Raw genomic sequence first — 115,343 nt, forward strand, 5'->3', positions numbered from 1 at the left:
ACGATCGCGTCCACCTGATCCGCATCGACGTCCGCGACCTCGAGGGCGCGGTCCAGCGCATCCGCCGTGCGGGCGAGATCGGCGCCGATCATCGACTCGAACTCATAGCGGGTCAGACGGACGCACGAGCGACGCTCATCGAACTCGAGCTCGATCGTGGTCTCCGGCCCGAAGGACAGCGCCTCTTTCGCCCGGGACGCCGCGTGCCGCGCCGCGGCCAGGGCCGCGGCGGGCGCGACCGCATCGGGTCCCGGAGGGGCGTCGGGCGCGGGCCGCCGCTCCGCCATCGTCAAGGCGTGCTGGAGAACCCGGTGGTCGAACGTCCGGCCGCCGACGTCGTCGAGCAGGACCGGCGCGGCGGTGAGACGGTAGTCGCCGTCGCCGTGCGCCCGCAGCACGGCACCGCAGAAGCCGCTTCCGCCGAAGTCGTACACCGCCACGGTGCCGCGGGCGGGCACGCCGCCCGCGGCGTACTGCTGTCGGGCGGCGGCGGCCGCCGCGGGCAGCAGCAGGACGCCCTCGACGCCCATCTCCTGAAGCCGGGTGCGCACGGTCTCGATGCGGTGTCCCCGCCACGAGCTCGGGTGCGCGACGGCGACCCGTGCGGGTGGTGCGCCCTGCGCGGCCGTGACCGTCGCCACGGCCCAGCCCATCAGCCGCGCATACAGTTCGTCGGCGTGCACCGCGAAGTCCCCGGCGATCAGCGGGGTGCTGTCGCCGACGTCCCGGACGAAGTCCTGCAGCAGCCGCTCGGGATGCTCCGCCCCGTGCTCCTCGGCCGCCTCGCCGAACAGCACGTCGCCCTCGTCGGTGACGTAGGCGGCGGCGGGGACGTCCGTGCGGTCCGCGCCCAACGGGAACGCGGTGACGACGACACCCTCTGCCGGCGATGGCGTGGCCACCGCCGCGATCAGGCGACTCGATCCGCCGTCGAGCCCCAGTGCGTAACCGTCCGTGAACATCTGTCAGATCCCCGAATGCCACTCCCCAGGTGGCCCACCGCTCCCCCGAACGGCTGATTGGCACTCACTATAGAACCTCGCCGCACCCGGGGAAAGGCCTCGCGGGAAACAGGGCGGATAGGGTTGTCCGGTGACCTCCCCCCGCAGCGCCCAGCCTGCCGGCGTCGCCTTCGCGATCGGCGCGTATCTGCTGTGGGGCGTGCTTCCGCTGTACTTCCTCCTGCTCGCGCCCACGGGTCCCTGGGAGCTGGTCGCGTGGCGGGTCGCGCTCTCCTTCGTGTTCTGTCTCATCCTGCTGGCGATCACCCGAGGCTGGAAGCCGCTGTGGGCGATCATCCGGCAGCCGAGGCTCCTCGCGCTCACGGCGCTCGCCGGCGTCCTGATCTACATCAACTGGCAGGTGTTCGTCCTCGCGACGCTGAACGGCGAGATCGTCGAGACGAGTCTCGGCTACTTCATCAACCCGATCGGCACCATGCTGCTCGGCGTCTTCGTGCTGAAGGAGAGGCTGCGCCGGCTGCAGTGGGTGGCCATCGGGATCGCGACCGTCGCCGTGCTCGTGATCGTCTTCGCGCACGGGACGTTCCCGTGGATCGCCCTGTCGCTCACCGCGTCCTTCGGGATCTACGGCCTCGTCAAGAAGAAGATCGGGCCGTCGGTCGACGCGCTCAGCGGCCTCACCCTCGAGTCGTTCTGGCTGCTGCCCGTCGCCGTCGTGCAGCTGATCGTGGTGGGGCTCACCACCGGGATCACGATGGGGCAGAACGGTGCCCTGCATGCGGGCCTGCTCGCGTTCGCCGGCATCGCGACCGCCGTGCCGCTGCTGCTCTTCGCCGCCGGGACGCGCCGCATCGGGCTGACCGTGATCGGCATGATCCAGTTCATCACCCCGATCATGCAGTTCCTCGTCGGCGTGCTCGTGATGCACGAGCCGATGCCGGTCGAGCGGTGGATCGGCTTCGCGATCGTGTGGGTGGCGATCGCGGTGTTCCTCGTCGATCTCGGCCTCTCCGCCCGCCGGCTGAGGTCCGGTCGGGTCGCGGCGGGCGAGCCGAATCCCGGCACCGACTCGATCCCCGTGCCCTGATCGCCGAGCGCGGCTCGGCCGGCGCCGTTCCTGGGAATACCGCCCCTCCCGCGGCGCTTAGAATCGATACACGCGCGCGAGAAAGAGGAGCCCCGCAACCCATGGAGCAGCACGACCCGTTCGGTTTTGTCGGATTGACCTACGATGACGTCCTGCTCCTTCCGGGGCACACCGACGTGATCCCGAGCGAGGCGGACACCTCGTCGCGCGTGACGCGCCGCATCTCCGTCGCCACGCCCCTGCTCTCCAGTGCGATGGACACGGTGACCGAGGCGCGGATGGCGATCGCCATGGCGCGCGAGGGCGGGCTGGGCATCCTGCATCGCAACCTGTCCATCGCCGACCAGGCCGCGCAGGTGGACCGCGTCAAGCGCAGCGAGTCGGGCATGATCACGGATCCGATCACGACGACCCCCGATGCGACGATCGCCGAGGTCGACGCGATGTGCGCCAAGTACCGCATCTCCGGGCTGCCCGTGGTCGACCCGGACGGGCGCCTGGTGGGCATCGTCACCAACCGCGACATGCGCTTCGTGTCCGGATCCGCCAAGCAGACCACGCTCGCGCGCGACGTGATGACGAGCGAGAACCTCGTCACCGCTCCGGTCGGCGTTCCCGCCGAGCAGGTCATCGCGCTCTTCGCCAAGCACCGTGTCGAGAAGCTCCCGCTCATCGACGAGGACGGCAAGCTCGCGGGCCTCATCACCATCAAGGACTTCGACAAGAGCGAGAAGTACCCTCTCGCCACCAAGGACGACCAGGGCCGGCTCCGCGTCGGCGCCGCGATCGGCTTCTTCGGCGACGCCTGGGAGCGCGCCGAGGCGCTGCGCGACAAGGGGGTCGACGTGCTCGTCGTCGACACCGCGAACGGCCAGTCGCAGGGCGTGATCGACCTCGTCAAGCGGCTCAAGGGGGATGCCTCGTTCGACCACATCGACATCATCGGCGGCAACGTCGCCACCCGCGAGGGGGCGCAGGCGCTCGTGGACGCGGGCGTCGACGCCGTCAAGGTCGGCGTGGGCCCGGGCTCGATCTGCACCACGCGCATCGTCGCCGGTGTCGGCGTGCCCCAGGTCACCGCGGTCTACGAGGCCTCGCTGGCCGCACGCCCGGCCGGCATCCCGGTCATCGCCGACGGCGGTCTGCAGTACTCCGGCGACATCGCGAAGGCGCTCGTCGCCGGCGCCGACGCCGTCATGCTCGGATCCCTGCTCGCGGGCACCGAGGAGTCCCCGGGCGAGATCGTCTTCCAGGGCGGCAAGCAGTTCAAGCTGTACCGCGGCATGGGTTCGCTCGGCGCGATGCAGACCCGCGGCAAGCAGACGTCCTACTCCAAGGACCGCTACTTCCAGGCCGACGTGCCCAGCGACGACAAGCTGATCCCCGAGGGCATCGAGGGACAGGTTCCGTATCGCGGCCCGCTCTCGGCCGTCGCCTACCAGCTCGTCGGCGGGCTGCGCCAGTCGATGTTCTACGTCGGCGCGCGCACCATCGAGGAGCTGAAGACCCGCGGCAGGTTCGTCCGCATCACCGCGGCCGGGCTCAAGGAGTCCCACCCGCACGACGTCCAGATCGTGGTCGAGGCCCCCAACTACAAGCGCTGAGCCGCCTCGAGCCCTCGCCGGGGGCGTTGAGCGCGCCCCTCCCCGGGATCGTTGAGCGAGCACCGGCGGCGCCGGCGCGAGACGAAACGCGGTGCCCTCGTGAGGGCACCGCGTTTCTTCGTTCCCGCCTCCGGGGCCGATGCGCGGCGCCTCGGCCTCAGGCCGCGACCGGCTCCGGAGCGGCGGAGGCCGTCTCGGCCACGGCGTCGTCCGCGCCGTGCGCGCCCCGGCCGGCCGGCAGCCACAGCGCGATCACGGTGGCGACCAGCAGCACTGCGGCCCCGGTGAACACGGCGGGCCGGGCGGCGTCGACGTAGTGATCGGGCAGCAGCTGACCGCCGGCCCCTACGAAGATCGCCGTCATCACCGCGGTGCCCAGCGCGACGCCGAGCTCGCGCACCGTGGAGTTCACGCCCGAGGCCTTGGCGTGGTCGACCAGACCCAGCGTGGCGAGCAGCGCCGTGGCGGACGGGGCGAAGACGAGGCCCATGCCGACGCCCGCGAGGATGAACGGCGCGACCAGGGCGGCGTATGCCACGTCCGCCGAGAGCAGCGCGGCGAGCCAGCCCAGCGCCACCCCCTGCAGCAGCAACCCGGACACGAGCAGGGCCCTGGTCCCGACGCGGGGCGCGATGATCCCGGCGATCGGGGCGACGACCATGGGTGCGAGCGTCCACGGCGTCGTCTGCACCGCGGCCTCGAGCGGCGTCGCCCCCTGCACGACCTGCAGGAACTGGATCAGGATGAACACGGATCCGAAGGTGCCGAAGCTGAAGGCGAAGCCGACGACATTGGTGAGGGAGAAGGACCGGTCGCGGAACAGGCGCAGCGGCACCAGGGGTGCGGGCGACCGCAGCTGCCAGACGATGAAGCCGATCACGAGTGCGGCGCCGAGGGCGAGCTCGGCGATCACGCCGATCGTGTCCCACCCGTCGTCGTTGCCGCGCACGATCGCGTGGACGAGGGCGAGCACGCCGCCCGCGGCGAGCACCGCGCCGGGCACGTCGATGCGCGCCCGGGCGCCGAAGTCGTTCTTCAGCACGAGCAGGGCGAGCGGGATGGCGATCACGGCCACCGGCACGTTGATCCAGAAGATCGCCTGCCAGTTCCAGCCCTCCATGATCGCGCCGCCGATGAGCGGGCCGACGGCGACGCCCAGGCCGGAGACTCCGCCCCAGATGCCGATGGCGAGCGCCCGGCGCGCTGCCGGCACGGCGCCGGTGAGCAGAGCCAGGGAGAGCGGCATGACCGCGGCGGCGCCGAGCCCCTGGACCGCGCGGGCGGCGATGAGCTGGCCGGGGTCTGTGCTGAGCGCCGCGAACAGCGATCCGGCGCCGAACAGCGCGATGCCGAGGGCGAACACCGTGCGGCGCCCGAATCGATCGCCGAGGGCGGAGGCCACGAGGATCGCGCCGGCGAACGCGAGCGTGTAGGCGTTCACGAACCACTGCAGCTGTTCGATGCTCGCGCCCATCTCGCGGTGCAGCACGGGCAGGGCGTTGGTCATCACGAGGTTGTCGAGGGTCGCCATGAACATCGGGAGGGAGGCGGCGGCGATCACGAGCGCCACGGGGCGGGATCGACGCGGCGCGACGGAGGAGCGCACGCGGCGGGCGGCGGCGAGCGGAGAGGACTCGGTCATGGAAGAACTCCAGTTGTAATTGGATGATTACCAGCGCTGGAGACAATGTAGTAATCAGATGATTACAAAGTCAAGTCATTCGCTGATAACCTTTCGACATGACTTCCGCAGCGACCTCCGCACCCGGCGCCACCGAGGATCCGGGTCGGCGCCTGTCCTCGGAGGAGCGGCGTGCGCAGATCATCCTCGCCGCCCTCACGGTCTTCGGATCCCGCGGGTACGAGGGCGCGACCACCGATCAGGTCGCCCGTGCCGCCGGGGTCAGCCAGCCGTACGTGGTGCGCCTGTTCGGCACGAAGGAGAACCTCTTCCTCGCCACCATCGAGTTCGCCCTCTCGCAGTCGCTCTCGGCGCTGCGCACGGCGCTCGCGGCCTCGGACGAGGGCGGCGAGAACCCGATGGGCAAGAGGGTCGGCGAGGCCTACGTCGATCTCATCGAGATCCCGGGCCTGCATCAGACGCTCGCGCACGCGTTCCTCCTCGGCGGGCATCCCGCGATCGGCCCGGCGGCGCGGCGCGCCTACCTGGCGATGTGGCGTTTCGTCCGCGACGAGATGGGGCTTCCCCCGGACTCCGCACGCGAGTTCGTCGCCCAGGGGATGCTCATCAGCACGATGATCGGCGTGCGGATCGTCGACGACTACGGATCCAACCCCGAGGTCGCCGAGCTCTTCCAGGCCTGCTTCCCGAACAAGCTGGGGCACGTGCTCGACGTCCTGCCGCGGGGTGAGCGCGGGCTGTAGCCCGCCACCGTCGGATCCTGGCGGGCGGGACGGATCCGGCTTGCGTCGCCCGGCCGTCCTGATAGCCTGGTCGGCTCGCCATCGCGCACCCGCGTGCGGGCGGAAGGACCACCACCGTGGGATACATCGACGTCACCGGCGTCTCGCTCACCCTGCCCGACGGCCGCCCTCTGCTGGACGAGGCCACGTTCCGCGTGGGCGCAGGATCCACGAGCGCCCTGATCGGGCCGAACGGCGCCGGCAAGTCCACGATCCTGAGGATCGTCCGAGGGGATCTCGCCCCGGAGGCCGGGGCCGTGGTCATCGACGGCTCCCTCGGGGTCATGGACCAGTTCGTCGGGCACGGCCGCGACGGGCAGACCGTGCACGACCTGCTCGTCTCCGTCGCGCCCGCGCGGATCAGGGCAGCGGCCGAGGCGCTGGAGACCGCGGAGAACGCGCTCATCGAGGACGACGTCGAGAGCACCCAGATGCGCTACGCGACCGCGCTCGCCGAGTACGCCGATGCCGGCGGGTACGAGCACGAGACGGTCTGGGACCATTGCACGGTCGCGGCGCTCGGCGTGCCGTTCGACCGCGCGCGGTTCCGCGACCTGGCCACCCTGTCCGGCGGGGAGCAGAAGCGGCTCGCGCTGGAGGCGCTGCTGCGCGGACCCGATGACGTGCTGCTGCTCGACGAGCCCGACAACTACCTCGACGTGCCGGGCAAGCGCTGGCTCGAAGAGCGGCTGCGCGAGTCGCCGAAGACCGTGCTGCTGGTCTCGCACGATCGCGAGCTGCTGGCCCGGGCCGCCGACCGCATCGTCACGCTCGAACCGGGCGGCGCCGGCGCGACCGCCTGGGTGCACGGCGGCGGCTTCTCGACCTATCACCAGGCGCGGCGGGATCGGATGGACCGGCTCGACGAGCTGCGCCGGCGCTGGGACGAGCAGCACGAGAAGCTGCGGATCCTCGTCGCCACCCTCAAGGTCAAGGCCGCGGCGAACGACGGCTTCGCGTCGCGCTATCAGGCCGCGCAGACGCGCCTGCGCAAGTTCGAGGAGGCTGGGCCGCCCGAGGAGCGCCCGCCCGCCCAGGAGTTCGACATGCGGCTTCGGGGAGCGCGCACCGGCAAGCGCGCCGTCGTGTGCACGGGGCTCGAGCTGACCGGCCTGATGCGGCCGTTCGACGCCGAGATCTGGTTCGGCGATCGCGTCGCCGTGCTGGGCTCGAACGGATCCGGGAAGTCGCACTTCCTGCGGCTGCTGGCGCGGGGCGGCAGCGACCCCGATCCGACGCTCGGTCATCTCACGAGCGCGGGCGAGCGGCTCGACGCGGTCGCGCACACGGGAACGGCGGTGCTCGGTGCGCGCGTCGTGCCGGGGCTGTTCGCGCAGACCCACGCGCATCCGGAGTTCGCCGGGCGCACGCTGCTGGAGGTCCTGCATCGCGGCGACGACCGCAGAGCCGGGATGCCCCGCGACGCCGCCAGCTCGGCGCTGGACCGCTACGGGCTCGTGCGCCAGGCGCAGCAGGAGTTCGGGCAGCTCTCCGGCGGGCAGCAGGCGCGTTTCCAGGTGCTGCTGCTCGAGCTGTCCGGGGCGACGCTGCTGCTGCTCGACGAGCCGACGGACAACCTCGACCTCGAATCGGCGGAGGCGCTGGAGGAGGCGATCGCCCGCTTCGAGGGCACCGTGGTGGCCGTGACGCACGACCGCTGGCTGGCCCGCTCCTTCGACCGCTTCCTCGTGTTCGGCGAGGACGGCGCCGTCTACGAGTCGGACGCCCCGGTGTGGGACGAGCGGCGGGTCGCCCGCGCCCGCTGAGCGCCGGCGTCGCGGGCTCGCGTCCGGACTCTGTGACGGATGCAGGACGTCGTGACGAATGCAGGACGGTTCCGCCGATCCGGTCCTGCATTCGTCGCTTGATCCTGCATCCGTCGCGCCGGGGCCGGGCCGGGGCCGCGGGCCCGTTGTCCGGGGGCAACCCCGGGTAGTCTGGGTTCGTGACCCAGGAGATCGAGCTCGGCCGAGGCAAGCGCGCGCGGCGCGCATACACGTTCGACGACATCGCGGTGGTGCCCTCGCGGCGCACCCGCAATCCGGAGGACGTCTCCACCGCGTGGACGATCGATGCGTTCCCGTTCGAGATCCCCGTGCTCGGCGCACCGATGGACTCCGTGATCAGCCCCCGCACCGCGATCATGCTGGGCCGCCTGGGCGGGCTGGGCGTGCTCGACCTCGAGGGCCTGTGGACCCGGTACGAGGATCCGGAGCCGCTGCTCGCCGAGATCGCGGGCCTCGATGAGGCGACCGCGACCTCCCGGATGCAGGAGCTGTACGCCGAGCCGATCAAGCCCGAGCTGATCAAGGCGCGCCTGGCCGAGATCCGCGAGGCCGGTGTCACCGTCGCCGGATCCCTCACGCCGCAGCGCACCCAGGAGCTCTACCAGACCGTGGTCGAGGCCGGTGTCGACCTCTTCGTCATCCGCGGCACGACGGTCTCCGCCGAGCACGTCTCGAGCGTCGCGGAGCCGCTGAACCTGAAGAAGTTCATCTACGACCTCGACGTGCCGGTGATCGTCGGCGGCGCCGCCACCTACACCGCCGCCCTGCACCTCATGCGCACGGGAGCGGCGGGCGTGCTCGTCGGCTTCGGCGGGGGAGCGGCCTCCACGACCCGCGCCACGCTGGGCATCCACGCCCCGATGGCGACCGCCGTCTCCGACGTCGCCGCAGCGCGCCGCGACTACCTCGACGAGTCGGGCGGCCGCTACGTGCACGTGATCGCCGACGGCGGCGTGGGCACCTCCGGCGACATCGTGAAGGCTCTCGCCATGGGCGCCGACGCCGTGATGCTGGGGGTCGCGCTCGCGCGCGCCACCGATGCGCCCGGTCAGGGCTTCCACTGGGGCCCCGAGGCGCACCACCCGAAGCTTCCGCGCGGGCGCCGCGTCGCGGTCGACGGCGTCGCGACCCTGGAGGAGATCCTGTACGGTCCGGCTCCCGTGGCCGACGGCACGGCGAACCTCATCGGAGCACTGCGCAAGTCGATGGCGACCACCGGGTACTCCGACCTCAAGGAGTTCCAGCGCGTCGAGGTCGTGCTCTCCCCGTACGAGTCCTGATCGCCCTCTGTCGTTGAACCTTCCCGTGTCCTCACCGCTTCCGGACGCCGCCGCATCGGCTCCCGAGTTCCCGCCGACCCTGCGCGAGGTGATGCTGCGCGGCCGATGGATCGGGATGCTGCTGCTGTGCCTGGTCGTCGCCGGCGTGTTCGCCTGGCTCGGCCAGTGGCAGCTCGGTCGCGCGATCGACACCAGCCCGCCGGCTCCGGGTGCGACCGAGAAGGTGCTGCCGATCGATCAGGTCGTCAAGCCGGGGGCCTATCTCGATGCGCCGCTCGTGGGCCAGCGCGCCGAGACCAGCGGATCCTGGGTCCCGGGCGACTTCTTGGTCGTCTCCTCGCGGTTCAACGACGGAGTCGAGGGGTACTGGGTCACGGGGCAGCTGCGCATCGCCGGCACCGCGAAGCCCACCTCGCTCGCCGTCGCGATCGGCTGGACCGCGGACGAGGAGAAGGCGAAGGCGGCCGCGCAGCGACTCGAGGAGACGGCGGACGGATCCGTGGTCACCGTGAGCGGACGGCTGATCTCGGATGAGGGGCCCGTCGCACCGCCCCAGGACCAGCCCACGCGCATGGACCGGATGTCGCCCGCGGCGCTGCTCGGGTTCTGGCACGACACCGCCGAGCTGAACGTCTACCGGCCGTTCCTGACCTCGACCGCGCCCCTGGGCGGCCTCGAGGCAATCTCCTCGCCGGCGCCGGAGGAGCACTCCTCGATCAACTGGCTGAACATCTTCTACGCCGTGGAATGGGCGATCTTCGCGGGCTTCGCCTTCTACCTCTGGTACCGCTTGGCGAAGGATGCCTGGGAGCGCGAGCTCGAGGAGTTCGAGGAGCACCGCACCGCCGCGTCCTGACCCCTCGCCGGCCGTGTCCCGACCTCTCGCTCGGCCGTGTCCCGACCTCTCGCTCGGAGATGTGCGCTTCGCTCGGAGGATCTGCCGGATCCGGTCCGAGGATCGCGTACATCTCCGAAAGAGGTGTTCGTGAACTCCGCGCTCGTACGAGCAAGGAGCGCGGTCATCGTGCGCCTTCGCGCGGACGCGGGTGAAGATCCGTTGTCCTGACAGTGAACTCCTTTCAGCGCGTCCTTATGGTCCTTGAAGCCCGCGCATAGCCTCGCCTAGGGTCGGGACGTATGCGCCGTCCCCCAGGCGGCGCCGTCGGCGGTCCCGCGAGGGAGCCGGCGTTCCACTTCCCGAGGAGACAGCACCGATGACGTCCGTCCCCACCGGCGAGAACCGCGCGGTTCCCGCCGTGAATCGCAGAAGGCGGGCGCGCCTGTGCGCGCTCGCCGTGACCACCGTCAGCGCCGTGGGCTTCGGCAGCCTCGTGGCGCTTCCGGCCTTCGCCAACACCTCCGGTACGGGGGTGGTGATCAACGAGGCGTACCTCTCCGGCGGCAGCGCGGGGGCGGCGTTCAAGAACAAGTTCGTCGAGCTCTACAACCCCACCGACGCGGCGATCCCGCTCGACGGCACCTCGGTGCAGTACCGCTCCGCGACCGGCACCACGAACTCCAGCGGCGTGGTCCCGCTCGTCGGATCCATCCCCGCCCACGGCTACTACCTGGTCCAGGGCGGCAGCAACGGCTCGAGCGGCGCGGACCTTCCCGCGCCCGATGCGACCGGCGGCCTGAACCCGAGCGGCACCACCGGCACGATCGCTCTCGTCAACAGTGCGTCCGCGGTGGCGCTGCCGACCGGATCCCTCGCCGGCAGCCCCGACGTGATCGACCTGCTCGGCTACGGCACGTCCAACACGTACGAGGGCGCCGTCGCCGGCGCCCCCACGGGCAACACCGACGTGCGGTCGCTGAACCGCGCCCAGGGCGCCGACACCGACGCGAACGCGGCCGACTTCTCGCTCTCGGCGACGATCACGCCGACGAACACCAAGAACAACGCGACGGACCCCGACCCCGAGCCGACGCCGACCCCCACTCCGACCGACACGTCCGCACCCGGCGCGAGCAAGACGATCGCCGAGGTGCAGGGCACGACCGACACCTCGCCCCTCGTCGACCAGACGGTCACCGTGCAGGGCGTCGTCACCGGCGACTACCGCGTCGGCGGCTACAAGGGCATCACGATCCAGACCCAGGGCACGGGCGGCGACACCAAGACCGCCGGCGCCTCGGACGGCATCTTCGTGTTCCTGAACGCGCTCACCCCCTCCGTGGCGCGCGGCGACCTCGTCTCCGTCACCGGCAAGGTGTCGGAGTACTTCGGACAGACGCAGATCACCCCGGCCGCGCTGGGCGACGTCTCGGTCGTGACGGCCGGCGTGGGCGTCCCGCAGCCGGTCGCGCTGCCCGACAGCGTGCGCGGCGGCGACCGCGAGGCGTACGAGAACATGCTCGTGGCACCGACCGGCACCTACAAGCTCGCCTCCAGCCACCAGCTCTACAACTACGGCGCGCTGTGGCTCAACGCGGGGGACAAGCTCAACGTCAAGGCGACCGAGCTCGCCCGTCCGGGCGCCGATGCCGACGCGATCACGGCCGCGAACCGCGCGAACCGGATCCTGCTCGACGACGGCTGGTCCTCGCAGATTGGCAAGGGCGGACACACCGGCGGCCAGCCGTACTTCACCAAGGACACGGTGGTCCGCAACGGCGACACCGTGAACTTCCCCGCCGAGGGCGAGATCCTGCAATACGGCTTCGACGACTGGCGGCTGCAGCCGGTGGTGCCGATCGACGGCACCTCCGCCGCGTCGCACAAGCCGACCTTCGGCAACGAGAACGCGCGCACGACGGCACCGCCGGCCGTGGGCGGCGACGTGAAGGTCGCGTCCTTCAACGTGTACAACTTCTTCACGACCCTCTCGAGCCAGGACGCGAACGCCCGCGGCGCCAAGACCGACGCGCAGTTCCAGATCCAGCGGTCCAAGATCGTCTCGGCGATCAACGGCCTGGGCGCCGACGTCGTCGGCCTCATGGAGGTCGAGAACGGCCCGAAGTTCGGGCTGGCGCTCGACGCCCCGCTGCAGAACCTCGTGCAGGGGCTGAACAATGCGGCCGGCGCCGAGGTGTGGGACTACGTCCGCACGCCCGCGGCGCTGAACGACACGTCGATCACCGACGTGATCACGACGGCGATCATCTACAAGAAGGCGTCCGTCACCCTGAAGGGCGACGCGTCGACCATCGTGGACGAGACGGTCTTCGGCAACGCCCGCGAGCCGATCGCGCAGACGTTCCAGACCAGCCAGGGCCGCGTGCTCTCGGTCATCACGACGCACCTGAAGTCGAAGTCTCCGCCGCAGAACGCCGGCCCCGAGCCCGCCGACGGGCAGGGCTTCTTCAACGCCGACCGTGTCGCCCAGGCCAAGGCCGAGCTCGCGTTCGCGCAGCAGGTGCAGAAGAGCTCCGGTAGCGACGACGTGTTCCTCGTCGGCGACTTCAACGCCTACGGCAAGGAGGACCCGATCGACGTGTTCTCCCAGGCCGGGTGGACCGACGTCGAGCCGACCTTCGCCACGGGGCAGTACACCTACTCCTTCGACGGTGAGCTCGGATCCCTCGACCACGTGATCGCGTCGCCGTCCGCGGCGAAGGCGATCACGGGCGCCGGCGTGTGGAACATCAACTCGCCGGAGTGGAGCGACCGCGGCTACGCGTTCGCGGCCACCGAGACGGGCACCCCGTACCGCTCCAGTGACCACGACCCGATCGTCGTGGGACTCAAGGGCGCGGCGGATCCGATCGACATCAACATCGCGACGATCAACGACTTCCACGGACGCATCGAGGCCGACAGTGCCGCCGCCGGCGCCGCGGTCGTGGCCGGTGCGGTCCAGGAGTTCCGGGCGCAGAACCCGAACACGATCTTCGCGGCCGCGGGCGACCTCATCGGCGCCTCCACGTTCACGTCCTTCATCCAGCAGGACAACCCGACGATCGACGCGCTGAACGCGGCCGGTCTCGATGTGAGCGCGGCGGGCAACCACGAGTTCGACCAGGGGTACGCCGATCTCCGCGACCGGGTCATCCCGCGTGCGGACTGGACCTACCTCAGCTCCAACGTGTTCCTCACCGCGGACGGCAAGCCGGCTCTCACCCCGTCGTGGGTGAAGGACGTGCAGGGCGTCAAGGTGGGCTTCATCGGCGCGGTGACCGAGGATCTGCCGACCCTCGTCTCGCCCGACGGCATGAAGGGCCTGGAGGTGCGCGACATCCCCACGTCGGTGAACAAGGTCGCCGCAGCGCTCAAGGACGGCGACCCGTCCAACGGCGAGGCCGACGTGATCATCCTGCTCGTGCACGAGGGCGCGACCACGACCGACGTGGCCAGCATCACCCCGGAGTCGCGCCTGGGCGAGATCGTCAACGGCGTCGACAAGAGCGTGAACGCGATCGTCTCCGCGCACACGCACCTCGCCTACAACCACGTGATCGACGGGCGTCCGGTGGTCTCCGCCGGGCAGTACGGCGAGAACATGGGCCTCATGGATCTGAAGGTCGACCCGACCACGAAGAAGCTGCTCTCGATCACCAACGAGATCAAGCCGCTCGCGAAGCAGATCACCGACCCGAAGGATCCGACCAAGAAGATCTGGGTGGGCAACTACCCGGCGGTCCCGGCGGTGCAGGCCATCGTGGACGCGGCGAAGAAGAAGGCGGATGAGCTGGGCGCGGTCAAGCTCGGCGACATCACGGCCGACTTCAACCGGGCGCGCCAGAGCGACGGCAAGACGGAGAACCGCGGTGGCGAGTCCACCCTGGGCAACTTCGTCGCCGACGTGCAGAAGTGGTCGACCGGCGCCGACTTCGCGGTGATGAACCCGGGCGGTCTGCGTGCCAACCTCACCTACGCGTCGAGCGGCGCGGCGGACGCGGACGGCAGCGTCAGCTACCGGGAGGCCGCGACGGTCCAGCCGTTCGCGAACACGCTGATGACGGTGAAGCTCACCGGCGCGCAGGTGAAGCAGGTGCTCGAGCAGCAGTGGCAGCCGGCGGGTTCGGCGCGTCCGTTCCTGAAGCTCGGCGTCTCCAAGGAGCTGACCTACACGTACGACCCGGCCGCTCCGGCGGGGTCGCACATCACGGGCATCCTGGTGAACGGCACGCCGATCGACCCGGCCGCGACCTACGCCGTGGGGGCGAACGCCTTCCTCGCAGCCGGCGGCGACGCGTTCACCGCGTTCCAGCAGGGCACCGACAAGAAGGACACCGGCAAGGTGGACCTGCAGTCGATGGTCGACTGGTTCGCGGCGAACAAGACGGCATCCCCCGACCTCGCTCAGCGCGCGGTCGGCGCGGTGCTCTCCGCTCCCGCCGACGCGGCCGGCTACAAGGCCGGGGAGAGCGTCACGCTGAACCTCAGCTCGCTCGCATTCAGCGCGGGCGAGAAGGCTCCGGGAGACGTCACGGTCTCGCTCGGCGGTACCGCGCTCGCCACGACGGCCGTGAACGCGGCGGTCACGGTCGACGCCTTCGACGAGGCGGGCACCGCGACGCTGACCTTCACGATCCCCGAGGGCGTGACCGGCGCGCAGGCGCTGCAGGTCGACGTCGCGGCCACCGGGACGTCGCTCCGGCTGCCGATCACGGTCGCGGGATCCGACACCGGATCCTTCAACGGCACGATCTCGGTCGGTGCAGCCAAGGTCCTCGCGGGGGAGAAGCTGACGCTGACCGGCACGGACTTCGAGCCGGGCGAGACGCTGACGCTGCAGCTGCGCGACCAGGGCAAGAAGGGCACGGTCATCGACCTCGGCACCGTCAGGGTCGGCGGCGACGGATCGTTCACCGCCGCACCGGTGGTGCCGCGCTCCGTGAAGGGCGGCGACTACCTCGTCGCCGCGACGCAGGCGGACGGGGACGAGGCGACCGCCGCCGTCACCGTGGTCCGCGGCAAGGGCCAGCTCAAGCTCGGCGCCTCCTCGGTCGCCGCGGGCGGCACGGTCACGATCTCCGGATCGGGTCTCGAGGAGAACGAGAAGGTGGCTCTCGAGCTGCACTCCACCCCGGTCTCGCTCGGCTCGGCGACGGCGGACGCGGACGGCGCCTTCACGGCCACCGTCACGATCCCCGCCGGCACCGCCGCAGGGCAGCACCACGTGGTGGCGATCCTGTCGGACGGCTCGCAGATCTCCGTGGAGATCACGGTCGTCGCGGCCGGATCCGGGGGAGGCCTCGCGCTGACCGGTGCGGACTCGGGCTCGTTCCTCCTCCTTGCCCTGGTGCTGCTGGCACTCGGGCTGGGGCTGGTCGTCGCCCGTCGTCGCCTGCGCGTGGAGTGATCCTCTCGCGCTGACCTGCGAAGGCCGTCGGATCTCCGGATCCGGCGGCCTTCGTCGTGCGGCGCCGCGTCCCCCTGGTCCGGGAATCGCGCACAGGTCCGGCGCTTAGACTGGAGGCATGCCCGAACCGAAAGCCGCGAGCTTCCCGGCCATCCGCGGGGCGCTGAAGTTCTACCAGATCGCTTCTGTGATCACCGGCGTCATGCTCCTGCTCCTGGTCACGGAGATGATCCTCAAGTACACCCCGATCCACCTCGAGCTCTTCGCGGGCGGATCCGGCGGCTTCCTCTGGTTCGCCCCGGTCGTCGAAGGCGTGCACGGCGGCCTCGAGTCCACCGGCAACGGCCTGAACCTCTCGATGGGGATCCTGGTCGCGCACGGCTGGTTCTACGTCGTGTACCTCTTCGCCTGCTTCCGCGTGTGGAGCCTGATGCGCTGGCCGTTCCTCCGCTTCATCATGCTCGCCCTCGGCGGCGTCGTGCCCTTCCTCTCCTTCATCATGGAGACCCGCGTCGCCCGCGAGGTGAAGGCGTATCTCGCCGCGCGGGAAGCCTCCTCCGACCAGAACTCCTCGACCACTCCCGCCACGGAAGGTGCCCGTTGACCGACAACACTCCCGACACCGAGCAGCGCCCCGCCCTCGTCGTCGACTTCGGTGCGCAGTACGCGCAGCTGATCGCCCGCCGCGTCCGCGAGGCCGGCGTCTACAGCGAGATCGTGCCGCACACCGCGACGGCCGCCGAGATCGCGGCGAAGAACCCGGTCGCGCTGATCCTGTCCGGCGGTCCGTCCTCGGTGTACGAAGAGGGCGCGCCGCAGCTGGATCCGGCGGTGTTCGACCTCGGCGTGCCGACGCTCGGCATCTGCTACGGCTTCCAGTACATGGCGCGCACCCTCGGCGGCGAGGTGGCCAACACCGGCCTGCGCGAGTACGGCGCGACCGACGCGATGATCCCGATCAACGACTCCACGCTGCTCGGCGGCCAGCCCGCGGAGCAGAACGTGTGGATGAGCCACGGCGACCAGGTCGCCCAGGCGCCCGACGGGTTCCAGGTGCTGGCCTCGACGCCGGCCACCCCCGTGGCCGCGTTCGCGGACGAGGAGCGCAAGCTCTACGGCGTGCAGTGGCACCCCGAGGTCAAGCACTCCGACCACGGCCAGGAGATCATCGAGAACTTCCTGCACAAGGGCGCGGGGCTCCCCGCCGACTGGAACAGCGACAACGTCATCGCCGAGCAGGTCGAGCGGATCCGCGCGCAGGTCGGCGACGCCCGCGTGATCTCCGCGATGTCCGGCGGCGTCGACTCCGCCGTGTCGACCGCGCTGGTGCACAAGGCCATCGGCGACCAGCTCACCGCGGTGTTCGTCGACCACGGTCTGCTGCGCAAGGGCGAGCGCGAGCAGGTCGAGCGCGACTACGTCGCCTCGACCGGCGTGCGCCTCATCACGGTCGACGCGGCCGACACGTTCCTCGGCCACCTGGCCGGCGTGACGGATCCCGAGACCAAGCGCAAGATCATCGGCCGCGAGTTCATCCGCACCTTCGAGCAGGTGCAGCGCGATCTCGTCGAGGAGGCGAAGGCCTCGGGCGAGAAGGTCCGGTTCCTCGTGCAGGGCACTCTGTACCCCGACGTCGTCGAGTCCGGCGGCGGCGCCGGCACCGCGAACATCAAGTCGCACCACAACGTCGGCGGTCTCCCCGACGACCTCGACTTCGACCTCATCGAGCCGCTGCGCACCCTCTTCAAGGACGAGGTGCGCGCGATCGGCCGTGAGCTCGGGATCCCCGAGGCCATCGTCGGCCGTCAGCCGTTCCCCGGCCCTGGCCTCGGCATCCGCATCATCGGCGAGGTCACCCGCGAGCGCCTCGACATCCTGCGCGAGGCCGATGCGATCGCCCGGGAGGAGCTCACGCTCGCCGGCCTCGACCAGACCATCTGGCAGTGCCCGGTCGTGCTGCTCGCCGATGTGCGGTCGGTGGGCGTGCAGGGCGACGGCCGCACCTACGGTCACCCGGTCGTGCTGCGCCCGGTGTCGTCCGAGGACGCGATGACCGCCGACTGGACCCGCCTGCCGTACGACGTGCTCGCGAAGATCTCGAACCGCATCACGAACGAGGTGCGCGACGTCAACCGCGTGGTCCTCGACGTGACGTCGAAGCCGCCGGCAACCATCGAGTGGGAGTGACGAAGGAGCTCCCACTCGACGAAAGGCGCCGGTGGCACTCGGCCGCGCCAGCGGTCGAGTGGGAGTGACGAAGGAGCTCCCGCTTCGCCGCTGATCCGTGAGACACCACTTTCCGCACGAGACACCACGCGTGTCGTGACGTCTCGTGCAGAAAGTGGTGTTTCGCTTTCTGCTGCGACCGAAGCTGTGCTCACCGGCCGGTGCGGGCAGGATGGAGTCATGGCGAACGGACGCACGAAGCTGTCGGTGATCGGAGCGGGCGGGGTCGGGGTGGCGGTCGCGTATGCGGCCCTCATCCGGGGGAGCGCCTCGGAGGTCGCGCTCTACGACGTCGCGACGGAGAAGGTCGACGCCGAGGTGCTCGACCTCGCACACGGCACGCAGTTCACGGCATCGTCGGTGAGCGGCGGATCCGATCTCTCCGTGGTCGACGGCAGTGACGTGATCGTCGTGACGGCCGGCGCGAAGCAGCAGCCGGGGCAGACCCGCATGGAGCTGGCCGGCACCAATGTGCGCATCCTGCAGGCCCTCATGCCCGCGCTCGTCGAGCGGGCCCCCGACGCGGTCTACATCATCGTCACGAACCCGGCCGATGTGATGACGGTCGTCGCGCAGCGGATCTCCGGGCTCCCGCCGCAGCGGGTGTTCGGATCCGGCACCGTGCTGGACACCTCGCGCCTGCGCTGGCGGATCGCCGAACGCGCGGGGGTGAGCACCGCCAGCGTGCACGCCGACATCGTGGGCGAGCATGGCGACACCCAGTTCCCGCTCTGGTCGAACGCGACGATCGGGCCCGTCCCGATCCTGGACTGGCCCTCGGACGACCCGTTCACCCCGGCGGAGCTCGACCGCATCGCGATCGAGGTGCGCGATGCGGCGTATGCCGTGATCCGGGGCAAGGGCGCCACGAACCTCGCGATCGGGGTGAGCGCGGCCCGCATCGCCGAGGCCGTGCTGAACGACGAGCACGCCGTGCTCCCCGTCGCGACCGTGCTGGACGACGTGCACGGCATCAGCGGGGTCGCGCTCTCGGTGCCGTCGGTGGTGAGCTCCGCCGGGGCCGAAGCGCTCGGCGAGACGCCGATGACCGCCGACGAGGAGGCGAGGCTCGCGGCGTCGGCGGCGGCGATCCGCGCGGCGCTCGACGAGCTCGGCTGACGTCGATCCGCGAGAAACCCTTTCTCGCATGAGACGCCCCGTGTGCCGTGATGTCCCATGCAGGATCCGGCCTCTCACGCGCCGGCCGCGCCGGCCCCTGGAACGGCTCAGCCCAGGTGCTTGAGGGCCTCGCGGCGGCTCAGCGGGGAGAGGCCGGGGTGCGCGTCGACGAAGGCCCGCACCCAGTCCGGATCCGCCCTGGCGTGGTCGCGCAGAGCCCAGCCGATCGCCTTGCGGATGAAGAACTCGCCGTCGCCGAGGTTCGCCTCGATCACGTCGGAGAGCAGGGCATGATCGACGCGGTCCTTGCGCTGCAGCTGGGCGATGATCGCCGCGCGGCGGATCCAGAAGTCCTCGTCGTCCGCCCACACGCGCAGCTCCACGGCCAGCTCGTCCGGGTGCGCGTCGAGCAGATCGGCGAGCCGGTGCGCGACTTCATCGACGTGGTCCCACCAGGCTCCGGTGCGGATCATCTCCTCGTGCACGTCGAGCAGGTCCAGCAGCCCGCGCAGGGGCCGCAGCGCCATCAGGGCCTGGGCGGCGTAGCGCTCCTCGCGGTACTCGGCCTCCCGCCACAGGTCGAGGGCCGCCTCCCGCAGCTCATCGACGTCGGCGACACCGCGCGCCGCCTGCGTGGCCAGCCGCCGCGTCTCCGGCACGCGCACTCCGAGGAACGGCATGGCCGACTTCATGTAGGCCTGCTGGCCCGGTGCGAGAGCGGGATCCGCGGCCGCACGCAGGTTCTCGCGGATCTCGGCGGCCAGGCGGGAGGAGGACGTCACATCCGGAGTCTAGAAAAACTTCGAAGGAATCTCGACGAGCTGTCGATCCCGCGTCTTCTCGTTCGACGTCTTGAGTGAGAGGGTCGAAGGACGACCCCCGATGAGGAGACAGACATCATGAAGTTCATGCTGATCATGCGCGCGGACGAGCAGGGCGTGCGGGCGTACGAGGACATGCCGTTCGAGCAGGTCATCGAGGCGATGGGCCGGTACAACGAGTCGATGATCAAGGCGGGCGTGCTGCTGGCCGGAGAGGGCCTCACCGACGCCGCGGAGGGTTTCGTCGTCGACTTCTCCGGCGAGGCGCCGCTGGTCACCGACGGCCCCTACGGCGAGACGAAGGAGCTGTTCAACGGCTTCTGGATCATCGAGACGTCCACGCGCGAGGAGGCGGCGGAGTGGGCCAAGCGTGCGCCGCTCGGACCGGGTGCGTTCCTCGAGGTGCGTCGCGTCACCGAGCTGGAGGACTTCCCGGCCGACAACGAGTGGATCCAGAAGGAGGCCGGCTGGCGCGAGGAGGCCGCCGCCCGCGCGGCCGAGTGACGGCGATGGCCGGATCCGATTCCGCGGCGACGGCGGGCGCTGAGACAGAGCGCGCCGTCGCCGCGGTGTGGCGCATCGAGTCGGCGCGGATCATCGCCACGCTGACGCGTTTCACCGGGGACTTCGGCCTCGCCGAGGACCTCGCGCAGGATGCCCTGCTGGAGGCCCTCGCGCAGTGGCCGCGCGACGGGGTGCCCGCGAACCCCGCCGCCTGGCTGACGGCCGTGGCCAAGCGCCGCGCCATCGACGGGTGGCGGCGCAGGGAGCGCTTTGACGATCGCCTCGCCGTGATCGCGCACGATCTCGAGCGGGAGCAGGACGCCGCCCTGGACGCCCCGCCCTGGGATCCCGACGCGATCGACGACGACGTGCTGCGACTGGTCTTCATCGCCTGCCACCCGGCGCTCTCGCGGGAGGCGCGCGTGGCCCTCACCCTGCGCGTCGTCGGAGGTCTGAGCACGGAGCAGATCGCGCGCGCGTTCCTGGTGCCCACCGCCACCGTGCAGCAGCGCATCGTGCGGGCGAAGAAGACGCTCTCGGTCGCCAGGGCTCCCTTCGAGGTGCCGGGGCGCGACGAGTTCCCTGCCCGGCTCGGAGCCGTGCTCGGCGTGCTCTACCTGGTCTTCAACGAGGCGCATGCGGCGACGGCGGGGGAGGACCTGCTCCGTCCGGATCTGGGACGCGAGGCGATCCGGCTCGCCCGGGTCCTGACCGCGCTGATGCCGGCCGAGCCGGACGTGCACGCGCTGCTCGCGCTCCTCGAGCTCACCGCCGCGCGCTTCCCGGCGCGCGTCGATGCGCACGGCGACCCGGTGCTGCTCGCCGACCAAGACCGCCGTCTGTGGGACCGCGGTCGCATCGCGCGCGGACGCGCCGCCCTGGCCCGGGCGGACGCCTTCGGCCGCGGGCGCGGGGCGTACGCCCTGCAGGCGGCGATCGCCGAATGCCATGCCGTCGCGCCATCGGTCGAGGAGACCGACTGGGAGCGCATCGTGCTGCTGTACGAGGCGCTCGGGCGTCTCGCGCCCTCGCCGGTCGTGGAGCTCAACCGCGCCGCAGCCGTCGCGATGGCGACGGGCCCGGCGTCGGCGCTGCGGATCGTCGACGGGCTCGTCGCGGGCGGGGCCCTGCGCGGCTACCACCTGCTGCCGGCGACGCGCGGCGAGCTGCTGCTGCGCCTCGGACGGGCGGAGGAGGCGCGCTCGGAGTTCGCGGTCGCCGCCGCGCTGGCCGGCAACGACCGGGAGCGTGCGCTGCTCGAGCAGAAGGCCCGCGGCTGACGGATCCAGCCCCGTTCTCGTCGGGACCGGGCTCCGGCCCCGACGAGAACGACGAAGGCCGCCCTCCGAGGAGAGCGGCCTTCGTGCGGATCAGAGCCGCGTCAATTGTTGCCGCGGGCGATCGCGATCATGCGCAGGATCTCGACGTAGAGCCAGACGACGGTGACCATGATGCCGAAGCCGCCGAGCCAGCCGTACTGACGCGGGGCGCCGTTGCGCACGCCCTGCTGGATCTGGTCGAAGTCCATGACCAGCGAGTACGCGGCGAGGAAGACGACGAGCACGCCGATGATCAGGCCGAGCGGGATGCCGGCGACCTTGGCGCTGTACAGGCCGAACATCTGGTTCGCCGGCAGCACGTGGAAGACCATCAGCACGACGTTGAGCAGCGAGAACAGCAGGTAGCCGAGCATCGCGATCATCACGATCTTGGTCATCTTCGCGGAGGCGCGGACCTTGCCGCTCGCGAACAGCGCGAGCGTGACGGCGACCACGGCCGCCGTGGCGAGGGTCGCCTGCAGCACGATGCCGGGCCAGAGCACCTCGAAGAACGCCGAGATGCCTCCGATGAAGAGGCCCTCGAACGCGGCGTACGCGAAGATCAGCGCCGGGCGCACCTTCTTGCGCGAGGTGAAGCTGACGACCATCGCGAGCACGAAGCCGCCGAGCGCGCCCACGGCCCACGGCCAGATCGCGACGGCGGTCGGCGTGCGCGGCACGGCCGCCCCGCCGAGGGTGAAGAACCAGCCGACCGCGGCGAAGACGAGCAGGATCCCGAACAGGCCCGCGGTCTTCCAGACCGTGTCCTCGACGGTCATCCGGTCGGTCTCGATGGCGCCGGCGGACGGCGCGGCATACATGCCCTCGAGGTTCGCGTTGACGGCGGCCTGCTGGGCCGCGGCGAGCTGCGTCGCGGGCGGCGGCGGCGCGTACTGGCCACCCGCCTGCGCGCCCCCGGGATAGGTCGCGACGGCGCGCGGATCCCGCTCCTTGAACGCCGGGTTGTTGAAGGCGAAGTTGCTCATGGTCGGCCTCACTCCTCAGAAGTGGTGGTCATCTTCCCTCTACAGTACCGGCGGAACCCGTGAGGAGCACTGCCGTACGCTGAGAGCGTGACCCGACGGATCCCGCCCGACGTCTCGCCGACGGATCCGTCCGTCCGTCCGCTCCTGATCGGCCACCGCGGTGCTCCCGGTCATCGGCCGGAGCACACCGCATCGTCCTACCGTCTCGCCTTCGCGATGGGGGCGGACGCCGTCGAACCCGACGTCGTCGCGACCGCCGACGGGGTACTGGTGATCCGTCACGAGAACGAGATCTCGGGCACCACCGACGTGGCCGACCATCCCGAGTTCGCGGATCGCCGCACGACGAAGCGCGTCGACGGGGAGCGTCTCACCGGGTGGTTCACCGAGGACTTCACCTGGGCCGAGCTCGCCACCCTGCGCTGTCGGGAGCGGATCCCCGCCCTGCGTCCCGGATCCGCGGAGTTCGACGGCACCGAGCCGATCCTGCGCCTGACCGACCTGCTGGCGCTCGTCGCCGAGGCCTCGGCCGAGCGCGGTCGCGAGCTCGGCATCGTGCTGGAGATCAAGCATGCGACCTTCTTCGCCCGGATCGGGCACGATCTCGCGGCACTGGTCGAGCGCGACCTGCGCGCGGCCGGATGGGCGTCGGGGGAGCACCCGCTCTGGATCGAGTCGTTCGAGCAGACCGTCCTGGCGGAGCTGCGCGGGCGCGGCGTCCGCGGGAGGTTCGTGTACCTGCTGGAGGCGACCGGTGCGCCGGCGGATCTCGTCGCGCGGGACGGCGCCGACGCGCAGACCTATGCGGAGGCGCTCGCCCCGGAGGGGCTCGACCGGCTGGCCGGCGAGGTCGACGGCATCAGCGTGGACAAGGCGATCCTGCTGCGCGACCACGGAGCGGACCTGGTCCGGGCGGCGCACGCACGCGGGCTGGACGTGTTCACCTGGACCTGTCGTCCGGAGAACGCGTTCCTCGACCGCCGCTTCCGCCGGGGAGCGCGCAAGGCCGCGTTCGGCGACTACCGGGCGGAGTGGGAGTCGATCGCGGCGACCGGCGTGGACGGGGTCTTCGTCGACCATCCGGACCTGGGCGCCGCGGTGCTCCGCTGACGCCCTCCGCGCCGGAGTCGATGTCCGCTGCTCGACCTAGACTGGGAAGGTCATGAGCGAAGCCCCCTCTCCCGTCATCCTCCCGCCCGGAACCGCCCCTCGAACGGGTGCGGGACCGTCCGCGGGGGCCCCCGCGGACGACCTGCTCGCGGGCCTCAACCCGCAGCAGCTCGACGCGGTCACCTACCGCGGGCAGGCCCTGCTCATCGTGGCGGGTGCGGGGTCGGGCAAGACGAGCGTGCTGACCCGGCGCATCGCGCTGCTGCTGCGTCAGCGGGAGGCCTGGCCGAGCCAGATCCTCGCGATCACCTTCACCAACAAGGCCGCGGGCGAGATGCGCGAGCGCGTCGCACAGCTCGTCGGAGACACGGCCCGCGGCATGTGGATCTCGACGTTCCACTCGGCCTGCGTGCGCATCCTGCGTCGCGAGGCCGAGCAGTTCGGGTTCACCAAGTCGTTCACGATCTACGACTCCGGCGACTCGCGCGCGCTCATCAAGAGGCTCGTCAAGGAGCACGAGGCCGACGCGTTCGGCTACACCCCGGCCGCGATGCAGTCGCGCATCTCGAAGCTCAAGAACGAGTTGCAGGATGCCGAGTCCTTCGCCCGGCAGGCGAACATGTCGGATCCGGCGGAGCGCGTGTTCGCGGAGGTGTTCGCCGACTACCAGCGGCAGCTGCAGAAGGCCAACGCCTTCGACTTCGACGACCTGATCGGGCAGACCGTCTACCTGTTCCGCGCGTTCCCGCAGGTGGCCGACGTCTACCGGCGCCGCTTCCGCCACATCCTCGTCGACGAGTACCAGGACACCAACGCCGCGCAGTACGCGCTCATCCACGAGCTCACCCGCCCGGTGCAGGGGAGCGCGCCCGAGCCGTATGCCTCGAACGGCATGATGATCTTCGAGCCGGATCCGCAGGAGGCCGCCGGCGCCGAACCGGGCGCCGCCCTCACCGTGGTCGGCGACTCCGACCAGTCCATCTACGCGTTCCGCGGCGCCGACATCCGCAACATCAGCGAGTTCGAGCGCGACTTCCCCGGGGCCAAGGTGGTGCTGCTCGAGCAGAACTACCGCTCGACGCAGAACATCCTCTCCGCCGCGAACGCCGTGATCAGCAACAACTTCGACCGCAAGGAGAAGAAGCTCTGGAGCGACAAGGGATCCGGTGACGCGATCGTCGGGTTCACCGGCTACTCGCAGCACGACGAGGCCCAGTTCGTCGCGGACGAGGTCGAGGCGCTGCGTCGGGCGGGCATGCCGTATGGGGAGATGGCGGTGTTCTACCGCACCAACTCGCAGTCGCGTGCACTCGAGGAGATCCTCATCCGCTCCGCCGTGCCCTACAAGATCATGGGCGGCACCAAGTTCTACGAGCGCGCCGAGATCAAGGACGCCCTCGCCTACCTCGTCGCGGTCGCGAACCCCGCCGACGAGATGGCGGTACGGCGGATCCTGAACAAGCCGCGCCGCGGGATCGGAGACGTGACGGAAACGTCGATCGCGCGATTCGCGGAGGAGCACGGGCTGAGCTTCCGCGATGCCCTCGCGCACCCGACCCAGCTCGGCGTCGGGCCGAAGATCCAGGGCGCGATCGCGCAGCTGGACGCCGTGCTGCGCGAGGCGACCGAGATCATGCTGCCGGCCAGCGGCGAGATCGCACCGCCCACCGCGGTCGCGGAGGGCCTCACGGTGCTGCTGCAGAAGAGCGGATACCTGGACGCGCTGCGCGCGAGCCGCGACCCGCAGGACGAGGCCCGTCTGGAGAACCTCGACGAGCTCATCGCGGTGACCCGCGACTTCGCCCGGAACAATCCCGAGGGCACGATCGCCGACTTCCTCACGGAGGTCGCGCTCGTCTCGGACGCCGACGACCTCGACGACGAGTCCGGGGTGGTCTCGCTCATGACGATGCACACGGCGAAGGGTCTCGAGTTCGACGCCGTGTTCGTGACGGGCGTCGAAGAGGATCTCATCCCGCACCGGATCTCGGCCAACGAGCCGGGCGGTCCGCAGGAGGAGCGGCGCCTCTTCTACGTCGGCATCACCCGCGCCCGCAAGCGCCTGCACCTGTCGCTGGCGATGACCCGCGCCCAGTTCGGGGAGGTGTCGGTCGCGATGCCGAGCCGGTTCCTGCAGGAGATCCCGGGCGACCTCATCGACTGGCGGCAGTCGCCTGGCGACGTGAACTCCCGCGGCGGCACGCAGTCCCGAGCGCTCAACGCCCGCCGTCCGGGCGGCTTCGGCGGTTCCGGCAGCGGCTCCGGCGACCGGTTCGCCGCGCGGGCGCTGCCGAAGCGCGAGGGCCTCACGCCCCTGTCCACGGCGATGGACAAGTTCCCGAACCGGGTGACGGCGAAGGTGCGCGACAACGGCGATCTCGAGCTGAACGCCGGCGACCGGATCCGCCACGACGACTTCGGTGAGGGGCGGGTCGAGGCGATCACGGGCGAGGGGGCCAAGCGGATCGCGCATGTGCGCTTCGATTCCGCAGGTCAGAAGAAGCTGCTCGTCAAGATCGCGCCGATCCAGAAGCTCTGACGCGAAGGGCGCGGTTAGGCTGGGACAATGGGTCTTTTCTCGCGCCGTAGCAAGCAGGACGATGCCGTCACGCCGGAGTCCGCTCCTGCCACCGCCGAGGAGGCCGCCGACGCCGACCGGGCATCGGTCTCCGTCGCCGAGGGCGGCGCCGGCGCGGCCGACGCCGATGTGCCGGTCGTGAACATCGCGGTGCAGGCCTTTCGCGGGCTGGGCTCGCCGTCCGGCCCCGTCGTCGACGCGCCGACCGAGGCGCCCGAGCCCGGTCATGACCTGATCGACCCCGTCGTGGACGAGGCGCCCGTGCCGCCTGCTCAGGCGCAGGCTCCTTCCGGGCGTCCGCCGCTCCCGCTGGCTCCGGCGGATCCGCCGGAGCCGACCGAGTCGATCCCCGGAATGCCCGACAACGTGCTGCTGCGCGAGGCGCTCGCCATGCTCGGCGACGACGCGAGCCAGGCGGAGCTGCTCGGCGTGCTCCGCCAGTCGCTGCAGGGCAACCTCTTCTTGCGCGTGAGCGGCGATGCCGGCGAGCAGATCAAGGAGGGCCGGCCGCTCGCCGTCGCCGTCGTCAACGACGGCGAGAACTCCTTCATGCTCGCTTTCAGCTCGGCCGCCGCCGTGCGCGACTCCGTGCAGCAGGGCGATGAGGACCCGTCGGAGACCTCTGCCGTGGTGCAGCCCGTTCAGGCCGTCTACCAGAACGTGATCGAGGGACCTTTCGCCGGGCTCATCATCGACAACGCCTCCGAGCCGCACCGTGTCGTGTTCCCGTCGGAGATCCTGCAGAAGGCGCTGGAGGAGGCGGATCCGACCTTCGCGGTCAAGGCCCTGCTCGCGGCGCCCCGTGCGGCGGACTCCGAGGCCCGTGTGGCCGAGGCGCTGACCACGGCCCGGCTCTGGGTGGCGGTCAGCGATGTCGACGGCGACGGCCAGTACGGCGTGGCGGAGGCGCACACGGCCGAAGGGGCACGCTACCTGCAGCTGTTCAGCCACCCGCTCGAGGTCATCGCGCTCGGCCGCGGCGACCAGCCCCTGCCCTTCACCGCCGAGCAGATCGGCGCCGTGCTCGTCCAGCAGCCCGAGATGAGCGGCGTGCTGGTCGACGCCGCGGGCCCCGCGATCGCGGTCGGGCGGGACGCCCTCGGTCCTGTGATCGCGCTTGCTCCCGCTGCGGAGGAATCGGCCGAGTAGGCCGCCGGCCCGGCCGGAGCCGGCCGAGGAGGCCGTCGGTCCGGCGCGGAATCGGCCCGGCGGAGCCCCGTCGAGTGGCTCTGGGAGGGCATCCTCAAGGGCACCCTCAAGGATCCGTGAAGCCAACCTCAAGAACATGTGAACGCTCTTGCATGCCAGTATTCCGAAATGAAGGATGAGGTCAACAACCCCGACCACGAGGACGATCATGACCAGCACAGCCCCTTCATCCATCCGCACACGTCGCAAGGTTCTCGCCGTCCTCGCCGGAGGCCTCGTCCTCGGCGTGGGCGCCGCGATCACCCTCGCGGCCTGGAACGACTCCGAGTTCGCGACCGGCACGTTCACCGCCGGCTCCTTCAACCTGCAGGGGTCCACGGACGGCACCACCTACGGCGAGCACACGACCGCTCCCGGCGCTCCGCTGACGTTCAGCGCCAACTTCGGCAACCTCACGCCCGGTGACAGCGTCTACGCGTCGTACTGGCTGCAGCTCGACAAGAACACGACCAGCCCGGCGACCGTCACGCCCGCGCTCGACGCCACGTCCGGCACGGGCAGCAACGCATCGGCCATCTCGTACAAGGTCTACACGGTGCCCAGCGCGACCGTGTGCGACGCGAACGTGGCCACGACCGGCACCCTGATCCTTTCCGGCGCGAACCTCAGCACCGCCACCGGTGCGACGAGCTTCTCGCTGGCCAAGGGCACCCCGCCGACCACCGCCGGCGCCGCGCAGAAGCTGTGCTTCGTCGCGACCGCCGGAACCCAGGCGGTCCTGCAGCAGGGGCAGAGCGGAACGGCCGTCTGGAAGTTCACCGCGACCTCGAACTGAGGACGTCATGATGCGAGCCCACCGGGGGAGGCGAGCAGCGCCGCGCGCCGAGGTGCGAAGGATCCGTCTGCTGCGGATCCGGGCGCTGCTCGTCGGCGGGCTCGTGCTCGGCACGGGAGCGACATCCACCCTGGCGAGCTGGAACGACGGCGAGTACGCCACCGGTTCGTTCACGGCCGCCCGATTCGGCATCGAGGGCAAGCTGCCCACCGAGACCGACTACGGCAAGCACACCGGTTCCAATGCGGCAGTGCTGGGGTTCACCCCCGCCGTGACCGGTCTGTATCCCGGGGTCACCGGGTATGCGGCGTTCTCCGTGCGGGCCACCAGCGGATCGATCGCCGGCTCGGTCCGGCTCACCGCCGGAACGCCGACCGGCACGCTCACCGAACTCCGCTACGGCGTGCGGACGGTGGGCAGCGCATCGGCGTGCAACGCCTCCGGCTACTCCGGCGGGACCTCCGTGATCCCGGACAACTCGACCTTGGACACGTCGGCCGCCGTCGCGCAGACGCTGGCCGCCGACCGCACCCCGGTGTACTACTGCTTCGCGATCTCGTTGCCCGTGGGGGCCTCGAACGGGATGCAGTCCCAGTCGAGGGCGCAGTCGTGGCAGTTCGTCGCGACCTCCGGCTGAGCCGGGCGCACGCGGCGGCGGCACCGAAGGATCCACGTGATCGCGATCCGCTCGCCGCGGACCACACAGAGAGAAGGACGGCATGACCGAGACGACGCAGCCCCTCACCCGCCGTGCCGCGCGCGAGAACGCGGCGGCAGACGGCACCCGCGGCGAGCACGCCGAGACTCCCCGCACGACAGCGGCGGAGTCCCGTGACGAGCGACCGGCCGCGGAGGGCGGACGGTCGCGCCGCACCTCTCTTCGAGGTGTGCTCGGCGAGGTCCTGCTCTGGGTCCTGGCCCTGGCGGGGCTCGTCTGCATCGTGCTGGTGGTCCTCGCGTTCACCGCGCACATCACGCTCATCATGTTCCGCACCGGCTCGATGGCCCCCACGATCCCCGCCGGATCCGTCGCTATCGTGCAGCAGATCCCCGCGTCGCAGGTGCACGTCGGAGACGTGGTCACCGTGGACCGCCCCGGCGAGCTCCCCATCACGCACCGGGTGCGCGTGGTCGCGGACGGCGCGCAGCCCGGCGAGCGCCTCCTCACGCTGCGCGGCGACGCGAACGCGCACGACGACCTGGCGCCGTATCCGGTCTCGACCGTGCGGATCGTGCGCTTCTCGGTCCCCGGGGTCGCCCCCGTGATCGTCGCGTTCAGCAACCCGCTCGTGCTCGGCGGGATCACGGTCGGCGTCGCCGGCCTGGTGATCTGGGCGTTCTGGCCGCGCGGCCGCCGCCCGCAGGGACAGGAGGGCTCGGATGAGGGAGACGGCGGTCCGGCGGACCGTCCCGCGGACGCGGGGCCGCGTCGCCGGGGCGCAGGAACGGAGAACCGTGTATCGCCCTGACCGCGGCCCCGCCGGGATCCTCACCGCCCTGGCGGCGTCCGCGGTGCTGCTCATCGCCGCGATGCCGGCAGCAGACGCCGCGCCGACGACCGAGACCGTCCAGGGCCGGTACGTGCGCATCGTGTCGAGCGCCGACTGGGATGCCGCAGCGGCGATGGGACCGGGTGCCAGCGTGCGCTGGGACCTCGTGGTGAGTGCGGCCGCGCCGGAGCCCGGCACGCTGCGGCTCGGGCTCAGCGCCACCGGGGACGCCTCGATCACCGTCGACGCGCGGCTCTGCCCCACGGCGTGGCAGGGCGAGACGTGCACTGAGGGGGAGCGCCTGCTGCGTTCCGCGTGGACCGTCCCGCGCGACGGCCGGACGGTCGCGCTCGACGAGATCCCCGCCGACGCGGTCGCGCATCTCCGGCTGGATGTGCGCCTCGATGCGCGGGAGGACCCGGCGGTCACGCAGCTCCGCGTGCAGGCGGAGGGGCTCGGCGACCGGATCCAGACCGGTCCGACGCCGGCCCTCCCCGCGACCGGGGGATCCGTGCCGGTCGTGGCGATCGCCGGCGGGGCCGCGCTGCTCGTCGCGGCGGCCGTGCTCCTGCTCGTCGGCCGACGACGCCGCGGCGGCGAGGACTCATGAGCGTCGCCGAGCGCGGTCCGCGCCGTCGCGTCGCGATCGCCCTGCTCGCGATCGGGGCCTGTGCGGCGCTGCTCGCGTGGCCCCGGCCGGCCCTGACGGACGCGGCGTACACGGATACCGAGTACGTCGCGAGCGGCACCATCTCTGCCGGGTCGCTCTCGAATCCGACGAACATGACGTGCACTCCGATGAAGGCCCTCGGGATCATCACCGGAGTGACGGTCACGTGGCAGTCGGCGTATCCGCTGACGCCGACGACGGTTCCGACCTCGAAGCTCACCGCCAACCCGTCGAGCTACGTGAGCACGATCAGCTCCTCCGGGACGGGCCCGTTCACCTACACGATGACTCTCAACGAGGGGCTGCTCGGCGGCATCCTCGGCAACGCGCTCGGCAGCACGGTCACCTTCACCGTCGTCAATCAGGCGGGGACGAACTGGCAGTCGGCGAGCATCACCAAGACCTTGACGACGGGCGCGCTCGGGTTGAACCCCAAGTGCACGTGATCGGCCTGGTCCCGGCGCGAGCGCGTCACTCCGCGAGGGCGAGGGCGCGGAACATGTCGCGCTCGCGCAGCGCGTCCCGTTTGCTCGGCGCGGCCGGCGCGGGACGCGGAGGCGCCTGGCCCGTCGTGCGGTGGTAAAGCTCGTCGATCAGGCGCGTGGCGAGGCCGACCAGGCGCCCGATCTCGCGGTCGTCGCGGTCGATCCACACCGACTTGGGCTCGTCGTGGATGGGGCGGAAGTCGTCGTGCTCCTCCCACACGAACAGCGTGCGCTCGGCGCCGAGCACATGCTGCTGCCACCACACCTGTCGCAGGTAGGTGCGGGGGATGGAGCGCCACGACTTGTTGGTGGTCTTGATCTCCGCGAGCAGCACGCGGCCGCCCGGCTCCTGCACGATGCCGTCGGGGGTAGCCAGGTGGCGCTTCTCGACCTCGGCGCAGAACAGGGCCGACGAGGGCAGGATGCCGTGGGTCGCGGCGACCCAGGCGGCGATCTCCGGCTCGCGACGCCGGCCGTGGTCGGTGTAGACGTTGCCGCCGAAGCGGGGTCCCGCGCCGAGCTTGGCGTCGGCCGCGCGGGCGATCGAGGTCTCGCTGGTGAGCCCGGCGACGTCGGTCGCGGTGATCCCGCGGGCCCGCGCGCGCAGCCACGCCACCCGGTCGCGCGAGTCGGCGACGATGCGCGCTTCGAGTTCCGGGGTCACCCACCGAGGCTACCTCCGGCCGCCGACTCCGGCGCCCTGGCACGCCGCGGGGACGGAGTCCGCGTCCGCCGGTAACGCCCGGCGCCGAGTGCACGGTCGGTTGCCGAGCGCACGGGTCGTTCGCGCGAAGTTCCCGTCCAGTCGGCGGGTTCCCGTGCGGTCGCGGCCGACGACGCCGGGTGGCCCTTCGTTCCGCACAACGGGCGAACCCGCCGGGTCCCGCACCTTTCGCGTGAGGCGCCCTCCACGATGCCCCGGCACGGCGCCAGCATCAGGCATGATCTCATTCGATTCTCTTCCGGCTCATCCGGATCCGCTCGTCGGCGCCTCGCATCCGCCCCTCGAGCACGAGGTGCGCTCGCGCGACGATCTGATCCTGAACGGGTGGACGGATCGGCGCCTCGCGGCTGCCGTTGCGCGAGGCGAGCTCTTCCACCTCCGGCGCGGCTGGTACATCGACGGCGCAGAACGTGCGGCGCTCCACCCCGAGGAGCGTCATCGGGCGCACGTCATCGCGGTCGCGCGGGACAGCACCGGGGGTGCGGTCATGTCGCACACGTCCGCCGCCGTGCTCTGGCGGCTGCCGCTGCACCGGATCCGCTGCGCGGCCGTGCACATGACGATGCCCGCCGCCCGGCGGGTGTCGAGCAGCCCCGACGTACGGCGGCATGCGGGGCCGTTGCCCGCCGCCGATGTCGTGAGCGTCGACGGGATCCGATGCACCTCGCTGTCACGCACGGTGTTCGATCTCCTGTGCGTCCTGCCTCGGGAAGCCGCCGTGTCGGTCGCGGATGCCGCGGAGCGTCAGATGGCGCGGCGCCTGCGCGAGTGGGATCTGGATGCGGTCGCGGCCTGGCGCCTCGAGCTCGGCCGACGCCTCGCCGAGGCCGACGGGAGGAGGGGCGTCCGTCAGGCGCGATGGGTCGCGGCGTTCGCGGACGGACGGGCGCAGCCTCCCGGTGAGAGCGTCAGCCGACTGCAGCTGCATCGGCTCGGGTTCGCGGCGCCCGAGCTCCAGGTTCCGGTGGCGGGACCGGACGGGCGGACCTTCTTCGTGGACTTCGAGCTCGGCGATGTGCGCTGCTTCGGTGAGTTCGACGGCAAGGAGAAGTACTTCGACGAGGCGATGCGCTCGGGGCGCACCGTGGAGCAGGTGATCTTCGACGAGAAGCGCCGGGAGGACTGGATCCGCGGTGCCTCGCAGAACCGTTTCGCCCGCTGGGGGATGGAGCACATCGGCACACCGGCCGCCCTCGGCCGCCGACTCGCCTCGTTCGGCGTGCGTCCGCCGGATGCCGGTGCGCAGGGTCGCCGATGATGCCCCGCGCCGAGTGCACGGGTGGTTGCCGAGTGCACGGGCTGTTCGCGCGAAGTTCCCGTGCAGTCGACGGGTTCCCGTGCGCTCGCGGCGAGAGCGGACGACGCGGCGGCGAGAGCGGCGCCGATTTGGGGGAGCGGCGCCGATGCCGTAGTCTGGGACCAACCGAAGACCGCTGGTCATCGTCGTGTGCGCGAGCACGAGGCGATCGAAGCACTGCCGGATCCTGGATCCGAACAGCAGAGGCCCGCGCAGGTGACACGAACGAACTCCAGATCCTGGACCACGCTCCGTGCGCTTGCGCCGGAGCGTTTTTGTTTGCCTGCAGAGCGCGGCGGTCGAGGCCGGTGCTCCACCGCCGTGGAGCATCCCGTACTCATCAAGGAGTGACCATGGCGCAGAAGGATGCATCGGTCGCCGAGCTCACGAAGAATTTCGAGAACTCGAACGCCGTCCTGCTGACCGAGTACCGCGGTCTGACGGTTGCCCAGCTCAAGCAGCTGCGCAACAACATCCGTCAGGACGCGAACTACGCCGTGGTGAAGAACACGCTGACCAAGATCGCCGCGAACAACGCGGGGATCACGGCGCTGGACGACGACCTCAAGGGTCCGTCGGCCGTCGCGTTCGTGCACGGCGACTTCGTCGCCACCGCCAAGGCTCTGCGTGACTTCGCCAAGGCCAACCCGCTTCTCGTGATCAAGGGCGGCATCTTCGAGGGCAACGCCCTGAGTGCCGACGAGGTCAACAAGTACGCCTCCCTGGAGAGCCGTGAGGTTCTGCTGGCGAAGGCTGCGGGCATGATGAAGGCGACGATGGGCAAGGCCGCGGCCACCATCGATGCTCTTCGCGAGAAGCTGGAGACCGCCGAGGCCGCCTGAGCCTCCAGGTCTTCACCCCCCAAACCCCCATCTATCTAGGAGATACATCATGGCGAAGCTCACCACCGAGGAGCTGCTCGACCAGTTCGCTGGTCTGACCCTTGTCGAGCTCAGCGAGTTCGTGAAGGCGTTCGAGGAGAAGTTCGACGTCACCGCTGCCGCTCCCGTCGCCGTCGCCGGCGCTGCGGGTGGCGCTGCCGGCGCCGAGGCCGAGGAGGAGAAGGACTCGTTCGACGTCATCCTCGAGGCCGCCGGTGACAAGAAGATCCAGGTCATCAAGGTCGTCCGCGAGCTCACCTCGCTCGGCCTCGGCGAGGCCAAGGCCGTCGTCGACGGTGCCCCGAAGGCCGTCCTCGAGGGCGCCAACAAGGAGGCCGCCGAGAAGGCCAAGGCTTCCCTGGAGGAGGCCGGCGCTACGGTCACCCTCAAGTGAGTCGAGGCGGGTAAAGGCTGCGAAGCAGCGTTGACCCGCCGGCGACTCAGGTTGAGCGAGGACGCGCGTAGCGCGCCCGAGACGAAACCTGCGTCAGAGACGCTGCGAAGGCCCCGGGTTCTCCCGGGGCCTTCGTGCGTCAGCGGGCTGTCTCCGCTCGCGGCGGGGCCGTCGACTGGCGGGCCACGAGGGTCGCGGGGGAGACCACGTGCTCGAGTGCGGCCTCGGGATCCTGCATCCGCGCGCGCAGCAGGCGCACCGCCTCGACGCCCTGCTCCCGGGGGTTCTGCCGGATGGTGGTCAGACTGAACATCTCGGCGTAGCGGTGGTCGTCGATGCCGGTCACGCTGAGTTCGCTGGGCACGCCGATGCCGAGCCGCTGCGCCGCGATGATCGCCCCCACGGCCGCCTCGTCGCACACCGCCGCGATCGCCGTGGGGCGGCTGCGCCGGTCGGCGAGGAGGGCTGCGGCGGTGGCGAACGCCTCGGGGATCGTGGACTGCGTGGGCACGGCCCTGATGTGTTCCTCCAGGCCCGCGGCGATCATCGCCTGCCGGTAGCCGTCGAGCCGCTTGCGCTCCCCGAAGCTGAACTGGTCGGCATCCGGCTCGTCCCCGAGGAATGCGATGTTCTCATGGCCGAGGTCGATCAGGTGCTCCGTCGCCACGCGCGCGGCCACCACGTCGTCGATCGAGACGGTGTCGGCGCCCTGGGTGAAGGGACCGACGGACACGAGCGGCAGTCCGATCCCCGCGAGCCGTTCCAGCTCATGCGCGCCGGGCTGCAGGCACACGGCGATGATGCCGTCGAAGCGGCGGCCCGCCAGGGCGTGATCCAGCATGCGGGCGCGTTCGGCGCTGCCCTCGGCCGCGCCGTACAGGGCGAGGTCGAGTCCGTCGTCGATGAGGGCCTGCTGGAGACCCGCGAGCAGCTCGGCGAAGTACCAGCGGTCGGCCATGGGCATGATGACGCCGATGGTCGAGGTGCGCCCCGTCGCGAGGCTCGATGCGCTGGAGTGCGCGGCGTAGGCCAGCTCGCGGGCGGCGCGCTCCACGCGCTCCCGGGTCTCGGCGGAGACGTAGCCGTTGCCGCTGAGCGCGCGACTGGCCGTGGACTTCGCCACGCCCGCGCGCAGTGCGACATCGATGATCCCGGTCACGGCGCATCCTCCTCGAAACGGATGCCCTCACCATAGCGATATCCCAGCTTCTATGGAACCGGTTTCTTCAATCGATCTCACCGGAATCACCGCGCAAACGCCTGGTTATCCAGTTGTGATCGAATCCGCATTGCGGAAGTAACGGAGAGCCCACTAGTGTCGCCTGGAAGCGGTTCCTGAAGGAGCCCCCAGTGCTGGGGAAATCCACCCCGCGAATTCGAAGGAGAAAACGTATGGGAATGTCTCAGCGACGTCGCCTGATCGCGCCTCTGGCGTTGCTTGCGGTGTCCGGACTCGCGCTCGCGGGATGTGCCGAAGGCGGCTCGTCCGGGGGCGGGGACTCGTCCGGCAAGGGTGAGACCGTCAAGATCTCCGGCGGCATCACGGGATCCGAGGCGGACCTGCTGAACAAGTCCTTCGACCAGTTCACCAAGGACACCGGGATCAAGGTCGTCTACACGGGCGACAAGGGCTTCGAGGGCAACATCGTCACCAAGGTGTCCGGCGGCAGCGCCCCCGACATCGCGATCGTGCCGCAGCCGGGTCTGCTGAAGAGCCTCGTCGGCACCGGCCAGGTCAAGGAGGCCCCCTCGGAGGTCGCGGCGAACGTCGACAAGAACTGGTCCAAGGACTGGAAGACCTACGGCACGATCGACGGCAAGTTCTACGCCGCTCCGATGCTGGCCAACGTCAAGGGCTACGTCTGGTATTCGCCCGCCAAGTTCAAGGAGCTCGGCGTCGAGGTGCCGAAGACCTGGGACGACCTGCTGGCGCTCACCAAGACGCTCCAGGAGAAGAGCGGCGCCGCACCGTGGTGCGCGGGCTTCGCCTCGGGCGACGCCTCCGGCTGGCCCGGCACCGACTGGATCGAGGACCTGGTCCTCCGCCAGAGCGGCACCGACGTCTACGACAAGTGGGTCGCGGGCGACGTGAAGTTCACCGACCCGCAGATCAAGCAGGCCTTCGACGCCCTCGGCACGATCCTGCTCGACCCGAAGTACGTCAACGCCGGCTTCGGCGACGTGAAGAGCATCAACTCGACCGCCTTCGCCGACGTCGCGGCCAAGGTCGCCGACGGCACCTGCCTCATGACGCACCAGGCCTCGTTCCTCTCGTCGAACTTCCTCGACGTGAAGACCAAGGACGGCAAGGCGCCGACCGTGGCGCCCGACGGCGACGTGTACGCCTTCGTGCTTCCCGGCATGAAGGAAGGCGAGACCACCATCGAGGGCGGCGGCGAGTTCGTCGCGGGCTTCAGCGACAACACCGCGACCAAGAAGGTCCTGGAGTTCATGTCATCGCCCGAGTTCGCGAACGCCCGCGTGAAGCTGGGCGGCGTCATCTCCGCCAACAAGAACGCGGACGCCTCGCTCGCCTCCAGCGAGTTCCTTCAGGACGCGATGAAGACGCTGCAGGATCCGAAGACCACGCTGCGTTTCGACGCGAGCGACCTGATGCCGGCCACCGTCGGCTCCGGCTCGTTCTGGAAGGGCATGGTCAGCTGGATCGACGGCAAGCCGACCGATCAGGTGCTGAGCGACATCCAGGCCGGTTACAAGAACTAGCCTGAGCAGCACCCCCGTAGGGCTGCGGGGCTCGTCCGCATCATCGCGGACGGCCCCGCAGTCGTCATCGGGCAGATTCCTGACAGAGTTCATCGTCGAACCCGGAAGGGGCTCCACATGTCGCAGACCACAGCGACCGAGACCGCGAGATCCGATCGCAAGACCGAGTCCGTGCGCTCCGGCCGCACCACCGCTTCCCGATCCGTCACGGTCGGCGCCTACATCGTCGGCGCGATCCTGATCATCGGGATCTTCATCGCTCTCATCGCCGGCGGTCCGGCGGAGAGCCCGAAGCCGACCTCGCTCGGCTTCTCCCTGAACAGCTTCTTCGTCTGGCTCGGCGGTCTGAACCCGCTGCTGCAGATCCCCTTGGTGCTGGTCGTCTTCGGCATCGTGGCCGGGGTGCTGCTGGTGCTCATCGAGTACGCGCCGAGGCACGGCAAGGGCTATTTCTGGCTGCGTCTCGTGGCCTGTTTCGCCATTCCGGTGCTGGCGTTCATGATGCTGCGTCCGTATCAGAACGCGGTCGTGTACGTCATGATCATCGCCCTGGTCGCCGGCGGCCTGCTGTTCTTCGCCGACTACCGTGCGCGCGAGGGATCCGGCTACCTGTTCCAGCTCACGCTGTTCATGGCCCCGGCCACCCTGCTGCTGATCATCGGCCTCATCTACCCGGCCGTCTCGACGATCATCCAGTCCTTCTTCGACAAGACGGGCAAGGACTTCGTCGCCCTCGAGAACTACCAGTGGGTGTTCACGAACCCGGAGGGGTTCTGGTCCGTGATCAACACGCTGATCTGGGCGCTCATCGCCCCGATCGTGTCGACGATCTTCGGGCTCGCGTACGCGGTGTTCATCGACCGCGCGCGGGGCGAGAAGATCCTGAAGGTGTTCGTGTTCATGCCCGTCGCGATCTCGTTCGTCGGCGCCGGCATCATCTGGAAGTTCATCTACGACTTCCGGCAGGGCGACCAGATCGGCCTGCTGAACGCGATCGTGACGCTGTTCGGCGGCAAGCCGGTCTCCTGGCTCGACACGACCCCGCTCGTCAACACCGTCTGCCTGCTCATCGTCTTCATCTGGACGCAGACCGGGTTCGCGATGGTGATCCTGTCGGCGGCGATCAAGGCGGTTCCGACCGAGCAGATCGAGGCGGCGTCCCTGGACGGCGCGAACGCCTGGGAGAGGTTCCGCAACGTCACGGTTCCGGGGATCCGCTCCTCCCTGATCGTGGTGCTCACCACGATCACCATCGCCTCGCTGAAGGTCTACGACATCGTCGCCGTGATGACCGGCGGCCGGGCGAACAGCACCGTGCTCGGCTTCGAGATGGTCAACCAGCAGCAGCGCTTCCAGAGCTACGGGCACTCCTCGGCGCTGGCCGTCGTGCTGTTCCTGTTCGTGCTGCCGCTGATCATCTACAACGCCCGGCAGATGGCCAAGCAGAGGGAGATCCGCTGATGAGTGCGACGCAGGCAGTCGTCACCGACAACCGCAGCGCGCGCCAGGTCGCACGCGACACCCGCCGCAACGAGGCCACCGCGCAGAAGCGGCTCACGTCGCGCGGCGCCACGATCGCGGCGGTGATCATCGCGATCTTCTGGACCATCCCCACGCTGGGGCTCTTCGTGACGTCGTTCCGCCCCGGAGCCGACTCGAACAGCACCGGCTGGTGGACCGTGTTCGTGAACCCGTCGTTCACGTTGAGCAACTACGCCGACGCGCTGAACTCGGGAGGCACCGCGCTGACGCTCGGGGCCTCGTTCGTGAACTCGCTCGCCATCACGATCCCGGCCACGGTGATCCCGATCTTCATCGCATCGCTCGCCGCCTACGGCTTCGCGTGGATGAACTTCAAGGGCAAGAACCTCGTGTTCGTGCTCGTGTTCGCGCTGCAGATCGTGCCCATCCAGATGGCCCTGGTGCCGCTGCTGTCGCTGTTCTCCCGCGGGCTCACGCTGTTCGGCACGCAGATCTTCCCCGGCTTCACCCTGCGCGATGTGGACCACAGCTTCGCCACGGTGTGGATCGCGCACGCGATCTTCGCGATGCCGCTGGCGATCTTCATGCTGCACAACTTCATCTCGGAGATCCCCGGTGAGGTCGTCGAGGCGGCCCGCGTGGACGGCGCCGGGCACGGGCAGATCTTCTTCCGGATCATCCTGCCGCTCGCGATGCCGGCCATCGCGTCGTTCGCGATCTTCCAGTTCCTGTGGGTGTGGAACGACCTGCTGGTGGCGACGATCTTCGCGCCGGAATCGTCACTGCCGTTGACCCAGACGCTGAACTCGCTGTCCGGCACCTGGGGCAATCAGTGGTACCTGCAGTCGGCGGGAACGTTCATCTCGATCATCGTCCCGCTGATCGTGTTCTTCGCCCTGCAGCGCTTTTTCGTGCGCGGTCTGCTGGCCGGCGCGACGAAGGGCTGATCACCGCACCATCGCCGAGGCCGGTGCCCGCACGTCGCGGGCGCCGGCCTCGTCCGTGCCACCCGCGTCCGGGATCCGGCCTTTCGGCGGGCTCTCGGAACGGCCGGCGCGGTTCCGGGAGCGGATCGGGGGAGAATGGGCGGATGACGCGTCGGCTGGCTCTCGTCCTCGGTCTCGTCGGGGTCGCGGTGACCCTGGCGACGGCGGTCGTCCTGGCGACCGCACCGGGCCTCATCGTCTCGCTCGACGACGCCTGGAACCTCGAGATGGTCGAGTGGCGCAACCCCGCGCTGACCGGCTGGGCGCTGGTCATGAACGTGCTCGGAGGGGGCTGGGTCGCGACGATCCTCACCCCGCTCCTGATCGCGCTCCTCGCGTGGATCGTGCGCGGCTGGCGCGGCGCCGTGTTCGCGCTCGCGGCCTTCGCGTTCAGCGCCGGGATCGTCCAGCTCGTGAAGAGGGCGCTGGGCCGGGACCGGCCGCAGGATCTGCTGATCGCCTCGGATTTCGGATCCTTCCCCTCCGGGCACACCTCGAATGCCGCGACGCTCGCCGTGGTGCTCTGGTTCCTGTTCCCGTCGCTGTGGGTCGCGATCGGCGGCGCCCTCTGGGCGGTCGCGATGGGCTTCTCCCGCACCGTGCTCAGCGTGCACTGGTTCAGCGACACGGTCGGCGGCGCGCTGATCGGCGCGGGGGCGGCCCTGCTCCTCGCAGCCGCGCTGTGGCGCTGGGTCCGCCTGCCGTCGATGCTCGAGGCGGGAGACGGCCGGAGCGCGGATCCGCCTCGCTAGGCTGAGAGGATCCGCTGGTCTCCGGGCGCCGCAGCGCGTCCGGGACGCCGATCGAAGGGCACTCCGTGGCACGCATCCGACCGTTCCGCTCCGACGACGTCGACGGGCTGTACGACGTGTGCGTGAGGACCGCGGACGTGGGTGCCGACGCCACCGGCATGCTCGAGGACGACGCCCTCTGGGGCGACCTCTTCGCGGTGCCCTATGCGCGCCGCGACCCCGGGCTGTGCTGGGTGGTCGAGTCCGACGACGCGCGGGTGATCGGCTACGTGGTCGCCACGGACGACACGAACGCCTTCGCCGGCTGGTTCCGCGACGAGTGGTGGCCGTCGCGCCGCGACCGCTATCGCCGCTCCGGTGCGCAGGAGCCCACCGCTCAGGACCGCTTCATCGCATACGGCGACCGGCAGGCGCCGAGTGACGACGCGATCGTGCGGGAGTACCCCGCGCACCTCCACATCGACCTGCTGCCGGAGACCCAGGGGCAGGGGCTCGGCCGCCGGCTCATCGACACCCTGCTCGCCGAGCTCGGACGTCGGGGCGTGCCCGGGCTGCACCTCGGGATGAACGCCGACAACCATTCGGCCGGCGCCTTCTACGAACGGCTCGGCTTCACCGAGCTCGCCTCGGGGGAGGGCAGCACCACCTACGGGATCCGGATCCCCTCGGCCTGACAGCGGGTGACGTTGACGGGAAGCGTCGGCCCATCGGGCACGGCGGTCGGAGCGGTCATCCGGGTTCCGGCTCCTCCCACGTCGGATCTCGCCCGTCGGCGGGGACGCAGGGACCGAAGATGTCAGACGATGGTGCCGGGTATCACTCCCACACGGTGATCACGACGACCGCTTTGGTTTCGTCATACGTGCTCACCTGGATCGTGGCGTAACGATCAGAGGCCAGCCGTATGCAGGTCACCGGCTCCTGCAGAGTGTGAGGATCCAGGGCGGACGATTTGCTCCATCCTGTGGTAGCCGCGCAGGTCGCGTACGTCGCCACTCCGGAATCGAGGACTCGCGTGGATACTCCGCTGCCGAGGTCCAGGGATTTGCCGTCGTACGTGAGCGAGTCCTGCCACACGTAGCCATCGGCGCGGAGGTTCGGCAGCGTCGAGTTGAGGTCGATCGTGTCGCCCTGCTTGGCCAGCGTGATCGTCGCCGTCGCTCGAATGTTGTGTACGTCCTCCGCGGAGACCGTATAGGGCAGAGCAGCCCGGAGCTCAGTGTTCTCCTTCGTGAGAGCGTCGATTCTCTCCTGCCGCGATTCCAGCTTGGCGTTGGCTGACTCCAGCTGTTGATGCAGGTCGTCGATCGTCTGGTCGCGCTTAGCGATGACACCGTCACGATCGGAGACGTCGTCAATCAGCGGTAGCACTCCCGTCAGAACGGTTCCTCCGATTCCGATCACTGCGGCAACGAGGGTGATCACGGCTGTGCGCCAGTTCACGAGAGAGATGCGGTAGTCACGTCGATCCATGTGCTGATCCTTGGTTTAGGGAGCGATGCTCCGATGCCAGTCGCAGGTGTTTGCGTGCTGCGGTGCGCTCGAGCGCCTCGCGCTACTTTCGTCACTCGAGGGCGAGTGGGATGCTGCCCCGCTGCGCTTCGAGCACGACGAGCAGCGCCTCTTGCTCGCTCTCGGTCCGAATCAGCGATCGGACGAGCGGGACAAGGGCTGCATGCAGGAGCTCCTGGTGTGCTTCGGGCGCTGGACAGATGAGAACACCTGCGATCTGGAGTGCGCGACGGAGCTGCGCCGACCCGCGAGAAGCCCGGCCTTCCTGGTCCCGCCATGCTCGTATGACTGCGCCATGAATCGCAGCGTGCTCCTCTGCATCGAAGCTCGCCCCGTGCCGAGAGCGGAAGAACAGGCTCAGGCCTTTCCCGATCCTCGATGGTTCTGAACTCTCAATCGTCGAGGCGATGCCCGCGAGCAATCCGCACCAGAGGTGGCTTCCGGCGACACCGGACCAGTACTTGTTGTCGCCGGCGTTCCCGCTGATGGTGCCGAGTGCTTCGATGACGAACTCGCTGTGCATGCACAGCGCAACTTTCACCCTGGTTCGCTCTTCGGCTTGCGAGTTACCGACGAGCCAGCTCATGAGTCGTGCCGCAACGAGATCGGACGCGGCTGGGCCCGAGGCCCGGCAGCGCGCATTGAGCGTCTTGAGGCTCGTTTGCAGAGCTCTCTCGGCTCCGGCGTATCCCTGGGAACTGGCCTGCCGAAGCCTATCCCGACGACCCTCCACCACCGCTTGCTGGCGACCGACGATGGCGAGCCGCTTCGCCCAGGCGGCTTCGCGCTTTGCAACCCATGCTGCACGTCCCCGTTTCCCCTGGGCTCCTTTTCTTTCCGCTAGTTCGAGGAGGCCGACCCATTTGTGAAGCGTCCCTTTACAGTCATGACACTGGCAGTCGTGGTGCCGAGCGTGTTCGCAACGGTCGTCGTCCCTAGAGGTGTGCATCGAGGTTCCCCCCTTCGCGGTCCTTCGTGTCGACCTGGATGCGCACGGCTCCGGTTTCTCGTCGCTCCTGTATGAAAAGCACCTCATATGTCGAAGTGCTTTTCGAGCGACCACGGAGTGCGACGGGGGCGTCGACCTCTGCGAAGCGCCGGAAAGCTGCGCTCACGCCGGTCACCCGGTTTCTCGGAACATCCGTATCCCAGGTCATGAGCTGCAGGCCCGCATCGACGAGGGCCATCGCCGGGATGTGGTCGTAGTCGTGGTCGAGGATGTTGCAGTTGTCCGGCTTCAGTGACAGAAGTGCGTCAACATGATCAGGTCCTCGGTGCGCATCGGCGAGCAGCACGTTCGCGGCTCGCTCTCTTCCCACCCGAGCGGGATCGACGCGCTCGGCGTCGGGAATGACGAGCTCGCTTGTCAGGGCGGGGGCACCCTGTCGCATTCGTGATCTGAGAGCCTGGAACAATTTCGGCGTGGCGAGGACCACCGGGATGGAAGCGGAGCCCAGCCGGTTCCCGTCCAGGAACAGTGTCATCTGCGGCGTTGCGCTCCTGGTGCGGCCCCCGGTTCGGATGACATCCACGGCCCGCACGTAGATGACGAGCTTGCCCGGGCTTCGGCCGATCTGGAGCAATTCATGATCATTGATCGTGAGGCGCAGAGACGAGACCATGTTGATCGTGTCACGCGGGCTCCCAAACTGGGTGTAGCCACCATAGGTCCCTGCTTGCCGACAACATTCGAGGATGAGCAGGACATCATAGAACTTCGCAGCCAGATGGTCGGTGAAATATGCATGGCCGAGCGGTAGCTGCGCGCCCACAATCCATTCATCGTCGCTGACGGGATGGAAATCGGTCAGGAACACCTCGGCCACGGATCGCCGATTTACGAGAACGCGGTCAAGGGTTCTCGTAAAGGTGAACGTATCGGCGGGAGCGATGTCCATGCTGCTCATTCGGGTTCCGCCATCGTTGCCGCAAGAGTGGTCGTCGCTCGTTCGGCCGAGACGAAACATGCCTCGATCGACGCTCCGGCTACGTAGTCGCCGGCGAAGGCGAGGCCTCGAACGGTCCGACTGGTTGCGGTAAGTGCTCGGGTGAGGGCGCCGTGGTCTGGGCCGTATGAGCAGAGACCGTTCGACCAGACCTCCGACACCGTGTGGAGGGCACGAGCATGGGAGATCGGGAACACAGCGTCGAGTTCGCGTTCGCCCACGGCGAGGAGCGTCTCCGCGCTCGCCTTGGATCGGAGGAGCGGTCGTGCCGCGCGTCCGCTGAAGGTGTAGCGGATGGTGCGGAGGTCGTTCTTCCCGTAGGCGCCGGCGTTGCTGATGCGATGCCCCTCGGGAAAGACGAGTGCTCGACCGACGCTGCCGAAGATGTCGCGGTCGTACTTGACGATCACCACTCCCACGGGATGATAAGGCACGGTGCTCAGGGCCTGGGCGGTGCGTGGATCAAGCGACCGCACGAGGTCAGCCGCAATCGCCGCTGGAACCGCGAGCACCACAATGTCGGATTCGAGCATGGCGTTCCCGCAGTCTTGCCTGGACACGATCACGCCCTTGATGTGTCCCCCGTCGACCACGAGTTCCATCGCGCGCGTGTTCGTGTGGACGATCGTTCGACGTGTGAACTCATCGAGGACCGGCTCGAACCCGTCGGTCAACTGGTCGAAGTCGTCAAGGACGAGCGCCAGATTGGTGCCCAGGTTTCCCAGGTAGGCCTCATTCGGCTCAGCGCCATTCATTCTGACCGTCATCGGTCTGATGAGTTCCGCGAGGACTGCTCGGCCGAACACCTCGGACAGCGATCGATCGCGGGTACGCGTCATGCGCGCGAACGCAGGTCCGTCCAGGTAGCGGTTGGCGTCATCAGATGTGATCGAGCGGGCGTATCGTACGAGGCGGATCGTGTCGCTGGGGCGGGCCCGGGCGAGGATGCTCAGTGTCGCCCTTCCGCGCCGGGTGCCCTCGAGGGGGGCGACCCTGCCATTGCGGATCCGGGAGGTGCTGATTCCGAAATGCTCCCAGCCGCCTCCGCCATGAGCGGCCGCGAACGATCGGAACCGAGAGTACTTCTTGCCGATGTTCTTCCCGCCGAGCGTGACGATGCGGTCACCGAGCATCTGCCCCTTCGAGCGCCCACCGAGGCGATCGCCTTCATCCACGATCTCCGCATGCACTCCCGCTTGACGCAGGTGCGCTGCTGCCGCGATCCCCGACCACCCCCCTCCGATGACGATTGCCGTCTTCCCCTTCAGCGTGCTTCTCATCAACCCCCCAAGTTGTTCAAGCGCTAGCGATCGTGTGGTGTCTGCCTGATCCAGGTCGCGATGTCCTTGCCGAGTCCTGGGACATCACGAGCCCATGTGAAATGGCTTCCGGGACGGGAAGTCCCGCGGTCGGCTCGGTAAGTGATCGATGATGCGTTGATCTGCGGCGTCTTCCCGAGCAATCTCCGTGTCGCGTCCACCGGCGCGAGCCGATCAGCAGTGATGTGGATCGTCAGAGTTCGTCCACGAAACGCCCGCAGAGATTCCTCATAGTCGAAGGTGGCGTGGGACGAACGGTAGAACCCGGTCCGCACATTCGCTGCCCAATCGTGCATCAACGGCGCCGACTGCACTCCGCCGAAGCGCAGCACGTCCCCGGGCCATCTGCCCCACAGGCGCGCGACCAGCGAGATCGTCTGGGAACCTGCGAGGTAGATCCACCGTCGCGGACGACGGAACGATCGATAGTAGGCGGTACCGCTCGCGACGAGAACGAATGGCGTGTCCGGGAAGTACCTGCTCGCAGATACAAGGCCGAGCTGACCGCCAAGGCTGTGCCCGATGCACGCGATGGTCGCGTATGGAGCTTCCCGTTGCAGCTCGTCGTATGCCTCGGGGATTCGCTCTTCGATGAACTCCGCATACCCCGTGATTCGGGGTGATCTGCTGGCGTCGGTGCTGTGACTTTCGCAGGGGAGCACGGCGACCAGCATCCCCTCAGCTCGCAAGCTGCCCAGGAGCTTGTCGTAGTAGCCCGCCGGAACTCCCATAGCGCCCAGGACCAGAACGGCGAACGGCCGATCCTCCGCAGTGAACCGAGAGGGTTCGGCGGAGAATCGATCAGTTACGTTCACATACGAAACGTAACTGATCGATTGCGCGCTGACAAGGGTGCGTTTCTGCGATACGCGGGTTCAGCCCGCCGCGGGAAGCTGGAGTTCCACCAACGCGGCGCGCACGGTTCCCGTGACGACCGAGTCGTCGATCGGGCCCATGTGCGGAAATGTCGCGCGCATCATCAGTGGCCCCGAGAGCAGGTCGCATACCCAGTCCAGGTCTGATGCGTCTGCGGCCTCGCCGCGAGCTATGCCGCGAACAATCGCCTCCTGTGTCGCCGCGCGGCGGGGCCCGAAGAACCCCGACACGAAGGTCTCGGTCAGCTCCTCATCGGTGAGCAAAGAGTCCAGAAAGCCAAGAAGGCACCTTCGCACGAGGGGGTTGTTGAAAACACGTGCTTGCTCCCGCTGAATTGCGAGCAAGTCTCCCTGCAGTGTTCCGGTGTCCACCCGCGGCGTCTCCCCGAACTTCCTGAACAGCATCGCGAGCAGTAGTGCAGGCACTCCGGTGAAGCGCCGGTAGAAGGCAGGGCGGGAAGTTCCGGCTCGGCTCACTATCCCGTCTATGGTCAGCTTCGCATAGCCGCCCTCGAGGAGGATCGCTTCCGTCGCGTCCAGGATCCGGTGTTCAAGAGTCTCATCGCGGGGGCGGCCGATGATCTGCGTCATGAGACGGAGTGTAACGAGACGGCCCGAGAGCTCCGCCGAGCTCCCGGAAAGCCATGGCGAACAGAGGGCGGCCGGGGGCGGGCGAGGCGCGTCCGGCTCATGACGAAGGCCCCGCCTCCCCAGCGGCTTTCTTGGGGAGTCGGGGCCTTCGATCTGGCGGTGACGGCGGGATTCGAACCCGCGGTTGCTTGCACAACACACGCTTTCCAAGCGTGCTCCTTCGGCCGCTCGGACACGTCACCAGGAGGACAACCTGATCAGTCTATCCGATCCGCGGGTGTGATCCGGACCAGGGCGGAGCGCCCCGGAGAGCGGGCGCCCGTGCCAGGATGAGGACGACCGCGAAGGAGAACGACGGTGACCGGCACCGACTCGCAGCACGCCGACGGGGAGCATCCGTCGAGACGGCGCTGGGCCCTGCAGATGCAGCAGCCGCTGCCGTCGTCCACGGTCTTCGACCGGTTCGCCTTCCTCGTCGGCACCGCCTCGGCCGTCTGGCTCGCGGTGATCATCTCGCTGCAGACGTTCCGCTACGCATGGTCGGTGCTGCTGTTCGTCCCGGTGTGGGCGATCATGGCCTACCTCGTGCTCCCGCGCCTGCACCGGATGCTGAGCGATCTCTACGTGCCGGACTACTTCTTCGGGCGCACCCGCACCGCCGACGGGCTGCTCGGGGATCCCGTGAACCTCGGCGTGGACGGCACCGCGGCCCAGCTCGACGACGTGATGACCCGGGCGGGCTGGCACCGGGCCGACGAGATCACCGCCGCGTCGACGTGGGGAATCATCGTCTCGACGCTCACCCGGAGGAGCTACCCGACCGCGCCCGTCTCGCCGCTGATGCTCTTCGGGCGACGCCATGACGTGGCCTACCAGCAAGAGGTCGCGGGCAACCCCAAGCAGCGCCATCACGTGCGCTTCTGGCACTGCCCGCCCGGGTGGCTCCTACCGGGCGGGGCGAAGACCGACTGGCTCGGTGCGGGAACCTACGACACCGATGTGGGGCTGAGCCTCTTCACGCTCCAGGTGACCCACCGCATCGACGAGAACACCGACATCGAGCGCGATTTCGTGGTGCAGAGCGCGCGCGATGCCGACCCTGCTGTGCGGGTGCGCGAGCTGCACGACTTCACCACCGGCTACCACTCCCGCAACGGCGGCGGAGACCGGTTCATCACCGACGGCGACCTGCCCATCCTCGACGTCACCCGTGTGGTCGTCCCGGAGGACGCCGATCCGGCCGCCGCTCCCGGCGGCTCCCGGTCCGCCGTCCTTCCGGGGGAGGGGCACGGCGAGTCGCTGCGCACCACGGCCGAGCGCTCGATCCGGCGCGCCCCGCTGTCGACCTTCTTCGCGGTGGGCGTCGTGGTGCTCGGGGCGCTGCTCGACCTCGGCGGCCTCGTCATCGGGATGGCGACGGATGCCGACATCCGCCGGCTCCTGGCCGACGGCCCGGCCGACCAGGCGACGGTGCTGCTCGTGGTGATCGGGTTCGGAGCGGTCGTCTCGATCGCTCAGCTGCTCATGGCCTGGTCGGTGCTGCGCCGGGGCAGGCGTTCCCGGGCGGTGCTCATGGTCCTGCTCGCGATCGGCGTGCTGTCGACCGCCATCGACTATCTCGACGGCCGCACGGCGCTCGGGTTCAACGGCACGCTGCTGGCGGCCTGCCTGCAGTGCCTCGCCCTGCTCGCGCTGTCGAGCGAATCCGCCGGGGCATGGGCGCGGCGGCGGTCGACGGCCCACCGGAAGACGTGACGCGCGCCGCGCACCCGGGGTCCTCCGGCGCTCAGAGCAGCTGGGCCACGCGATAGGGGACCATCTCGCGCATCACGAGGCCGGTGCTCGTGCGCTTGACCCCGTCGACGTCGAGGATCCGTCCGGCGATGCGGTACAGGTCGTCGGTGTCGCGGGCGGCGACCCGGATGAGCAGATCGGAGACGCCGGACAGGCCGAGCACCTCGATCACCTCGGGGATGCCGGCGAGCTCCACGCCCACGCTGTCGAGCTTGCGCTGGGTGACCCGCGTGAGGATGTAGGCGCCGAGTGGGTAGCCGAGGAAGGCCGGGTCGACCCGGCGCTCCAGCGAGCGCAGCACCCCGTCGCGCTCGTAGCGGTCCAGGCGCGATCGCACCGTGTTGCGGGCGAGCCCGGTCGCCTCGGCCAGAGCGACGATCGTGGCCGCGGGGGAGCGGATCAGCTGGCGCAGGAGGGTGGCATCGGTGCGGTCGGCGCGAGGAGTCATCCTGATCACGTCCCATCTTGGAAGTGCGTCGATTTTGATTGATCTGATCAACGGCGGATCGATCTATTGTCAGGGTGATGCGACGCTGGTGCAATGAGGCGACAATCTGCGTCTGAACAGATGCCTCGCCCCGGTCCGTGACGGATGGGCCGGCGCGAGACCCCACAAGGGCCGGCATCGACGGTGCGGCGAGGACGCCGCGCACCCGTCCCGAGGAGGATCCCGATGACCCCGCCCACCGCGACCGCGCCCGCCGTAGCGACCGACGACCGGCTCGCCGCCCTGACCCGCATCGAGCAGCGCGTGCTGTGGCTCGCGACCTCGATGGTGCACCACGCGAACCGCGTGCGCCCCAACCCCTCGGGGCTCAAGGTGGGCGGCCACCAGGCTTCGAGCGCCTCGATCGCGACCATCATGACCGAGCTGTGGTTCGAGCAGCTCCGTCCTGAGGACCGCGTCTCGGTGAAGCCGCACGCCTCGCCCGTTCTGCACGCCATCAACTACCTCCTCGGCGACCTCGAGGAGCGGCACATGACGGCCCTCCGCCAGTTCGGGGGCGTGCAGAGCTACCCGAGCCGTACGAAGGATCCCGATGTCGTCGACTACTCGACGGGATCGGTCGGGATCGGCGCCACGGCACCGATCTGGGGCGCGATCGCCCGCCGCTACGCCTCCTCGCTGTCGGGGGAGTCCCCGCAGGGCCGGCAGTACTCGCTGGTGGGAGATGCGGAGCTCGACGAGGGTGCGGTCTGGGAGGCGCTGCTGGATCCGCACGTGCACGACCTCGGCGAGATCGTCTGGATCGTCGACCTCAACCGGCAGTCCCTGGATCGGGTGGTGCCGGACATGGCCGCCGGCAAGCTCGAGCGCATGTTCGCGGCGGTCGGCTGGCAGGTGATCACCGTCGCCTTCGGGCGGCTCCTCGACGAGATCTTCTCCCGCGAGGGCGGCGGGGTGCTGCGCAGCCGGATCCTCGACATGCCCAATCCGGAGTACCAGCGACTGCTGCGCTGCCCCGTCGACGAGCTGCGCCGGCGCCTGCCGGGCACGGGGCCCGATGCGGCCGCGATCGGTGCGCTGCTGGCCGGGATCGGAGACGACGAGCTGCGTGCGGCGATCCGCAACCTCGGTGGCCACGATCTGGAGGCGCTGCGCGAGGCGTTCGCGCGGATCGACGACACGAGGCCGACCGTGATCATCGCCTACACGATCAAGGGCAACGGCCTGCCGACCGAGGGGCACCCGCAGAACCACTCCTCGCTGCTGACCGCGGCCCAGTACGCCGAGCTCGCAGAGCGACTGGGGGAGGATCCGGCGGAGCCGTGGCGGCGCTTCGCGGCGGGCTCCGCGGAGGGCGCCCTCTGCGCGCAGACCGCCGAGCGTCTCCGCCGACCCGCCGTGCCGGCGGCCGCGGAGCACCCGGTGCCCGTCGACTTCGGCCGCACGCCGGCGGGGGCCGGCACCACCCAGGCCGCCCTCGGGCGCGTCCTGCTCGATCTCACCCGGTCCGCGCCCCAGGTGGCGCGCCGCGTCGTCACCGCGAGCCCGGACGTCAGCTCCAGCACCAATCTCGCCGGGTGGCTCAACAAGGTCGGGGTGTGGTCGACCGACGACCGGCCCGACTGGTTCGACGACGACGGCGAGACGATCATGCACTGGCGCGAGCGTCCGACCGGGCAGCACATCGAGCTCGGCATCGCGGAGGTGAACCTGGTCAGCCTCATCGGCGAGCTGGGCGCGACATGGAGCCGCTGGGGGCAGCCGCTCTACCCGATCGGCGTGCTCTACGACCCGTTCGTGGAGCGCGCCCTGGAGCCCTGGTCGTACGGGATCTACGCGGGCGGGCAGTCCATCCTGGTGGGCACGCCGTCGGGGGTGAGCCTCGCCGGCGAGGGCGGCGCGCACCAGTCCATCAAGACGCCGTCGATCGGCCTGGAGCAGCCGGGATGCACGAGCTACGAGCCCGCCTTCGTGCAGGACGTGGAATGGACGCTCCTCGCCGCCATGGCGCAGATGGGGCGTCCGGGCGGGCGGTCGGCCTATCTCCGCCTGTCGACCAAGCCCGTCGATCAGTCGCTCGCGGCGATCCCCGCCGACCCGGCGGCCCGGGAGCGCCGGCGGCGCCAGGTCGTCGCGGGCGGCTTCCGGCTGCGCTCGGCCGAGGCGCCGCGCGTGACGATCGCCGTCATGGGGGCGATGGTGCCGGAGGCATGCGCCGCGGCGGAGCGGCTCGAGGCCCAGGGGTGCGCCGCCGACGTCGTGTGCGTCACGAGCCCCGGCCTGCTCTTCGAGGCGCTGCGCGCCCGCGACGGGGACGGCGACGCCGACAGCTGGATCCTCGAGCAGATCCTGCCGGCGGAGCGCGCCGTTCCGCTCGTGACCGTGCTGGACGGGCACCCGCACGCGCTCGCCTTCCTCGCCGGAGTACGCGGGGTGCCGGCGCGGCATCTGGGCGTCAGCCGGTTCGGGCAGGCAGGCGATCTGGACGACGTGTACCGGTATCACGGCATCGACGTCGACAGCATCGTCCGCGCCGCCCTCGACCTCGCGGACTGAACCCCGTCGCCCTCGGCACCCTCGGCCCCGCCGCGGGCGCCGAGGCGCGCGCCTAGAATCTCCTGGTGCCCACCCCGAAGATCGTGCTGTTCTACGCCTTCGCGCCTCTCGCCGACCCGGAGGCGCTCCGCCTCTGGCAGCGTGACCTGTGTGCGGCGCTGCACCTGCGCGGCAGGATCCTGATCTCGCCGCACGGCATCAACGGCACGCTCGGCGGCGACCTCCCCGCGGTGAAGACCTGGCTGCGCTCCTTCCGCTCCTACGCCCCCTTCCGCGATGCCGACGTGAAGTGGAGCGAGGGCACCGCGGTCGACGCCGACGGGTACAGCGCGGACTTCCCGAAGCTCAGCGTCAAGGTGCGCGACGAGATCGTCTCGTTCGGCGCACCCGGCGAGCTGCGCGTCGACGAGCACGGGGTCGTCGGCGGCGGCGCACGGCTCAGCCCGGATGCACTGCATGACCTCGTCGCCGAACGCGGCGACGAGGTGGTGTTCTTCGACGGGCGCAACGCCCTCGAGGCGGGGATCGGCCGGTTCCGCGGAGCCGTCGTGCCGGATGCGGAGACCACGCGCGATTTCGTGGGGCTGCTGGACTCCGGCGCCTACGACGACCTCAAGGGACGCCCGGTCGTGACCTACTGCACCGGAGGGATCCGCTGCGAGGTGCTGTCGAGCCTGATGACGGCGCGCGGCTTCGGAGAGGTGTATCAGCTGGAGGGCGGGATCGTCCGCTACGGCGAGCGGTTCGGTGACGACGGGCTGTGGGACGGCTCGCTGTACGTGTTCGACGGACGCGGATCCGTGGACTTCTCCGACCACGCCGCCGTGATCGGCGTGTGCGCCGGCTGCGGGGCCGCCACGAACCGCACGGCGAACTGCCCGGATCCGTCGTGCCGCCGGCAGGACGTGGTCTGCGCGGACTGCGTCGCCGTGCCGTGCAGGGAGCACGCGGCCGCGGTCTGATCCGGGATCCGGCCCGGTACCGCGGTCCCGGTGAACAGTTCGGAACATCACTCCCGGGGATGACGACGGCGCCGGATCCGCGCCGTAGCGTGGTGCGCATGGACCTGCTGAACGCCTGGCTGCTGCACGCCGCAGGACAGCTCTGGCTGTTCCCGGTGCTGCTGGTGTTCTTCTTCGTCGACGGCTTCGCGACGATCCTGCCGAGCGAGACCGCGCTCGTCGCGCTGTCGGCGCTCTCGCTGCAGAGCGGGCAGCCGAACCTGATCGTGCTCGGGCTCGTGGCGCTGGTGGGTGCGGTCGCCGGGGACAACATGGCGTACCTGCTCGGCCGCACGATCGGCACCGAGCGCTGGCGCTGGATGCGCCGGCCGCGCGTGCAGAAGATGTTCGAGTGGGCGCGATTCGAGCTCGACAAGCGCGGAGCGGCGCTCATCTTCACCGCCCGCTACATCCCCTGGGGGCGGGTCGCGGTGAATTACGTCGCGGGCCAGACCCGGTTTCCGCACCGGCGGTTCTTCCTGTTCGACCTGTTCGCCTGCATCACCTGGGTCGCCTATGCGATCGTCATCGGCCTCGTCGCCGGCCAGTGGGTGCACGACAACCCGCTGTTGGGCGTCGGCATTGCCGTGGTGTTCGCCGTCGTCGTCGGCTTCCTGATCGACCATGTCCTGCGCTGGTGGCACCGTCGTCGCGGGGACGCGGAGCCGGTCCCGCCCGCACGACATGACGGGGAGGCGGTCATCGCCGAGGTGCGCGACGCGTCCTGACCGAGATCCCGGGCACGGGCTTTCCTCCCGCCTCGCGGCGCCGATCGGCGGCTTCGGCGCGGGCGGCTCCGATCGGCGGGGCCGCGCTCAGCCCCAGAGCGTCGTGCGCGGCTCGGCGGAGTCGAGCACGCGCGGCGTGCGCCGTGCCACGGCGAGCAGCGCGAGTCCGCGGGATCCCTCGAGCTCGATGAGCTGCCCCGCCCCGACCTGCTCCCGCCAGTGCCGGGCGAAGGTCTCGGCGTCGGTGCGGCGGCGGGCGATCATCCGGGGCACCGCGAGGAGCGTGGCCCGGCGCAGATCCCGCGCCTGAAGGGAGGCGATCATCGCGACGAGGGAGGCCGAGCGGCCGACGTCGGCCCGATCGGTGCGCAGCAGGAAGCGGGGCGACACCGGCGGGGCGAAGAGCTCCTCGACCGCTTCGGCGACGAGACGCCGACCGGATCCGGCGAGCTCGATCCGCATCCGGTCACCGTCCGCAGCGACCGTGATCGCCGTCTCATCGATGGGAGGGATCCGCCCGGCATCGGCGAGGGTGCGGCCGACGGCGATCGCCGCTCCCCGGAACATGCCCGCGGGATCCGCCCGGCGGCGGCGCGCGGCGGTCAGTGGCCGGATCGCCCCGCCGAGCACGAGCGCGACCCCGGCGCAGCCGAAGGCCACGAGGGCTCCGACCGGATCGATCGGGACGAGACCCGTGACGGCCGCAGACATCACGGCGCCCACGCCGAGAGCAGACAGGGCGGCCCCGGGGACGGCCGTCGCGAGGATGCGCCCGGTGGGGATCAGCGCCACCGCCGACGAGCGCCGCACCGCGAGCACCTCGCGCTCCTCGGATCGGTACGGCTCGCCGATCCGCCATTGCGTGCGCGTCAGCGACCGCGGCCGGAGGTCGGCGCGCACCTGCTCCTGCAGCGCGCCGATCGAGGCGCGGGGATCCTTCCCGAGCACTCCCGCGAGCAGCTCCCGCGCTCCACGGCCCAGCGCGTTGCCCAAGCCGCGCACGATCCGCCCCTCCGCATCGTCGTCGGCCGAGAGCCCGAGCAGGCGCCCCTGCCGGCGGACGAGCCGGCGGTGCTCGGTCGCGTCGTCGAGCGCGACGTCGGCCGGGATGAGGCAGGTGACCGACCAGTTGTGCGCGACCTTCTCCGTCCACGCGGGATCCAGGCGCAGCGTTCGGCCGCGCAGCTGCGGCGTGCCGGTCGCCGTGGTCACGGTCGTCAGGTCGATGAGCGTGTTCACGGCGGGGCAGTCCCAGCCCTCGCCGAGCAGCCCCCTCGTGCCCACGAGCAGCCGCACGGCGCCCGCCGTGATGAGCGCCGAGACCGCGGCCACGATCCGCCCGGATCCGACTCCCGGAGCATCCAGGTCGCGCCACGGGCCGACGCCGTCCTGCACGCGCACGGCGGATCCCACGTCCTCGGCGATCGCCGCGGCGAACGCCTCGGCGGAGCCCGCCGGCACCCGGATGCGGTCCGCCGTGAGCAGCACCGGGGACAGCGCGGCGGTCACCGGGTCGCTCACGACCAGCTCGTAGACGCGCAGCGCCCCGGCCGCGCGCTCGCCGACGAGACCGCGGCTGTTGCCGTGCTCGACGAAGTCGGTCACGATCGCCGCGCGCACCAGGGCGCCGTCGGATCCGCCGAGCTCGAGACGCAGGATGTCGACGGCGGCGCGATCCTTCGCCTCCGAGAACGCCAGGGTCGTCTCGATCGGATCCCTGCCCCGGCGCAGCCCGCGATCGGTGAGCAGCAGGCCGAAGTCCGCCAGCGCCCTCTTCACGAAGAGCCACTGGGGCCGCGCCGCCGGGTCGGGCAGCAGCCGCGTCAGGGCGAAGCGCGCGAGCACGGTCAGCAGATCGTCGGTCGTGCACCGCTCGAACAGCGCGGGCGGGAGGATCGCGCACAGCGGGTGCCCCGGGGCGAGGGCGCGCAGCACGACCCCGCAGGAGCGGGTGAGCGGGAGATCCTCGGAGAGCGCGCGCTCGAGCGCCTCAGCGGAGGGCGACGGCTGATGCGCGGTCTCCCGGTCCGGTGGCGACGGGTCGGGGGCGGACGGATCGGCCGGCTGCAGCCGCTCTTCGAGATACCGGATCCCGTCGGGCGTGGACAGCACCTGGGCGAGGAGCTCCGTGAGCCGGTCGCCGTGCTGCCGGATGAACGCGGCCTCGGCCGGCACCGGTTCGGTGAACCAGACGTGATCGCGATAGGGGGCGAGGTGGCCCTCCTTCACGACCGCGGGCGTCGGCACCTCGAAGTCCACCTCGCCGAGCAGCTGCGTGTAGTTCTCGTACTCCGGCCCGTCCGCGACGTCCGGCAGCGTTCCGGTGAGGCCGATGACGACTCCGCGTCCGCCGCGCCCGCGGATCGCGCCGACGAGGTAGGCGACGACGAGCGCCCAGTGGTCGAGCAGGTGATGGCACTCGTCCAGCACGACGGTGTCCACGTCCGCGTCGACGATGCGATCGAGCAGGGCGACCGCGTTCGGATGCAGCACCTGGGCGATCGTCTCGGGGCGCTCGCGCGCGAGTCGTCGGCGGAGGCGCACGACCCGGCGGGCGAGGCCCGAGCGGTACTGTCGCGGGTTGTCGACGGCGAGGGCGGCGAGCCAGGTCTCCGCCGAGGCCTGGTCGCGGCCCGCGGTGACGAGTTCCTCCGCCCAGCGGGCGCGGGCGAGGGATTCGAACGGCGACCCGTCGCCCGTGACGCTGACGGCCTGGTACGTGAGCGCGGTCAGCGCGGCGATGCGCAGCGGATCCGTCGAGACGTCCGTCGGGTCCGGCGCGAGCTCGGCGGCCTGGCGCGCCCACTGCTCGCGGATGGTCGTGCTGGGGGCGAGGACGAGAGTGCGCCCGCCCTCGCGCATCGCGAGGAGGAGCCCGAGCAGGGTCTTGCCGGATCCCGGAGGCGCGACGATGTGCAGCGCATCCTCGGATCCGGGGGCGAGACGCTCGAGCACCTGCCGCTGGTAGGTGCGCAGCACGCCCGTGAAGCGCCAGCCGGCGAACGGCGTGCTCGCCTCGGCCATGCTTCCCTCCCCGCCGGCGCCGGATCGCACCGGCTTCGAGCGTAACCGCCTGCGCCGGCTCAGGACGTCGAGGCCGCGAGCAGGCGCGCACCCAGCAGCGACCGCGGCGCGAGCACGGCCGCGACGCGATCTCGACGGGAGACATGCAGGCGCAGCTCGCGCCGGATGGCATCGAGGGGTGCCCGGAGGTCTTCCGCCCGCGATCCGGATCCGGACGGCGCGTAGCTCGCGCGTTCGATCGCGCGCACCAGAGCGGCGACGGCGGCGGGATCGACGCCGCGCTCCCGGACGAGGCGCTCGCCGCGGCGGCGCGGGGACTCCGCGGGCGGGGCGGGCAGACCCAGATCCTGCAGCGTCGCGCGCAGCTCGGCCCACGCCGCGTCCGCGTCGCCCCGGCGCGCCGCGGCACGCCGGCCCGACAGCTGCACGCGGCGGACGAGGGCCGGGATGAGCAGCACCGCGAGCAGTCCCAGGATCGTCCACAGCACCGGAGCCGCGGCGAGGGCGGTCGATGTCGTGCCGCCCGCGCCTCCGGCCTCCGGCACGTCCAGGTTCTTCGGATCCTTCGCGCTGCCGGTCGCGGTGGGGGCGGGGGAGGGAGCCGTCGTCGCGCCGCCGGTCCCGGCACCACCGGCCGTGGCTGCCGCGGTGAACGCCGTCGGCACGCCGCGGGTGGCGGTGGGCTCGAACGGCACCCAGCCGATGCCGGAGAAGTAGACCTCCGGCCAGGAGTGCAGCTGATCGGTCGACACCTCGAACACGACCCGCCCGTCGTCCGACCGCCGATCGGTCGCCGTGCCGGGCAGATACCCCACCACGATCCGCGCCGGCATGCCCAGCGAGCGCGCCATGAGCGCGAACGCGCCCGCGAAGTGCACGCAGTACCCTTCGCGCACGGAGAGGAACGTGGCCACCGCGTCGACGTTGGTGCCGTCGAACCGCTCGTCGACGGGCGTCTGCAGCGAGTACCGGAACCCGGCGCGGAACCAGGTCTGCAGCGCGATCAGGCGGTCGTAGTCGTTGGTCGCGTCGCCGACCACCTGCCGTGCGTCGTCGGCGATGATCGCCGGCATGTCGGCCGGAAGCGCCCGCAGCTCCGCAGGGGCGTCGGATCCCGAGGCCGAGGAGGCGCGGATCTGATCGAGCGTGGGCACGAGCACCGCGGTGTCGGTCGTGTAGTTCTGATCCGCGGCGTCGGCGTTCGCGGCGATGACGGTGCGGTTGTCGGGTGCGGCGTTCCAGCCGCCGTCCTCCCCGCGCACCGTGGTGGCCTGATAGGGGACCGGAAGCCAGGATCCGGAGATCCCGGCCGTGCGGATCGTCGTCTTGTTCTCGTGCACGGCGACGCCGTCGGGCGCCGTGACGTCCCCGAAGCCCTGGGAGAGGGGGACGGTGGCGGGCCGGTCCGGCTGCCAGGTCGAGCCGTCGAAGCGGGTGAGGGTCGCGATGCGCAGGTACGGTGGGGTGCCGTCCTGCGTGATCAGGGTGAGCGCGGTGACGGGAGCGGGACGCCGCAGGTCCTGGCCCAGGTTCAGCGTGGCGCTCAGGGTCGCGCGCCCTCCGCCCGTGCTGATGCCCGAGGCCGACACCGGCAGGAGCGGGGCCACGACGAGGGCGGCGACGACGGCGATCGCGCCGATGACGACGGCGGGCAGGCGGCGGGTGCGCGCCACCGCCGCGGACGGAGGAGATGCCGCGGCCGCGTGCGCCCGCGCCGACATGCCCTCGGGCGTCTGCGGCGCGGGAGCGGCGGATCCGGTCGGCGCGAAGCGGACGCGCAGGAACAGCAGGATCACGACGGCGAGCCCGACGAACCACACCGGATCCAGGCCCTGGTGCACTGCGATCGCGGGCAGCGCGCCGATCACCGTGACCAGCACCACGGCGACCAGCGGGGATCGCAGCGGGACGAGCAGCAGATCGAGCACGATCGCGACGAGCCCGACCAGGGCCGCGATCGACACCGCGATCGCGACGGTCGAAGCCAGGGGCGCGACGCCGCCGCGGATCTCGGCGATCGCCGCGGAGACGAGTGCGTCCACCGCGCGCCACACCTCCGGCGACGGCAGCAGCCATGCCTTGCCCAGCTGCCGGCCCGTGAACACGGTGAGGACCACCGTCCCCGCGATCAGCTGAACCACAGGGACCGCGGGGATCGCGATCCACGCCGGCGCCCGGCGTGCGAGGAGGCGCGTCGCGACCCCCGCGATGATCACCGCGGCGGACGTCGTCGCGGCCCCCGCGCTCCAGCTGCCCGGCTGGAGCACGGCGCTGAGCGGCCACACGGCGGCGAACACCCCCAACGCGACCAGCAGGGCGGCGGCGACCGGACCCGCTTCCGCGCGGGACGGGCGCGGCGGGCCGGCGTAGGCGCTGGCGTCAACGGACATGGGCGGTCTCCGGGGGCGGTCCGGCCTCGTCCTCGCGCCCCGCCGGGGCGGGCCGGCGGTGCTGCGGGTGTCCGGATCCGGCATCCGTGCTCGCGGATCCGGGATCCGCGGCGCCGGCATCCGCCCAGGCCTCGGCGGGGTCGTCGCCCAGCGCGGCCGTCCGCCAGCCCTGGAGGGAGGCGGCGGGAAGCGCGTCCGCGGCGGATGAGGTCGCGAGCAGGATCGGGGTGCCGGCGCCGCCGTGCGGCAGCGAACCGGCGTCGGCGGCGTCGATCGACCCCGTGATCATGACGAGCGGGCCGACGGTGTGGCCCTCGCTCGCCGCGGGGAGTCCGTGGTCGCGCTCGCCGGAGCGCGGCGTGATCCCGGCGAGGCTCACGAGCAGCCCGTCGCGCTCGTCCTCCGCTCCGCGCAGCCGGCCGATCAGCACGCCGGTCGCATCGACGACGTCGACCGCGAATCCCTGATCCACGAGGTGCACCGCGATCGAGGCGCAGGCGGTCACCGCCCGGTCGAAGGCATCGGGATCCGCGCCCGGCCAGCGCGTTCCGGCGCGGTCGAGGACGACGAGAGCATCCGGGCTGGACTCCTGCTCCTCCTGGCGCACCATGAGATCGCCGCGGTGCGCGGTGGCGCGCCAGTGGATGCGTCGCATCGAGTCGCCGGGCACGTACCGGCGCGGCGAGAGGTTGTCGGCGCCCTGCCCGAGGCGGTGCGACGAGGTCTGGGCGGTGCCGCCGGCGCGCCCGGTGCGGTCGGCGAGCCGCGGGAGGGGCAGCACGGCGGGCACGATCGTGATCGGTGTGACGTCGCCCAGCTCGTCGGTGCGGGTGAACATCCCGAACGGGTCGGCGGTGCTCAGGCGCAGCGGTCCGAGCGAGGCGAGTCCGCGCCGCGCTCCCGAGATCGGATAGGTCATCGACATGGTCGTGCCGCCGGGGATCGGCTCCGCGTCCGCGGCGGGGAACGGCCCGGCCGCCTGGCCGTGCACGGCGGCGGGGAGGGCATCGCTCCAGCGCCCGGCGGGCGGGCGCAGCAGGGTGCGCAGCTCGACCCGCATCCGCACCGTGGTGTCGTCGCCGACCGTGAGCAGGTCGGCCGCCACGGCGCGGTTCACCCGCACGCGCCGCCGGGGCGCGAACACGAACAGCGCGGCGAGCACGAGCAGGCCGAACAGCAGCGCCGCGACGTACAACAGCACCGGCGCGGCGAGCACGTTCGCGCCGATCACGAGCAGGATCCCGACCAGGAGCGCGCTCGCCCCCCGTCCGGTCATCCGCCGCCCGGACGGATCCGCCGGACGCCGCTCCCGCCTCGGCCGGGTCATCGTGTCACCGGGGCAGGCCGACCGGAACCGGGATCCGCCGCACGATCGCCTCCAGCGCCGACTCGATGGGCCGGGCGCCGGCCCGGTGCAGTCCGCGGGCCGCGATGAGCCGATGCGCGAAGACGTCCGGCAGCAGCGCCGTGAGGTCGTCCGGGATGACGTAGTCCCGCCCGTCCAGGGCCGCCTGCACCTTCGCGGCGCGCACGAGCTGCAGCGTGGCGCGCGGGCTCGCCCCCAGGTGCAGGTTGGGGTCGGTGCGGGTGGCCTGCGACAGTGCGACGGCGTACTCCTCGAGCGCCGGGGCGACGTGCACGGCCCGCGCCCACGTGATGAGCCCCCGCACATCGGACGCGGCGAGCACCGGCCGGATCGCGTCGAGCGGGTTGGCCGTGTCGCGCTGGCGCAGCATCAGGGTCTCGGCGGCCGCATCGGGATAGCCCATCGAGATGCGCATCATGAAGCGGTCGCGCTGCGCCTCCGGCAGGGCATAGGTGCCCTCCATCTCCAGGGGGTTCTGCGTGGCGACGACGAGGAAGGGATCCGGCAGCGGGCGCGAGTGACCGTCGACCGTCACCTGGTGCTCCTCCATCGCCTCCAGCAGGGCCGACTGCGTCTTGGGGGAGGAGCGGTTGATCTCATCCGCGATCACGATGTGCGCGAACACCGCGCCGGGCTTGAACTCGAACTCCTGGGCGACGGGGTTGTAGACGCTGACCCCGGTGACGTCGCCGGGCAGCAGGTCGGGGGTGAACTGGATCCGGCGCACGGTCGCATCGATGCTCGCGGCGAGGGCGCGGGCGAGCATCGTCTTGCCGACCCCCGGCACGTCCTCCACGAGCAGATGGCCCTCGGCGAGCAGGCACACCAGAGCGCTGCGGACGGCGTCGTCCTTGCCGTCGATCACCGCCGTGATGGAGTCGAGGATCGCGGCGGTCTGCCGGGCGAACCCGGCCGCGTCGATCCCGTCGGCGGATCCGGTGCGCGTCTGCGGGGCCGTGCTCGTGGCGACGTCGGCGGCGTTCGTGGCGTGCATGCGTCCCTCTCACCGGGCGCCGCGGTGCGCCCGCGTCTCGATCGTAACCCGCGCCCGGGACAGGCGGGCCGGGGATCCGATCCGCCGCCCGGTCCGACCCGCCCGCGACCTCGGGTAGACTGGTCGACGGCTCTCCGCGTGGCGGCACCCAGGCCAACTCCCCCAGGGCGGAAACGCAGCAAGGGTAACCGGGCTCTGTCGGGTGCGCGGAGGGTCTTTTCTTTTGCCCGGAACCCGTGCGCCGCCTTTGCCCGCAGCCGGTCGCACCGTCTGCGGCACGCGGGTTCCGCCGCACGCGAGTCCGACGCGCTAGGGTCCGAGCATGGGACACGACGAGCACCGGCCCACCGTCTACTCCGCGGTGCCGAAGAACCTCACCGCGCCGTACGTCATCCCGCCGCTCGAGCACGATCAGAGGGGGCGTCCGCGGACGGTCGGCGCGCCTGAGCCCGCCCCGGCGCGCGCCCGCTCGTGGGCGCCGCTCCTCTTCATCGCGATCGCGGCGCTCATCGCCGTCCCCGCCGCGATCGCGCTCTTCTCGGGACTCGCGGATCAGCCCGCCTCCGACGACGCGGCGCCGCCCGCGGTCGAGACCTCCGCCGCCGTGCCGCCCACGGCGGCGCCGGCTCCGGCCGCGCCGGCCGTCGATCCGGCGTTCCCGGCGCTGGATCCGGCTCAGCTGAAGGCCCTCCTGCAGGACGTCGCCGCGCACGCGGGCGAGCGGCACACCGCGTACGTCGAGATGCAGGTCGGCACGGAGAGCATCCCGCAGAGCCTGCGGGACACGACGGGCCTCGTCGGCTTCGCGGGCGCGGAGCAGCCCGCGCGAACGCTGCAGGATGCGGGGAATCCGGTCGCGCTCACGGCGGATCCGGGGATCCTCGACGCCGCCGTGCGTGGAGACGTGCTGCGGATCCGGTTCACCGTCGTCGGCGCCGCCGACCGCACCACGATCTACAACGGCTCCGGCATCGCCGAGCTGCACGTCGTGGGCGCCGAGAAGGTCGCCTCGTTCTCCTGAGCGCGGCCCCGCCGCCGGGCCCGCGCCCGGCTCGCGATCGACCGGGCGCGGAGCGGGGTCGGACGGCTCGGAAACGGTCGCGAATCGGGCCTTCCCGCACCTTCCGGAGGGCACCGTCGCCCACTACTCTGGACAGGGTGGCACCCAGACGTGCCGATCCGACCGATCCCGCTCTCAGCCACCCGGAGGCCTCGCCGTGCCCGACACCCCCGCAGCGCTTCCCGATCTGCACCGCGCCGCCGCCGTGCTCTTCGATCTGGACGGTGTGCTGACCCCGACCGCCGAGGTGCACATGCGCGCCTGGAAGGCCGTGTTCGACGAGGTCTTCACCCTCTGGGGAATCCAGCCCGCGTACACCGACGACGACTACTTCGCCTACGTCGACGGCAAGAAGCGCTACGACGGCGTCGCGAGCCTGCTGCGCAGCCGCAACGTCGAGATCGCGTGGGGATCCGTGGACGACGACCCCGAGGCCGACACGATCTGCGGCATCGGCAACCGCAAGAACGTCGCCTTCTCCGAGGCGCTGCGCCGCGACGGCATCGCGCCCTATCCCGGATCCCTGGCCCTGCTCGAGGAGCTGCGCGAGGCCGGTGTCCCGCTCGCCGTCGTGTCCAGCTCGAAGAACGCCGAAGAGGTGCTGACCTCGGCGGGCATCCGCGACTTCTTCACGGTCGTCGTCGACGGCGTCGTGGCAGAGCGCGAGCACCTCGCCTCCAAGCCCGCTCCCGACGTGTTCCGGGTGGGCGCCGAGCGCATCGGCGTCGATCCCGCGTCCGCGGTCGCCGTCGAGGACGCCACCAGCGGCGTCGCGTCCGCCGCCGCGGCGGGCTACGGCACGGTGGTCGGCGTCGACCGCGGCGCCGGATCCGACTCCCTCCTCGCCCATGGCGCCACGGTCGTCGTCGACGACCTCTCCCGCTTCCTGTCCTGACCCGCCATCCCTTTCACGGAGAGCACTGCATGATCGACCGCGACCTCTTCCCCGTCGACCCCTGGCGTCTCGTCGAGACGCAGTACCCGCATGCGAACCCCGGCGTCTCGGAGACGCTGCTCGGTCTCGGCAACGGCTACCTGGGCCTGCGCGGCAACCACATCGAGGGGCGCAGCGCGCTCGAGCACGGCACGTTCATCAACGGGCTGCACGAGACCTGGAAGATCCGTCACGCGGAACAGGCCTTCGGCTTCGCCGAGGTCGGCCAGACCATCGTGAACGCCCCCGATGCGAAGGTCATGCGGGTGTACGTCGACGACGAGCCGCTGAGCTTCGACGAGGCCGACGTGCGCGAGTACCGGCGCGAGCTCGACTTCCGCACCGGCATCCTGCAGCGCGAAGTGCTCTGGGAGACGCCGTCCGGCAAGCGCGTGCGGATCCGCGATGAGCGCATCGTGTCGTTCGTCGAGCGTCACCTCGCCGTGCTCCGCCTCGAGGTCACCGTCGAGAACGCCGACGCCCCAGTGACGATCTCCTGCCAGCTGCTGAACCGGCAGGACGGCGAGGACGTCTACGGCGGCGTCCCGTCGATGGCCGTCGGCTCGCCGGGGGAGAAGGCGGGCTTCGACCCGCGCAAGGCGGAGCGGTTCGGCGACCGGGTGCTGCAGCCCGCCGAGTTCTGGCAGGACGGGGAGCGCTCCGCTCTCGCCTACCGGGTCGCGAACTCGGGCATGACCCTCGCCGTCGTCGCCGACCACGTGGTCGAGACCGAGAACGACTACACCGCCCGGCAGCTGGTCGAGCCGGACATCGCCAAGAACGTGTTCCGGGTGCAGGCGAAGGCGGGCGTCCCCACGCGGGTGACGAAGCTCGTCAGCTACCACACGTCGCGCGGTGTGCCCGCGCGCGAGCTCATCGACCGCTGCCGGCGCACGCTCGACCGCGCCGCCGTCGAGGGGGTCGAGGCGCAGTTCGCCAAGCAGGCGGAGTGGCTGACCGCGTTCTGGGAGCGCAGCGACGTGCGCATCGCCGGGCACGACGACCTGCAGCAGGCGACCCGCTGGTGCCTGTTCCAGATCGCGCAGGCGTCCGCGCGCGCGGACGGCGCCGGCGTCTCGGCGAAGGGCGTGTCGGGATCCGGCTACGGCGGGCACTACTTCTGGGACACCGAGGTGTACGTGCTGCCGTTCCTCACCTACACGTCGCCGCAGTTCGCGCGCAACGCGCTGCGCTGCCGGGTCCATATGCTGCCCGCCGCGCGCCGCCGCGCCGGCCAGCTGAACGAGGGCGGGGCGCTGTTCCCGTGGCGCACCATCAACGGCGAGGAGGCCAGCGCGTACTACGCCGCGGGCACCGCGCAGTACCACATCAACGCCGATGTCAGCTATGCGCTCGGCAAGTACGTGCGCGCCACCGGCGACGACGACTTCCTGTACCGCCAGGGCGTGGACATCGCTGTGGAGACCGCGCGGATGTGGGCGACGCTCGGGTTCTGGCGCTCGGCCGAGGGGCTGGACACGTTTCACATCCACGGCGTGACCGGGCCGGACGAGTACACCACCGTCGTCAACGACAACCTGTTCACGAACGTGATGGCGCGCTACAACCTGCGTTTCGCCGCGCGGGTGGTGCGGGAGATGGCCGCCGACGCGCCCGAGGCGTACGACGCCGCCGTGGAGCGGCTCGGCCTCGACCCCTCCGAGGTCGAGCAGTGGGAGCGCGCCGCCGACGCGATGCACATCCCGTTCAGCCCGGCCCTGGGGATCCACCCGCAGGACTCGCTCTTCCTCGAGCGGGAGGTGTGGGATCTGCCGCACACCCCGGCCGAGCAGCGCCCGCTGCTGCTGCACTTCCACCCGCTGGTGATCTATCGGTTCCAGGTGCTGAAGCAGGCCGACGTCGTGCTCGCGCTGTTCCTGCAGGGCAATCACTTCACCGAGGCCGAGAAGCTCGCCGACTTCGAGTACTACGACCCGCTGACCACGGGTGACTCGACGCTGTCGGCCGTGGTGCAGTCGATCCTCGCCGCGGAGGTCGGCTACCAGGATCTCGCGCACGAGTACTTCGAGCACGCGATCTACGTCGACCTGGGCGACCTGCACCGCAACGCCTCCGACGGGGTGCACGTGGCCTCGGCCGGCGGCGTCTGGACGGCGCTCGTGTCCGGCTTCGGCGGCATGCGCGACCACGACGGCGAGCTCAGCTTCGACCCGCGGCTGCCGACGGACTGGCCCGAGCTGTCGTACCCGCTGCAGTGGCGCGGGTCCCAGCTGCAGATCACGCTGACCGCGGACCGGCTGCTCGTCGAGGTGCGCACCGGCGATCCGGTCTCGTTCTCGGTGCGCGGGGCGATGTTCACGGCCTCGACCGAGGCGCCGGCGGCGGTGCCCCTGGCGAATCAGGGGCCGGTGCTCCGCGGGCGGCCCGAGTTCGGTCGTCAGGCGCTGCGCGAGGACGGCACGATCCTCTCGCCGACGGTGCCGACGACATCGGCCATCCCGATCGTCGGGTACGTCGGAGAGTCGGGGGAGTAGCGCCCGGCGCAGGGCCGGCGGGACCGGCGGGGCGCGCACCCCGCGCGGAGATGTGCGCTTCGCGCGGAGATGTGCGCTTCGCTCGGAGATGTGCGCTTCGCTCGGACGGAATCCAGGATCCGGTCCGCGCGAAGCGCACTTCTCCGAAGCTGGGGCACAGGCGGGGCGGATCCGAACGAGCGCCGGGGACCGACCCGGTCCGAATGTCGCAGGCACGCTCTAGGCTTGTCGGGTGAGCACAGCCCTGTACCGCCGCTACCGGCCCGAGAACTTCGGGGAGATGATCGGGCAGTCGCAGGTGACCGATCCGCTCATGACGGCGCTGCGCGGCGACCGCGTGGGACACGCCTACCTGTTCTCCGGCCCGCGCGGCTGCGGCAAGACCACGTCGGCGCGCATCCTGGCGCGCTGCCTGAACTGCGCCGAGGGGCCGACCGACGTGCCCTGCGGCGTGTGCCCGAGCTGCGTCGAGCTGTCCCGCGACGGGGGCGGCTCCCTCGACGTCGTCGAGATCGACGCGGCCAGCCACAACGGCGTCGACGACGCGCGCGACCTCCGCGAGCGGGCGACGTTCGCGCCCAGCCGCGACCGCTTCAAGATCTTCATCCTCGACGAGGCACACATGGTGACGCCGCAGGGCTTCAACGCGCTGCTCAAGCTCGTCGAGGAGCCGCCGCCGCACATCAAGTTCATCTTCGCGACCACCGAGCCCGAGAAGGTGCTCGGCACGATCCGCTCCCGCACGCACCACTACCCGTTCCGGCTGGTCGCGCCCGCGGCGATGCTCGAGTACGTCGAGAAGCTCTGTGCCGAGGAGGGCGTGACCGTCGCCCAGGGCGTGCTGCCCCTCGTCGTGCGCGCCGGCGGCGGATCGCCCCGCGACACGCTCTCGCTGCTCGATCAGCTCATCGCCGGCTCCGAGAACGGCGAGGTGGCGTACGAGCGCGCGGTCGCGCTGCTCGGCTACACGCACTCGGCGCTGCTCGACGAGATCGTCGACGCGCTCGCCGCGGGCGACGCGGCGGCGGCGTTCCCTGCGGTCGACCGCGTCGTGCAGACCGGACAGGATCCGCGTCGCTTCGTGGACGACCTGCTCGAGCGGCTGCGCGATCTCATCGTGATCGCCGCCGTCGGCGACGCCGCCTCGGCGGTGCTGCGCGGCGTGCCCGAGGACGAGCTCGTCCGCATGAGGGCGCAGGCCGCGACCTTCGGCGGTCCCCGGCTGTCCCGTGCGGCCGACCTGGTGAGCTCGGCGCTGGACGACATGACGGGGGCGACCTCACCGCGACTGCACCTGGAGCTGCTGGTCGCCCGGGTGCTCACCGCGCTCTCCGGCGGCGCGGAGAGCGCGCCGACGCCGTCCGCGACCGCCCCGGCGTCCGCCGCTCCGGCTGCTGCTCCCACGCCCGCCGTCGCCGAGCGGCGTGCCGAGGCGACCGCACCCGCCCCGACGACCGCGCCTGCGCCGAGGGTCGATCCGCCCGCCGAGGCGACTGCGCCGTCCGGAGGTCGGCCCGCCGAGGCGACTGCGCCGTCCGGGGCCGCCGACCGAGGACGCGAAGCGCCCGAGCCGAACGGCGTCGCCCGCGACGGAGACGGTGCGACCGCACGTCCGGACGCTCCGCAGGCTCCGGCCGCTCCCGAGCCGGCTCCGGCGGCCGGGCCGATCGACCTCGACCGGGTCCGCGCCGTCTGGCCCGCCGTGCTCACCCGCCTGGAGCAGATCAGCCGCGGATCCTGGCTGGTCGTCACGGCCGTCCAGCCGCTCGCCTACGACGCGGCCTCGGAGGTGCTCACCCTCGGCTTCCCCGGCCCGAACGACGTCGCGCGATTCAAGGGCACGTCGCCCGGCAACGGCCCCTCCGATCATCTGCGCACCGCGATCGAGGCCGAGCTCGCGGTCACGGTGAAGTACCTTCCGGCCCCGCTGCCCAGCGCGGATCCGGCGGGCGTCGAACGGAACTTAGCCGAGAGCGGGAAGGCCCCGCGCCCCTCCGACCAGATCCCCGCCGAGCGCGGATCCGCCCCTTCGGCCCCGTCCGCTCCGCGTGCGTCCGCCCCGGCTTCGGCGCCAGTCGCTCCGCGCGCGTCGGATCCGGCCGCCTCGGCAGCCCCGGTCACCGAGTGGGCCGTCGCGGCGATCCCGCAGGGCGATCCCGCGGCCGAGACCGAGAGCGCGCCCTCGGCAGCGGCGCCGTCCGCCCCGTCCGCTCCCGCAGCGCGGGTGGGCCAGTTCCCCGTGGACGAGGAGCCGGCCGACGTCGAGGCGATGCCGGCATCCGGCTGGTACGAGCCCGGGCACGACGGCGACGTCCTCGACGACGAGCCGCCGTTCCCCGATGACGCGGACGCACCGGGGCCCGATGAGGATCCGGATGCGCATCGCATCCCGGCGCCCGCGATGGCCGCGGCCCCGCGGACGACGGGTCCCGCTCCGGCGGCCCCTGCGCCCCGGCCGGATCCGGCGCCGCGCGCGGCGGCGGCCCCCGTGGTCGTCGACCGGGCTCCGCGCTCCGGGGTACCGGGGGTGCAGCGGTACGGCGAGGCCGTGGTGCGGCAGGTGCTCGGTGCGACCTTCCTGCGCGAGGAGCCGTACGAGCCGCAGACCAGATTCCAGTGACGACCGATAAAGGACCATCGAGATGTACGACGGCATCGTCCAGGAGCTGATCGACGAGTTCGGCCGCCTGCCGGGCATCGGCCCGAAGTCGGCCCAGCGCATCGCCTTCCACATCCTGCAGACGCCCTCCTTCGACGTGAAGCGGCTCGCCGAGCTGCTCACCGAGGTGCGCGAGCGGGTGCGCTTCTGCGAGATCTGCGGCAACGTCGCGGAGCAGGAGCGCTGCGCGATCTGCCGCGACCCGCGTCGCAACACCGCGCTCATCTGCGTCGTGGAGGACGCGAAGGACGTCGCGGCGATCGAGCGCACCCGTGAGTTCCGCGGGCTCTACCACGTGCTCGGCGGCGCGATCAGCCCGATCGCCGGCGTCGGCCCCGACGACCTGCGCATCGCGCAGCTGATGACCCGCCTCGCCGACGGAACGGTGCAGGAGGTCATCCTCGCCACCAACCCGAACCTCGAGGGCGAGGCGACGGCGAGCTACCTCAGCCGGCTGCTCGTGAGCATGCAGATCACGGTCTCGCGCCTCGCCTCCGGCCTCCCCGTGGGCGGCGACCTGGAGTACGCGGACGAGGTGACGCTGGGCCGCGCCTTCGAAGGCCGGCGCGTCCTGTGAGCGCCATCGGCTTCAGCCGTCGCGGCTGGCTGCTCTTCGGAGCCATGTGCCTCCTCTGGGGCGTGCCGTACCTGCTCATCAGCGTGGTGGTCGAGTCGTTCTCGCCGCCGGCGATGGTGGCCGGCCGCACCCTGATCGCGGCTCTGCTCCTGCTCCCGTTCGCGATCCGCAGCGGCGCGCTCCGGGCCGCGTGGAAGCTCTGGCCCTGGGTGCTCGCGTTCGGGCTCGTCGAGATGGCGGGACCGTTCCTCCTGCTCGGCCACGCGGAGCAGTCGCTGCCGTCGGGGCTGACCGGTCTGCTCGTGGCCACGGTCCCGCTCTTCGCCGCGCTCATCGCCCTCGGCGGCGGCGACCGCGCCGTGCTGCGCCCCGCACGGCTGATCGGGCTGCTCGTCGGGTTCGTCGGCGTCGGCGTCGTGGTCGCCGGTCCGGGTCTGACGGGCGGCAAGGTCGACCTCCTCGCCGCGGGGGAGGTGCTGCTCGTCGCGGTGCTCTACGCGACCGCGCCGTTCATCGTCGCCCGCAAGCTCGGCGATGTGCCCTCGATCGGCACGATCACCCTCGCACTGCTGTTCATCGGGATCCTCTACCTTCCGGTCGCCCTGCTCACCCAGCATCAGGTCCCGACGGTGCCGTCGATCGCGGCGCTGATCGCCCTCGGCGTGATCTGCACCGCGATCGCGTTCCTCGCGTTCTTCGCGCTCATCAAGGAGGTGGGCCCGGTGCGCGCGCCGCTGTTCACCTACGTCAACCCGGTGATCGCGATCATCCTCGGCGCGATCGTGCTCGCCGAGCCGCTGACCGCCGGCCTGCTCGTCGGATTCCCGCTCGTGATCATCGGATGCTGGTTCGCCGGCACCGGCGGACGCCTGCGTCCGAAGGCGGCGGTCGACCGGGCCGCGGTGGAGCTGACGGCCGAGCCGGTGCCCCCGGTCGCGGCGGACGCGCGCGGCCCGGAGTCCCCGTCCGAGGTCAGGAGGACCGACGGATCCCCTTCCACAGGGTGATCAGCAGCAGCACGAATCCGGCGCCGATGAGGATGTGCCCGGTGCCGGCGATCCCGGAGATCGCCTTGGACGCCTCCGCCTTCTGGACGTCGAGGATGCCGTGCCAGGTCATCATCGCGCCGGTCAGCAGCACCCCGGCGTTGTAGATCCAGAAGAACCAGCGGAACAGGCGGCTCGCCGAGAGCGTGAACAGCTTCTCCAGGGCGAGCACGATGAGGGTGACGAGGGCGCCGAGGGCGAGGAGATGCGTGTGCACCAGCGCGAGCTGCCCGCTGACGCCGTTCGGGAAGCCCTGCGCCTTGGTGAACTCGCGGTAGAAGAGGCCGGCGGCGAGGCCGAGGGCGATCCAGGTGACGGTCGCGACGAAGAGCTGCGCGAGCGCGCGCCGCGAGGCGTCGGGCGCCGTGGCACGGGCGGTGAGGTCGGAGGAGGAGGTCATGGTCCCAGCCTCCCGGGCTTCGGCGGGCGGCGGATCCATCGAAGGATCGATCCTGAGCGGGTGGGATCCGCGTCGTCACGGGGGAGAATCGGATCATGAGCACCGCGCCCGCCTCCGCCCGTCGGCGGATGCTGCGCGGCGCGCGGTTCGCGCTGCACCTCATCACGGTGGTGCTCGTGGTCGTCACGACCGTCCGCGCGGGGGTCGAGGGCGCGCTGCTGCCCGTGCTGCTGGCCGCCGCGGTGTACCTCGCCTGGTACGGCGCCGGTGCGGGGCTCGCGCACAAGCACGCGGCCGGGTGGTGGATGCTCGGCCTGGTCGCGATCTGGATCGGGATGCTCGTGCTCTCGCCGGAGTTCGTGTGGCTCGCGTTCCCCCTGCTGCTGCTCGCCGGTCATGTGCTCCGCCTGCCCTGGTCCGCGGTCTTCGTGGCCGTCGTGCTGGTCGCGTCGATCGTCGCGCCCTGGCTGCACCCCGGCGGCGTGCAGCACGGCACGGCGCTCGCGCACCTCATCGGCCCGCTCGTCGGCGGCGGGTTCGCGTTCGCCGTCTCGCTCGGCTACGACGCCATGCTCCGGGATGCGGCCGAGCGCGAGCGTCTCATCGATTCCCTGCTGCGCGCGCAGCGCGAGGCGGCGCAGCTGCACGACGAGCTCGCGGCCACCCAGCGCGAGGCCGGCGCGACGCGCGAGCGCACCCGGCTGGCCCGTGATCTGCATGACACGATCGCGCAGGAGCTCAGCACCATCGTGATGCTCGCCAGGACCGACGCCGAGACGCCTGCGGGCGAGGCGCGGCCCGACCGCACCGCGCTGATCGAGCAGCTGGCGCAGCATTCGCTCACCGAGCTGCGCCGCATCGTGGCGGCCCTCGCCCCCGCCGACCTGGACGAGTCCGCCCTGGCGGCGGCCCTCGCCCGCATGCTCGACGCCCTGCGCGAGGAGACCGGCGTCACCGGGACGCTCGAGGTGGATCCCGACCTCCCCGCGCTGCCGACGCCGGTCGAGGTCGCCCTGCTGCGCGTGGCCCAGTCGGCGCTCGCGAACGTGCGCCAGCATGCGAAAGCACGGACCGTCCGCGTCGCGCTGACGACGGGCGGCGGATCCGTGCGCCTGCGGCTCGAGGACGACGGCGTCGGGTTCGACCAGGATGTGCGGCCCTCCGATGCGTCCTACGGTCTCGCCGCGATGCGCTCGCGGCTGCGCGAGGGCGGGGGAGAGCTCGCGATCCGCTCCGCACCCGGCGCCGGCACCACGATCGAGGCGACCCTGCCCCTCGGCTCCGGCTCCGGCTCCGGCTCCGGCTCTGGCACCGGCTCCGGCTCGGGCGCCGGAGCCGCGGACGACGGCGCCTCGGGTGCCGGAGCCGCCGCCGACGGCACCCCCGGCGCGATCGGAGGAGCGGCATGACGGTCCGGCTGATCATCGTCGACGACCACCCCATCGTGCGCGCCGGGATCCGCGCGGTCGTCGAGGCGCGCGGCTTCGACGTGCTCGCCGAGGTCGGCACCGGTGAGGAGGCCGTCGAGGCCGCCCGCCGTCTCCGCCCCGACGTGGTGCTGTGCGACCTGCGGCTCGGCGACGGGATGGACGGCGTCGCCACCACGGCGTCGCTGCGGGCGCTGCCGGATCCGCCCGCGGTGCTCATCCTCACCACGTTCGACCACGACGCGCAGATCGTGCGCGCGGTGGAGGCGGGCGCCGCCGGGTACCTGCTCAAGGAGGTGGGCGTCGACATCATCTCCCGGGCGATCGTCGACGCCGCGGCCGGCGCCAGCGTGCCCACCCCCGGTGGCGACGAGCGCCTCGTGGCCGCGCTGCGCGCGCCCCGGGTCGAGCTCACCGCGCGGGAGCAGGAGGTCCTGGCGCTCGTCGCCGAGGGGCTCAGCAACCGCGAGATCGCGGTGCGCCTGTATGTCGCCGAGGCCACGGTGAAGACGCACATCGTGCACCTGCTCGACAAGCTCTCCGCCGACAGCCGCACCGGGGCCGTCTCGGAGGCCCGCCGGCGCGGCCTGCTCTGAGCCGGATCCCCGGGGCTGTCGCTCGCTCCGGCGGGCCGTCACATACCGGTTCGGGCATGAAGGCCGCTCGTAGAATGACCTCTGGTGCGCCGCCTCCGGCGCCCGGCATCCCCAGGAGTGATCCGTGGCCCTCATCGTGCAGAAGTACGGCGGCTCGTCCGTCGCCGACGCAGAGAGCATCAAGCGCGTCGCCAAGCGCATCGTCGACACCCGTCGCGCCGGCCACGATGTGGTCGTCGCGGTGAGCGCCATGGGCGACACCACCGACGAGCTGCTCGACCTCGCCGCGCAGGTCGCGCCGATCCCGGCGCCGCGCGAGCTCGACATGCTGCTCTCCAGCGGCGAGCGCATCTCGATGGCGCTGCTCGCGATGGCGATCCACTCGATGGGCTTCGACGCCCGCTCGTTCACGGGTCCGCAGGCGGGCATGCGCACCGACAGCCGGCACGGATCCGCGCGCATCGTCGAGGTCACCCCGACGCGCCTGCGCGAGGCGCTCGACGAGGGTGCGATCGTCATCGTCGCCGGCTTCCAGGGCATCAACGACGACACGCAGGACATCACGACGCTCGGCCGCGGCGGATCCGACACGACGGCGGTCGCGCTCGCGGCGGCCCTCGACGCCGACGTCTGCGAGATCTACAGCGACGTCGACGGCATCTTCACGGCGGATCCGCGAGTGGTCCCGCTCGCGCACAAGCTCTCGCACGTGTCAAGCGAGGAGATGCTCGAGCTCGCCGCCAACGGCGCCAAGGTGCTCTACATCCGCGCCGTCGAGTACGCACGCCGGCACGGCGTCCTGATCCACGCCCGTTCGACCTTCACGGCGAACGAGGGCACCTACGTTCTGGGCGAGGGCATGAAGAACCCCCGCGAAACCGAGGGAGAAGCCATGGAAGAGCCGATCGTCGCCGGTGTCGCCACCGATCTGAGCCAGGCCAAGGTCACGGTCGCGGGCGTGCCCGACGTCCCGGGCAAGGCCGCGGAGATCTTCAAGATCGTCGCGAAGTCGGGCGCGAACGTCGACATGATCGTGCAGAACGTGTCGGCCGCCTCCACCGGCCGCACCGACATCTCGTTCACCCTGCCGAAGTCCGATGCCACGGCCGCGCTCAAGGCGCTCGCCGCGGAGCAGTCCGAGGTCGGCTTCGAGAGCCTGCTGCACGACGACCAGATCGGCAAGCTCTCGGTCGTCGGCGCCGGGATGCGCACGCACTCCGGCGTCTCGGCGATCCTCTTCGAGGCGCTGTCCACCGCGGGCGTGAACCTGGAGATGATCTCGACCTCGGAGATCCGGATCTCGGTCGTCGTGCGCGGCGACGAGCTCGCGGATGCGGCCCGCGTCGTGCACGCCGCCTACGGACTGGACGGCGAGGTCGAAGCCGTCGTCGCCGCCGGAACCGGCCGCTGACCCGACGCTCCATCGCGGACCCCGGAGCCCTCGCTCCCGTCGCGAGAACTGTCGCTCCGAGCGTCGGAAAGCGGCAGAAACTGCGACGGGAGCACACTCGGGTCCGGCCCGCGGAGATCGCATCCTCGCGGAACCGATAGAATCGCCCAAACCCTGACACCGGCGCCAGGCGCGGACAGCTCCGCCATACCCGGCGACCGCGCCTCCGCCTCGTCCGCCGTCCGGCATCCGCCGCGGCACGAAGCTGAGGAAGCATCCCCATGACCCGCATCTCCGACTCAGGATTCTCCGTCGCCATCGTCGGCGCCACCGGCCAGGTGGGCACCGTCATGCGCGACATCCTCGCGGAGCGTTCGTTCCCCATCCGCGAGCTGCGCCTGTTCGCCTCGGCCCGCTCTGCGGGCACGGCGATCGACTTCGGCGGGATCCCGGTGATCGTGGAGGACGTCGAGACCGCGGATCCGGCCGGTGTCGAGATCGCCCTGTTCTCCGCGGGCGCCACCGCGAGCCGCGCCTACGCGCCGCGCTTCGCCGCCGCCGGTGCCACCGTCGTCGACAACTCCAGCGCCTGGCGGATGGACCCCGAGGTCCCCCTCGTGGTGAGCGAGGTCAACCCCGAGGCGATCGCGGACGCCCCCAAGGGCATCATCGCGAACCCCAACTGCACCACGATGGCCGCGATGCCGGTGCTCAAGGCGCTGCACGCGGAGGCGGGGCTCGAGCGCCTCATCGTGAGCACCTACCAGGCCGTGAGCGGATCGGGTCTCGCCGGGGCCCAGGAGCTGCTCGGCCAGGTCGAGGGCGTGCTCGCCCAGGGCGACACCCTCAAGCTCGTGCACGACGGATCCGCGCTCGACTTCCCGCAGCCGGAGAAGTACGTCGCGCCGATCGCGTTCGATGTCATCCCGCTCGCCGGATCCGTGGTCGACGACGGGCTCAACGAGACGGACGAGGAGAAGAAGCTCCGCAACGAGAGCCGCAAGATCCTCGGCCTGCCGGACCTCCGCGTCGCGGGTACGTGCGTGCGCGTGCCGGTGTTCACCGGGCACTCGCTGTCGATCAATGCGGAGTTCGCGAACGACCTCAGCCCGCAGCGCGCGTACGACGTGCTCGCCGCGGCCCCGGGCGTCGTGGTCGAAGAGGTGCCGACGCCGCTGTACGCCGCCGGCAAGGACCCGAGCTACGTCGGCCGGATCCGCGCCGACCAGTCCGCGCCGGAGGGCAAGGGCCTCGTGCTGTTCATCAGCAACGACAACCTGCGCAAGGGCGCCGCGCTGAACGCGGTCCAGGTGGCGGAGCTCGTCGCCGCGCGGCTCGGAGCCTGACGCACCTCGGCTCCGGCGCCGGATCCCCTCGTCGCAGGCGTGTCCTGTACGACGTGGCGAATGTCCGGCGCCGGATGGCCGTCTCGGCGAAGAACTCGACTCTCGCGGGCAACTAGACTGATCGAGTGACTGAATCCGTCGACGTCGTCCTCATCGGCGGTGGCATCATGAGCGCCACCCTGGGAACCCTGCTGCGTGAGCTGCAGCCCGACTGGAAGGTCGTCGCCTTCGAGCGGCTGAGCGACGTCGCGGAGGAGAGCTCCAACGCGTGGAACAACGCGGGCACGGGCCACGCGGCGCTGTGCGAGCTCAACTACATGCCCGAGGGCAAGGACGGCACGCTGGACCCCGCGAAGGCGATCGGCATCAACGAGCAGTTCCAGCTCAGCCGTCAGCTCTGGTCGACGCTCGTCGACCGCGGCGTGCTCGACGCGCCCACGACCTTCATCAACTCCACGCCGCACATGACGTTCGTGCGCGGCCAGAAGGACGTCGACTACCTGCGCCACCGCTACGAGGTGCTCAAGGAGCAGCCGCTGTTCGCGGGGATCGAGTTCAGCGAGGACTCGCGCGTCATCAACCAGTGGGCGCCGCTGCTGATGGAGCAGCGCCGCAAGGGCGAGCCGTTCGCCGCGACGCGGGTGCCCAGCGGCACCGACGTCGACTTCGGATCCCTCACCCGCCAGCTGTTCGACCACCTCGCCGAGGACGACCGCTTCACGCTGCTGCGCAACCACGAGGTGCGCAAGCTGAAGCAGCAGAAGGACGGCACCTGGAACGTCCGCTACCGCAATGCGATCGGGCACACCCCGGGCCAGCTCAACGCGAAGTTCGTGTTCGTCGGCGCGGGCGGCTGGGCCCTCAAGCTGCTGCAGGGATCCGGGATCGACGAGATCAAGGGCTACGGCTGCTTCCCGATCGGCGGCCAGTGGCTGAAGACGTCGGATCCGGCGATCGTCGCCAAGCACCAGGCCAAGGTCTACTCGCAGGCGCCCGTCGGCGCGCCGCCGATGTCGGTCCCGCACCTCGACACCCGTGTCGTCGACGGCGAGACCAGCCTGCTGTTCGGTCCGTTCGCGACGTTCAGCCCGAAGTTCCTCAAGCAGGGCGGGATGCTCGACATCGTCACCCAGGTGCGCCCGCACAACCTCGGCAGCATGCTCAAGGTCGCGTTCACCAACTTCGACCTCATCAAGTACCTGGTCAGCGAGCTGCTGAAGACCCACCACCGGAAGGTCTCGACGCTGCGCGACTTCATGCCCACGGCCCAGGACGGCGACTGGGAGCTGCTCCAGGCCGGCCAGCGCGCTCAGGTCATGAAGGGCGGCAAGCTGCAGTTCGGCACCGAGGTCGTCGCTGCGGCGGACGGCACGATCGCGGGTCTGCTCGGCGCCTCCCCGGGCGCCTCCACGGCCGTGCCGGTGATGCTGGACGTGCTGCAGCGCTGCTTCCCGGAGCAGTACGGCGCCTGGGAGCCCAAGCTGCAGGAGCTGATCCCGACGCTCGGCGAGAAGCTCAACGACTCCGCCGCCGACGCGCGCGCATCCATGGGCGCCACGGCGAAGACGCTCGATCTGACGGCCTGATCCCGCGCCGTGGCCAAGCTGTACTTCCGCTACGGGGCGATGAACTCCGGCAAGTCCACGGCGCTGCTGCAGGCGGCGTACAACTACGAAGAGCGGGGCCAGCGGGTCCTGCTCGCGAAGCCGGCGATCGACACCAAGGGCGCCAGCCAGATCGAGAGCCGCCTGGGGATGACCCGCGAGGTCGACTTCCTCATCGCCGCGGGGCAGAGCGCGCGCGAGGTGTTCGGGCAGGAGCGCACGAAGGCGCGGGAGGGCGGATCCGACATCGCGTGCCTCCTCGTCGACGAGGCGCAGTTCCTCGAGCCGTGGCAGGTCGACGACCTCTTCCGCATCGCGGTGGAGGACGACATCCCCGTGCTCGCCTACGGGATCCGCAACGACTTCCTCACGCACGCGTTCCCGGGGTCCGGGCGACTGCTCGCGATCGCGCACACGCTCGAGGAGCTGAAGACGATCTGCCGGTGCGGGCGCAAGGCCGTGTTCAACGGACGGCGGATCGGCGACCGGTTCGTGTTCGACGGGGATCAGGTCGCGATCGACGGCGTCGCCGTGGCCTACGAGTCGCTCTGCGGACATTGCTACCTCCAGGAGTCCGGCGGACGCCTGGGCTGAGCGCCTCCTCGCTGCTCGAGGTCGTCGAGCGGACACGCCCGCACGCCCGTCCTCTCTGGGGCCGTTGAGCGAACACGCGCGAAGCGCGAGTGAGACGAAACGCGGCGCTCTCGCAGGTCACCGCGTTTCGTCTCGGTCGGCTTCACCGTCCTCGCTCAACGACCCCGTTCTTGCGTGGGGTCCGCGATCAACGACCCCGGATGCGCCGTCTTGCGTGGTCTGACCACACGCCCTAGGCTGTGGTCTGACCACAGGAGGATGCATGCCCGACCGCAGCGACGCGCCCGCGCGCACCTGGCGCACGGTGCTGCAGCACGTCGAGCGTCGCCTGCTCGACGGAGAGCTCGGCCCGGGGGATCGACTGCCCAGCGAGCGCGACCTCGCGGCGGAGCTCGGCGTCGGCCGATCGAGCGTGCGGGAGGCGATCCGCGTGCTCGAGGTGATGGGCCTGATCCGCACCTCGACCGGATCCGGCCCGCAGGCGGGGGCGATCGTCATCGCCGCGCCCGGGGGAGGGCTGTCCGCGCTTCTGCGCCTCCAGGTGGCCGCTCAGGGCTTCCCGATCGCCGATGTGGTCGGAACCCGCCTCATCCTCGAGCAGGCTGTCGTCGCGGCCCTGGCCGCGGGCCGGCGGGACACGGCCGAGGCGCATCGGATCCTCGACGCCATGGAGGCCGAGCTGCCGGCGGCGGACTTCCTCGCGCTCGACGCGCAGCTGCATCTCGCCCTCGCCGAGGCGAGCGGCAACGCCGTCGTGGCGGCGATGATGACGGGCCTGCGCGACAGCATCGAGTCCTACGTGCTCTCGGGATCCGCCGGGATCCGCGACTGGGAGCGGATGGCCGAGCGCCTGCGGGCGGAGCACCGCGATCTCGTGCGCGCGATCGACGAGGGCCGCGCCGACGCGGCCGCGGCGCTCGTGCGCGACCACATCACCGGCTACTACTCCGCGACCGGCCTCGCCGGCGCGGCCGACACGAATCCCTGATCGGAAGGATCCCCCATGGTGAAGCGCCAGCTCCCCAACCCCGCCGAGATCTTCGAGCTGATGAGCTTCAAGACCCCGGAGCTCGACGGCACCAAGCGCCGCCTCGAGGGAGCGCTGACGATCTCCGACCTGCGCACGATCGCGAAGCGGCGCACCCCCAAGGCGGCGTTCGACTACACCGACGGCGCGGCGGAGGGCGAGCTGTCGCTGGCGCGCGCCCGGCAGGCGTTCGAGGACGTGGAGTTCCACCCGGGGATCCTCGCTCCGGCTCCCGAGCTGGACACGTCGACCACGATCCTCGGGGGACCCAGCGCGCTCCCGTTCGGCATCGCACCGACCGGATTCACGCGCCTCATGCAGACCGAGGGGGAGGTCGCCGGCGCCGGCGCGGCCGCCGCGGCAGGGATCCCGTTCACGCTCTCCACCCTCGGCACGACGTCGATCGAGGACGTCAAGGCCGCCAACCCGCACGGGCGCAACTGGTTCCAGCTCTACGTGATGCGCGACCGCGAGATCTCCTACGACCTCACCCGCCGCGCCGCCGAGGCCGGGTTCGACACGCTCATGTTCACGGTCGACACCCCGGTCGCCGGCGCCCGCCTGCGCGACAAGCGCAACGGGTTCTCCATTCCGCCGCAGCTGACCCTCGGCACGATCGTCAACGCGATCCCGCGGCCGTGGTGGTGGATCGACTTCCTCACGACGCCGAAGCTCGAGTTCGCGTCGCTGTCGACCACCGGCGGCACCGTGGGCGAGCTGCTCGACGCCGCGATGGATCCCACCATCAGCTACGACGACCTCGAGGTGATCCGCGGCATCTGGCCGGGCAAGCTCCTCGTGAAGGGCGTGCAAACGGTCGAGGACGCGATGCGGCTCAAGGACACGCACGGGGTCGATGGCGTTGTGCTGTCCAACCACGGCGGACGCCAGCTCGACCGCGCTCCGATCCCGTTCCATCTGCTGCCGCAGGTGCGCCAGGCCGTCGGCGAGGACTTCACGGTCATGGTCGACACCGGGATCATGAACGGGGCGGACATCGTCGCCTCGGTCGCGCTCGGGGCCGACTTCACGCTGATCGGACGCGCCTACCTGTACGGACTCATGGCCGGCGGGCGGCGCGGTGTCGACCGGACCATCGCGATCCTGCGCAGCGAGATCGAGCGCACGATGCGCCTGCTCGGCGTCTCGTCGCTGGCAGAGCTCGAGCCGCGCCACGTCACGCAGCTCACCCGCATGGTGCCGGTCGCTCCGTCGCTCGCCGCCGCCGTTCGCTGATGCCGAGCGCTGACGCCGTCGCGGCCGGTCAGAGCGTCGGCAGCAGCGCGTCGAGCTTGTCGGCCGTGTCCTGCCAGCCGTCGACCGCGACGCAGGGCACGCCGAGGGTCTTCACGGGGTAGTCGTTCCCGCCCTCGTCGAGGCGATCGCCGTAGAACAGCATCTCCGCGAACGGGATGCCGGTGCGCTCGGCCAGCTCGGTCATGCCGTAGGCCTTGTCGATGCCCGCGCGGGTGATGTCGATCGACGTGGATCCGCCGGAGCGCACCTCGAGATCGGGCACCCGGGGCGCGACGGCGTCGCGCAGCGCGGCGCGGCGCGATCCATCCGGATCCCAGGCCTTCTTCGCGTCGTGCGGAGCCTTCTGGCCGAGGGCCGAGAAGGTGATCTGCGAGCCGCGGTCCTCGAGGATCGGTCCCCAGGTCTCGCTCTCCCACAGGCCCAGCCGCTGGGCTTCCTCCTCGAGCGCGGCGAGGGCCGCGTCCTTCTGCGCAGGGCTGAGGTCGCGGGCGTAGACGAGCGAGAACCCGGATCCGTCGTGCGCGAGGTAGCGGGTGCCGCAGGTGGGCAGCAGGTGGATGCGCTGCAGGGCGGAGACGTCGGCGCCGAGCCGGGAGACCACCTGGGTGCGGAACTGCTCCTCGTTGCCGCCGGAGATGATCGCGACCTCGACGCGCTCCGCGAGGGCGAGGAGGAGGGCGGCGATGCGGGGTTCGATCGGGCTCTTGGAGGCGGCGAGGGTGTCGTCGAGGTCGAAGGCGACCAGGCGTGGCGTCGTCATAGCGCTTCCAGGATACGGGAGCAGCGGTCAAGGATGCTGGGGGATGCCCCGCGCGGGGTCACCGCCGCGCGGGGCGATCGTGCACCGCGCCACGCGCGGGCGCCGCGTCGATTCGCTCCCGCGTCCGTCTCCGTATAGACTTGAACGGTTGCCACGGGGTGTGGCGCAGCTTGGTAGCGCGCTTCGTTCGGGACGAAGAGGCCGCAGGTTCAAATCCTGTCACCCCGACCAACGAGAGAGGGACCGACCCACAGGGTCGGTCCCTCTCTCGTTGTCTCGTGGCGTCTGGCGGGGTCCCGGCGCAGGCCGGATCCGTCAATGATCCGTCCCGCGCCGCAGGACCACCCCGGGGAAGCGGCTCGCCGCCCACACGAGGACGCCCGCTGCCGTGAGTGCGCCGAGCAGACCGAGGACGGTCAGCGTCATCGCGGTCGCGCCGCGTTCGGGGAGCAGGAAGCCGTAGGGAACCCAGCCGTCGGTCGCGCCGCGCACGAGGACGACGGCGAGCCACAGCAGGGGATAGGGAGCGAGCACCCACAGCCGCGACCAGGGCAGGCATCGACGGTCTCCGATCAGCAGCCAGTCCAGAGCCATCAGCGTCGGAAGGACGGCGTGGAGGGTGAGGCTCACCCAGGCGGGAGCGGATCCGGTGCCCGGCACCACGGTGTTGTAGATCACCGCGACGATCAGCATGCACGCGGTGACGACGGCACGAGCCGGTGCGAGCCAGCGGGGCGTGCGTCGACCGGTCAGACCGAGTGCGCCGCAGGTCATGAGGACGAGTGCGGCGAGCAGGCTCGTCAGGTTCGTGAAGTACCCGAAGTAGTCGAAGGGGTTGTACCCGTGGGCTTCGCCGCCGATCGCATAGGTGTACAGCAGGATCACGAGGACGGCGAGGCCGACCAGTCCCCGTACGCCGCCCACCACGCGTGCTGCGGCCGGCCGGACGCGCTCCGGAGCGGCGGGGCGCACGTCGCTCAGTTCCGCGGCAGCAGCGTGAGCAGGGTGGCCTCCGGGCGGCAGGCGAAGCGGACCGGCGCGTAGATCGAGTGGCCGCATCCGGCGCTCACGTTGAGCGGCACGGTGCGCCCGGCGTGCGTCCAGGTGCTCAGCCCCTTCGCCTGTCGCAGCGGGATGTCGCAGTTCGCGACGATCGCCCCGAAGCCGGGGATGCACACCTGACCGCCGTGCGTGTGGCCGCCCAGGATCGCATCCGCGCCCAGGTCGGTGAAGGCGTTCAGTACGCGCTGGTAGGGCGCGTGCGTCACACCCAGCACGGGCACGTCGGAGGGGCGGGCGCCGAGGGCGTCGATCTCGGCCGGAAGGGCGTCCAGGTCGTCCCAGTGACGATGCGCGTCGTCCACGCCGAACAGGTCGATGCGCCGGCCCCCGACGGTCAGGGAGGCGGCGGTGTTGTCCAGATCCGTCCAGCCCAGCTCGTCGGTGAAGTAGGCGTCCATCGCGGCGGTGTCGAGCTTCGGCGCGGTGGCGACCCGCGCCGAAGGCCCCATGAAGTAGCGGAAGGGGTTGCGCGGCGACGGTGCGTGCACGTCGTTCGACCCGTGCACGAAGACCCCCGGAGTGCCGGCGAACGGCGCGAATGCGGCCCTGATGCCCTCGAGTCCGTGCTCGTGGCCGAGGTTGTCGCCCGTGTTCACGATGAGGTCGGGCCGCAGGCCGGAGAGGGAGGCGAGCCAGCGCTGCTTGCGATGCTGCCACGGCGCCATGTGCGCATCCGAGATGTGCAGGATCCGGAGCGGACGGGATCCGGTCGGCAGCGTCCGTGCGGTGGCGTGGCGCACCGTGAACAGGTAGCGCTCGATGCCGATGCCCCAGGTGGCGGCTGCGACACCGGCGGCCCCCACCGCACCGAGTGCGATGAGGGCCGAGCGGGTGGTGCGCGAGGGACTCATCCTCAGCAGTTCTTCTTCATGTAGTTGAGCGTGACCGACGAGCCCTTCGGCGCCGCCGTGCCCGCCGCGGGCACGGTGGCCGACACGGTTCCGGAGTCGTCGCCGTTGCCGGGCGTGCAGGTGCCCTTGGTCGCCTGGAAGCCCGCGGTCTTCAGCGCGTTCGCGGCGTCGCCCATGGTCATGCCGACCACGTTCGGGACCGCCACTCCCTGCCCGTTGCTCGGGCTGATCGTGATGGTGCTGCCGGTGACGACCTGGCCGGGACCCGGATCCTGCTGAGCCACCTGATCGGCCGGCAGGTTGCTCTGCACGGCGGCGCCGACGGAGACCGAGAACCCGGCGTCCTCGAGGGTCTGGGTCGCCTGATCGACCGTCATGCCGATGACGCTCGGCAGGTTGGTGTACGACTGCTTGAGCGCGCTCTGCTGCGGACTGGGGAAATCGCCCGCGGGGAACAGTTCGTCCGCGGCCCCCAGGATCTGACGCCCGAGGTAGTAGCGGATGTCGGGGACGTTGGTGTCGTGCGTGTAGAAGTCGTTGATGTCGACGTTGCCGTCGGCCTGACCCACCCAGATGCCGGTGGTGGACGCCGTCGAGGACGCCATGAGCATCGTCTGCTGGTTGTTGTGCGATCCGGTCTTGCCGATCAGCGGGGTGCCGTCGTCCGGGTTCGCACGCGAACCGGTGCCGCCGCCCGCCATGACGCCCTGGAGCGCATACGCGGCCCCTGCGGCGATCTCGGGCTTGATGACCTCGGTGCAGGTGGTCGGTGCGAGCGGGATGTCCGAGCCGTCCGGCCCCGTGATCTTGTCGATCGCGTGCGGATCGCAGCGGGTGCCGTTGTTCGCGATGGCGGCGTAGACGGCCGCCATCGAGATCGGGGCGATGTTCTTCGACCCGAGGACGCCGAACGGGGTCGGGCCCTCGAGGTCCACGGTGTCGGTGCCGGGGTAGTAGGTCGTCTCGTGGGAGTTGACCGCCTTCATGTCACCGGTGTGCACGCCCATCCGCGCCGCGACGTCGTTGATGTCGCAGAGGTCGAGCTTGGAGGCCATCGCCAGGAAGCCGCTGTTCAGCGACGCCGCGGTGAACTGCATCGGGGTGCCGACGTAGCCGCGCTGGTTCTGGAAGTTCCCGATCTCGGACGTGTCCGTGGTCATCGTGTCCGTGCCGCACTTGAACGTCATGCGCCGGTTGTTGCCGTCCACCGTCTCCCGCAGCGAATGGCCCTTCTCCAGCCAGTCGATGAGCGTGAAGACCTTGTAGGTCGATCCGACCGAGAAGCCGATGCCGCCGCCGTGCGCCTGGTCGGCCGCATAGACGATTCCGGTCTGGCCGGGGGGCGCGTCCTGCGCCTCGTTGAACGTCGTGTTCTGGGCGAGGGCGAGGATCTTGCCGGTCTTCGGGTCGAGGTTCACCGCCGCGGCGCCGAAGACCATCCCGTCGATCGTCGCCGTCGTGTTGTCGTGCATGGCCTGGACCGTCGCGGCCTGCATCGGTGCGGACAACGTCGTGTAGATATTGAGGCCACCGCGGTACAGCTTGTCGTTGCGCTCCGCGGACGTGGAGCCGAGGGCGGTGTTGAGCGACTCGTCGTTCTCCAGCGAAGCCTGGACGTACTTGCAGAAGTACGCGTTGTCGCCGGCGTCGGAGCAGCCGGAGCTCGGCGTCTTGATCGCGGGCGTGATCGGCTGGGCCTTGTCGGCCTCGTACTCGGCCTTGGTGATCTTGCCGAGCACCTCCATGCGGCTGAGCACGTAGTTGCGGCGCACGAGCGTGTCGTGATACCCGTCGGCCTGCGAGTTCTTGCAGTTGTTGCCGTCCTTGTCGCAGTCGTACGTGCCGCCGGGCAGATCGATGCGGAAGGCGTTGGGGTTCTGCACCATGCCGACGAGGGTCGCCGCCTGCACGGCGTTCAGCTGCGAGGCGGAGACGCTGAAGTAGCGCTGCGCCGCGGCCTCGATGCCGTAGGTCGTGCCACCGAAGTTCACCAGGTTCAGATAGCCGATGAGGATGTCCTGCTTTGAGTACTGCTTCTCGATCGCGGTCGCGTAGCGGATCTCCTGCAGCTTGCGGGCGATGCCGGAGCTGCCCACCGTCGCGGCCGCGTCCTCCCAGCACTTGGCGAGCTTGGCGTCGCGGTTCTTGTCGTTGAGCGGGACGCCCTTCTCGCAATCCTGCAGCAGCACGTTCTTGACGTACTGCTGGCTGATCGAGGATCCGCCGTTGGTCGCGGATCCGGTCACGTTGCCGACCACGGCCTTGATCGTCCCGGCGATGTCGATGCCGCCGTGCGAGTAGAAGTTCTTGTCCTCGCTGGACAGGAGCGCGTCGTACAGCACCGGGGCGACCTGGTCGTACTTCACCGGGATGCGGTTCTGGTCGTAGAAGCGCGCCATGACCTGGTCGTTGCCGGCCGCGTCCTTCGAGTAGATCGTCGTCGGCTGCATCGGACGGTCGACCTTGAGGTTGGAGGGCAGGCCCTCGAAGAGGTCGATCGACTGAGCGGCGGTGGCACCGGTCACGGCGAAGACCGGGGTGACGGTCGCCGTAACGAGCACACCGGCGACGACGCTGAGACCGACGAGGCCGGCCAGGCCGCTGAGCACACCGGTGAGCGTCCGTTTGGTCTGAGGCATACGCTTGATCGTAGGGGAGTTCCCTGAACGCCAACTTTGACGCGCCTGCGCGCGTCCGTCCCTCCGGGAGTGCCATGACCACGTGGGAATACCTCACGACACCGCTGCTCATCCACAACACCGCTGCGATCCTGAACAACTGGGGCAAGCAGGGGTGGGAGCTCGTGCAGGTCGTCACCGGGCCCGAGGGCGGGCTCGTGGCGTACTTCAAGCGTCCGGTCGGCGGCGATGCGGCCGCCAACACCGGCCTCGGTGCCGCCGCAGAGGCCGCCCGCCAGTTCGAAGGAGACAACGCATGACCATCGCTTCCCGCCTCGCCGAGCTCGGCATCGAGCTGCCCTCCGTCGCGGCCCCCGTCGCCGCGTACGTGCCGGCCCGCGTGCACGCCGGGCTGGTCTACACGTCGGGGCAGCTGCCGTTCGTGGCCGGATCCCTGCCCGCGACCGGCAAGGTCGGCGCCGAGATCTCGGCCGAGGACGCCCAGGCCCTCGCCCGGACCTGCGCGCTGAACGCTGTCGCCGCGGCGGCCGACGCCGCCGGCGGCGTGGACCGGCTCGGCGGCGTGCTGCGCGTCGGCGGCTTCGTCGCGTCCGCGCCGTCGTTCTCCGGTCAGCCCGGGGTGATCAACGGGGCGAGCGAGGTGCTCGGCGAGATCTTCGGCGATGCCGGCAAGCACGTCCGCGCCGCCGTCGGCGTCGCGGTGCTGCCGCTGGACAGCCCCGTCGAGGTCGACGTCGTCTTCACCCTCGCCTGACTCCCCTCCGGGGAAGACGAGACCCCCGTCCCGGATCCCTTCGAGAAGGGATCCGGGACGGGGGTCTCGTCGTATCGGCCCTGCGGCCGCCCTCGGCTACTTCACCTGCGCCGAGATGGTCGACATCACCATCGTGTCGGCGAGGGTCGTCGTGTCGCCGACCTCGCGGCCCTCGGCCACGTCGCGGAGCAGCCGGCGCATGATCTTCCCGGAGCGGGTCTTGGGCAGCTCGCCGACGATGTAGACGTCGCGCGGACGGGCGATCGGGCCGATCTGCTCGCCGACCCAGCCGCGCAGCAGCTGCGCGAGTCCCTCGGGGGAGTGCACCCGGATGTAGCTCTCCTTGATGATCACGAACGCGACGACGGCCTGACCCGTGGTCTCGTCGGAGGCCCCGACCACGGCGGCCTCCGCCGTCGCCTCGTGGGCGACCAGGGCGGACTCGATCTCCGCGGTGGACAGGCGGTGTCCGGAGACGTTCATCACGTCGTCGACGCGGCCGAGCAGCCACAGATCGCCGTCCTCGTCGAAGCGCGCGCCGTCGCCCGCGAAGTAGTAGCCCTGCTTCTCGAACTTCTCCCAGTAGGTCTCCTTGAACCGCTCCGGGTCGCCCCAGATGCCGCGCAGCATGCTCGGCCACGGCTCGGTGATCGCCAGGAGCCCGCCGCCGCCGACGCCCACGGGGGTTCCGTCGTCATCGACCACATCGATCGAGATGCCCGGCAGCGGCACCTGCGCCGAGCCCGGCTTGGTCGCGGTGATCCCGGGGAGCGGGGAGACCATGATGGCGCCCGTCTCGGTCTGCCACCAGGTGTCGACGATGGGCGTGTGCCCGCCGCCGATGACGTCGCGGTACCAGATCCAGGCTTCGGGGTTGATCGGCTCTCCGACGGAGCCGAGCAGGCGCAGGGAGGTCAGGTCGTACTGGTTCGGGATCTCGCGCCCCAGCTTCATGAAGGAGCGGATCGCGGTCGGCGCGGTGTAGAGGATGGTCACGCCGTACTTCTGGATGATGTCCCACCAGCGCCCCTGCTGCGGGGTCTCCGGCGTGCCCTCGTACATGACCTGGGTGGCGCCGTTCGCGAGCGGGCCGTAGGCCACGTACGAGTGCCCGGTGACCCAGCCGATGTCGGCGGTGCACCAGTAGACGTCCGTCTCCGGCTTCAGGTCGAAGACGACGCGGTGCGTGTAGGACGCCTGGGTGAGGTAGCCGCCGGACGTGTGCAGGATGCCCTTGGGCTTCCCGGTGGTGCCGGAGGTGTAGAGGATGAACAGCGGGTTCTCCGCCGGGAACGCCTGCGCCTCGTGCGCGTTCGAGGCGCCTCCGACGACGTCGTGGTACCAGAGGTCGCGCTCGTCGTCCCAGTCGATCTCGTTCTCGCAGCGCTTGACCACGATGACGTGCTCGACCGTGTTCTGCTCGCCCTCGCCGCGGTCGGCGAGGGCCTGGTCGACGGTCGGCTTGAGCGCGGAGGCCTTGCCCTTGCGGTAGCCGCCGTCGGCGGTGATGACGACCTTCGCGCCCGCGTCGTCGATCCGCGAGCGCAGGCTGTCGGCGCTGAAGCCGCCGAAGACGACGGAGTGGATCGCGCCGATGCGGGCCACCGCGAGCATGGAGGCGACGGCTTCGGGGATCATCGGCAGGTAGATGGCGACGCGGTCGCCGTGCCCGACGCCGAGGCCCTCGAGCACGTTCGCCAGGCGCTTGACCTCGTCGGTGAGCTCGGCGTAGGTGATGCGGCGCTCGTCTCCGGGCTCGCCTTCCCACAGCAGCGCCACGCGGTCGCCGTTGCCGGCTTCCACATGACGGTCGAGGCAGTTGTACGCGACGTTGAGCTCACCGTCGGCGAACCACTTCGCGAACGGCGGCGTGGTCCAGTCCAGCACCTGCGTGAAGGGCGTGTGCCAGTGCAGCTCGCGGGCCTGCTTCGCCCAGAACGCCTCGCGATCGGTGGCCGCTTCGGAGTAGATCTCCGGCTGCGCGACGGCGGCGGCCGCGAACTCCGGGGAGGGCGGGAACACACGGGTCTCGTCGAAGACGTGATCGATCTGGCTGCTCATGTGAGGGGGCGCTCCTTTGCGGCGGGGATGGGCCGCGGCCTCGCCGCGACAGGGGCGAATCTAGCCGCGCCCATCGCCTGACAATACCGCCGGAAGTCGGTAGTGCCGGTCGTTTTGTTCGGTCTCTTTTCAGACGTACACTGTCCGACGGCCGATCATTCGATTCCGGCTTTCCCGCGGCAGCGACGGTCCCCCTCCGTCCACCGCGGCCGGGCGGCATCCCATTCCCCCCGTGGGATGCCGCCCTTCTTCCTGCCGTGTCTGCTGCCGTGCCCGGCGTGCTTCCCCGGGCGGGACTCGTGCGTCCCGGTGCGCGCCCCTGGCCTCCGTGCTCCGACGCCGTTCCGACGTGCTGCTCCTGCACAGCCGGGGCGGGGAGGGACTTGTGCACGGGATGTGCTCGGGCGTCTCGGCCGCCCGAGCCGGGTGCCTAGCGTCGGGACATGGCCTCGCCTTTCGTGATCGTCCCCCGCGGTCCCGCCGACTCCCCGGAGCGGCTCGACCTGGATCCCGCCTTCGGCGACCTCGCGGTCCACGCCGCCGATCCGCGGGTGACCGACCTCCTCCTCAACGGAGCGGGCGGGTTGTTCGCCGACCGAGGCGCGGGTGTCGAACCGGTGCCCGGGTGGACCGCGTCCGAACGCGAGGTGCGCGAGCTCGCCGTGCGCCTGGTCGCCCTCGGCGGCCGGCACCTCGACGATCAGGCCCCGTGCGTGGACGTGCGGCTCGCCTCGGGGGTGCGCGTGCACGCGGTGCTCGCCCCGGTCGCGACCAGGGGCACCGCGGTCTCGGTGCGCATCCCGCGGGTGCGGGCGGCGGATCTCGACGACCTGGCACGTCTGGGGGCGATCGACGCGGCGCAGCGCGGCTGGCTGGAGCGCATCGTCGTCGCACGGAGGAACGTGCTGATCACCGGAGGCACCGGTACCGGCAAGACCACGTTGCTCGCGGCACTGCTGGCGCACGTGCCGCCGCGTGAGCGGATCGTCACCATCGAGGACGTCGCAGAGCTGCGCCCGAGGCACCCGCACCACGTCTCGCTCGAAGCCCGGCAGCCGAACCTGGAGGGCGTGGGGGCGATCAGCGTCGCGCGCCTCGTGCGCGAGTCGCTGCGGATGCGGCCGGACCGCCTCGTCGTCGGCGAATGCCGCGGGGAGGAGATCCGCGATCTGCTGACGGCGCTGAACACCGGGCACGACGGCGGCGCGGGGACGCTGCACGCGAGCGGGCTCGCCGATGTGCCGGCGCGGCTGGAGGCGCTCGGAGCGCTGGCCGGCATGGACCCTCCTGCGCTGGCCCGTCAGGCCGTGAGCGCGTTCGCCTCCGTGCTGCACCTGGTGCGGGCCAGCGGCGGAGAGCGACGGCTCGCACAGGTGGGGGAGCTGCGTCTGGACGGCGAGCATCTGGGCATCGAGGAGGTGCGGCCGTGGTGAGGGCGGTTCCCTCCGCGCGACGTCCGGCGCAGCTCCGGGCCCCGCGCGATCCGGCTCGGCGCCCTCGGCTGCGGGGCAGGGGCTCCCGCGTCCGCGAGGCCGAGGTCGCCGAGGCCGTCCGCACGCTGGCCGTGCTGCTGCAGGCGGGTGCGGCGCCCCTCGCCGCCTGGCACCACCTCGCCGAGAGCGGATCCGCCGTCGCCGTCGGCGTGGTCGCCGAGACCGTCGAGCACGGCCGGCCCCTGGTCGAGGCGATCCGCGAGGGCGGCGGAGTCTGGCGGGTCGTCGCGGCGGCCTGGGGGATCGCGGGCACCGTCGGGGCGCCGCTCGGCGAGGTGCTGCGCGCGATCGCCGCAGCGCTCGAGGGCGCGGGGGAGATCCGGGACGAGGTGGCGGTCGCGCTGGCCGAGCCTGCCGGCACCGCCCGTCTGATGCTGTGGCTGCCGCTCGTGGGGCTGCTCCTCGGCGGCGCGCTCGGGTTCGATACGACGACGGTGCTCCTCACCCGGCCCGCCGGGTGGATCTGCCTCGCGGCGGGTCTCGGCCTCCTGCTGCTCGCCCGCGGGTGGACCAGGGCGCTGGTCCGACGCGCGGCTCCGCCGGCCGGGATCCCGGGGATCCGCGCCGAACTGCTCGTCGTCGCACTCGCCGGCGGGACCGCGATCCCGCGAGCCCGTGCCCTGGTCGAGCAGGAGCTGGCGGAGGGGGAGGATGCGGCGACGGCCGAGGAGGCGATCGAGCGGATCCTCCGTCTGTCCGTCGCCGCGGGCGTTCCGGCCGTGGAGCTGCTGCGCGCCGAAGCCGATCGTGCACGCAGGGAAGCCCGCACCGCGGGGCGCACCGGGGCCGCGCGGCTGAGCTCGCGCCTGCTGCTCCCGCTCGGCATCTGCACCCTGCCGGCGTTCCTGCTCCTCGGCGTCGCGCCCCTGATCCTCAGCGTGCTGTCGACGACGCCGCTGCCGTTCGCTTGAGCAGGGCGGCGGCGACCGGGTGCCGATCCGACGGGACGAAGAAACCCACGGAAGAAGAGAGAAGAGAGAAGGAAGAAACATGATCCAGAAGCACCAGCGCGGCTCGAGTGCCCTCCCGCCGCTGACCCGCCGCCGGGCCGCCGGGCTGTTCGGCGACGACACCGGAGCTGCGACCGCGGAGTACGCCATCGCCACGATGGCGGCCGTCGCGTTCGCGAGCCTCCTCGTGGTCATCATGCGCAGCGACGAGGTGCGCGGCATCCTCACCGATCTCGTGCGTCGTGCGCTGACGGTGCAATGAGAGCCCGGACCCCGATCGGCCGCGGTGCCGGCCGCGATCGCCCCGGTGCACGGGGTGGCGCGCGCGACCGGGAGCGCGGCTCGGCGACGGCCGAGCTCGCCGTGGCGCTGCCGATCGTCGTCCTCATCCTGCTGCTCGGCGTCGGCGGCCTCGGCGCCGGAATGCGGATGGTCGCGCTGCAGGACGCCGTGGCCGACGCGGCCCGCCTGCTCGGCCGGGGCGACGACGCCGGGGGAGCGGGCGCCGCGGTGACGCGGGCGGATCCGGCAGCGACGTTCGGGGTGCGCCGGTCCGACGAGCTGGTGTGCGTCACCGCCTCGTCCCAGGCGCGCATCCTGGGCGCGGTGACGGTGCCCCTCCGTGCGACGGGGTGCGCGCTCGACGGAGGACGCTGATGGCCGGCTCCGCCCTCGCCGTCGGGGGCATCGCCGTGGCGGCCGCGCTGGGCATCGGCGCCGCGGCGGTGGGCGGCGCGGGCGCGACCTCGCAGCGCGTCGCGGCCGCGGCCGATGCCGCGGCGCTCGCCGCGGCGGACGTGCTGTCCGGGGCGGTCGCGGTGGACTCGGATCCCTGCGCGCTCGCCGCGAGGGTCGCCGAGGCGCACGGCGCCGCGCTGGAGGACTGCCACATCGCCGGCCTCGAGGTCGTCGTGCGCGTCGGCACCGCGTACGCGGGGCTCCCCGCGGCGGCGGGGGCCCGGGCGGGGCCGCCCTCGCCGAGCACGGGGCGGCGATGACCGGCGTCCGCGGCCGGCGGCGCGGCCCGATGCGCGTCTCATGGTCCCCGGCCCTCCGGCAGCGGCGTACGCTGGGTTCCCGGCTGTCGCGGGATCCCGTGCAGGAGAACCCGAACCTCCTGCGGCGACGGCCCATCGTGCTGAGTCCCCTCCTCCGGCGCGGTGTGTATGGTGTGCTTCGACCCCTCGTCAAAGCTCAGGACCCGAAAGGACCGCACCCGTGGCGCAAGGCAAGAAGCTTGTCATCGTCGAGTCCCCGACGAAGATGAGGTCCATCCAGGGCTATCTCGGCGACGGCTTCGAGGTGCTCAGCTCGGTGGGGCACATCCGCGACCTCGCCGACAAGAAGGACATCCCGGCCGCCGACAAGCAGGCGTACGGCAAGTACTCGATCGACGTCGACAACGACTTCGACCCCTACTACGTCGTCTCGGACCGCAAGACCAAGACCGTCGCCGAGCTCAAGCGCGCCTTGAAGACCGCCGACGAGCTCCTGCTCGCCACTGATGAGGACCGCGAGGGCGAGGCCATCGCGTGGCACCTGCTGGAGACCCTGAAGCCGAAGGTCCCCGTCAAGCGGATGGTCTTCCACGAGATCACGAAGGACGCGATCCAGGCCGCCGTCGGCAACACCCGTGAGCTCGACCTCGCGCTCGTCGACGCCCAGGAGACCCGCCGGATCCTGGACCGGCTGTACGGCTGGGACGTGTCGCCCGTGCTCTGGTACAAGGTCAAGTCGGGCCTCTCCGCAGGGCGCGTGCAGTCGGCCGCCACCCGCATGATCGTCGACCGGGAGCGCGAGCGCATGGCGTTCGTGTCGGCCGAGTACTGGGACGTCGACGCCACCGCCGTAGCCGCCACCACTCCGTTCACAGTGCGCCTCGTGCGCCTGGACGGGGGCGCCATCGCCCGCGGCACCGACTTCGACGACAACGGCGCCCTGAAGAAGGCCGTCGTCGTGCTCGACGAGAAGGCGGCGGCCGCGCTCGCCGCAGCCGTGGACGCGGCCGGATCCGGCACCGTGACGAAGGTCGAGGCGAAGCCCGGCACCCGCAGCCCCTACGCGCCCTTCACCACCTCCACGCTGCAGCAGGAGGCGGGCCGCAAGCTCTCGATGAGCGCGAAGCAGGCGATGAGCGTCGCCCAGCGCCTCTACGAGAAGGGCTACATCACCTATATGCGCACCGACTCGGTCGCCCTCAGCACCCAGGCGGTGCAGGCGGCGCGGTCGCAGGCGGTCGCGCTCTACGGCGATGCCGCCGTGCCGCTGAAGCCCCGCGTGTACAAGGGCAAGAGCAAGAACGCGCAGGAGGCGCACGAGGCCATCCGCCCGTCGGGCGAGCAGTTCCGCACGCCGGCATCGGTGTCCGCGCAGCTCGACCGCGAGGAGCAGCGCCTCTACGACCTCATCTGGAAGCGCACGGTCGCCAGCCAGATGTCCGACGCGAAGTACGAGACCACCACGGTCACGCTCGCCGTGGACGCGGACGGCCGCACCGCGGAGTTCACCGCGTCCGGCACGGTGTACACCTTCAAGGGCTTCCTCGAGGCGTACGAGGAGGGCAAGGACGAGCGCCGCAACGCCGCCGATGCGGCCGAGAACCAGTCGCTCCCCGCCGTCGCCGTGGGCGATGTGCTCGGCGTCTCCGAGGCCGACGCCAAGCCGCACCGCACGACGCCCAAGCCGCGCTACACCGAGGCGTCGCTCGTGAAGGCGCTCGAAGAGCACGGCATCGGCCGCCCGTCCACGTTCGCCAGCATCATCGGCACCGTGATCGACCGCGGCTACGCGACCAAGCGCGGACAGGCCCTCGTGCCGACGTGGATGGCGTTCAGCGTGGTCCGGCTGCTCGAGCAGCACTTCGCCGACCTCATCGACTACGACTTCACCGCCGCGCTCGAGGACGACCTCGACGCGATCGCCCGCGGCGAGCAGAAGCGCATCGAGTGGCTGCACTCCTTCTACTTCGGCGACGACACGCAGGTCGGCCTCCGCCAGGTGGTCGACAACCTGGGCGAGATCGACGCGCGGGCGCTCAACGCGACTCCGATCACCGACACCGCCACGCTCCGGTTCGGCAAGTACGGCCCGTACCTCGAGGTCGCCGATCCCGCGCACCCCGACGCGAAACCGCGCATCGTGAACGTCCCCGAGGATCTGGCTCCCGACGAGCTGACGGCGGCGAAGGCCCGGGAGCTCATCGAGGCCCCCGTCGCCGGCGACCGCGTGCTCGGCGAGAACCCGGCCAACGGCAAGGTCGTCGTGGTCAAGGACGGCCGGTTCGGCCCCTACGTCCAGGAGAACGATCCGGTCTCCGACGACGACCAGGTCGATGAGACCACCGGCGAGGTCGTGGAGAAGCCGAAGCCGAAGCGCGGAGCGAAGAAGGAGGCCGCGCCCAAGCCGCGCACCGCCTCCCTGTTCCGCTCGATGTCGGTCGACACGATCGACCTCGACACGGCGCTCAAGCTCCTGGAGCTGCCCCGCGTGGTCGGCGTCGACCCCGCGACCGAGGAGGAGATCACCGCGCAGAACGGCCGCTTCGGGCCGTATCTGAAGAAGGGCGCCGACTCGCGTTCGCTCGAGAACGAGCAGCAGATCTTCGACATCACGCTGGAGCAGGCCCTGGCGGTCTACGCGCAGCCGAAGTACGGCGCGCGCCGCGCGTCGAGCGCGCTCGCCGAGTTCGACGCGGACCCCGTCAGCGGCAAGCCGATCCGGATCCGCGACGGTCGTTTCGGCGCCTACGTCACCGACGGCGAGACCAACGTGACCATCCCGCGGGGCCAGCAGGTGCAGGACATCACCTTCGAGATCGCGGTGCAGATGCTCGCGGACAAGCGGGCCAAGGGGCCGGCGCCGAAGCGCGGATCCCGTGCTGCGGCGGCGAAGAAGGCGCCCGCCAAGAAGGCGCCCGCCAAGACCGCTGCGAAGAAGCCCGCGGCCGCGAAGGCCACGGCCAAGACCGATGCCGAGAAGGCCGCCGCCCGCTCCGCCGCAGCGAAGAAGGCGGCCGCCACGCGCGCCGCCAACGCCGCGAAGAAGCAGGCCGGGGCGTGAGCGCCGCCCGAGGGATCTGGATCACCCTCGAAGGCGGCGACGGCTCGGGCAAGACCACGCAGGCCGCGCTGCTGGAGGCCTGGCTCGAAGCGCAGGGCCGCGACGTGCTGCGCACCCGCGAGCCCGGCGGCTCCGAGGTCGGCGTGCTCATCCGCGACATCGTCCTGCACCACCGCGGCGACATCGCGCCGCGGGCGGAGGCGCTGCTGTACGCCGCCGACCGCGCCCATCACGTCGCCACGGTGGTGCGCCCGGCGCTCGAGCGCGGCGTGGTCGTCATCCAGGACCGCTACCTCGACTCGTCCGTCGCCTACCAGGGGGCCGGCCGCGTGCTGGATGCCGAGGAGGTGCGCGGCCTGTCGCTGTGGGCCGCCGAGGGGGCGCTGCCCGACCTCACCGTGCTGCTCGACCTGGATCCCGCGGACGCCCGTCGTCGGCTCGACTCCGCCGACAAGCCGTTCGACCGGCTCGAGGCCGAGCGCGAGGAGTTCCATCAGCGGGTGCGCGAGGCGTATCTGGCGCTCGCCGAGGCCGAGCCCGAGCGCTTCCTGGTCGTCGACGCTGCGCAGGATCCGACGGCCATCGCGGACGTCGTCCGCGCACGCGTGGCCGCCCTGCTCTGATCCGCGGCTCGGCGGGCAGCACGTCCCCGCGGCTCGGCGGGCGAGCACGCGCGGCGCCGCAGCCGGTCGCGGGCGCACGGTGCATGTCGCCCCTCCCGGTTAGGCTTGACCGCATGCCCGCCACCGTTCCCGCGCCGTTCCCCTGGACCGACGTGTGGGGGCAGGACGCCGCCGTCGCGGCGCTGCGCACCGCGGTCGAGAACCCGGCCGCCATGTCGCATGCCTGGCTGATCACCGGACCTCCGGGGTCGGGCCGCTCGACGCTGGCCACGGCGTTCGCCGCGTCGCTGATCGCCGGCCCCGGCGACGAGCAGACCATGCACCAGGTGCTCGCCGGCACCCACCCCGATGTGACGGTGCTGCGCACCGAGAAGGTGATCATCTCGATCGCCGAGGCCCGCGCCCTCGTCGAGCGCTCGTATTTCGGGCCGTCCAGCGGGCGCTATCGGGTGATCGTCGTCGAGGACGCGGACCGCATGACCGAACGCACCTCGAACGTGCTGCTGAAGGCGCTGGAGGAGCCGCCGGAGCAGACCGTGTGGATCCTGTGCGCCCCGAGCGAGGCGGATCTGCTGCCGACCATCCGCTCGCGCGTGCGGTCGCTGCGCCTGCGCGAGCCCGATGTCGCCTCCGTCGCCGAGCTCATCGTGCGCCGCACGGGCGTCGACCCCGCGGTCGCGGAGCAGGCCGCGCGTCTCGCGCAGCGGCACATCGGCATGGCGCAGCGGCTTGCGACCGATGAATCGGCCCGGGCTCGTCGCGAGCACACCATGCGCGCCGTGCTGGGAGCCAGGGGCGTCAGCGACGCCGTCGAGGTCGCCGGCCAGATCGTGCAGGCGGCGACGGAGGACGCCAAGGCGCTCACGGCCGAACGCGACGACGCCGAGCGGCGCGCGCTGCTGCACACCGTCGGCATCGCCGAGGGCCAGGCCGTCCCCCCGGCCGTGCGCTCGCAGATCAACGCCCTCGAGGAGGAGCAGAAGCAGCGCGCCAAGCGCAGCGTGCGCGACGGGCTCGACCGGGTGCTCACCGACCTGCAGTCGCTGTTCCGCGACGTGGTCATGCTGCAGTTCGGCCGCGACGACGGGCTCATCAACCAGGAGCTCGCCGCCGAGCTCGCCGCCGTCGCCGAGGCCTGGCCGCCGGAGCGCACGCTGGTCGTGCTGGACCACCTCGCCGAGACCCGGGAGTCGCTGGAGCGCAACGTCGCCCCGGCCCTCGCCCTCGAGAGCTTGCTCGTGACCGTCACGAGCGGGAGGAGACCATGAACACGCGTTCCGCTTCGCGACTGCGCCGGATCACCACGGTGGCGGCGGGTGTCGTCGTCGCCGCCCTGGCGCTCACCGGCTGCCTGTACTCGATGATCCCCGCCGGATCCTCGTCAGCCGGGCCGACCGCGACCCCCGACACGTCGGGCGTCTCCGCCGAGCTGATGCCGTTCTACGGGCAGACGCTCCAATGGTCCGCCTGCGGCAGCGGCATGGTCTGCACGACCGTCAAGGCGCCGCTCGACTGGGACGACCCCGGCAAGGGGAGCCTCGATCTCGCCGTGGTGCGCCATCGCGCGACCGGCCACTCCCAGGGATCCCTGCTGACGAACCCCGGCGGGCCGGGGGCGAGCGGACTCGAGCTGATCAAGTCCAGCCTGAGCTTCGCCGTCAGCCCCACGCTGATCAAGAACTACGACGTCATCGGGTTCGACCCGCGCGGTGTCGGGTCCTCCACCGCCGTGAAGTGCCTCGACGCGCCGCAGATGGACGACTACCTCTACTCGATCCGCCCCGGCGCGCGGGGCAGCGACGAGTGGACCGCCGCGCAGAAGACGGCGAACAAGGACTTCGCCGATGCGTGCGAGAAGAACAGCGACGGGATCCTGCCGTACATCACGACCGTGAACTCGGCGCGGGACATGGATCTGCTGCGCGCAGTGCTGGGCGACAAGAAGCTCAACTATCTCGGCTACTCGTACGGCACGTTCCTCGGCGCGACGTACGCCCAGCTGTACCCCGAGCGCGTCGGGCACCTGGTGCTGGACGGCGCGCTCGACCCCGCCGTGTCCAACCTCGACGTCAGCACGACGCAGGCCATCGGGTTCGAGTCCGCGCTGCGCGCGTACATGGCCGAGTGCCTGAAGGGCAAGAAGTGCCCGTTCCAGGGCACCGTCGACGAGGCGATGAGCGACCTCGGCGCGCTGCTGGCGAGCGTCGACCGCTCTCCGCAGAAGAACGCCGACGGGCGCATGCTGGGCGCGGACACGCTGATGACGTCGATCGTCTCGGCGCTGTACTCGCAGGACAGCTGGCCGTACCTGACGCAGTCGCTGACCGCCGTGCTGAAGGGCGACCCGTCGGTGGCCTTCCAGCTCGCCGACTTCTACAACAACCGGGAGAACGGCGCCTACTCCGACAATTCGACGGAGGCGTTCCGGGCCTACAACTGCATGGACTACCCGGTCGAAGACGATCCCGCGGCCAAGGCCGCGTCGGACGCGAAGATCAAGGCCGAGGCCCCCACGATCGCCCCCTACTGGGATGGTCCCGACCCCTGCGAGCAGTGGCCCTATCCGCCGACCGGAAAGCGCGGCGAGATCACCGCGGCAGGATCCGGTCCGATCCTCGTCGTCGGGACCACCAACGACCCCGCGACGCCGTACTCGTGGGCGGAGTCCCTCGCCAAGCAGCTCGAAGGCGGGATCCTCATCACCCGCGTCGGTGAGGGCCACACGGGCTACAACAAGGGCAACTCCTGCGTCGATGACGCGGTGGACGCCTACTTCGTCGACGGCACCGTGCCCGACAAGGCCGGGATCCGCTGCGAGTAGACCGAGGCGCGGCGGGGCCTTGCCGGGCCCGAGCCGCGCCCGGGCGCGCGTGGTTCGCAGCATGCCCGCGGACAGGGTAAGATCGTTGATCGTGCGGTTCGCCCGCATGCGCATCTCTCGGGATGTGCGCCGCCCTAGCTCAGTCGGCAGAGCATTTCACTCGTAATGAAAAGGTCAAGGGTTCGATTCCCTTGGGCGGCTCCACCCGAAACCCCCTCCGCGGAGGGGGTTTCGTCGTTCCGGCGTACGCTCGGGTCATGACCCGTGCGCTGCTGATCGTCGATGTGCAGAACGACTTCACCGAGGGCGGTGCCCTCGCCGTGGCCGGAGGAGATGCCGTCGCGCGCGGCATCACCGGACTGCTGCGCGATCACGCCGCCGACTACGACGTCATCGTGGCCTCGCGGGACTGGCACGATGCCTCGGGGGACAACGGCGGGCACTTCTCCTCCGAACCCGACTTCGTGGACAGCTGGCCCGTGCACTGCGTCGCGGGCACAGCCGGCGCGGACTACGACCCCCTGCTCGATACCGCCGCCGTGACCCACCACGTGTTCAAGGGCCAGGGCCGCCCCGCCTACTCGATGTTCGAGGGCACGACCGAGGCGGGGGAGACGGTCGCCGGGATCCTCTCCTCCCGCGGCGTGCTGACGGCCGACGTCGTGGGCATCGCCACCGACCACTGCGTGCGCGCCTCGGCCGCCGACGCCATCGCGCACGGCGTGCAGGTGCGGATCCTCACGGACCTCGTGGCCGGCGTCGGGGCGGAGTCGAGTGCCGCGGCGCTCGCGGAGCTGGCCCACGCGGGGGCGGAGCTCGTGGAAGGCGCGCACCCGGCGGAGGAGGCATGAGTGCGGGACGCTGCGCTCTGCTCCTCCGCGCCGTCAACGTGAGCGGCGCCAACCGGGTGCCGATGGCCGAGCTGCGGGCGCTCCTGAACGAGCGTGCGGCGTTCGGCGTCGTGACCACCTACATCGCGAGCGGCAACGTCATCTGCGACGCCGCCGCCGACCCGGCGGCGGCCTGTGCCGAGGTGCGATCGCTGATCCATGATGCCTTCGCCGTCGATACTCCGGTGATCCTGCGCACTCATGACGATCTCGTGCGGGCGGTCGACGAGAACCCGTTCCCCGACGCCGCGGAGGACAAGATGCTGCATGCGATGTTCCTCGAGGGGGAGCCCGCGGGTGACGCGGTGGAGGCGCTGACCGGGCGGCTGCAGCCCGGCGAGCGGATCGCCCTGCGCGGGCGGGATCTCTGGATCGACTTCGGCGCCGGGGGAGTTCACTCCAGCAAGCTCACGCGCCCGGTGCTGGATCGCGCCCTCGGCGTCGCCGGCACAGCCCGCAACCTGCGCACCGTGCGCAAGCTCGTCGAACTCACCGCCGGCTGACGGTCACCGTCGGCCCAGGCCACCGCCGGCCTCCGGCCACGGCCGGCTGGCGGTCGGACTCACCGTCCGCTCGTCCTGGGCGCGTCGAGCGCGCGGCTCAGCGCCCGCGGAGCCGCGTCCCCGGACGCCTGCAGATCCACCCGCTGCGCACCGCACCGGAGGCACTGCACGTACAGCAGCGTGCCGTCGGCGGTCCGGTGCCGCGATCGCGTGGTCCAGGCGTGCTCGTGGGCCGGTACCGCGCGGGGCGGATGCGGAGGGGCGAGGGGGAGCGATGCGGTGTCGGCGGAGGATGTGGCGGTCATGGTTCCACGATGATGTAATGCCGTTATGCATCTCAACCCTTACGGCGAGTACGCGGTGCTGATGGCGGCGTCGCTCGCCGACGAGTGGCCGTCCGATCGCGCCGGCATCGAGCGACGCACGCGGGAGTTCGGGATGACGATGGTCTTCCCGGAGGGGCCCGACGATCACGCCGAGACCCGGCGGGTGATCGACGAGTGGCTGCGCGTCGTCGACGCGCCGACCCCCGCGGAGCGCGCGATGCTGCTGAACGCGCAGATGGCGGCGGCGGCGGCCTACCCGCGCCTCACCGACCACGACGGCGAGGGCTGGCACCTGCACTACCGCGACGAGCAGGATGCGCTGCCCCGTGTGCTGCGCGCCGTCATCGCGGTGGGCACGTCGCTGCACCTGGTCACCCGGGGGATGGGGCGCCTCGGCCGCTGCGCGGCGGCGCCGTGCACGAACGTCGTGGTCGACGTCACGCGCAACGGGCGGCAGCGCTACTGCTCGGTGCGCTGCGCCAACCGCGACGCCGTGCGCCGGCATCGGGCCCGGCGCGCCTGAACGTGGCGCCGAGGCCGAGGCCGAGGCCGAAGCCGGGGCCGATGCCGGCGCGGGGTCAGTCGTACATGCCGACGTTGATCGGTCCGGTCAGATCCGGCGGTGCGGCCCGGAAGCCGCGGGTCTTGATGAGCAGGTAGACGACGCCGATGGCGGTCCAGGCGCCGCCGATGATCATCGAGATCCCGTCCAGGCTGAGCCAGAGCGCCACGTTGATCACGACGCCGATCGCCGGGATGGCGACGAAGCCGATCCAGGATCCGATCGTGCGCTTCGTGATGAACCGGAAGAACACGAAGATCACGGACAGGTTCACGAAGGTGAAGGCGATGAAGGCGCCGAAGTTGATCATCGAGGACGCCTGCTCGAGGTTGACGAACAGTGCGGTGAGCGCGATCGCGGCGACGATGAGGACGTTCGCGACCGGGACGCCGGTGCGCGGGTTCACCCTGCCGAACAGCCGCTTCGGCAGGGCTCCGTCACGACCCATCGCGTACAGCAGGCGCGCCGCGCTCAGCTGCTGCGTGATGCCGCAGCCCAGCACCGCCATCATGTACCCGCCGACGAAGATCGCCTGGAATGCCGCCCCTCCGATGTACTTCGCGATCTCGGGGGAGGCTCCGACGATGTTCTCGAGCTTCGTCACATCGGGGAACAGCGTCTGCATGACGTAGGTGACCGTGAGGAAGAACGCGCCCGCTGCGGCGACGATGAGGAAGATGGCCCGCGGGATGTCGCGGGTGGGGCGCTCCGCCTCCTCCGCGAGGGTGGAGACGGCGTCGAACCCGAGGAACGACAGCGCGAGGATCGCCGCGCCGCCGGCGAGGGCCGCGGCCTGGATGTCGTCGGAGAAGAACGGCCGCACGCTGAAGGCGGCGCCGTTCGCGCCGTTCGCGATGTTGACCACCGCGAGCACCACGAAGAGCACGGCGACGACGAGCTGGATCCCGACCAGGATCACGTTCATGCTCGCGGCGAGGCGCACCCCGACCAGGTTGAGCGCGGTGCAGATGACGACCGTGAGGAGCACCCACACCCAGAACGGGACGCCCGGGTAGATCGCTCCCATGTAGATCCCCGACAGGATCGCGTTGATCATCGGCAGCAGCAGGTAGTCGAGGGTCGCCGCCCAGCCCACGAGGAAGCCGACGGAGGGATGGATGCTCTCCTTCGCATAGGTGTAGGCGGACCCGGCGATCGGGAAGAAGCGCACCATGCGCGAGTAGCTGAACGCGGTGAACAGCACCGCGACGAGCACCACCAGGTAGGCGAGCGGCACGTGGCCGCTGGTCTGATCCGCCACGATCCCGAACATGTCGAACACCGCGAGCGGGGCCATGTAGGCGAGGCCGATGAAGACCAGGTGACGCAGCTTCAGGGTGCGCTTGAGCGAACCGGGCTCGTGGGTGACGGCGTGGGCGAGCTGGTCGTCGCCGGCGGCGACGGCGGAGTGGGATGGCAGCGTTGACATCGTGGGCGAGTCCTCAATCGGTGTGCGAGTGGCAGTGGTGGTCGGCGGAGGGCTCGGTGCAGCTCTGCCCGGCGCCGCCCGGGTCCTGGACCGGGGCGGAGGAGGAGGCGCCGCCGAGCTCGCCGCGGTGGTCGTGCACCGCGGTGCCGCCGACGACGGTCAGGTCGGCGTGCTGGGCGAGGATCTCCGCGGGCTCCATGGAGTAGAGGTCTCCCGACCACACCACGAGGTCGGCGAGGTATCCGGTGCGGAGCATCCCGAGGGCGTCCTCGTGATGGAACGCTCCGGCGCCGCCCTGGGTGTAGGCCTGCAGCGTGCGGTCGAGATCGAGGCGCTCGCCCGGAGTCCAGGCGTCGCCGCCGTCCAGGCGCGCCCGGGTCATCGCGCTGTAGACGCCGACGAGCGGATCCATCTCGCCCACCTGCCAGTCGCTGGAGAACGTGACGCGCGCGCCCGACTCGATCATCGAGCGGAACCGCCAGGCGCGGTCCCAGCGGGCCTCTCCGATGTTCGCCATCCAGGTGCCCGCGACGAGGTCCGGGGAGGCGTGGCGGGGCTGCATCGCCGCGACCACGCCGAGTTCGCGGAAACGCGGGAGGTCCTCGGGCGCCAGACACTCGACGTGCACGATGCCGTGCCGGGCGTCCCGCGTGCCGTTCGCCCGCTGGGCGGCCTCGATCGAGTCGAGCGTCAGGCGGATGCCCCAGTCGCCGGTGGCGTGCGTGTGCACCTGGTAGCCGAGGCGGTCGAGCTCGACGAACAGCTTCGTGAACTCGGTCGGCTCGAGGCTGGTGTGCCCGCGGTGGCCGGGACGGTTCGCGTAGTCCTCGAGCATGGCCGCGGTGTGCGGTTCGATCACGTCGTCCGCGTACAGCTTGACCATGCCCAGGCGGAACCGGTCGTGCTGCGGGGTCTCCCGGATCGCCTCGGTGATGCGGGTGCGGAAGTCCCCGTCGGCGCCGACGGGGTGGTAGATCGCGGCGATGGTGCGCGCCGTCAGCCTGCCCTCGCGCTCGGCCCGCTCGAACAGCGGCAGCTCCGCGAGCGGGACCTGCGGCTCGACCACGGTCGTGATGCCGAAGCGGCGGGCCATGTCGAGGCTGTTCACGATCTTGCGGTAGCGCCGGTCGGGGGAGTACATCGGGATGTCGCGCTGCAGCTCGGCGAGGCCGTCGACGGTCATCGCGCTCGTGTAGAAGTCGGTGACCCAGCCGGTGGGCTCGCCCGTGGTGCGGTCGATCTCGGGGTTGCCCCAGGCGATGTCGCCGCCGTTCAGGATGCCGAGCTTCGCCAGTGCCGGCCGGTTGAGCCACACGGAGTGCTGGTCGTAGGTGGTGATGAACACCGGACGGTCGGTCACGCCGGCGAGGTCGTCGGCCCGGGGGCGACGGTTCTCGACCACCGAGTAGAGCGCGTTCTCGGCGCAGATCCACTCCAGGTCGGGGTGCGTCTCGGCGAAGGCCGCGATGCGCGAGCGCACGACGTCGAGGCTCTGCACCTGATCGAGGCTCACGGCGAGGTCGTCGTAGCCGAGCAGGAGGTGGTTGTGGGTGTCGGCGACGCCGGGGGTGACCAGGCGCCCCTCGAGGTCGACCGTGCGACGTGCGGCGGGTGCATCGGCGGCCGTTCCGACGTAGCTGATCCGGTCGCCGGTGACGCCGACGGCCTCGGCCCAGGGCTGGGCGGGGTCGAAGGTGCGGACGCGTCCGCCGGTGTAGAGGGTGTCGACGGCCATGTCGGTGCTCCAGGGGCTCGGGCGGCTCTGCCCGGAGGGGCGACCGCAGTTCTTTGACTCAAGAGTAAATTAATTGACGCAAATGTCAAGAAACTCTTTCGATCGGAACCGGATCCCTCCGTGGGACTGCGATACTGGCTTCATGGCACGCCCGAGCACCCAGGAGCAGCGCCGCCGCGACGTGGTCGATGCGGCGCTCGAGGCCGCTGCCGAGCACGGGCTGCGCAATCTCTCGCTGACCGACGTCGCGAATCAGGCCGGGGTGACCCGCGGCGCGCTGCTGTACTACTACGAAGATCTCGACGCGATCCTCGTCGAAGCCCATGCCGCGGGCATGCGCCGGGTGGGCGAGGAGCGCGAGGCGCTCGTGGCCCGGGCGGAGCATCCGGCGGAGCAGCTCGCGATCGCGATCCGCGCCGGCCTGCCGAGCGGCCCGGACGACGCGCTCATGCGCCTGCTCTACGAGTTCGACGTGCTCGCGGGCAAGTCGCCGCTGCACGACGAGCTCGTCCAGCGCCTCTACGGCGAGCAGCTCGGACTGTACCGGCGGATCCTGGAGGCCGGCACGGCGAGCGGCGACTTCGCGCTCACCGGCCCGATCGAGGACATCGCGATGAACTTCGTCGCCCTCGAGGACGCGTACGGCCTGCACATCGTCGCGGGCGGCAGCATCTCCCTCGCGGACGCCGAGCGGGCCATCGCACTGTTCGCGCGCCAGGCGGGCGCGCCTCTTGCCGAGACATCGCCGCGCTGAGCGTTCGGCGCACGAACAGAGGGTCCGGTCGATGTCGACCGGACCCTCTGTTCACGGTGGGCCCCGTGGGGCTCGAACCCACGACCCGCGGATTAACCTGCCACTTCGGCTTTCGCCGCCGCCCGATGGGCGTTCGTGGTCTGGACTGTCCCTTCACCCTGGCTTGCGCTTTAGGTGCCACCCGTCCAGTCTCTACACCTTCCGGACTCGCGTCCGGCTTGGCTCGGGATTGCCAACTGGTCTCCCAGGAAGGGTTCCCCGACTTTGAGTGGTGTCATCCTCGGCGTTTCCCCCGAGGCGCTCCTATTGTGTTGAAGTCCGATGCTCTGCCAACTGAGCTAGAGGCCCGTGTCCCCGAGTCTATCGGTCGCGACTGGGTGCCCGAGTCGGGCACCGCGCGTAGCCTGGGTCGGTGCCCGCTCCCTTTCACCGCCCCGTCCGCCTCTCCCCGGAGACGTTCGACAACCTGCTCGGATCCCACGATCCGGCCGAGCAGACGCGGATGGCGCACGCCACGGCCTCGGCGCTGCTGGCGCGCGTCCGGGCCGACGACAGCGGCGTGAGCGCCGAGCGGCTGGTGGCCTACGCCACCGAGCACGGCATCGACGAGGTCGCCGAGCTCTGGGCGAAGAGTCCCGCGGTGTCGCTGCCCGGAGCTCTGTGGCGTCTGTACCTCCTGCAGGTGTCGATCCACGCGGATCCGTCCCTCGCCGCACTCCTGCACGAGCGCGGGCGGGTGGAACTGCCGTCGGTCGACGCCCTCGTCGCCGGCGCACCGGTGCCGGCCGGTCCCGAGGAGCTCGTCGGGCTGATCGACACGATCCTCCGCGGCGCTTTCACCGGCGACTTCGCGATCGCGCTCGAGCGGGCCGCGGCGTTCTGCCGCGTGCAGGCGTCCGGCTCGACGCACATCGCCGACGACTACGACCCGACCGAGCCGGACCGGGCGAGCGAGCTGACCACCCGTGCCGCCCGCCTCAGCGCCTTCGCCCAGGACCTCACAGCGTCGGCCGCCGCCTGGCGCGACGGATCGCTGACCTGACCGGACTCCCGGATCCATCCCGGAGGGGACCGGATCCATCCCGGAGGGGAGCGGATCCGGAGACGAAGAAGCCGGGCCGCAAGAACGCCTCTCGGCGGAAGGCCGCTCGCAGCGGCGAAAAATGGAGCCCGGGGTTATGCGGCCCGGCCGATCCAGTGTAACGCGTAGCACCCGGAGGTATTCCCCGCGACCGGGAGCTCGGGCGAGTCGCCTCCGGCAGGGCGCACGCCCGCGGAGGTCCGCGGATGGGCGTGCGCTTCGCTCGGAAATGTGCGGCTGCTTCGGACGAAACGAGTGAGGTCGTCCGACCGAAGCGCACATCTCCGCGCGAGGTGCACAGCAGAATCCGGCCCTCCCGGCGCACGCCCTAAGCTCGTCCTATGGCCGCCGCCCGCTTCGCCCTGCTGATCACCCCCGCCGAATCCACGGACGAGGAGCGCGCCGATTTCAGCGACAGCTTCCGCCGCATCGACCCGAGTGCGCCCGCGCTCAGTGTCGGAGAGCTGAGCACCCAGCGCGGCGACGGCATTTTCGAGTCGATCGGGGTCGTCGACGGGCACGCCCAGGAGGTCGAGCCGCACGTGCAGCGGCTGGCGCACTCGGCGGCGCTGTGCGACCTGCCCGAACCGCACCGCGAGCAGTGGCGGCAGGCGATCGCGATCGCGGCGGCCGAGTGCGGTCCGGGGGAGTGGGTCATCAAGCTCATCCTGAGCCGCGGCGTCGACCACGGTCCGGCGCCCACGGCGTGGGTCACGGCCGCTCCTGCGGGTGACTTCGCTGCCGCCCGCACGGAGGGGATCCGCGTCGTCACGCTCGACCGGGGCTACGACAGCGGCGCCGCCGGGCGCTCGCCGTGGCTGCTGCTCGGCGCGAAGACCCTGTCCTACGCGATCAACATGGCGGCTCTGCGCGAGGCGCACCGCCGGGGCGCCGACGACGCGATCTTCGTCACCACCGACGGCGTCGTGCTGGAGGCCCCGACCGCGTCGCTCATCCTGCGCTTCGGCGACCGCTTCGTCACCCCGGCCCCGCACGGCGGGATCCTGCAGGGCACCACGCAGATCAGCCTCTTCGCGCACCTCGAGGAGCAGGGCTTCGCCACGGAGTACGCCACGGTGCCGACGACCGACCTCGCCGCCGCGGACCAGGCCTGGCTCGTCTCCAGCGTGCGCCTCGCCGCCCCGATCGCGGCGATCGACGACCGTCCGCTCCCGATCGACCGCGCGTTCACCGACACCCTGAACGCGTACCTGCTCTCCGCGCGGGACTGATCCGACGGGTCGCGCACCGGGGTCCACCGGCGCCCGGGGGCTGGCCGGGGCGGCGTGATCGACGTAGTCTGCCCCCATGGCAGAGCACCCGGCCGCTCCGGCGGCCTATGACGACCTCCGCGCCGTGTTCGTCAACTGCACCCTGAAGCGGAGCCCCGAACCCAGCCACACGCAGGGGCTGATGGCTCGCAGCATCGCGCTGATGCGCTCGCAGGGCGTCGCCGTCGAGAACATCCGGTTCATCGACCACGACGTCGCCACCGGCGTCTACCCGGACATGCGGGAGCACGGCTGGACGAGCGACGAGTGGCCTGAACGGATCTGGCCGCTCATCGACGCCGCCGACATCCTCGTCGTGGGCGGCCCGCTGTGGCTGGGCGACAACGCCTCGATCACCCGCAAGCTCATCGAACGGCTCTACGCCATGAGCGGGCTCTTCAACGACAAGGGCCAGTACGTGTACTACGGCAAGACCGGCGGGGCGATCATCACGGGCAACGAGGACGGCGTCAAGCACGCCGCGATGTCGATCCTGTACAGCCTGCAGCACATCGGGTTCACCATTCCGCCGGCCGCGGACGCCGGCTGGATCGGGGCGATCGGACCGGGGCCGAGCTATCTGGATCCGGGGTCGGGCGGACCGGAGAACGACTTCACGAATCGCAACACCACGTTCATGACCTGGAACCTCCTGCACACCGCGCGCCGGCTGAAGGACGCCGGCGGCATCCCCGCCTACGGCAACCTCCGCCAGGCCTGGAACGACGGCGAGCGGTGGGGCTACGACGCCAATCCCGAGTACCGCTGAGCGCGCGCAGACGGCGGTCCTCGGGCGGAACCGGTCTCGGCTCGGAGGCGGCGGATCCGGAGGGCGGTCGGAGACCTAGGAGATCAGGTCGATCGCGGCCTGCGCCCTGGTGCGCAGCTCCTCCGAGATCGGCGCGCTTCCGGCGGCGTCGGCCGCCCGCTGCTGCCCCTCCGCCGAGACCGCGGTCGAGAAGAGGGTCTTCACGAGGGCGGCGGTCTCGGCGTCCTCATAGCGGGAGCAACCGATGAGATAGCCGACCAGGAGCACGGGGTAGGCGCCGCGGGCGGGCGTGCCGCGGTCGATCGTGGTCGCGAGGTCGCCCGGCGCGCGGCCCTGCTCGATCCGGGCGGCGTCCATCGCCGTCCTCGCACCGGCGGCCGATGCTTCCACCCAGCCGCCCCCGACCTTGATCTGCACCGAGGGCAGGTCGCCGGCGACGGACGCGTCGACGTACCCGATGCCGCCGTCGGTGGCGCGGACGACGGCGGCGAGGCCGGCCGCGCCCTGCGCGGCACGGCCGTCGAGGGCGGAGGGCCAGGTGTCCGCCGTGCCGGCGGTCCACACGTCGGGAGCGGTCTGCGACAGATAGTCGGTGACGTGGGCCGTGGTGCCCGAGGCGTCGGAGCGGTGCACGGGAAGGATGGGCTTCGACGGCAGCGCCGCGGTCGGATTGGTGGCGACGATCGCGGGGTCGTCCCATCGGGTCACGGTCCCGGCGAAGATGCCCGCGAGGGCCCGGGGGGAGAGCTTCAGCGCATCGACGCCGTCGAGTGCGAAGACGATCGCGACGGGGGAGACGTAGGCGGGGATCTCGACGAGCTGCGCCCCTTCGGCGCAGGCCCGGAAGCCGCCTGCCGCGACCTCATCCGTCGAGAACGGCACGTCGGAGGCGGCGAACGGGACCTGCCCCTCCCGGAACGCCTGGCGGCCGAGGGCGGAGCCGCGGGCATCGAAGCCCACCTGCGCACCCGGATGCGCGGCGGCCACGAGTCCGGCCCACGCCTGGAGGGCGCTCTTCTGCGCCGTCGATCCTGCGCCGAGGATGCTGCCGGAGACCGGCGCGGGCGGCGGAGTCGTTGCGGCGGACGTGCGGGGAGCGCCGCCGCCGGGCGCGGTGCAGCCCGCGAGGGCGAGGGCCGATGCGAGGGCGATCGCGGCGGCCGTCGAGATGCGGCGGTTCGTCACGGTGGATCCCCTCGGTCGTCGCCCAGGATAGCCCAGGGTCCCGGAGGAGGGATCCGGGCGCCGGACCGCCGGGCGGATCAGGATCCGAGCGGAAGCACGCGGCCCGGGATCACCCGAAGCGACCGGAGACGTAGTCCTCGGTGGCCTGCTCCTTGGGCGAGGTGAAGATCGCCGCCGTGTCGGAGTACTCGATGAGCTTGCCCGGCTTGCCGGTGCCCGCGATGTTGAAGAAGGCCGTCTTGTCGCTCACGCGCGAGGCCTGCTGCATGTTGTGGGTCACGATCACGATCGTGAACTCGTTCTTGAGCTCGGTGATGAGCTCCTCGATCGCGAACGTCGAGATCGGGTCCAGTGCCGAGCAGGGCTCGTCCATCAGCACGACCTGCGGGGAGACCGCGATGGTGCGCGCGATGCACAGGCGCTGCTGCTGGCCGCCGGAGAGACCCGCGCCGGGCTTGTCGAGGCGGTCCTTGACCTCGTTCCACAGGTTCGCGCCGCGCAGCGACTTCTCCACGAGGTCGTTCGCGTCGGATGCCGAGATCCGCCTGTTGTTCAGGCGCACGCCGGCGAGGACGTTCTCCTTGATCGACATCGTCGGGAACGGGTTCGGGCGCTGGAACACCATGCCCACCTGGCGGCGCACGAGCACCGGATCCACGCCCGGGGCGTACAGGTCCTCGCCGTCGATGTAGACGCTGCCCTTGACGGTCGCGCCCGGGATCACCTCGTGCATGCGGTTGAGCGTGCGCAGGAACGTCGACTTCCCGCAGCCGGACGGCCCGATGAAGGCGGTCACGGTGCGCGGCTCGATGTTCATGGACACGCCTTCGACGGCGAGGAAGTCGCTGTAGTAGACGTTCAGGTCGTTGACTTCGATGCTCTTGGACACGGTGAGTTCCTTCGGGAGTTAGCGGCTCTTCGGCGCGAATGCCTTCGCGACGATCCGAGCGATGAGGTTGAAGATGACGACGACGATGACCAGGAGCAGGGCGGCGCCCCAGGCCTGCGCCTGCGAGGCCTCGATGTCCTTGCCCGGGAACGCCCAGGAGGTGTAGGCCATCACGGGCAGGGTCTGCATCGGGCCGCTGAACGGGTCCGCGTTGAAGTTGTCCGTGAAGCTCGCCGCGATGAAGATCGGGGCGGTCTCGCCGACCACGCGGGCGACGGCGAGCACGACGCCCGTGACGATGCCGCTCGCCGCGGTGCGCAGCACCACCTTGATGATGGTGGTCGCCCGCGGGACGCCGAGGGCGAGCGACGCTTCGCGCAGCTCGTTCGGGACGAGGCGGATCATCTCCTCGGTGGACCGGATCACGATCGGGATCATGAGCACGCAGAGGGCGATCGACGCGGAGAAGCCGCTGAACGCCTTCGGGCCGACGATGAGCGCGAACAGCGAGAAGGCGAACAGACCGGCGACGATCGAGGGGATGCCGGTCATGACGTCCACGAGGAACGTGATCACGCGGCGCATCGGGTTGCTCGGCTGCGCGTACTCCGTCAGGTACACCGCCGCCAGAATGCCGATCGGCACCGAGATCACGGCGGCGATCCCGGTGATGATCAGCGTTCCGACGACGGCCTGGAGCGCGCCGGGGGTGTTCGTCACGGCGAGCGTGTTCGGGTCGAAGACGCTGCCGCCGACCTTGGTCACGAAGTCCCAGGTGAGCACCTTCAGTCCCTGGGCGACCACGGTCCAGAGCGTGGAGATCAGCGGGGCCACGGCGAGGATGAACGCGCACACGACGAGACCGCGCACCACGCGGTCGACCGCCTTGCGGCGCCCCTCGACGATGCCGGCCCCGATGCCGATGGCGAGGAGGTAGAACACGGCGGTGAGGACGAGCCACACGGCCGGGTTGAAGAGCTGGAGCACGAGGAGCACGGCGGCGACGACGGCCGCCGTGCCGACCGCCAGGACCGGCTCGATCCAGCGCGGCAGCTGGCCGCTGGTGAGCGTGATCGACGAAGCGGTCGCCGGAGAGGAGGTGACGGCGGTCATGCGCGCTTTCCGATCTTCGGGGCCTTGCGTGTGCGGTTCGTGGAGCGGCCGATGATGCCGCGGGCGAGCATGTTGACCGCCAGCGAGACCACGAACAGCATGAGACCGGTGCCGATGAGGGCGGAGCGCTGCATGTCGGTGGCGATCGGGAAGTTGTTGGCGATGTTCCCGGCGATCGTCTGGGAGTTGTACCCGTCGGTCAGGACGGCGAAGGAGAACAGGATCGACGGCGAGATGATCAGCGCGATCGCCATCGTCTCGCCGAGCGCACGCCCGAGGCCGAGCAGGATCGCCGAGATCATGCCGCTGCGCGCATAGGGGAACACCGCCAGGCGGATCATCTCCCAGCGCGTCGCGCCCAGGGCGAGCGCGGCCTCCTCGTTGAGCCGAGGCGTCTGCAGGAAGATCTCGCGGGTCAGGGCGGTGATGATCGGCAGGATCATGACCGCGAGCACGACGCCGCCCGCGAGCATGGTGGAACCCGTGCTCGAGACGGGTCCGCGGAAGAGCGGGATCCAGCCCAGGTACTCGTTCAGGAACTGGGCGAGGGGCGTGAGGAACGGGCGCATCACGATGACGCCCCACAGGCCGAAGACGATCGAGGGCACGGCCGCGAGCAGATCCACCACGTAGGCGAGGGGGCCGGCGAGCTTGCGCGGTGCGTAGTGCGAGATGAACAGGGCGATGCCGATGGCGACCGGGGCGCCGAGGACCAGCGCGATGAGCGACGACCACAGGCTGCCCCAGAGCAGCGGGGCGACGTAGTTCCAGAAGCTGCCCCAGTTCTTGTTCTGGTAGCCCGCCAGATCGTGGTTGGTCTCCCAGTTCGCGGTGATGGCGGGAAGGCCCTTGAGGATCAGGAAGATCGCGACGCCGGCGAGGATCACCATGATCGAGGCGGCGGCCGTCGTCGACAGGCCGAGGAAGAAGCCGTCGCCGGCTCGACGCTTGCCGACGAGCTTGTCGGTCGGGGCCGCTGTCGCGCCACCGGTCTGCGCGACGTCAGTCACGGTCCCACTCCTGATCTCGCATGTGTGCGCGTCTTTCGTTTGTGCTCCGCCCCAGGGGCCGGAGAGGTGATCGGGCCAGCACGGAAACTCGGCAGGACCTCCGCGTGGATCGGCTGTCCTGCCCAGCCCGGGTCGGCTCCGCAGGGAGCCGACCCGGACCCGGTCTGAGGATTACTTGATGGTCGCGAGCGACTCCTGAGCGGCCTTGAGCACCGACTCCGGCAGCGGGGCGGCGCCGGCGTTCTTGACGGCGACCTGCTGGCCGATCGTGCTGTCGATGAAGCCGATGTACGACTTCACCAGCTCGGCCTGGGCCGGGGTCTTGAAGGTGGTGCACGCGATCGCGTACGAGACCAGCGGGATCGGGTAGGTCTCGGCGGTCAGCTTCGAGTAGTCGAACTTCTTCGACAGATCGCCCTTGACGCCGTTGGACGCCTCCACCGCGGCGACCTCGAACGTCTTGGAGACGGCCTCGGCGCTGAACGGGATGGCCTTGCCGTCCTGCAGGATCGCGACGCTGGCGAGCTTGCCGATCGCGGAGTGGTCGGCGTAGCCGATCGTGCCGGTGCCGGCCTCGATCGCCTGGACGACGCCGGAGCCGCCCTTCTGCTTGGAGACGTCGCCCTCGACCGGCCAGTCCTTGCCCGCGGGGAAGGTCCAGACGCTCGACTGCGTGGCGGCGAGGTAGTTGGTGAAGTTCGCCGTGGTGCCGGAGCCGTCCGAGCGCGCGACCGTGGTGATCTTGCCGGCGGGGAGCGCCTTGCCGTTGTCCTTGGTGATCGCCGCGTCCGACCAGTCGGTGATCTGCAGGGCGAAGATCTTGGCGATGGTCTCGCCGCTGAGCTTGAGGTCGGTCACGCCCGGGATGTTGAAGGCGATCGCCACGCCGTCGAGGTAGACGGGGATGTTGATGCCGCCCTCGGTGCACAGGCCCTTCGACTGGGTGGTCTGGTCCGCGTTCAGCGGGGAGTCGGAGCCGGCGAAGTCGTAGGCGCCGCTGAGGAAGTTGGTGACGCCACCGCCCGAGCCCTGCGACTTGTCGTAGTTGATCGTGACGCCCTTGGCCTGAGCGTTGTACGCAGCGGTCCACGCGGCCTGTGCGTTCGCCTGGGCGCTGGATCCGCCCGAGGTGATCGTGCCGGTCAGCGAGGCGTCCACCGGGGAGGTGACGCCGCTCGCGGTCGGAGCGGCCGAGGAGGATTCGGTGCTCGTGCTGCTGGGCGTCGAGGAGCAGCCCGCGAGCGCGATCGCGGCGAGCACGCCGGCTGCGCCGATCGTGGTGATGCGGTTGAGCTTCACTATTCAAGTCCTTCGCTGTGTCGAGTGTGCCCTGGTGCAGGGCCACGCCAGACGATATGCGGCGTCTGTTACGCGATCAAAGATCGAAGGTAAACGGGGGGTGAACGGCCGTCAGCGACCCGAGCACTCAGATCTTCGGCAGGTGCGTCTCGATCGAGATGATCCCGGATCCGGGATTGGTGGCGCTGAGGTGCACGACGCTGAACGCGCCGACCTCGAGCGCGGAGGCGCTGCCGAGGTAGGAGCCGTGCATGGTGCCGGTCGCGAGGGCGATCTCGCGCAGGATGTCGGGCAGCACGGGGCCGTGGCTGCACAGCACCGCGGGCTTGCCGGAGCGCACGCGCTTGCCGATCACCGTGCGCGGATCCGACTTCCCCTCCTCCCAGGCCTCCTGGCTGAGCAGCTCGGTCCTTCGGATCTTCTGGCCGATGGCCTTCGACAGCGGCGTCACCGTCTCCACGCAGCGGCGCGCGTCGCTGGTCACGATGCGCTGCACGCCGAAGGCGCGGAGCGGTCCCACGATCGCCTTCGACTGCGCGTGCCCGCGGGGGGTCAGCGGACGGGAGGCATCGGTTCCGAGCCACACCCCGCGGCTCGCGGCCTTCGCGTGCCGCAGCACGATGAGCGGGAAGGTGCGCAGCGCCCCGTCATCGACGAGCTTCGCGAACGCGTCCAGGATCTCGACGTCGACCGGGTAGCTGAGCCGTGCGCGCGCCTTCTTCAGGCTCACCCATTCCAGGGCCGCGATCTCGCGGTTCGGCACGAACACCGACGCGCGCACGGCGTCGTCGGTGGCCTCGGCGGCCCAGTAGTGCACCACCTTCTGCTTGCGGTTGGCCATCGTGTACCGCGAGACGCCCACGGGGGCGCCCAGCGAGACCCGGATGCCGGTCTCCTCGAAGATCTCGCGCACCGCGGTCTCCGCGAGCATCTCGCCCGGATCGACCTTGCCCTTGGGCAGCGTCACATCGCGATACTTCGTGCGGTGGATCAGCAGGATCCGCAGCTTGTCCTCCACGACGCGCCAGACCAGACCGCCCGCGGCGTACACGGCACGGTCGGGGCGGTCGGCGAGGACGGTGATCCCCGTGGTGTCGGCGGTGGCGACGGAGGATCCGGAGGGGCTGGGGGTCATCGGACCGCCCGTGCCCTGCGACGCTTCTGGATGTGCGACATGGTCCTATCCTGCAGGTCCACGAGCGGAGCGCCAACCTCGGAGAACGCACGCCGGGTCCATTCGCCGCCCGCTCCCAGGTGCCAGGACGACGTCTCGGGGGAGAGGGCGAGGTCGAAGAACCCGACCAGCTCGTCGATGTGCGCGGGGTCGGTGACCCGCACCAGCGCCTCGACGCGACGGTCGAGGTTGCGGTGCATCATGTCGGCACTGCCGATGTAGACCTGGGGGTCGCCGTCGTTGTGGAACGCGAAGATGCGCGAGTGCTCGAGGTACCGCCCGAGGATCGAGCGCACCGTGATGTTGTCGGTGATGCCGGGAAGGTCGGTGCGCAGGCTGCAGATGCCGCGCACCCACACGTCCACGGGCACGCCGGCGGCGCTCGCGCGGTACAGGGCGTCGATGATCTGCTCGTCCACCATCGAGTTCACCTTGATGCGGATGTGCGCGGGCTTGCCGTCCAGGGCGTTCTTGCGCTCGTGCTCGATCTGCCGCAGCAGGCCCTTGCGCAGGTGCAGGGGGGCGACGAGCAGGCGCTTGAACTTCTTCTCGATCGCGTAGCCGCTGAGCTCGTTGAACAGGCGGGTGAGGTCCTTGCCGACCTGCGGGTCGGCGGTGAACAGGCCGAAGTCCTCGTAGATGCGGCTGGTCTTCGGGTTGTAGTTCCCCGTGCCGATGTGGCTGTAGCTGCGCAGCACGCCGTCCTCCTCGCGGATGACGTTGACGAGCTTGCAGTGCGTCTTGAGACCCACGAGGCCGTACACGACGTGCACGCCGGCTTTCTCGAGCTTGCGCGCCCACACGATGTTGTTGGCCTCGTCGAAGCGGGCTTTGACCTCCACGAGCGCGAGCACCTGCTTGCCCGATTCCGCCGCGTCGATGAGCGCCTGCACGATGGGGCTGTCGCCCGAGGTGCGGTACAAGGTCTGCTTGATCGCGAGCACGTGCGGGTCCCGGGCGGCCTGCTCGAGGAAGGCCACGACACTCGTCGTGAACGACTCGTAGGGGTGATGCACGAGCACATCGGCCTTGCGGATCGCCTTGAAGATGTCGATGCGCTCGTTCGCGCCCGGCTTGAACGCGAGGGCGGTCGTGGGCACGTGCGGGGTGTACCGCAGGTCGGGGCGGTCGATCCTGCCGAGGCCGAAGAGGCCGCGCAGGTCGAGGGGGCCGGGGAGGCGGTAGACCTCCTGATCCGTGATGTCGAGCTCGCTGATCAGCAGGTCGAGCGTCACGTCGTCCATGTCGTCGGTGATCTCGAGGCGGATCGGCGGCCCGAAGCGGCGGCGCAGCAGCTCGGCCTCGAGCGCCTGGATGAGGTTCTCCGACTCGTCCTCCTCGATCTCCACGTCTTCGTTGCGGGTGAGCCGGAACGCGTGGTGGTCGAGCACCTCCATCCCCGGGAAGAGATCGTCGAGGTGGTTGGCGATGAGCTCCTCGAGCCGGATGAAGCGCAGCCGTCCGTCGTCCGAGGGAACCTCGACGAAGCGCGGGAGCATGGGCGGCACCTTGAGGCGCGCGAACTCCTGCCGACCGGTGCGGGCGTTGCGGATCCGGATCGCGAGGTTCAGCGAGAGCCCGGAGATGTACGGGAACGGGTGCGCCGGGTCGACCGCGAGCGGCATCAGCACGGGGAACACGTTGGCCTGGAAGTAGTCGGTCAGCTCGGCCTTCGCCTCACCGTCGAGATCGTCCCAGTCCACGATCCTGATGCCCTCGGCGGACAGCGCCGGACGCACCAGGTCGGTCCAGGCCGCGGCATGGCGCAGCTGCAGCTTGTGCGCTTCGGCGGAGATGTCGGCGAGCACCTCGACCGGGGCGCGGCCCACGTTGGTCGGCACGGCGAGCCCGGTCACGATGCGGCGCTTGAGGCCGGCGACGCGCACCATGAAGAACTCGTCCAGGTTGCTTGCGAAGATCGCGAGGAAGTTCGCCCGCTCCAGCACCGGCAGGGTGTCGTCCTCGGCCAGCTCGAGCACGCGCTGGTTGAACGCCAGCCAGCTCAGCTCGCGGTCCAGGTACCGGTTCTCCGGGAGGAGGGAGTCGTCCGGCGCCACGAGTTCGTCGAAGTCGTCGTCCTCGGCGTCGCCGAGACCGGAATCTGCCAGTGCGGGATCGATCATGCGCCCATCATGTCAGGAGGATGTTGCCTCCAGGTGAACGGGTCGGAATCCGGTCCGCGCGGCCCGCCAGGTGCCCGTCCGACCCTGGTCGCGGCCGGGTGGGCGTTGGTAGGTTACGAAGCAGGCGACCCGGGGGGATCCATGGACTTCGATCAGGACGATCGCGAACTGCTGCGCGCGGTGAGCGGGTATCTGACCTCGGCGCAGGAGTTCGCCCACGCGGAGCTGCGGGCCAGGCGCACTCCGCTCGGCGACGTGATCAGCGCCCACCTCGGCG

General features: G+C 70.8%; 98 protein-coding genes, 3 tRNA genes and 1 other RNA gene (2 of these 102 running past the window's edge). 68 read left to right on the forward strand and 34 right to left on the reverse strand.

Annotated elements, in window-relative coordinates:
• A protein-coding gene (locus J8G10_RS13640) for an Hsp70 family protein (RefSeq protein WP_251445838.1) crosses the window boundary here: on the reverse strand, nt 1–962 show its 5' portion. 853 nt of this gene lie to the left of the window's left edge; 962 of the gene's 1,815 nt are visible here — the first part of the coding sequence; the start codon lies at nt 960–962; the stop codon falls past the left edge of the window.
• Between the two features lie 130 nt (nt 963–1,092).
• On the opposite strand from J8G10_RS13640, the gene rarD reads away from it, so the two are divergent.
• Entirely contained in the window at nt 1,093–2,049 is a 957-nt protein-coding gene (rarD, locus tag J8G10_RS13645; protein ID WP_251445841.1) for an EamA family transporter RarD, read from the forward strand.
• A gap of 101 nt (nt 2,050–2,150) precedes the next feature.
• A complete protein-coding gene (gene guaB, locus J8G10_RS13650; RefSeq protein WP_251445844.1) occupies nt 2,151–3,653 on the forward strand; it encodes an IMP dehydrogenase in 1,503 nt (500 codons plus the stop codon).
• Between the two features lie 157 nt (nt 3,654–3,810).
• Here the strand turns inward: guaB and J8G10_RS13655 are convergent, their stop codons facing one another.
• Entirely contained in the window at nt 3,811–5,295 is a 1,485-nt protein-coding gene (locus J8G10_RS13655; RefSeq protein WP_251445847.1) for a DHA2 family efflux MFS transporter permease subunit, read from the reverse strand.
• A 98-nt stretch (nt 5,296–5,393) separates the two neighbouring features.
• Between J8G10_RS13655 and J8G10_RS13660 the strand changes: the two genes are divergently transcribed.
• The 8 genes from J8G10_RS13660 (at nt 5,394) to J8G10_RS13695 (ending at nt 18,737) form a co-directional block, all read left to right on the forward strand.
• Complete coding sequence (locus tag J8G10_RS13660) at nt 5,394–6,038, forward strand: TetR/AcrR family transcriptional regulator (RefSeq protein WP_251445850.1); 645 nt, start codon at nt 5,394–5,396, stop codon at nt 6,036–6,038.
• A gap of 116 nt (nt 6,039–6,154) precedes the next feature.
• Nucleotides 6,155–7,843 carry an ABC-F family ATP-binding cassette domain-containing protein gene (locus tag J8G10_RS13665; protein WP_251445853.1) on the forward strand — a complete coding sequence of 563 codons (1,689 nt, stop codon included), beginning with the start codon at nt 6,155–6,157 and terminating at the stop codon, nt 7,841–7,843.
• A gap of 179 nt (nt 7,844–8,022) precedes the next feature.
• Nucleotides 8,023–9,144: a GuaB3 family IMP dehydrogenase-related protein gene (locus tag J8G10_RS13670; protein ID WP_251445856.1), complete on the forward strand. Its 1,122-nt coding sequence runs from the start codon at nt 8,023–8,025 to the stop codon at nt 9,142–9,144.
• 91 nt (nt 9,145–9,235) lie between these two features.
• A complete protein-coding gene (locus tag J8G10_RS13675) occupies nt 9,236–10,000 on the forward strand; it encodes an SURF1 family protein (RefSeq protein WP_251446577.1) in 765 nt (254 codons plus the stop codon).
• A gap of 358 nt (nt 10,001–10,358) precedes the next feature.
• Entirely contained in the window at nt 10,359–15,392 is a 5,034-nt protein-coding gene (locus J8G10_RS13680) for an ExeM/NucH family extracellular endonuclease (RefSeq protein ID WP_251445859.1), read from the forward strand.
• A 118-nt stretch (nt 15,393–15,510) separates the two neighbouring features.
• On the forward strand, nt 15,511–15,996 hold the full coding sequence (locus J8G10_RS13685; protein WP_251445864.1) for a DUF3817 domain-containing protein: 486 nt from the start codon (nt 15,511–15,513) through the stop codon (nt 15,994–15,996).
• Nucleotides 15,993–17,579, forward strand: coding sequence for a glutamine-hydrolyzing GMP synthase (gene guaA / locus J8G10_RS13690; protein WP_251445867.1), 1,587 nt, complete (start codon nt 15,993–15,995; stop codon nt 17,577–17,579). The genes J8G10_RS13685 and guaA overlap by 4 nt, the downstream gene beginning before the upstream one ends.
• Before the next feature lie 219 nt (nt 17,580–17,798).
• On the forward strand, nt 17,799–18,737 hold the full coding sequence (locus J8G10_RS13695) for an L-lactate dehydrogenase (RefSeq protein ID WP_251445870.1): 939 nt from the start codon (nt 17,799–17,801) through the stop codon (nt 18,735–18,737).
• Between the two features lie 107 nt (nt 18,738–18,844).
• Here J8G10_RS13695 and J8G10_RS13700 read toward each other — a convergent pair whose 3' ends face one another.
• Nucleotides 18,845–19,519 carry a DNA alkylation repair protein gene (locus tag J8G10_RS13700; RefSeq protein WP_251445873.1) on the reverse strand — a complete coding sequence of 225 codons (675 nt, stop codon included), beginning with the start codon at nt 19,517–19,519 and terminating at the stop codon, nt 18,845–18,847.
• 117 nt (nt 19,520–19,636) lie between these two features.
• Here J8G10_RS13700 and J8G10_RS13705 point away from each other — a divergent pair, with 117 nt between their 5' ends.
• Both J8G10_RS13705 and J8G10_RS13710 read left to right on the forward strand, forming a co-directional pair.
• Nucleotides 19,637–20,062: a YciI family protein gene (locus tag J8G10_RS13705; protein ID WP_251445877.1), complete on the forward strand. Its 426-nt coding sequence runs from the start codon at nt 19,637–19,639 to the stop codon at nt 20,060–20,062.
• A 5-nt stretch (nt 20,063–20,067) separates the two neighbouring features.
• Nucleotides 20,068–21,342, forward strand: coding sequence for an RNA polymerase sigma factor (locus J8G10_RS13710; RefSeq protein ID WP_251445880.1), 1,275 nt, complete (start codon nt 20,068–20,070; stop codon nt 21,340–21,342).
• A 101-nt stretch (nt 21,343–21,443) separates the two neighbouring features.
• On the opposite strand, the gene J8G10_RS13715 is transcribed toward J8G10_RS13710, so the two are convergent.
• Nucleotides 21,444–22,367: a Bax inhibitor-1/YccA family protein gene (locus J8G10_RS13715; protein WP_251445883.1), complete on the reverse strand. Its 924-nt coding sequence runs from the start codon at nt 22,365–22,367 to the stop codon at nt 21,444–21,446.
• Between the two features lie 87 nt (nt 22,368–22,454).
• Between J8G10_RS13715 and J8G10_RS13720 the strand changes: the two genes are divergently transcribed.
• The 8 genes from J8G10_RS13720 (at nt 22,455) to J8G10_RS13755 (ending at nt 30,645) form a co-directional block, all read left to right on the forward strand.
• A complete protein-coding gene (locus J8G10_RS13720) occupies nt 22,455–23,477 on the forward strand; it encodes a glycerophosphodiester phosphodiesterase family protein (protein WP_251445886.1) in 1,023 nt (340 codons plus the stop codon).
• 52 nt (nt 23,478–23,529) lie between these two features.
• The gene (locus J8G10_RS13725; protein ID WP_251445889.1) at nt 23,530–26,016 is read left to right on the forward strand and encodes an ATP-dependent helicase; all 2,487 of its coding nucleotides are present in this window, start codon (nt 23,530–23,532) and stop codon (nt 26,014–26,016) included.
• A 27-nt stretch (nt 26,017–26,043) separates the two neighbouring features.
• Entirely contained in the window at nt 26,044–27,204 is a 1,161-nt protein-coding gene (locus J8G10_RS13730; RefSeq protein WP_251445892.1) for an SseB family protein, read from the forward strand.
• Nucleotides 27,205–27,412: 208 nt separating this feature from the next.
• Entirely contained in the window at nt 27,413–28,039 is a 627-nt protein-coding gene (locus J8G10_RS13735) for a SipW-dependent-type signal peptide-containing protein (protein WP_251445895.1), read from the forward strand.
• A 7-nt stretch (nt 28,040–28,046) separates the two neighbouring features.
• Nucleotides 28,047–28,676, forward strand: coding sequence for a SipW-dependent-type signal peptide-containing protein (locus tag J8G10_RS13740; RefSeq protein WP_251445899.1), 630 nt, complete (start codon nt 28,047–28,049; stop codon nt 28,674–28,676).
• Nucleotides 28,677–28,758: 82 nt separating this feature from the next.
• A complete protein-coding gene (locus tag J8G10_RS13745; protein ID WP_251445902.1) occupies nt 28,759–29,508 on the forward strand; it encodes a signal peptidase I in 750 nt (249 codons plus the stop codon).
• The gene (locus tag J8G10_RS13750; protein WP_251445904.1) at nt 29,495–30,139 is read left to right on the forward strand and encodes an LPXTG cell wall anchor domain-containing protein; all 645 of its coding nucleotides are present in this window, start codon (nt 29,495–29,497) and stop codon (nt 30,137–30,139) included. The genes J8G10_RS13745 and J8G10_RS13750 overlap by 14 nt, the downstream gene beginning before the upstream one ends.
• The gene (locus J8G10_RS13755) at nt 30,136–30,645 is read left to right on the forward strand and encodes a hypothetical protein (protein WP_251445907.1); all 510 of its coding nucleotides are present in this window, start codon (nt 30,136–30,138) and stop codon (nt 30,643–30,645) included. Before J8G10_RS13750 ends, J8G10_RS13755 begins: the two co-directional genes overlap by 4 nt.
• 25 nt (nt 30,646–30,670) lie before the next feature.
• Here J8G10_RS13755 and J8G10_RS13760 read toward each other — a convergent pair whose 3' ends face one another.
• Nucleotides 30,671–31,348: a YqaJ viral recombinase family protein gene (locus tag J8G10_RS13760; RefSeq protein WP_251445909.1), complete on the reverse strand. Its 678-nt coding sequence runs from the start codon at nt 31,346–31,348 to the stop codon at nt 30,671–30,673.
• A gap of 277 nt (nt 31,349–31,625) precedes the next feature.
• Between J8G10_RS13760 and J8G10_RS13765 the strand changes: the two genes are divergently transcribed.
• From J8G10_RS13765 to rplL, 3 genes are all read left to right on the forward strand, one after another.
• The gene (locus tag J8G10_RS13765; RefSeq protein WP_251445911.1) at nt 31,626–32,666 is read left to right on the forward strand and encodes a hypothetical protein; all 1,041 of its coding nucleotides are present in this window, start codon (nt 31,626–31,628) and stop codon (nt 32,664–32,666) included.
• A gap of 392 nt (nt 32,667–33,058) precedes the next feature.
• Entirely contained in the window at nt 33,059–33,547 is a 489-nt protein-coding gene (rplJ, locus tag J8G10_RS13770; protein WP_251445913.1) for a 50S ribosomal protein L10, read from the forward strand.
• A gap of 49 nt (nt 33,548–33,596) precedes the next feature.
• Nucleotides 33,597–33,980, forward strand: coding sequence for a 50S ribosomal protein L7/L12 (gene rplL, locus J8G10_RS13775; RefSeq protein ID WP_251445916.1), 384 nt, complete (start codon nt 33,597–33,599; stop codon nt 33,978–33,980).
• A gap of 139 nt (nt 33,981–34,119) precedes the next feature.
• Here rplL and J8G10_RS13780 read toward each other — a convergent pair whose 3' ends face one another.
• The gene (locus J8G10_RS13780) at nt 34,120–35,139 is read right to left on the reverse strand and encodes a LacI family DNA-binding transcriptional regulator (RefSeq protein WP_251445920.1); all 1,020 of its coding nucleotides are present in this window, start codon (nt 35,137–35,139) and stop codon (nt 34,120–34,122) included.
• 233 nt (nt 35,140–35,372) lie between these two features.
• Here J8G10_RS13780 and J8G10_RS13785 point away from each other — a divergent pair, with 233 nt between their 5' ends.
• The 5 genes from J8G10_RS13785 to J8G10_RS13805 all read left to right on the forward strand — a co-directional run bounded on the left by J8G10_RS13785 (nt 35,373) and on the right by J8G10_RS13805 (nt 40,598).
• A complete protein-coding gene (locus J8G10_RS13785) occupies nt 35,373–36,704 on the forward strand; it encodes an ABC transporter substrate-binding protein (RefSeq protein WP_251445924.1) in 1,332 nt (443 codons plus the stop codon).
• Nucleotides 36,705–36,821: 117 nt separating this feature from the next.
• Nucleotides 36,822–38,165 (forward strand): carbohydrate ABC transporter permease, encoded by a 1,344-nt coding sequence (locus J8G10_RS13790; protein ID WP_251445927.1) that lies wholly within the window; start codon nt 36,822–36,824, stop codon nt 38,163–38,165.
• Entirely contained in the window at nt 38,165–39,133 is a 969-nt protein-coding gene (locus J8G10_RS13795) for a carbohydrate ABC transporter permease (protein WP_251445932.1), read from the forward strand. Before J8G10_RS13790 ends, J8G10_RS13795 begins: the two co-directional genes overlap by 1 nt.
• A 143-nt stretch (nt 39,134–39,276) precedes the next feature.
• Complete coding sequence (locus J8G10_RS13800; RefSeq protein WP_251445937.1) at nt 39,277–39,924, forward strand: phosphatase PAP2 family protein; 648 nt, start codon at nt 39,277–39,279, stop codon at nt 39,922–39,924.
• A 65-nt stretch (nt 39,925–39,989) separates the two neighbouring features.
• The gene (locus J8G10_RS13805) at nt 39,990–40,598 is read left to right on the forward strand and encodes a GNAT family N-acetyltransferase (RefSeq protein ID WP_251445941.1); all 609 of its coding nucleotides are present in this window, start codon (nt 39,990–39,992) and stop codon (nt 40,596–40,598) included.
• Between the two features lie 142 nt (nt 40,599–40,740).
• On the opposite strand, the gene J8G10_RS13810 is transcribed toward J8G10_RS13805, so the two are convergent.
• The 7 genes from J8G10_RS13810 to J8G10_RS13840 all read right to left on the reverse strand — a co-directional run bounded on the left by J8G10_RS13810 (nt 40,741) and on the right by J8G10_RS13840 (nt 46,409).
• On the reverse strand, nt 40,741–41,397 hold the full coding sequence (locus tag J8G10_RS13810) for a hypothetical protein (RefSeq protein WP_251445945.1): 657 nt from the start codon (nt 41,395–41,397) through the stop codon (nt 40,741–40,743).
• A 91-nt stretch (nt 41,398–41,488) separates the two neighbouring features.
• Entirely contained in the window at nt 41,489–42,022 is a 534-nt protein-coding gene (locus tag J8G10_RS13815) for a hypothetical protein (protein ID WP_251445949.1), read from the reverse strand.
• A gap of 349 nt (nt 42,023–42,371) precedes the next feature.
• The gene (locus J8G10_RS13820; RefSeq protein ID WP_251445953.1) at nt 42,372–43,334 is read right to left on the reverse strand and encodes an AfsA-related hotdog domain-containing protein; all 963 of its coding nucleotides are present in this window, start codon (nt 43,332–43,334) and stop codon (nt 42,372–42,374) included.
• Nucleotides 43,335–43,339: 5 nt separating this feature from the next.
• Entirely contained in the window at nt 43,340–44,662 is a 1,323-nt protein-coding gene (locus tag J8G10_RS13825) for an FAD-dependent oxidoreductase (protein ID WP_251445956.1), read from the reverse strand.
• Nucleotides 44,663–44,685: 23 nt separating this feature from the next.
• Nucleotides 44,686–45,516: a hypothetical protein gene (locus J8G10_RS13830; RefSeq protein WP_251445961.1), complete on the reverse strand. Its 831-nt coding sequence runs from the start codon at nt 45,514–45,516 to the stop codon at nt 44,686–44,688.
• Nucleotides 45,517–45,576: 60 nt separating this feature from the next.
• Nucleotides 45,577–46,167 (reverse strand): TetR/AcrR family transcriptional regulator, encoded by a 591-nt coding sequence (locus J8G10_RS13835; protein WP_251445965.1) that lies wholly within the window; start codon nt 46,165–46,167, stop codon nt 45,577–45,579.
• Nucleotides 46,168–46,321: 154 nt separating this feature from the next.
• Nucleotides 46,322–46,409: transfer RNA gene (locus tag J8G10_RS13840), tRNA-Ser, on the reverse strand.
• A gap of 115 nt (nt 46,410–46,524) precedes the next feature.
• On the opposite strand from J8G10_RS13840, the gene J8G10_RS13845 reads away from it, so the two are divergent.
• Complete coding sequence (locus tag J8G10_RS13845) at nt 46,525–47,922, forward strand: LssY C-terminal domain-containing protein (protein WP_251445968.1); 1,398 nt, start codon at nt 46,525–46,527, stop codon at nt 47,920–47,922.
• Nucleotides 47,923–47,953: 31 nt separating this feature from the next.
• Here the strand turns inward: J8G10_RS13845 and J8G10_RS13850 are convergent, their stop codons facing one another.
• Nucleotides 47,954–48,409, reverse strand: coding sequence for an Lrp/AsnC family transcriptional regulator (locus J8G10_RS13850; RefSeq protein WP_251445973.1), 456 nt, complete (start codon nt 48,407–48,409; stop codon nt 47,954–47,956).
• 225 nt (nt 48,410–48,634) lie between these two features.
• Between J8G10_RS13850 and J8G10_RS13855 the strand changes: the two genes are divergently transcribed.
• The 3 genes from J8G10_RS13855 (at nt 48,635) to J8G10_RS13865 (ending at nt 52,694) form a co-directional block, all read left to right on the forward strand.
• Nucleotides 48,635–50,965, forward strand: coding sequence for a pyruvate dehydrogenase (locus J8G10_RS13855; protein WP_251445976.1), 2,331 nt, complete (start codon nt 48,635–48,637; stop codon nt 50,963–50,965).
• A gap of 65 nt (nt 50,966–51,030) precedes the next feature.
• Nucleotides 51,031–51,927 (forward strand): rhodanese-related sulfurtransferase, encoded by an 897-nt coding sequence (locus J8G10_RS13860; RefSeq protein WP_251445979.1) that lies wholly within the window; start codon nt 51,031–51,033, stop codon nt 51,925–51,927.
• 98 nt (nt 51,928–52,025) lie between these two features.
• Nucleotides 52,026–52,694, forward strand: coding sequence for a DedA family protein (locus J8G10_RS13865; protein ID WP_251445982.1), 669 nt, complete (start codon nt 52,026–52,028; stop codon nt 52,692–52,694).
• A gap of 87 nt (nt 52,695–52,781) precedes the next feature.
• Here J8G10_RS13865 and J8G10_RS13870 read toward each other — a convergent pair whose 3' ends face one another.
• The 4 genes from J8G10_RS13870 to J8G10_RS13885 are packed head-to-tail and all read right to left on the reverse strand — an operon-like array spanning nt 52,782 to nt 60,468.
• Nucleotides 52,782–55,718 (reverse strand): DEAD/DEAH box helicase family protein, encoded by a 2,937-nt coding sequence (locus J8G10_RS13870; RefSeq protein ID WP_251445985.1) that lies wholly within the window; start codon nt 55,716–55,718, stop codon nt 52,782–52,784.
• Nucleotides 55,719–55,777: 59 nt separating this feature from the next.
• Nucleotides 55,778–58,108 (reverse strand): DUF3488 and transglutaminase-like domain-containing protein, encoded by a 2,331-nt coding sequence (locus tag J8G10_RS13875; RefSeq protein ID WP_251445988.1) that lies wholly within the window; start codon nt 58,106–58,108, stop codon nt 55,778–55,780.
• The gene (locus tag J8G10_RS13880; protein ID WP_251445991.1) at nt 58,098–59,384 is read right to left on the reverse strand and encodes a DUF58 domain-containing protein; all 1,287 of its coding nucleotides are present in this window, start codon (nt 59,382–59,384) and stop codon (nt 58,098–58,100) included. Before J8G10_RS13880 ends, J8G10_RS13875 begins: the two co-directional genes overlap by 11 nt.
• Nucleotides 59,385–59,439: 55 nt before the next feature.
• Complete coding sequence (locus J8G10_RS13885; protein ID WP_251445994.1) at nt 59,440–60,468, reverse strand: MoxR family ATPase; 1,029 nt, start codon at nt 60,466–60,468, stop codon at nt 59,440–59,442.
• Between the two features lie 125 nt (nt 60,469–60,593).
• Between J8G10_RS13885 and ffs the strand changes: the two genes are divergently transcribed.
• The 7 genes from ffs to J8G10_RS13920 all read left to right on the forward strand — a co-directional run bounded on the left by ffs (nt 60,594) and on the right by J8G10_RS13920 (nt 69,200).
• An RNA gene (ffs, locus tag J8G10_RS13890) (signal recognition particle sRNA small type) lies at nt 60,594–60,690 on the forward strand.
• 100 nt (nt 60,691–60,790) lie between these two features.
• Nucleotides 60,791–61,489: a hypothetical protein gene (locus J8G10_RS13895; protein ID WP_251445997.1), complete on the forward strand. Its 699-nt coding sequence runs from the start codon at nt 60,791–60,793 to the stop codon at nt 61,487–61,489.
• A 196-nt stretch (nt 61,490–61,685) separates the two neighbouring features.
• Nucleotides 61,686–62,423: a beta-phosphoglucomutase family hydrolase gene (locus J8G10_RS13900; RefSeq protein ID WP_251446000.1), complete on the forward strand. Its 738-nt coding sequence runs from the start codon at nt 61,686–61,688 to the stop codon at nt 62,421–62,423.
• A 29-nt stretch (nt 62,424–62,452) separates the two neighbouring features.
• A complete protein-coding gene (locus J8G10_RS13905; protein WP_251446003.1) occupies nt 62,453–64,957 on the forward strand; it encodes a glycoside hydrolase family 65 protein in 2,505 nt (834 codons plus the stop codon).
• A gap of 232 nt (nt 64,958–65,189) precedes the next feature.
• Complete coding sequence (locus tag J8G10_RS13910; RefSeq protein WP_251446006.1) at nt 65,190–67,577, forward strand: DNA polymerase III subunit gamma and tau; 2,388 nt, start codon at nt 65,190–65,192, stop codon at nt 67,575–67,577.
• A gap of 22 nt (nt 67,578–67,599) precedes the next feature.
• Nucleotides 67,600–68,193: a recombination mediator RecR gene (gene recR / locus J8G10_RS13915; protein ID WP_251446009.1), complete on the forward strand. Its 594-nt coding sequence runs from the start codon at nt 67,600–67,602 to the stop codon at nt 68,191–68,193.
• Nucleotides 68,190–69,200 (forward strand): DMT family transporter, encoded by a 1,011-nt coding sequence (locus J8G10_RS13920; protein ID WP_251446012.1) that lies wholly within the window; start codon nt 68,190–68,192, stop codon nt 69,198–69,200. Before recR ends, J8G10_RS13920 begins: the two co-directional genes overlap by 4 nt.
• On the opposite strand, the gene J8G10_RS13925 is transcribed toward J8G10_RS13920, so the two are convergent.
• Nucleotides 69,166–69,639 (reverse strand): DUF2871 domain-containing protein, encoded by a 474-nt coding sequence (locus J8G10_RS13925; RefSeq protein WP_251446014.1) that lies wholly within the window; start codon nt 69,637–69,639, stop codon nt 69,166–69,168. The genes J8G10_RS13920 and J8G10_RS13925 overlap by 35 nt on opposite strands.
• 95 nt (nt 69,640–69,734) lie before the next feature.
• Here J8G10_RS13925 and J8G10_RS13930 point away from each other — a divergent pair, with 95 nt between their 5' ends.
• The 8 genes from J8G10_RS13930 (at nt 69,735) to J8G10_RS13965 (ending at nt 78,859) form a co-directional block, all read left to right on the forward strand.
• Nucleotides 69,735–71,048, forward strand: a complete 1,314-nt coding sequence (locus tag J8G10_RS13930; protein ID WP_251446017.1) for a sensor histidine kinase — start codon at nt 69,735–69,737, stop codon at nt 71,046–71,048.
• The gene (locus tag J8G10_RS13935) at nt 71,045–71,662 is read left to right on the forward strand and encodes a response regulator transcription factor (protein ID WP_251446020.1); all 618 of its coding nucleotides are present in this window, start codon (nt 71,045–71,047) and stop codon (nt 71,660–71,662) included. The genes J8G10_RS13930 and J8G10_RS13935 overlap by 4 nt, the downstream gene beginning before the upstream one ends.
• Before the next feature lie 124 nt (nt 71,663–71,786).
• On the forward strand, nt 71,787–73,073 hold the full coding sequence (locus J8G10_RS13940) for an aspartate kinase (protein WP_251446023.1): 1,287 nt from the start codon (nt 71,787–71,789) through the stop codon (nt 73,071–73,073).
• A gap of 260 nt (nt 73,074–73,333) precedes the next feature.
• Nucleotides 73,334–74,398, forward strand: coding sequence for an aspartate-semialdehyde dehydrogenase (locus J8G10_RS13945; protein WP_251446025.1), 1,065 nt, complete (start codon nt 73,334–73,336; stop codon nt 74,396–74,398).
• Nucleotides 74,399–74,523: 125 nt separating this feature from the next.
• Entirely contained in the window at nt 74,524–75,984 is a 1,461-nt protein-coding gene (mqo, locus tag J8G10_RS13950; protein ID WP_292884021.1) for a malate dehydrogenase (quinone), read from the forward strand.
• A 9-nt stretch (nt 75,985–75,993) separates the two neighbouring features.
• Nucleotides 75,994–76,596, forward strand: coding sequence for a thymidine kinase (locus J8G10_RS13955; RefSeq protein ID WP_251446027.1), 603 nt, complete (start codon nt 75,994–75,996; stop codon nt 76,594–76,596).
• A 262-nt stretch (nt 76,597–76,858) separates the two neighbouring features.
• The gene (locus J8G10_RS13960) at nt 76,859–77,584 is read left to right on the forward strand and encodes a FadR/GntR family transcriptional regulator (RefSeq protein WP_251446029.1); all 726 of its coding nucleotides are present in this window, start codon (nt 76,859–76,861) and stop codon (nt 77,582–77,584) included.
• 15 nt (nt 77,585–77,599) lie between these two features.
• Nucleotides 77,600–78,859 (forward strand): alpha-hydroxy acid oxidase, encoded by a 1,260-nt coding sequence (locus J8G10_RS13965; RefSeq protein WP_251446031.1) that lies wholly within the window; start codon nt 77,600–77,602, stop codon nt 78,857–78,859.
• A 28-nt stretch (nt 78,860–78,887) separates the two neighbouring features.
• Here J8G10_RS13965 and J8G10_RS13970 read toward each other — a convergent pair whose 3' ends face one another.
• Nucleotides 78,888–79,640 carry an HAD-IIB family hydrolase gene (locus J8G10_RS13970; RefSeq protein WP_251446033.1) on the reverse strand — a complete coding sequence of 251 codons (753 nt, stop codon included), beginning with the start codon at nt 79,638–79,640 and terminating at the stop codon, nt 78,888–78,890.
• Between the two features lie 154 nt (nt 79,641–79,794).
• Between J8G10_RS13970 and J8G10_RS13975 the strand changes: the two genes are divergently transcribed.
• Nucleotides 79,795–79,871: transfer RNA gene (locus tag J8G10_RS13975), tRNA-Pro, on the forward strand.
• Nucleotides 79,872–79,955: 84 nt separating this feature from the next.
• Here J8G10_RS13975 and J8G10_RS13980 read toward each other — a convergent pair.
• The 3 genes from J8G10_RS13980 to J8G10_RS13990 are packed head-to-tail and all read right to left on the reverse strand — an operon-like array spanning nt 79,956 to nt 84,192.
• Nucleotides 79,956–80,612 (reverse strand): Pr6Pr family membrane protein, encoded by a 657-nt coding sequence (locus J8G10_RS13980; protein WP_251446035.1) that lies wholly within the window; start codon nt 80,610–80,612, stop codon nt 79,956–79,958.
• A 5-nt stretch (nt 80,613–80,617) separates the two neighbouring features.
• Nucleotides 80,618–81,553 (reverse strand): metallophosphoesterase, encoded by a 936-nt coding sequence (locus J8G10_RS13985; RefSeq protein WP_251446041.1) that lies wholly within the window; start codon nt 81,551–81,553, stop codon nt 80,618–80,620.
• Between the two features lie 2 nt (nt 81,554–81,555).
• Nucleotides 81,556–84,192 (reverse strand): transglycosylase domain-containing protein, encoded by a 2,637-nt coding sequence (locus J8G10_RS13990; protein WP_251446044.1) that lies wholly within the window; start codon nt 84,190–84,192, stop codon nt 81,556–81,558.
• 74 nt (nt 84,193–84,266) lie between these two features.
• On the opposite strand from J8G10_RS13990, the gene J8G10_RS13995 reads away from it, so the two are divergent.
• Entirely contained in the window at nt 84,267–84,491 is a 225-nt protein-coding gene (locus J8G10_RS13995) for a DUF4177 domain-containing protein (protein ID WP_251446047.1), read from the forward strand.
• Nucleotides 84,488–84,946, forward strand: a complete 459-nt coding sequence (locus tag J8G10_RS14000; protein ID WP_251446050.1) for a RidA family protein — start codon at nt 84,488–84,490, stop codon at nt 84,944–84,946. The genes J8G10_RS13995 and J8G10_RS14000 overlap by 4 nt, the downstream gene beginning before the upstream one ends.
• 96 nt (nt 84,947–85,042) lie before the next feature.
• On the opposite strand, the gene acs is transcribed toward J8G10_RS14000, so the two are convergent.
• Nucleotides 85,043–87,007, reverse strand: a complete 1,965-nt coding sequence (gene acs / locus J8G10_RS14005) for an acetate--CoA ligase (RefSeq protein ID WP_251446053.1) — start codon at nt 87,005–87,007, stop codon at nt 85,043–85,045.
• Nucleotides 87,008–87,450: 443 nt separating this feature from the next.
• On the opposite strand from acs, the gene J8G10_RS14010 reads away from it, so the two are divergent.
• The 12 genes from J8G10_RS14010 (at nt 87,451) to J8G10_RS14065 (ending at nt 98,346) form a co-directional block, all read left to right on the forward strand.
• On the forward strand, nt 87,451–88,440 hold the full coding sequence (locus tag J8G10_RS14010; protein ID WP_251446056.1) for a TadA family conjugal transfer-associated ATPase: 990 nt from the start codon (nt 87,451–87,453) through the stop codon (nt 88,438–88,440).
• Complete coding sequence (locus J8G10_RS14015) at nt 88,434–89,411, forward strand: type II secretion system F family protein (protein ID WP_251446059.1); 978 nt, start codon at nt 88,434–88,436, stop codon at nt 89,409–89,411. The genes J8G10_RS14010 and J8G10_RS14015 overlap by 7 nt, the downstream gene beginning before the upstream one ends.
• A gap of 79 nt (nt 89,412–89,490) precedes the next feature.
• Nucleotides 89,491–89,712 (forward strand): DUF4244 domain-containing protein, encoded by a 222-nt coding sequence (locus J8G10_RS14020; protein ID WP_251446062.1) that lies wholly within the window; start codon nt 89,491–89,493, stop codon nt 89,710–89,712.
• Nucleotides 89,709–90,107, forward strand: a complete 399-nt coding sequence (locus J8G10_RS14025) for a TadE family type IV pilus minor pilin (protein WP_251446065.1) — start codon at nt 89,709–89,711, stop codon at nt 90,105–90,107. The genes J8G10_RS14020 and J8G10_RS14025 overlap by 4 nt, the downstream gene beginning before the upstream one ends.
• Nucleotides 90,107–90,448: a helicase gene (locus J8G10_RS14030; RefSeq protein ID WP_251446068.1), complete on the forward strand. Its 342-nt coding sequence runs from the start codon at nt 90,107–90,109 to the stop codon at nt 90,446–90,448. Before J8G10_RS14025 ends, J8G10_RS14030 begins: the two co-directional genes overlap by 1 nt.
• A gap of 220 nt (nt 90,449–90,668) precedes the next feature.
• Nucleotides 90,669–93,509, forward strand: coding sequence for a type I DNA topoisomerase (topA, locus tag J8G10_RS14035; RefSeq protein WP_251446071.1), 2,841 nt, complete (start codon nt 90,669–90,671; stop codon nt 93,507–93,509).
• Entirely contained in the window at nt 93,506–94,132 is a 627-nt protein-coding gene (gene tmk, locus J8G10_RS14040; RefSeq protein ID WP_251446074.1) for a dTMP kinase, read from the forward strand. The genes topA and tmk overlap by 4 nt, the downstream gene beginning before the upstream one ends.
• Nucleotides 94,133–94,245: 113 nt before the next feature.
• On the forward strand, nt 94,246–95,400 hold the full coding sequence (locus J8G10_RS14045) for a DNA polymerase III subunit delta' (RefSeq protein ID WP_251446076.1): 1,155 nt from the start codon (nt 94,246–94,248) through the stop codon (nt 95,398–95,400).
• Nucleotides 95,397–96,953, forward strand: a complete 1,557-nt coding sequence (locus J8G10_RS14050) for an alpha/beta hydrolase (protein ID WP_251446079.1) — start codon at nt 95,397–95,399, stop codon at nt 96,951–96,953. Before J8G10_RS14045 ends, J8G10_RS14050 begins: the two co-directional genes overlap by 4 nt.
• Before the next feature lie 128 nt (nt 96,954–97,081).
• Nucleotides 97,082–97,157: transfer RNA gene (locus tag J8G10_RS14055), tRNA-Thr, on the forward strand.
• Nucleotides 97,158–97,210: 53 nt separating this feature from the next.
• Nucleotides 97,211–97,804 (forward strand): isochorismatase family protein, encoded by a 594-nt coding sequence (locus tag J8G10_RS14060; RefSeq protein ID WP_251446082.1) that lies wholly within the window; start codon nt 97,211–97,213, stop codon nt 97,802–97,804.
• Nucleotides 97,801–98,346 (forward strand): DUF1697 domain-containing protein, encoded by a 546-nt coding sequence (locus tag J8G10_RS14065; RefSeq protein ID WP_251446085.1) that lies wholly within the window; start codon nt 97,801–97,803, stop codon nt 98,344–98,346. Before J8G10_RS14060 ends, J8G10_RS14065 begins: the two co-directional genes overlap by 4 nt.
• Nucleotides 98,347–98,405: 59 nt before the next feature.
• Here J8G10_RS14065 and J8G10_RS14070 read toward each other — a convergent pair whose 3' ends face one another.
• Nucleotides 98,406–98,651 (reverse strand): hypothetical protein, encoded by a 246-nt coding sequence (locus J8G10_RS14070; RefSeq protein WP_251446087.1) that lies wholly within the window; start codon nt 98,649–98,651, stop codon nt 98,406–98,408.
• Between the two features lie 25 nt (nt 98,652–98,676).
• Here J8G10_RS14070 and J8G10_RS14075 point away from each other — a divergent pair, with 25 nt between their 5' ends.
• Nucleotides 98,677–99,195 carry a CGNR zinc finger domain-containing protein gene (locus tag J8G10_RS14075; protein WP_251446089.1) on the forward strand — a complete coding sequence of 173 codons (519 nt, stop codon included), beginning with the start codon at nt 98,677–98,679 and terminating at the stop codon, nt 99,193–99,195.
• A 55-nt stretch (nt 99,196–99,250) separates the two neighbouring features.
• Here J8G10_RS14075 and J8G10_RS14080 read toward each other — a convergent pair whose 3' ends face one another.
• Complete coding sequence (locus tag J8G10_RS14080) at nt 99,251–100,663, reverse strand: APC family permease (protein WP_251446091.1); 1,413 nt, start codon at nt 100,661–100,663, stop codon at nt 99,251–99,253.
• Nucleotides 100,664–100,676: 13 nt separating this feature from the next.
• Nucleotides 100,677–102,398, reverse strand: a complete 1,722-nt coding sequence (locus J8G10_RS14085) for an amidohydrolase (RefSeq protein WP_251446093.1) — start codon at nt 102,396–102,398, stop codon at nt 100,677–100,679.
• A 142-nt stretch (nt 102,399–102,540) separates the two neighbouring features.
• On the opposite strand from J8G10_RS14085, the gene J8G10_RS14090 reads away from it, so the two are divergent.
• The 4 genes from J8G10_RS14090 (at nt 102,541) to J8G10_RS14105 (ending at nt 106,273) form a co-directional block, all read left to right on the forward strand.
• Nucleotides 102,541–103,152, forward strand: coding sequence for a TetR/AcrR family transcriptional regulator (locus J8G10_RS14090; RefSeq protein ID WP_251446095.1), 612 nt, complete (start codon nt 102,541–102,543; stop codon nt 103,150–103,152).
• A 412-nt stretch (nt 103,153–103,564) separates the two neighbouring features.
• Nucleotides 103,565–104,194, forward strand: coding sequence for a DNA-directed RNA polymerase subunit beta (locus J8G10_RS14095; protein ID WP_251446097.1), 630 nt, complete (start codon nt 103,565–103,567; stop codon nt 104,192–104,194).
• A 380-nt stretch (nt 104,195–104,574) separates the two neighbouring features.
• Nucleotides 104,575–105,465: an aminodeoxychorismate lyase gene (locus tag J8G10_RS14100; RefSeq protein WP_251446100.1), complete on the forward strand. Its 891-nt coding sequence runs from the start codon at nt 104,575–104,577 to the stop codon at nt 105,463–105,465.
• A 76-nt stretch (nt 105,466–105,541) separates the two neighbouring features.
• A complete protein-coding gene (locus J8G10_RS14105; protein WP_251446103.1) occupies nt 105,542–106,273 on the forward strand; it encodes a flavodoxin family protein in 732 nt (243 codons plus the stop codon).
• Nucleotides 106,274–106,348: 75 nt separating this feature from the next.
• On the opposite strand, the gene J8G10_RS14110 is transcribed toward J8G10_RS14105, so the two are convergent.
• The 7 genes from J8G10_RS14110 to J8G10_RS14140 all read right to left on the reverse strand — a co-directional run bounded on the left by J8G10_RS14110 (nt 106,349) and on the right by J8G10_RS14140 (nt 115,066).
• Nucleotides 106,349–107,458 carry a phosphate ABC transporter substrate-binding protein PstS gene (locus J8G10_RS14110; RefSeq protein WP_251446106.1) on the reverse strand — a complete coding sequence of 370 codons (1,110 nt, stop codon included), beginning with the start codon at nt 107,456–107,458 and terminating at the stop codon, nt 106,349–106,351.
• A gap of 109 nt (nt 107,459–107,567) precedes the next feature.
• Complete coding sequence (pstB, locus tag J8G10_RS14115) at nt 107,568–108,347, reverse strand: phosphate ABC transporter ATP-binding protein PstB (protein WP_251446109.1); 780 nt, start codon at nt 108,345–108,347, stop codon at nt 107,568–107,570.
• 18 nt (nt 108,348–108,365) lie between these two features.
• Nucleotides 108,366–109,460: a phosphate ABC transporter permease PstA gene (pstA, locus tag J8G10_RS14120; RefSeq protein ID WP_251446112.1), complete on the reverse strand. Its 1,095-nt coding sequence runs from the start codon at nt 109,458–109,460 to the stop codon at nt 108,366–108,368.
• Nucleotides 109,457–110,470 carry a phosphate ABC transporter permease subunit PstC gene (gene pstC / locus J8G10_RS14125; RefSeq protein WP_251446115.1) on the reverse strand — a complete coding sequence of 338 codons (1,014 nt, stop codon included), beginning with the start codon at nt 110,468–110,470 and terminating at the stop codon, nt 109,457–109,459. Before pstC ends, pstA begins: the two co-directional genes overlap by 4 nt.
• Before the next feature lie 171 nt (nt 110,471–110,641).
• Nucleotides 110,642–111,769 carry a substrate-binding domain-containing protein gene (locus J8G10_RS14130; protein ID WP_251446118.1) on the reverse strand — a complete coding sequence of 376 codons (1,128 nt, stop codon included), beginning with the start codon at nt 111,767–111,769 and terminating at the stop codon, nt 110,642–110,644.
• Nucleotides 111,770–111,896: 127 nt separating this feature from the next.
• Entirely contained in the window at nt 111,897–112,904 is a 1,008-nt protein-coding gene (locus J8G10_RS14135; protein ID WP_251446121.1) for an NUDIX domain-containing protein, read from the reverse strand.
• Nucleotides 112,901–115,066, reverse strand: coding sequence for an RNA degradosome polyphosphate kinase (locus J8G10_RS14140; RefSeq protein WP_251446124.1), 2,166 nt, complete (start codon nt 115,064–115,066; stop codon nt 112,901–112,903). Before J8G10_RS14140 ends, J8G10_RS14135 begins: the two co-directional genes overlap by 4 nt.
• A gap of 141 nt (nt 115,067–115,207) precedes the next feature.
• Between J8G10_RS14140 and J8G10_RS14145 the strand changes: the two genes are divergently transcribed.
• On the forward strand, nt 115,208–115,343 hold the 5' end (the start) of the coding sequence (locus tag J8G10_RS14145) for an ATP-binding protein (protein WP_251446127.1). Its footprint extends 1,286 nt past the window's final position; the window shows 136 of its 1,422 coding nt (coding positions 1–136); its start codon is at nt 115,208–115,210; its stop codon lies off the right edge, out of view.

The sequence above is a fragment of the Microbacterium sp. USTB-Y genome (assembly GCF_023703415.1).
GTDB lineage: Bacteria > Actinomycetota > Actinomycetes > Actinomycetales > Microbacteriaceae > Microbacterium.

Coding starts and splice junctions, on each gene's coding strand:
- guaB (WP_251445844.1), top strand. CDS start 2,151: ATGGAGCAGCACGACCCGTTCGGTTTTGTCGGATTGACCTACGATGAC.
- J8G10_RS13655 (WP_251445847.1), bottom strand. CDS start 5,295: ATGACCGAGTCCTCTCCGCTCGCCGCCGCCCGCCGCGTGCGCTCCTCC.
- J8G10_RS13660 (WP_251445850.1), top strand. CDS start 5,394: ATGACTTCCGCAGCGACCTCCGCACCCGGCGCCACCGAGGATCCGGGT.
- J8G10_RS13675 (WP_251446577.1), top strand. CDS start 9,236: ATGCTGCGCGGCCGATGGATCGGGATGCTGCTGCTGTGCCTGGTCGTC.
- J8G10_RS13680 (WP_251445859.1), top strand. CDS start 10,359: ATGACGTCCGTCCCCACCGGCGAGAACCGCGCGGTTCCCGCCGTGAAT.
- J8G10_RS13685 (WP_251445864.1), top strand. CDS start 15,511: ATGCCCGAACCGAAAGCCGCGAGCTTCCCGGCCATCCGCGGGGCGCTG.
- J8G10_RS13695 (WP_251445870.1), top strand. CDS start 17,799: ATGGCGAACGGACGCACGAAGCTGTCGGTGATCGGAGCGGGCGGGGTC.
- J8G10_RS13705 (WP_251445877.1), top strand. CDS start 19,637: ATGAAGTTCATGCTGATCATGCGCGCGGACGAGCAGGGCGTGCGGGCG.
- J8G10_RS13710 (WP_251445880.1), top strand. CDS start 20,068: ATGGCCGGATCCGATTCCGCGGCGACGGCGGGCGCTGAGACAGAGCGC.
- J8G10_RS13715 (WP_251445883.1), bottom strand. CDS start 22,367: ATGAGCAACTTCGCCTTCAACAACCCGGCGTTCAAGGAGCGGGATCCG.
- J8G10_RS13725 (WP_251445889.1), top strand. CDS start 23,530: ATGAGCGAAGCCCCCTCTCCCGTCATCCTCCCGCCCGGAACCGCCCCT.
- J8G10_RS13730 (WP_251445892.1), top strand. CDS start 26,044: ATGGGTCTTTTCTCGCGCCGTAGCAAGCAGGACGATGCCGTCACGCCG.
- J8G10_RS13735 (WP_251445895.1), top strand. CDS start 27,413: ATGACCAGCACAGCCCCTTCATCCATCCGCACACGTCGCAAGGTTCTC.
- J8G10_RS13740 (WP_251445899.1), top strand. CDS start 28,047: ATGATGCGAGCCCACCGGGGGAGGCGAGCAGCGCCGCGCGCCGAGGTG.
- J8G10_RS13745 (WP_251445902.1), top strand. CDS start 28,759: ATGACCGAGACGACGCAGCCCCTCACCCGCCGTGCCGCGCGCGAGAAC.
- J8G10_RS13755 (WP_251445907.1), top strand. CDS start 30,136: ATGAGCGTCGCCGAGCGCGGTCCGCGCCGTCGCGTCGCGATCGCCCTG.
- J8G10_RS13765 (WP_251445911.1), top strand. CDS start 31,626: ATGATCTCATTCGATTCTCTTCCGGCTCATCCGGATCCGCTCGTCGGC.
- rplJ (WP_251445913.1), top strand. CDS start 33,059: ATGGCGCAGAAGGATGCATCGGTCGCCGAGCTCACGAAGAATTTCGAG.
- rplL (WP_251445916.1), top strand. CDS start 33,597: ATGGCGAAGCTCACCACCGAGGAGCTGCTCGACCAGTTCGCTGGTCTG.
- J8G10_RS13785 (WP_251445924.1), top strand. CDS start 35,373: ATGGGAATGTCTCAGCGACGTCGCCTGATCGCGCCTCTGGCGTTGCTT.
- J8G10_RS13790 (WP_251445927.1), top strand. CDS start 36,822: ATGTCGCAGACCACAGCGACCGAGACCGCGAGATCCGATCGCAAGACC.
- J8G10_RS13795 (WP_251445932.1), top strand. CDS start 38,165: ATGAGTGCGACGCAGGCAGTCGTCACCGACAACCGCAGCGCGCGCCAG.
- J8G10_RS13800 (WP_251445937.1), top strand. CDS start 39,277: ATGACGCGTCGGCTGGCTCTCGTCCTCGGTCTCGTCGGGGTCGCGGTG.
- J8G10_RS13810 (WP_251445945.1), bottom strand. CDS start 41,397: ATGGATCGACGTGACTACCGCATCTCTCTCGTGAACTGGCGCACAGCC.
- J8G10_RS13815 (WP_251445949.1), bottom strand. CDS start 42,022: ATGAGCTGGCTCGTCGGTAACTCGCAAGCCGAAGAGCGAACCAGGGTG.
- J8G10_RS13820 (WP_251445953.1), bottom strand. CDS start 43,334: ATGGACATCGCTCCCGCCGATACGTTCACCTTTACGAGAACCCTTGAC.
- J8G10_RS13825 (WP_251445956.1), bottom strand. CDS start 44,662: ATGAGAAGCACGCTGAAGGGGAAGACGGCAATCGTCATCGGAGGGGGG.
- J8G10_RS13835 (WP_251445965.1), bottom strand. CDS start 46,167: ATGACGCAGATCATCGGCCGCCCCCGCGATGAGACTCTTGAACACCGG.
- J8G10_RS13850 (WP_251445973.1), bottom strand. CDS start 48,409: ATGACTCCTCGCGCCGACCGCACCGATGCCACCCTCCTGCGCCAGCTG.
- J8G10_RS13855 (WP_251445976.1), top strand. CDS start 48,635: ATGACCCCGCCCACCGCGACCGCGCCCGCCGTAGCGACCGACGACCGG.
- J8G10_RS13865 (WP_251445982.1), top strand. CDS start 52,026: ATGGACCTGCTGAACGCCTGGCTGCTGCACGCCGCAGGACAGCTCTGG.
- J8G10_RS13870 (WP_251445985.1), bottom strand. CDS start 55,718: ATGGCCGAGGCGAGCACGCCGTTCGCCGGCTGGCGCTTCACGGGCGTG.
- J8G10_RS13875 (WP_251445988.1), bottom strand. CDS start 58,108: ATGTCCGTTGACGCCAGCGCCTACGCCGGCCCGCCGCGCCCGTCCCGC.
- J8G10_RS13880 (WP_251445991.1), bottom strand. CDS start 59,384: ATGACCGGACGGGGGGCGAGCGCGCTCCTGGTCGGGATCCTGCTCGTG.
- J8G10_RS13885 (WP_251445994.1), bottom strand. CDS start 60,468: ATGCACGCCACGAACGCCGCCGACGTCGCCACGAGCACGGCCCCGCAG.
- J8G10_RS13895 (WP_251445997.1), top strand. CDS start 60,791: ATGGGACACGACGAGCACCGGCCCACCGTCTACTCCGCGGTGCCGAAG.
- J8G10_RS13905 (WP_251446003.1), top strand. CDS start 62,453: ATGATCGACCGCGACCTCTTCCCCGTCGACCCCTGGCGTCTCGTCGAG.
- recR (WP_251446009.1), top strand. CDS start 67,600: ATGTACGACGGCATCGTCCAGGAGCTGATCGACGAGTTCGGCCGCCTG.
- J8G10_RS13925 (WP_251446014.1), bottom strand. CDS start 69,639: ATGACCTCCTCCTCCGACCTCACCGCCCGTGCCACGGCGCCCGACGCC.
- J8G10_RS13930 (WP_251446017.1), top strand. CDS start 69,735: ATGAGCACCGCGCCCGCCTCCGCCCGTCGGCGGATGCTGCGCGGCGCG.
- J8G10_RS13935 (WP_251446020.1), top strand. CDS start 71,045: ATGACGGTCCGGCTGATCATCGTCGACGACCACCCCATCGTGCGCGCC.
- J8G10_RS13945 (WP_251446025.1), top strand. CDS start 73,334: ATGACCCGCATCTCCGACTCAGGATTCTCCGTCGCCATCGTCGGCGCC.
- J8G10_RS13960 (WP_251446029.1), top strand. CDS start 76,859: ATGCCCGACCGCAGCGACGCGCCCGCGCGCACCTGGCGCACGGTGCTG.
- J8G10_RS13965 (WP_251446031.1), top strand. CDS start 77,600: ATGGTGAAGCGCCAGCTCCCCAACCCCGCCGAGATCTTCGAGCTGATG.
- J8G10_RS13970 (WP_251446033.1), bottom strand. CDS start 79,640: ATGACGACGCCACGCCTGGTCGCCTTCGACCTCGACGACACCCTCGCC.
- J8G10_RS13985 (WP_251446041.1), bottom strand. CDS start 81,553: ATGAGTCCCTCGCGCACCACCCGCTCGGCCCTCATCGCACTCGGTGCG.
- J8G10_RS13990 (WP_251446044.1), bottom strand. CDS start 84,192: ATGCCTCAGACCAAACGGACGCTCACCGGTGTGCTCAGCGGCCTGGCC.
- J8G10_RS13995 (WP_251446047.1), top strand. CDS start 84,267: ATGACCACGTGGGAATACCTCACGACACCGCTGCTCATCCACAACACC.
- J8G10_RS14000 (WP_251446050.1), top strand. CDS start 84,488: ATGACCATCGCTTCCCGCCTCGCCGAGCTCGGCATCGAGCTGCCCTCC.
- acs (WP_251446053.1), bottom strand. CDS start 87,007: ATGAGCAGCCAGATCGATCACGTCTTCGACGAGACCCGTGTGTTCCCG.
- J8G10_RS14010 (WP_251446056.1), top strand. CDS start 87,451: ATGGCCTCGCCTTTCGTGATCGTCCCCCGCGGTCCCGCCGACTCCCCG.
- J8G10_RS14020 (WP_251446062.1), top strand. CDS start 89,491: ATGATCCAGAAGCACCAGCGCGGCTCGAGTGCCCTCCCGCCGCTGACC.
- J8G10_RS14025 (WP_251446065.1), top strand. CDS start 89,709: ATGAGAGCCCGGACCCCGATCGGCCGCGGTGCCGGCCGCGATCGCCCC.
- J8G10_RS14030 (WP_251446068.1), top strand. CDS start 90,107: ATGGCCGGCTCCGCCCTCGCCGTCGGGGGCATCGCCGTGGCGGCCGCG.
- J8G10_RS14045 (WP_251446076.1), top strand. CDS start 94,246: ATGCCCGCCACCGTTCCCGCGCCGTTCCCCTGGACCGACGTGTGGGGG.
- J8G10_RS14050 (WP_251446079.1), top strand. CDS start 95,397: ATGAACACGCGTTCCGCTTCGCGACTGCGCCGGATCACCACGGTGGCG.
- J8G10_RS14060 (WP_251446082.1), top strand. CDS start 97,211: ATGACCCGTGCGCTGCTGATCGTCGATGTGCAGAACGACTTCACCGAG.
- J8G10_RS14065 (WP_251446085.1), top strand. CDS start 97,801: ATGAGTGCGGGACGCTGCGCTCTGCTCCTCCGCGCCGTCAACGTGAGC.
- J8G10_RS14070 (WP_251446087.1), bottom strand. CDS start 98,651: ATGACCGCCACATCCTCCGCCGACACCGCATCGCTCCCCCTCGCCCCT.
- J8G10_RS14075 (WP_251446089.1), top strand. CDS start 98,677: ATGCATCTCAACCCTTACGGCGAGTACGCGGTGCTGATGGCGGCGTCG.
- J8G10_RS14080 (WP_251446091.1), bottom strand. CDS start 100,663: ATGTCAACGCTGCCATCCCACTCCGCCGTCGCCGCCGGCGACGACCAG.
- J8G10_RS14085 (WP_251446093.1), bottom strand. CDS start 102,398: ATGGCCGTCGACACCCTCTACACCGGCGGACGCGTCCGCACCTTCGAC.
- J8G10_RS14090 (WP_251446095.1), top strand. CDS start 102,541: ATGGCACGCCCGAGCACCCAGGAGCAGCGCCGCCGCGACGTGGTCGAT.
- J8G10_RS14100 (WP_251446100.1), top strand. CDS start 104,575: ATGGCCGCCGCCCGCTTCGCCCTGCTGATCACCCCCGCCGAATCCACG.
- J8G10_RS14105 (WP_251446103.1), top strand. CDS start 105,542: ATGGCAGAGCACCCGGCCGCTCCGGCGGCCTATGACGACCTCCGCGCC.
- pstA (WP_251446112.1), bottom strand. CDS start 109,460: ATGACCGCCGTCACCTCCTCTCCGGCGACCGCTTCGTCGATCACGCTC.
- J8G10_RS14135 (WP_251446121.1), bottom strand. CDS start 112,904: ATGACCCCCAGCCCCTCCGGATCCTCCGTCGCCACCGCCGACACCACG.
- J8G10_RS14140 (WP_251446124.1), bottom strand. CDS start 115,066: ATGATCGATCCCGCACTGGCAGATTCCGGTCTCGGCGACGCCGAGGAC.